At 42.4% G+C, this 115343-nt stretch carries 91 protein-coding genes and 6 pseudogenes (2 of these 97 running past the window's edge); 44 read left to right on the top strand and 53 right to left on the bottom strand.

Going from position 1 to position 115343, the window contains the following annotated elements; genetic code table 11:
• The 11 genes from DP114_RS10175 to DP114_RS10125 form a co-directional block, all read left to right on the top strand.
• Positions 1-2392, top strand: the 3' portion of a protein-coding gene (locus DP114_RS10175) for a hypothetical protein (RefSeq protein ID WP_171976028.1). Its footprint begins 59 nt before the window's first position; the window shows 2392 of its 2451 coding nt (coding positions 60-2451); its start codon lies off the left edge, out of view; the stop codon is at positions 2390-2392.
• 2166 nt (positions 2393-4558) lie between these two features.
• Positions 4559-4732 (top strand): ribbon-helix-helix protein, CopG family, encoded by a 174-nt coding sequence (locus DP114_RS10170; RefSeq protein WP_169263442.1) that lies wholly within the window; start codon positions 4559-4561, stop codon positions 4730-4732.
• Positions 4733-5058: 326 nt separating this feature from the next.
• Complete coding sequence (gene zds, locus DP114_RS10165) at positions 5059-6498, top strand: 9,9'-di-cis-zeta-carotene desaturase (protein WP_171976027.1); 1440 nt, start codon at positions 5059-5061, stop codon at positions 6496-6498.
• Positions 6499-6634: 136 nt separating this feature from the next.
• Positions 6635-7087, top strand: a complete 453-nt coding sequence (locus DP114_RS10160; RefSeq protein WP_169263444.1) for an SRPBCC family protein — start codon at positions 6635-6637, stop codon at positions 7085-7087.
• A gap of 580 nt (positions 7088-7667) precedes the next feature.
• Entirely contained in the window at positions 7668-8165 is a 498-nt protein-coding gene (locus DP114_RS10155; RefSeq protein ID WP_169263472.1) for a helix-turn-helix domain-containing protein, read from the top strand.
• A gap of 31 nt (positions 8166-8196) precedes the next feature.
• Complete coding sequence (locus DP114_RS10150) at positions 8197-8871, top strand: transposase (protein ID WP_256379389.1); 675 nt, start codon at positions 8197-8199, stop codon at positions 8869-8871.
• Between the two features lie 139 nt (positions 8872-9010).
• On the top strand, positions 9011-9253 hold the full coding sequence (locus DP114_RS10145) for an RRXRR domain-containing protein (RefSeq protein ID WP_171976026.1): 243 nt from the start codon (positions 9011-9013) through the stop codon (positions 9251-9253).
• Positions 9254-9900: 647 nt separating this feature from the next.
• Positions 9901-11742 carry a group II intron reverse transcriptase/maturase gene (ltrA, locus tag DP114_RS10140; protein WP_169267332.1) on the top strand — a complete coding sequence of 614 codons (1842 nt, stop codon included), beginning with the start codon at positions 9901-9903 and terminating at the stop codon, positions 11740-11742.
• Between the two features lie 12 nt (positions 11743-11754).
• On the top strand, positions 11755-12873 hold the full coding sequence (gene iscB / locus DP114_RS10135; RefSeq protein ID WP_171976025.1) for an RNA-guided endonuclease IscB: 1119 nt from the start codon (positions 11755-11757) through the stop codon (positions 12871-12873).
• A gap of 590 nt (positions 12874-13463) precedes the next feature.
• Complete coding sequence (locus DP114_RS10130; RefSeq protein ID WP_169266755.1) at positions 13464-14294, top strand: PD-(D/E)XK nuclease family protein; 831 nt, start codon at positions 13464-13466, stop codon at positions 14292-14294.
• 129 nt (positions 14295-14423) lie between these two features.
• Entirely contained in the window at positions 14424-17069 is a 2646-nt protein-coding gene (locus tag DP114_RS10125) for a DUF4347 domain-containing protein (protein WP_171976024.1), read from the top strand.
• Between the two features lie 54 nt (positions 17070-17123).
• Here DP114_RS10125 and DP114_RS10120 read toward each other — a convergent pair whose 3' ends face one another.
• Positions 17124-18800 (bottom strand): transglutaminase domain-containing protein, encoded by a 1677-nt coding sequence (locus tag DP114_RS10120; RefSeq protein WP_171976023.1) that lies wholly within the window; start codon positions 18798-18800, stop codon positions 17124-17126.
• Positions 18801-19215: 415 nt separating this feature from the next.
• On the opposite strand from DP114_RS10120, the gene DP114_RS10115 reads away from it, so the two are divergent.
• Both DP114_RS10115 and DP114_RS10110 read left to right on the top strand, forming a co-directional pair.
• Positions 19216-22092, top strand: coding sequence for a cation-translocating P-type ATPase (locus tag DP114_RS10115; RefSeq protein ID WP_169266758.1), 2877 nt, complete (start codon positions 19216-19218; stop codon positions 22090-22092).
• 228 nt (positions 22093-22320) lie between these two features.
• Positions 22321-22602: a PepSY domain-containing protein gene (locus tag DP114_RS10110; RefSeq protein WP_169266759.1), complete on the top strand. Its 282-nt coding sequence runs from the start codon at positions 22321-22323 to the stop codon at positions 22600-22602.
• Between the two features lie 204 nt (positions 22603-22806).
• On the opposite strand, the gene polA is transcribed toward DP114_RS10110, so the two are convergent.
• The 3 genes and pseudogenes from polA to DP114_RS10095 all read right to left on the bottom strand — a co-directional run bounded on the left by polA (position 22807) and on the right by DP114_RS10095 (position 27907).
• On the bottom strand, positions 22807-25770 hold the full coding sequence (polA, locus tag DP114_RS10105) for a DNA polymerase I (protein WP_171976022.1): 2964 nt from the start codon (positions 25768-25770) through the stop codon (positions 22807-22809).
• A gap of 199 nt (positions 25771-25969) precedes the next feature.
• Positions 25970-27016: pseudogene (locus DP114_RS10100) on the bottom strand (5'-3' exonuclease); the annotation flags it as partial.
• Positions 27017-27067: 51 nt separating this feature from the next.
• Positions 27068-27907, bottom strand: a complete 840-nt coding sequence (locus tag DP114_RS10095; RefSeq protein WP_171976020.1) for a DUF4114 domain-containing protein — start codon at positions 27905-27907, stop codon at positions 27068-27070.
• Positions 27908-28865: 958 nt separating this feature from the next.
• On the opposite strand from DP114_RS10095, the gene DP114_RS10090 reads away from it, so the two are divergent.
• On the top strand, positions 28866-29747 hold the full coding sequence (locus DP114_RS10090; RefSeq protein ID WP_169266763.1) for a Cof-type HAD-IIB family hydrolase: 882 nt from the start codon (positions 28866-28868) through the stop codon (positions 29745-29747).
• Positions 29748-29954: 207 nt separating this feature from the next.
• Here DP114_RS10090 and DP114_RS10085 read toward each other — a convergent pair whose 3' ends face one another.
• Complete coding sequence (locus DP114_RS10085; protein ID WP_171976019.1) at positions 29955-30941, bottom strand: DALR anticodon-binding domain-containing protein; 987 nt, start codon at positions 30939-30941, stop codon at positions 29955-29957.
• 257 nt (positions 30942-31198) lie between these two features.
• Between DP114_RS10085 and DP114_RS10080 the strand changes: the two genes are divergently transcribed.
• Positions 31199-31957, top strand: coding sequence for a Crp/Fnr family transcriptional regulator (locus tag DP114_RS10080; protein ID WP_169266765.1), 759 nt, complete (start codon positions 31199-31201; stop codon positions 31955-31957).
• Between the two features lie 588 nt (positions 31958-32545).
• Here DP114_RS10080 and DP114_RS35730 read toward each other — a convergent pair.
• Both DP114_RS35730 and DP114_RS10070 read right to left on the bottom strand, forming a co-directional pair.
• A pseudogene (locus tag DP114_RS35730) lies at positions 32546-32704 on the bottom strand (sensor histidine kinase); the annotation flags it as partial.
• 14 nt (positions 32705-32718) lie between these two features.
• The gene (locus DP114_RS10070; protein WP_370460809.1) at positions 32719-33798 is read right to left on the bottom strand and encodes a sensor histidine kinase; all 1080 of its coding nucleotides are present in this window, start codon (positions 33796-33798) and stop codon (positions 32719-32721) included.
• Positions 33799-34411: 613 nt separating this feature from the next.
• On the opposite strand from DP114_RS10070, the gene kdpA reads away from it, so the two are divergent.
• The 6 genes from kdpA (at position 34412) to DP114_RS10040 (ending at position 41234) form a co-directional block, all read left to right on the top strand.
• A complete protein-coding gene (gene kdpA / locus DP114_RS10065; RefSeq protein WP_171976018.1) occupies positions 34412-36157 on the top strand; it encodes a potassium-transporting ATPase subunit KdpA in 1746 nt (581 codons plus the stop codon).
• 148 nt (positions 36158-36305) lie between these two features.
• Positions 36306-38459, top strand: coding sequence for a potassium-transporting ATPase subunit KdpB (gene kdpB, locus DP114_RS10060; protein ID WP_171976017.1), 2154 nt, complete (start codon positions 36306-36308; stop codon positions 38457-38459).
• Between the two features lie 48 nt (positions 38460-38507).
• Positions 38508-38789, top strand: a complete 282-nt coding sequence (locus DP114_RS10055) for a potassium-transporting ATPase subunit F (protein ID WP_171976016.1) — start codon at positions 38508-38510, stop codon at positions 38787-38789.
• Complete coding sequence (gene kdpC, locus DP114_RS10050) at positions 38789-39436, top strand: K(+)-transporting ATPase subunit C (RefSeq protein WP_169266768.1); 648 nt, start codon at positions 38789-38791, stop codon at positions 39434-39436. Before DP114_RS10055 ends, kdpC begins: the two co-directional genes overlap by 1 nt.
• A gap of 107 nt (positions 39437-39543) precedes the next feature.
• Positions 39544-40866 carry a serine/threonine-protein kinase gene (locus tag DP114_RS10045; protein ID WP_171976015.1) on the top strand — a complete coding sequence of 441 codons (1323 nt, stop codon included), beginning with the start codon at positions 39544-39546 and terminating at the stop codon, positions 40864-40866.
• On the top strand, positions 40863-41234 hold the full coding sequence (locus DP114_RS10040; protein WP_171976014.1) for a hypothetical protein: 372 nt from the start codon (positions 40863-40865) through the stop codon (positions 41232-41234). The genes DP114_RS10045 and DP114_RS10040 overlap by 4 nt, the downstream gene beginning before the upstream one ends.
• 288 nt (positions 41235-41522) lie before the next feature.
• Here the strand turns inward: DP114_RS10040 and DP114_RS10035 are convergent, their stop codons facing one another.
• Both DP114_RS10035 and DP114_RS10030 read right to left on the bottom strand, forming a co-directional pair.
• The gene (locus DP114_RS10035) at positions 41523-42065 is read right to left on the bottom strand and encodes a pentapeptide repeat-containing protein (protein WP_169266771.1); all 543 of its coding nucleotides are present in this window, start codon (positions 42063-42065) and stop codon (positions 41523-41525) included.
• Between the two features lie 96 nt (positions 42066-42161).
• Positions 42162-42419 (bottom strand): hypothetical protein, encoded by a 258-nt coding sequence (locus DP114_RS10030; protein WP_246163098.1) that lies wholly within the window; start codon positions 42417-42419, stop codon positions 42162-42164.
• A gap of 506 nt (positions 42420-42925) precedes the next feature.
• Here DP114_RS10030 and DP114_RS10025 point away from each other — a divergent pair.
• A complete protein-coding gene (locus tag DP114_RS10025; protein ID WP_171976013.1) occupies positions 42926-44068 on the top strand; it encodes a histidine kinase in 1143 nt (380 codons plus the stop codon).
• Here the strand turns inward: DP114_RS10025 and DP114_RS10020 are convergent.
• Together DP114_RS10020 and DP114_RS10015 are read right to left on the bottom strand one after the other, a co-directional pair.
• The gene (locus DP114_RS10020) at positions 44044-44262 is read right to left on the bottom strand and encodes a hypothetical protein (protein ID WP_169266773.1); all 219 of its coding nucleotides are present in this window, start codon (positions 44260-44262) and stop codon (positions 44044-44046) included. The two genes, DP114_RS10025 and DP114_RS10020, sit on opposite strands and share 25 nt — an antisense overlap.
• A 101-nt stretch (positions 44263-44363) precedes the next feature.
• Positions 44364-44624 carry a TRADD-N-associated membrane domain-containing protein gene (locus DP114_RS10015; RefSeq protein WP_171976012.1) on the bottom strand — a complete coding sequence of 87 codons (261 nt, stop codon included), beginning with the start codon at positions 44622-44624 and terminating at the stop codon, positions 44364-44366.
• Positions 44625-44919: 295 nt separating this feature from the next.
• Between DP114_RS10015 and DP114_RS10010 the strand changes: the two are divergent.
• Positions 44920-46509 (top strand): annotated as a pseudogene (locus DP114_RS10010) (pentapeptide repeat-containing protein); the annotation flags it as partial.
• Here DP114_RS10010 and DP114_RS36255 read toward each other — a convergent pair.
• The 6 genes and pseudogenes from DP114_RS36255 to DP114_RS09985 form a co-directional block, all read right to left on the bottom strand.
• Positions 46428-46700: pseudogene (locus DP114_RS36255) on the bottom strand (hypothetical protein); the annotation flags it as partial. The pseudogenes DP114_RS10010 and DP114_RS36255 overlap by 82 nt on opposite strands.
• A gap of 17 nt (positions 46701-46717) precedes the next feature.
• Entirely contained in the window at positions 46718-47047 is a 330-nt protein-coding gene (locus DP114_RS10005) for a hypothetical protein (RefSeq protein ID WP_171976010.1), read from the bottom strand.
• Positions 47048-47330: 283 nt separating this feature from the next.
• A complete protein-coding gene (locus DP114_RS10000) occupies positions 47331-48404 on the bottom strand; it encodes a PstS family phosphate ABC transporter substrate-binding protein (RefSeq protein ID WP_171976009.1) in 1074 nt (357 codons plus the stop codon).
• Positions 48405-48430: 26 nt separating this feature from the next.
• On the bottom strand, positions 48431-49864 hold the full coding sequence (locus DP114_RS09995; protein WP_169267941.1) for a serine/threonine-protein kinase: 1434 nt from the start codon (positions 49862-49864) through the stop codon (positions 48431-48433).
• 624 nt (positions 49865-50488) lie between these two features.
• Positions 50489-51502, bottom strand: coding sequence for a LysR family transcriptional regulator (locus tag DP114_RS09990; protein ID WP_169267942.1), 1014 nt, complete (start codon positions 51500-51502; stop codon positions 50489-50491).
• A gap of 268 nt (positions 51503-51770) precedes the next feature.
• Positions 51771-52364, bottom strand: a complete 594-nt coding sequence (locus tag DP114_RS09985; RefSeq protein WP_169267943.1) for a hypothetical protein — start codon at positions 52362-52364, stop codon at positions 51771-51773.
• Positions 52365-52819: 455 nt separating this feature from the next.
• On the opposite strand from DP114_RS09985, the gene DP114_RS09980 reads away from it, so the two are divergent.
• From DP114_RS09980 to DP114_RS09970, 3 genes are all read left to right on the top strand, one after another.
• The gene (locus tag DP114_RS09980) at positions 52820-53539 is read left to right on the top strand and encodes an NnrU family protein (RefSeq protein WP_370460841.1); all 720 of its coding nucleotides are present in this window, start codon (positions 52820-52822) and stop codon (positions 53537-53539) included.
• Positions 53540-54151: 612 nt separating this feature from the next.
• Positions 54152-54538 carry a thioredoxin family protein gene (locus tag DP114_RS09975; protein ID WP_169267945.1) on the top strand — a complete coding sequence of 129 codons (387 nt, stop codon included), beginning with the start codon at positions 54152-54154 and terminating at the stop codon, positions 54536-54538.
• 312 nt (positions 54539-54850) lie between these two features.
• Positions 54851-56956, top strand: a complete 2106-nt coding sequence (locus tag DP114_RS09970; RefSeq protein ID WP_171976008.1) for an NAD(P)H-quinone oxidoreductase subunit 5 — start codon at positions 54851-54853, stop codon at positions 56954-56956.
• 251 nt (positions 56957-57207) lie between these two features.
• On the opposite strand, the gene DP114_RS09965 is transcribed toward DP114_RS09970, so the two are convergent.
• Positions 57208-57354 (bottom strand): hypothetical protein, encoded by a 147-nt coding sequence (locus DP114_RS09965; RefSeq protein WP_169267947.1) that lies wholly within the window; start codon positions 57352-57354, stop codon positions 57208-57210.
• A 133-nt stretch (positions 57355-57487) separates the two neighbouring features.
• Between DP114_RS09965 and DP114_RS09960 the strand changes: the two genes are divergently transcribed.
• Positions 57488-59059, top strand: coding sequence for an NAD(P)H-quinone oxidoreductase subunit 4 (locus tag DP114_RS09960; protein WP_171976007.1), 1572 nt, complete (start codon positions 57488-57490; stop codon positions 59057-59059).
• Between the two features lie 59 nt (positions 59060-59118).
• Here the strand turns inward: DP114_RS09960 and DP114_RS09955 are convergent, their stop codons facing one another.
• The 4 genes from DP114_RS09955 to DP114_RS09940 all read right to left on the bottom strand — a co-directional run bounded on the left by DP114_RS09955 (position 59119) and on the right by DP114_RS09940 (position 62891).
• Positions 59119-59475 (bottom strand): DOPA 4,5-dioxygenase family protein, encoded by a 357-nt coding sequence (locus tag DP114_RS09955; protein ID WP_169267949.1) that lies wholly within the window; start codon positions 59473-59475, stop codon positions 59119-59121.
• A gap of 89 nt (positions 59476-59564) precedes the next feature.
• The gene (locus tag DP114_RS09950) at positions 59565-59897 is read right to left on the bottom strand and encodes a type II toxin-antitoxin system PemK/MazF family toxin (protein WP_171976006.1); all 333 of its coding nucleotides are present in this window, start codon (positions 59895-59897) and stop codon (positions 59565-59567) included.
• A complete protein-coding gene (locus tag DP114_RS09945; RefSeq protein ID WP_244838339.1) occupies positions 59875-60099 on the bottom strand; it encodes a hypothetical protein in 225 nt (74 codons plus the stop codon). The genes DP114_RS09950 and DP114_RS09945 overlap by 23 nt, the downstream gene beginning before the upstream one ends.
• A gap of 428 nt (positions 60100-60527) precedes the next feature.
• Complete coding sequence (locus DP114_RS09940) at positions 60528-62891, bottom strand: NACHT domain-containing protein (protein ID WP_171976005.1); 2364 nt, start codon at positions 62889-62891, stop codon at positions 60528-60530.
• A 158-nt stretch (positions 62892-63049) separates the two neighbouring features.
• Between DP114_RS09940 and DP114_RS09935 the strand changes: the two genes are divergently transcribed.
• The gene (locus tag DP114_RS09935) at positions 63050-63304 is read left to right on the top strand and encodes a hypothetical protein (protein WP_171976004.1); all 255 of its coding nucleotides are present in this window, start codon (positions 63050-63052) and stop codon (positions 63302-63304) included.
• A gap of 21 nt (positions 63305-63325) precedes the next feature.
• Here DP114_RS09935 and DP114_RS09930 read toward each other — a convergent pair whose 3' ends face one another.
• Together DP114_RS09930 and DP114_RS09925 are read right to left on the bottom strand one after the other, a co-directional pair.
• A complete protein-coding gene (locus DP114_RS09930; protein ID WP_171976003.1) occupies positions 63326-63667 on the bottom strand; it encodes a DUF5615 family PIN-like protein in 342 nt (113 codons plus the stop codon).
• Positions 63664-63888: a DUF433 domain-containing protein gene (locus DP114_RS09925; RefSeq protein ID WP_169267953.1), complete on the bottom strand. Its 225-nt coding sequence runs from the start codon at positions 63886-63888 to the stop codon at positions 63664-63666. The genes DP114_RS09930 and DP114_RS09925 overlap by 4 nt, the downstream gene beginning before the upstream one ends.
• A 298-nt stretch (positions 63889-64186) precedes the next feature.
• Between DP114_RS09925 and DP114_RS09920 the strand changes: the two are divergent.
• Positions 64187-64380, top strand: a pseudogene (locus DP114_RS09920) (DUF433 domain-containing protein).
• 42 nt (positions 64381-64422) lie between these two features.
• On the opposite strand, the gene DP114_RS09915 reads toward DP114_RS09920, so the two are convergent.
• Genes DP114_RS09915 through dusB form a run of 3 tightly spaced genes read right to left on the bottom strand, consistent with a single transcriptional unit; the run spans position 64423 to position 65967 of the window.
• Positions 64423-64650, bottom strand: a complete 228-nt coding sequence (locus tag DP114_RS09915) for a type II toxin-antitoxin system HicA family toxin (RefSeq protein WP_171976002.1) — start codon at positions 64648-64650, stop codon at positions 64423-64425.
• Entirely contained in the window at positions 64643-64852 is a 210-nt protein-coding gene (locus DP114_RS09910) for a type II toxin-antitoxin system HicB family antitoxin (protein ID WP_169263139.1), read from the bottom strand. Before DP114_RS09910 ends, DP114_RS09915 begins: the two co-directional genes overlap by 8 nt.
• 59 nt (positions 64853-64911) lie before the next feature.
• Positions 64912-65967 (bottom strand): tRNA dihydrouridine synthase DusB, encoded by a 1056-nt coding sequence (dusB, locus tag DP114_RS09905; protein WP_171976001.1) that lies wholly within the window; start codon positions 65965-65967, stop codon positions 64912-64914.
• 433 nt (positions 65968-66400) lie between these two features.
• Here dusB and dnaK point away from each other — a divergent pair, with 433 nt between their 5' ends.
• From dnaK to DP114_RS09890, 3 genes are all read left to right on the top strand, one after another.
• Complete coding sequence (dnaK, locus tag DP114_RS09900; RefSeq protein ID WP_171976000.1) at positions 66401-68323, top strand: molecular chaperone DnaK; 1923 nt, start codon at positions 66401-66403, stop codon at positions 68321-68323.
• Positions 68324-69002: 679 nt separating this feature from the next.
• Positions 69003-72026, top strand: a complete 3024-nt coding sequence (locus DP114_RS09895) for a zinc-dependent metalloprotease (protein ID WP_171975999.1) — start codon at positions 69003-69005, stop codon at positions 72024-72026.
• 8 nt (positions 72027-72034) lie between these two features.
• The gene (locus tag DP114_RS09890; RefSeq protein WP_246163097.1) at positions 72035-72781 is read left to right on the top strand and encodes a hypothetical protein; all 747 of its coding nucleotides are present in this window, start codon (positions 72035-72037) and stop codon (positions 72779-72781) included.
• Positions 72782-72834: 53 nt separating this feature from the next.
• Here DP114_RS09890 and DP114_RS09885 read toward each other — a convergent pair whose 3' ends face one another.
• From DP114_RS09885 to DP114_RS09865, 5 genes are all read right to left on the bottom strand, one after another.
• Complete coding sequence (locus tag DP114_RS09885) at positions 72835-73074, bottom strand: type II toxin-antitoxin system HicA family toxin (RefSeq protein ID WP_169263143.1); 240 nt, start codon at positions 73072-73074, stop codon at positions 72835-72837.
• Complete coding sequence (locus tag DP114_RS09880) at positions 73071-73292, bottom strand: 2-oxoisovalerate dehydrogenase E1 subunit beta (protein WP_169263144.1); 222 nt, start codon at positions 73290-73292, stop codon at positions 73071-73073. The genes DP114_RS09885 and DP114_RS09880 overlap by 4 nt, the downstream gene beginning before the upstream one ends.
• A 171-nt stretch (positions 73293-73463) precedes the next feature.
• Complete coding sequence (gene pcrA / locus DP114_RS09875) at positions 73464-75809, bottom strand: DNA helicase PcrA (RefSeq protein WP_171975998.1); 2346 nt, start codon at positions 75807-75809, stop codon at positions 73464-73466.
• A gap of 785 nt (positions 75810-76594) precedes the next feature.
• Complete coding sequence (locus tag DP114_RS09870; protein ID WP_171975997.1) at positions 76595-76786, bottom strand: hypothetical protein; 192 nt, start codon at positions 76784-76786, stop codon at positions 76595-76597.
• A gap of 246 nt (positions 76787-77032) precedes the next feature.
• Complete coding sequence (locus DP114_RS09865; protein ID WP_370460535.1) at positions 77033-77170, bottom strand: hypothetical protein; 138 nt, start codon at positions 77168-77170, stop codon at positions 77033-77035.
• A 239-nt stretch (positions 77171-77409) separates the two neighbouring features.
• Here DP114_RS09865 and DP114_RS09860 point away from each other — a divergent pair, with 239 nt between their 5' ends.
• The 4 genes and pseudogenes from DP114_RS09860 to DP114_RS36025 form a co-directional block, all read left to right on the top strand.
• Positions 77410-78411: a metal ABC transporter substrate-binding protein gene (locus DP114_RS09860; RefSeq protein ID WP_171975996.1), complete on the top strand. Its 1002-nt coding sequence runs from the start codon at positions 77410-77412 to the stop codon at positions 78409-78411.
• Positions 78412-78668: 257 nt separating this feature from the next.
• Positions 78669-79445 (top strand): metal ABC transporter ATP-binding protein, encoded by a 777-nt coding sequence (locus DP114_RS09855; RefSeq protein ID WP_171975995.1) that lies wholly within the window; start codon positions 78669-78671, stop codon positions 79443-79445.
• On the top strand, positions 79445-80323 hold the full coding sequence (locus DP114_RS09850; RefSeq protein WP_171975994.1) for a metal ABC transporter permease: 879 nt from the start codon (positions 79445-79447) through the stop codon (positions 80321-80323). Before DP114_RS09855 ends, DP114_RS09850 begins: the two co-directional genes overlap by 1 nt.
• A 164-nt stretch (positions 80324-80487) precedes the next feature.
• Positions 80488-80634: pseudogene (locus DP114_RS36025) on the top strand (L-histidine N(alpha)-methyltransferase); the annotation flags it as partial.
• Between the two features lie 181 nt (positions 80635-80815).
• On the opposite strand, the gene DP114_RS09840 reads toward DP114_RS36025, so the two are convergent.
• The 8 genes from DP114_RS09840 to DP114_RS09805 all read right to left on the bottom strand — a co-directional run bounded on the left by DP114_RS09840 (position 80816) and on the right by DP114_RS09805 (position 93188).
• Positions 80816-81652, bottom strand: a complete 837-nt coding sequence (locus DP114_RS09840) for a sterol desaturase family protein (RefSeq protein ID WP_171975993.1) — start codon at positions 81650-81652, stop codon at positions 80816-80818.
• 138 nt (positions 81653-81790) lie between these two features.
• Entirely contained in the window at positions 81791-84631 is a 2841-nt protein-coding gene (locus DP114_RS09835; RefSeq protein WP_171975992.1) for a CHAT domain-containing protein, read from the bottom strand.
• 166 nt (positions 84632-84797) lie between these two features.
• The gene (locus DP114_RS09830) at positions 84798-85088 is read right to left on the bottom strand and encodes a hypothetical protein (protein WP_169263149.1); all 291 of its coding nucleotides are present in this window, start codon (positions 85086-85088) and stop codon (positions 84798-84800) included.
• 303 nt (positions 85089-85391) lie between these two features.
• Complete coding sequence (locus DP114_RS09825) at positions 85392-86336, bottom strand: hypothetical protein (RefSeq protein ID WP_171975991.1); 945 nt, start codon at positions 86334-86336, stop codon at positions 85392-85394.
• 84 nt (positions 86337-86420) lie between these two features.
• Positions 86421-88115: a protein kinase domain-containing protein gene (locus DP114_RS09820; protein WP_169263151.1), complete on the bottom strand. Its 1695-nt coding sequence runs from the start codon at positions 88113-88115 to the stop codon at positions 86421-86423.
• Positions 88116-88365: 250 nt separating this feature from the next.
• Complete coding sequence (locus DP114_RS09815) at positions 88366-90087, bottom strand: sensor histidine kinase (protein ID WP_171975990.1); 1722 nt, start codon at positions 90085-90087, stop codon at positions 88366-88368.
• Between the two features lie 539 nt (positions 90088-90626).
• Complete coding sequence (gene metK / locus DP114_RS09810; protein ID WP_169263204.1) at positions 90627-91889, bottom strand: methionine adenosyltransferase; 1263 nt, start codon at positions 91887-91889, stop codon at positions 90627-90629.
• 297 nt (positions 91890-92186) lie between these two features.
• Entirely contained in the window at positions 92187-93188 is a 1002-nt protein-coding gene (locus DP114_RS09805) for a phosphoribulokinase (protein WP_169263153.1), read from the bottom strand.
• Between the two features lie 553 nt (positions 93189-93741).
• Between DP114_RS09805 and petH the strand changes: the two genes are divergently transcribed.
• The 4 genes from petH (at position 93742) to DP114_RS09785 (ending at position 98109) form a co-directional block, all read left to right on the top strand.
• The gene (gene petH / locus DP114_RS09800) at positions 93742-95031 is read left to right on the top strand and encodes a ferredoxin--NADP reductase (RefSeq protein ID WP_171975989.1); all 1290 of its coding nucleotides are present in this window, start codon (positions 93742-93744) and stop codon (positions 95029-95031) included.
• A 152-nt stretch (positions 95032-95183) separates the two neighbouring features.
• Positions 95184-96470, top strand: coding sequence for a homoserine dehydrogenase (locus DP114_RS09795; protein ID WP_169263155.1), 1287 nt, complete (start codon positions 95184-95186; stop codon positions 96468-96470).
• A 99-nt stretch (positions 96471-96569) separates the two neighbouring features.
• Positions 96570-97592, top strand: a complete 1023-nt coding sequence (locus DP114_RS09790; RefSeq protein ID WP_169263156.1) for an S-layer homology domain-containing protein — start codon at positions 96570-96572, stop codon at positions 97590-97592.
• 331 nt (positions 97593-97923) lie between these two features.
• On the top strand, positions 97924-98109 hold the full coding sequence (locus DP114_RS09785) for a hypothetical protein (protein ID WP_172195182.1): 186 nt from the start codon (positions 97924-97926) through the stop codon (positions 98107-98109).
• Positions 98110-98512: 403 nt separating this feature from the next.
• On the opposite strand, the gene DP114_RS09780 is transcribed toward DP114_RS09785, so the two are convergent.
• Both DP114_RS09780 and DP114_RS09775 read right to left on the bottom strand, forming a co-directional pair.
• Positions 98513-98686 (bottom strand): hypothetical protein, encoded by a 174-nt coding sequence (locus tag DP114_RS09780; protein WP_216669986.1) that lies wholly within the window; start codon positions 98684-98686, stop codon positions 98513-98515.
• A 32-nt stretch (positions 98687-98718) separates the two neighbouring features.
• Entirely contained in the window at positions 98719-99168 is a 450-nt protein-coding gene (locus DP114_RS09775; protein ID WP_169263159.1) for a CAAD domain-containing protein, read from the bottom strand.
• Positions 99169-99933: 765 nt separating this feature from the next.
• On the opposite strand from DP114_RS09775, the gene DP114_RS09770 reads away from it, so the two are divergent.
• Entirely contained in the window at positions 99934-100128 is a 195-nt protein-coding gene (locus DP114_RS09770) for a hypothetical protein (protein ID WP_169263160.1), read from the top strand.
• A gap of 327 nt (positions 100129-100455) precedes the next feature.
• Positions 100456-101355, top strand: a complete 900-nt coding sequence (locus tag DP114_RS09765; protein WP_171975988.1) for a proline iminopeptidase-family hydrolase — start codon at positions 100456-100458, stop codon at positions 101353-101355.
• Between the two features lie 293 nt (positions 101356-101648).
• Here DP114_RS09765 and DP114_RS09760 read toward each other — a convergent pair whose 3' ends face one another.
• The 7 genes from DP114_RS09760 to infC form a co-directional block, all read right to left on the bottom strand.
• The gene (locus tag DP114_RS09760) at positions 101649-102104 is read right to left on the bottom strand and encodes a pentapeptide repeat-containing protein (RefSeq protein ID WP_169263162.1); all 456 of its coding nucleotides are present in this window, start codon (positions 102102-102104) and stop codon (positions 101649-101651) included.
• A gap of 582 nt (positions 102105-102686) precedes the next feature.
• A complete protein-coding gene (locus tag DP114_RS09755) occupies positions 102687-103559 on the bottom strand; it encodes an S-methyl-5'-thioadenosine phosphorylase (protein WP_171975987.1) in 873 nt (290 codons plus the stop codon).
• A gap of 101 nt (positions 103560-103660) precedes the next feature.
• Entirely contained in the window at positions 103661-105259 is a 1599-nt protein-coding gene (locus tag DP114_RS09750) for a peptidoglycan-binding domain-containing protein (RefSeq protein WP_171975986.1), read from the bottom strand.
• 383 nt (positions 105260-105642) lie between these two features.
• On the bottom strand, positions 105643-106299 hold the full coding sequence (locus DP114_RS09745; RefSeq protein WP_171975985.1) for a hypothetical protein: 657 nt from the start codon (positions 106297-106299) through the stop codon (positions 105643-105645).
• A 223-nt stretch (positions 106300-106522) separates the two neighbouring features.
• A complete protein-coding gene (locus DP114_RS09740; RefSeq protein ID WP_171975984.1) occupies positions 106523-106966 on the bottom strand; it encodes a secondary thiamine-phosphate synthase enzyme YjbQ in 444 nt (147 codons plus the stop codon).
• A gap of 126 nt (positions 106967-107092) precedes the next feature.
• Entirely contained in the window at positions 107093-108265 is a 1173-nt protein-coding gene (locus DP114_RS09735) for a pyridoxal phosphate-dependent aminotransferase (protein WP_171975983.1), read from the bottom strand.
• Positions 108266-108526: 261 nt separating this feature from the next.
• Entirely contained in the window at positions 108527-109060 is a 534-nt protein-coding gene (infC, locus tag DP114_RS09730) for a translation initiation factor IF-3 (protein ID WP_169263168.1), read from the bottom strand.
• Between the two features lie 530 nt (positions 109061-109590).
• Between infC and DP114_RS09725 the strand changes: the two genes are divergently transcribed.
• On the top strand, positions 109591-110505 hold the full coding sequence (locus tag DP114_RS09725) for an alpha/beta fold hydrolase (RefSeq protein WP_169263169.1): 915 nt from the start codon (positions 109591-109593) through the stop codon (positions 110503-110505).
• A 305-nt stretch (positions 110506-110810) separates the two neighbouring features.
• Here the strand turns inward: DP114_RS09725 and DP114_RS09720 are convergent, their stop codons facing one another.
• Positions 110811-111539 carry a Bax inhibitor-1/YccA family protein gene (locus tag DP114_RS09720; RefSeq protein ID WP_169263170.1) on the bottom strand — a complete coding sequence of 243 codons (729 nt, stop codon included), beginning with the start codon at positions 111537-111539 and terminating at the stop codon, positions 110811-110813.
• A gap of 568 nt (positions 111540-112107) precedes the next feature.
• On the opposite strand from DP114_RS09720, the gene DP114_RS09715 reads away from it, so the two are divergent.
• Positions 112108-112890, top strand: coding sequence for an RNA polymerase sigma factor SigF (locus DP114_RS09715; RefSeq protein WP_169263171.1), 783 nt, complete (start codon positions 112108-112110; stop codon positions 112888-112890).
• Between the two features lie 35 nt (positions 112891-112925).
• Here the strand turns inward: DP114_RS09715 and bchD are convergent, their stop codons facing one another.
• From bchD to DP114_RS09700, 3 genes are all read right to left on the bottom strand, one after another.
• Positions 112926-115004 carry a magnesium chelatase ATPase subunit D gene (gene bchD, locus DP114_RS09710; RefSeq protein WP_171975982.1) on the bottom strand — a complete coding sequence of 693 codons (2079 nt, stop codon included), beginning with the start codon at positions 115002-115004 and terminating at the stop codon, positions 112926-112928.
• A gap of 176 nt (positions 115005-115180) precedes the next feature.
• Positions 115181-115261, bottom strand: a complete 81-nt coding sequence (locus DP114_RS36250; protein WP_370460543.1) for a DUF5710 domain-containing protein — start codon at positions 115259-115261, stop codon at positions 115181-115183.
• Between the two features lie 14 nt (positions 115262-115275).
• A protein-coding gene (locus DP114_RS09700) for a hypothetical protein (RefSeq protein WP_171975980.1) crosses the window boundary here: on the bottom strand, positions 115276-115343 show its final stretch. Its footprint extends 1225 nt past the window's final position; 68 of the gene's 1293 nt are visible here — the last part of the coding sequence; its start codon lies beyond the right edge, outside the window — the gene reads right to left on this strand; its stop codon occupies positions 115276-115278.

The following is a 115343-nucleotide window of genomic DNA, read 5'->3' as shown; positions in this document are numbered from 1 at the left end:
TAAAAAAATAGTTGATGTAGAGGCGGAACTTAAATCCCTAGACTCAGCAGTCCGACATCTTCAAAAGCATCACAATCAGTTGTTGAAACGATTTGATGATTCAACTGTGCCTAGCCTTTTGGGGGACATCCGTTTAACAACACTACAATCAAGCATTAATACTGAACTAGAAGCGCTGACAAAACTCAAAGAGCGCTTTTGCCGTAAGACACTTAATATTGGCGTTGTTGGACGAGCAAAGCAAGGAAAGAGTCAATTGCTACAAAGTCTAACAGGACTGACGAGTGGTGAGATTCCAGATAGAAATACACATCATTGCACAGGTATTTGTAGTTTTATTTACAATAATAACAATGGGGAAACTTATGCTGAAGTTTGGTTTCACTCAGAGCAGTCATTTCTAGATGAGGTGATCAGTCCCTACTATGAAAAACTTGGCTTGGGTGAAAAACCAAAGACGGTAGATGAGTTTGCCACTAAACCCCTGCCTCTGTTAGTCAGTAATCATCCTGAATACCCTGCACAGGTAGTAGCGTATGAACAACTACTACAGTATCACATACATTTAGACAAATATCGCTCCCTTTTGCAGCAATCTTCACCCCGCCGCATTTCTCGGAACCAAATTCGGGAGTACGTTGCTCAAGAAACTGCTTCCAGTCAGAGCATCTTTTTTAACCCTTCGGGTATCTCCTCCCTTGGCACTACGCCAACGCTCAGCTTGTATGAAACAGATACGCACAGCCAGCACGTAAGTGCTTCGCGCACACTTGGTGAACGCGCAGCATCTGGTACAGGAGAGGGAAAACGCCAGTCGCACGCCACTTACTACAAGGGCGAAGAATCTCCGCAGTCGCCACAACACTTTGTAGCCGCGCACAGCGCTGGCTCCCCTCCAATTCCACCGCAGATTCTTTCGGAGGGAGCTCCTCCTGGGAACTGCTCGCTGTCTTATTATCTGGCAGTTAGGGAAATTAAGATTGCTTGTCAATTCAATCACGCTGATGTCGGACAAATCGCCTTTGTAGATATACCTGATTTGGGTGATACGGGTATTTGGGATCAACAGGTAGGGATGAAAATTTTAGGGCAACAGGTTGATGCAATCCTGTTTGTGCGCATGCCAAAGTCCACTGACGACGACTGGAGGGATGTAGATGTGCGTGTGTATGACATGGTACGTGCAGCACAAGTTGATGTTGTGCCAACTCAGTTGTGCTCCTTCATGATACTTAACCGCACAGAAGCTGATTCACGCTTTGGTGACAACTCCAAAAGCTGCCAAGATTTAGCACAGGATATTGCCAAGACAGATATCAGTGTTGTCAAGTGTGTAACGGCTAACTGCGCCAATACTCAACAAGCGCACAAAGTTCTTGAACAAGTTCTTGATTATTTGAAGGCAAAAATGACTGATTTAGATGAGAAATACGCCTTCTTCCACCAACAACAATTAAATGTACTCCAAAACCAAGTGAAAGCTGAGTTAGAGAAAATTAGCAAGGTTTTAGATTTAGCAACCCATGATGATATTCATGGGCTTGGGCTGTTTGAGGAAAAATTCAAAGAACTTTGGTTAGGTGTAACAAACAGTCTAGAGGAACTCCTGACAGGGCTTAGGCGAAAGCGAGAAGCAGTTGATATCGACTTTAAAAAGCAAGTAGAAACTGTTTTGCAAACTTGTCGAAGTGATACAGGAATTCCGTCCATTCAAGAAATAGAACAGCGCTTTTGCCTAGAAAAGAGCTACGCAATTATATACGAAAAGTACCTGAATGAAATCCGTGCTCATTTGTCGAAACATCTGTCGTTATTGGATATCGGTTTAGAGCGATCCCTTGACAAAGTTAAATCGCAACTGACTCAGATACTAATGGACAAGGGACAGTTGGAAAAACTGACACAAGCCAAAGGAGGTGAATTTATCGAAGCGATCGCCAAGCAAATACCTGACGAACTGATACCAGGAATACCGAGTAAACTTAAGTATGGGTTCCAAACCCTAGCTAGGTTTAAGCTTTCTTACCGAGGATTTCTACAGTATCGCATTCGCAAATGTTTAGATGGATTGACTCCCAATCAGCCTGCAACCCTGAAGCTTTCCGCATCGTCCTCTGCTGAACAAGTGCTGCTTAATCTCAAAATAGCTTACGCAGAAGCTGTGAGTAAGTCTGAAAAAGCTTTAAAACAACTGCTGTGTGAGCCAAGTCAAGTAATTTATGCGATTGTAGAAGAATTTGTAGATTGCATACTTCGCGCAACAGATGTAGAAAGTGAATGGCGAATCTTTCTACAAGATGCGCGACGGCAAATTTGGCATGAATTTCAATACCTAGGGGATACTCCCAAGGGAGTCACTCAGGTGCAACGTCATGTGTCTGGGACTCAATGACTGTTGAGTCCCACTGGCACGCTATTTGCACTTAATGAGAAAACCAACAGTTGTTCTTAGCCTCGCTGTTTGAAGAACAGGCTAACTTCAGAGGAAGCCGAACCACAGACAGCATGTACCTACTACCTCCGTGTTAGCTTCGGTGCTGGCTGTTTTTGATAAACGCGCTCACGCTCTTAGTGTATTCAAATGTGAGATCTTGACAGTTTAGGAATGAAATAATACCAGGATTTTGGCATGTGTCATATTGTTTGGGAGACACTGCTACAGGCTATATATTATTGAAGTATTTCTTGTGTTTAAAAAGAGTCATTATTTTTGATTATTTACACTTTTTTATAAATGAAACAGAGACAATTTTCTGTGATTGAAGAGGGTCATTTAGCTCATTACAACAAAATATGAGATATTCTATTTTGTTGTAAAAGCTTACCGATTTTAGTAGTACACGTATCCGAAAACTCAACAAAGAAGATAAGTAACTGATTTTTGAAAGTGTATTCTTTCTTATGTCTAGAGGAGACTAATATTTTTGTTATCATTTTTTTAAAGATTTTCTGAGTGTTCTCTTATCAACTATCCACTAAGAATTTGAACTTAGTAAAAAAAATGATTTGTATACATATTCTTACTGTTTGGATTGACAAATTACTCTCATAATGTAATTTTGTTAGAACTATTTAGTAAAAGTCTCATTTTTTACTTATGTAGATGACTGTAAGTACGATAGTACTTGTTGAGGAGAGTGTAAATTTAAGATAAAGTGATTTGATTTTTTTAATGAATTTTTTATAAATCTATTTTAGAGAAGCAGTTAAAGACAAAATTCAAACTTTTAAAATAGCTTTAGGATTGTTTCATCTCAATATCTATAAAATCAATTAGTATAAAAACATTGAAAAATATTTTTTTGATACATTAAATGTAAAAAAAAATAACGGTCATAATTTGATATTTGTAAAAACCCATTGGAAAATTAATGACTTGATGAGGATTTCTTAAATGATAAATACTAAAACTAAGTAGAAACTGACTAATTGATTCAAGACAAATTATTTTTTGTCTCACAATCTTGAATAAAGCTTGTAAAAAACGAACAGAGCTTAGTTGTGAATGATAAATTTTCTAAAAAGAATGCTTTAATACGAGTAAAATATAACTCTTAAATATGAACATAATCCATTGCTGGTAATAGTTTTAGACTATTGCAAATTAAAAAACATAATAAAAAATCAGATAACTCCTAATACATAAAAAAGAACAAAATTAGTATTTATGCTCAAACAAAATTAAAACTATGAAACGATTACGGAATGTAAATGCCAGAGTTTGGAACAAAATTATAATTTATATTTTCAGTAAAGTGTATCGCTTCCTCAAGAAAAACATGTGTATAAATAAGTGTTTTCTTTGCTTATATATACTCTAAAAATGTCTCAAAAAATTGAATGACTTATAAAAAGATTTAGGTAAAGAGTAAAAATAGGTTTTTAAGGTTATTTCTTATGACGAGGCGTGGTTAATCGACCACATACAGATAACTATTCATTTATTTTCAAATATGAGATACTGTAAAAAGAGAGGTGATTAAAATAAAAATGCACAAGTCTTTGACGCCAAAATATCAACTTTGTAAGTCTCGCTTAGTTCATAATAAGGCTAATATTTGCGCGATCCCGTTTACTTTTGTAAACAGTGACTTGTTAATCCAAACTTTCAAGTCGTTGGTCTTAACCTATAAATCTTACCCAAACATACAGCAAAGCTAGTCATGAAGGATGATAACTTAAAATATACGAATCTTTTCTTTTTCTGTGTTCGGGACAAAATAAAAGGCTTTTCTAACCACAATCTTCTCAAAAACATATTTTATTTACAGGAGAGTTTTGTATCATCAATATAAACAAAGTCAATTTTTTTTCATATTATTACTCAGTTTAGTCTAATAGTAACGATGGAAAAATAATTTTCTTTTTACAAGAAAAATCTAATGATTTTTGTTTTTAGATTGATCCAAAAAATGAAGCATACTTTTACAAAACAAAAAAAAAGTTTAGTATCAATGAAATGACTTGTTTCATGACAAAAACTCTGATAATCTTATCGTTTCCATACTCTAATTAGTTTTGTTTGATGATGTTAACGACCAGCAGATAGTAGAACAAAATGACAAATAAGAAATGGGCTGTAAAACGTATCACTGTGAATCTAGCCGCACAGGAAGCTGAAAAACTTGACAAGTATTGTCGGCAGACGGGTAGACCTGCAACGGATGTTATCCGAGAGCTGATCCGTAGACTGCCACTCTCCTCGGAGGAGGCTACAGAAGCAAGTACATAAATGGGAATAGTTGTAAAAGAAATCACCTCATAAAAATACAGATATCAGTCGCCAAAATTAAGCTTGGAGATTGTATGCCAGTGGTTGATCAATATTGGTCTAAACCCCAAAGCGCCACTGAGAAGTCGCGGCGCTAGCGGTTCAAACGCGCTTGAAGAAAGAACATTTCACGTGCTTGAAAACCTTTACGCATTGAGTATTTTGACTCAAGCAATTCTGATTTCTGAGTTTTTCTGACAACTGACAACCCAGCACTTGAGGTGAGTCGCAAATTCCGACACCAACACAGTTACAATTTGTAATGAAACTGAAAAGGTAAAGACGGAATGCGCGTTGCGATCATAGGAGCGGGACTAGCTGGACTAGCAACTGCTATCGATTTGTCTGATGCTGGCTGTGAAGTCCACATTTTTGAGTCTCGTCCGTTTGTTGGAGGGAAAGTAAGTAGTTGGCTTGATGGTGATGGCAACCATATTGAAATGGGGTTGCATGTCTTTTTTGGCAACTACTACCAGCTTTTGGAATTGATGAAGAAAGTGGGGGCGTTGGAAAACCTGCGCCCAAAAGAGCATAGCCACACCTTCATCAATCAAGGGGGAAAAGTTGGTGCTTTAGATTTTCGCTTTGTCATGGGTGCACCTTTTAATGGATTAAAAGCGTTTTTCACCAGTTCCCAACTTTCGTTACTGGATAAATTCCAAAATGCGATCGCATTAGGAACCAGTCCGATAGTACGCGGTTTGGTGGACTTTAACGGCGCGATGAAAAACATCCGCGACTTGGATAAAGTTAGCTTTGCTGACTGGTTTCGTAGTCACGGCGGTAATGAGGGTAGTATTAAGCGAATGTGGAACCCCATCGCCTACGCCCTCGGCTTTCTCGATTGCGAACATATTTCTGCCCGTTGTATGTTGACAGTTTTTCAGCTATTTGCAGTGAAAACCGAGGCGTCGAAACTGCGAATGCTGGAAGGTTCCCCCTATGAGTACTTGCACAAGCCGATCTTGGAATATCTAGAAACTAGGGGGACAAAGATTTACACTCGTAGGAGAGTACGAGAAATACAGTTTATTGAGGAGGAACACCAAACCCGTGTAAGTGGTATTGTCATAGCTGATGGTGATAGAGAAGATATCATTACTGCTGATGCTTATGTCGCTGCCTGTGATGTTCCAGGAATTCAGCGTTTGTTACCTCAACAGTGGCGCAAGTGGCCGGAATTCGAGAATATATACAAGTTAGAATGTGTGCCAGTGGCAACAGTTCAATTGCGGTTTGATGGCTGGGTGACGGAACTGCATGATACTCAAGAGCGCAAACAGCTTAATCGTGCAGCGGGAATTGATAATTTGCTTTATACTGCCGATGCTGACTTTTCTTGTTTTGCTGATTTAGCATTGACTAGCCCTGGTGATTATTACAAGGAAGGGCAAGGTTCACTATTGCAGCTCGTGCTGACACCTGGTGATCCGTTTATTAAGCAAAGTAATGAGGCGATCGCCCAGCATGTCCTCAACCAAGTGCATGAGTTATTCCCCTCCTCGCGAGAGCTAAATATGACTTGGTACAGTGTAGTGAAACTTGCTCAGTCTTTGTACAGAGAAGCACCAGGAGTAGATGTTTATCGTCCTCAGCAAAAAACGCCTATTTCTAATTTCTTCCTAGCAGGTAGTTATACGCAGCAGGACTATATTGATAGTATGGAAGGTGCAACAATTTCGGGAAGGCGTGCAGCAAAAGCAATTTTGGACAATGTCAAGAAATGAACCGCCTTCCCAAAGTGTGTCCGCAGGACATACGCGCTTTAGACGCGTTAACTCCGGCCCCTCTTAGGGGCTAGCGGTGTACCGTTGGGCGAAGCCCTTCTTGAAGGGTAGGCTAGAACGCTAAGGAATAACACATATGGCAGATTGGTTGGAGCATAGTGTGCAGGTTGAGGTAGACGCTCCCATAGAGTTAGTCTGGAGCTTATGGTCTGATTTGGAACAGATGCCCCGTTGGATGAAATGGATTGATTCGGTGAAGGTTCCAGAAGATAATCCAGAAATATCGATATGGAAGCTTAATACTGGGGGTTTGGAGTTTACTTGGAAATCCCGCATTCTTAAAGTTGTCCCCAAGCAAATTATCCAGTGGGAATCGGTGGATGGTTTGCCAAATCGGGGGGCAGTGCGTTTTTATGACCGCCACAGCAGTAGTATTGTTAAACTGACTATTGCCTATGCTATCCCTGGTATTATAGGGAAGATTATGGATAATTTGTTTTTGGGACGGGCGGTTGAATCAACTCTCAAGAATGATATGGAAAAGTTTCGAGAATACGCTCTTCAAGCAAAATCGAATGTATCTCAGTAGGGCGGGTAGTGCCTACCACTCTAGCTTCTAAAAAAATTTCACAAACATCTGACACCCGCCCGCAACCAGAGCGGGTTTCGGCGTATAAGCCCAACCCAAGGTTCTGCCGGTTGACAGAAGTGGCGTTTGCCTAAACATTCATCACTAAGGGCGCGAATCACCGCTTTCCACTACACAGATGACTTTGGGCCCATAGCTATAAGCTGCGGGCCTTTCTGCTTGAAATTTTGTCAAATAACATAACGCGAAGTGTGGCAAGTTCTCATCTCCAACAACATACTTTGCAAAACTTCATACAAGTATGTCACAGGTAGACCTTGAATATTTGCCACAATAGTATAAGTCATTTGCACAGAGTGGGATCATTCACAAACTACGTGATACGTAGTGAATGTGAACCAAACCACCTTGGACACTAGTCCAAGTGTAAACGTTATCCGAGTCACGACACCTTTGGATTAGCCAGTCTTACGGCTCTGTCACCACTAGTACAGCACGGCGTAAGTTAACCAGGTATTACTGTGGGAGAATGAGTAATTAGATTAAAAGTAGTTTTTGCTGAGAAGCGGAGAATTAGGATGTGGCAGGATTAGCTCCAAAACAATTAAACTTAAGCGATGGCGATCGCTCAGAACTGCAAGAGTTGGTAAACCGACACAATACAGGGCAACAAATAGTACTACGTGCAAAAATAATTCTTCTAGCGTCAGAGGGGAAAAATAATGGCGAAATTGCTCGAACATTAAATATAAGTCTGGATATGGCTCGTTTATGGCGAAACCGATGGTTTAAAACTAGCGATAAAAAGTTGCCTACTTTTGAGAGACTACGAGATTCGGAGCGTATTGGGGCACCAGTAAAATTTAGTATGGAGCAAGTAATCAAACTGTTTGCCCTTGCATGTTCAAAACCCGAAGACTACGGACGACCAATAAGTCATTGGACACCAAGAGAACTAGCAGACGAAATTATAAAGCAAGGGATTATTGAAAGCATATCTGTCCGCCATGTTGGAAGATTACTAGAAGAGGCAGAACTTAAACCCCACCAGAGTAGTTACTGGTTAACCCCCCCCTAAGGACGAAGAATTTGACGTAAAAGTTGAAGATATTACTGGTTTATACATAAGTGCGATTGAACGTTATCAAAACGCAGAGCGTACAATATCAATTGATGAAATGACGGGTATTCAAGCTACAGAGCGTCTAGAAAAAGATTTACCGATGCGACCTGGTAAAGTTGAAAGAAGGGAGTTTGAGTATATTCGTCACGGTACACAGAGTTTAATTGCTAATTTTGATGTCGCTACTGGTAAGATTATCGAGCCTACTTGTGGAGATTCTCGAACAGAAGTTGATTTTGTTCTCAATATTCGTCGAATCATTGAAAGTGAACCCAATGCTAAAAAATGGCATCTAATCATGGATTGTCTGAATACGCATCAGTCTGAATCGCTGGTTCGTTTGGTTGCAGAAAAAGAAGGTTTGAATATCGATCTGGGTATTAAAGGAAAAAGGGGAATACTCAAATCCATGAAATCCCGTGCTGCTTTTTTAAGTGACAAAACACATCGAATTGTTTTCCATTACACCCCTAAACACTCTTCTTGGCTCAACCAGATTGAAATTTGGTTCAGTATTTTGGTTCGTAAGTTACTTCAGCGTGCTAGCTTCAAGAGTCAGGATGACCTAAAAACCCGAATTCTTGAATTTATCGACTACTTTAATAAAACAATGGCTAAACCTTTTCAGTGGACATATAAGGGTAAAGTGTTAGCTGTCTAATACTTGGTTTATTTACGCCGTGCTGTACTAGTTAAACATTCCGCAAGGAAAGTGCTTTTGGTCTAACAAGCTCGGATAACCAGGTTGAGGCAAACATTACTTACTTGTAGGAACTGGTCAAACCGACCAAACTAAAACCTTGTCCAACTTCGTTTTTCTCATTGATTCCAACGAAACCCCGATGAATCCAATTCATCCAGCCCATGCAAAAGAACTCCTAAACAAGAACAAAGCTGCAGTATTTCGCAGATACCCGTTCACTTTGATCATGAATCGGGTTGTCGAAAACATTGTCACTTACCCGCTCGCTTTGAAAATAGACCCAGGTTCTAAAACAACGGTGCGATTCGTTGGCTTGAAACTAGAAGCTGCAATGCTTTAGAGGATTAGCCGCTAGGAACGAAGAGGACTATACATCCTCATCCGAACCTTGACAACTTAACGACCATGAGGGTGAGTCTTTGACAAGTCCCTCCCCGAAGGTACATCGGTGACGGCACACAGCGCCCCTTTAAAGGGGAGTTTCCCTACCCCGGAGACTAGCTATCAATGGAGGTAAAGCGGGAGTGAAAGCGGTTAATTAACTGGGAATCCGACTTGGTTAAACTTGCAAGCCAGAGCCTATGAGTAGCGGTCATCTACCAAGGTGACAGAGCGAATGGTGTGATTGAACCATCGTCATGGAGAACCAGCAAAAACGGATTGATTAGCTGGGAGAGACAAATGTCCGAGGATAAGAGGGTTGGCGAACAGTTGATCGACCAACAAGTACCCCCAATAAACCCGGTGGACCAGCACCAACTCTAAAGGTTCAAAGAAATGCTCAATTGGTTAAGAATAACTCAATTGCAGTAAATGGTCGTTAGGAACGAAGTAACCCACTTGTTTGTTCTCAGTTGGTCGATACTGAGTAGGTGCTAACCACAAACTTCGAGATGGGTAGGATTGAATCTCAAGCGAATGCCTAGAGTAATGTCTAGGATATGCTGACAGATTCACGATTAGATAGATGTAAAGTTGTAAGTAGCAATGAATAAATCTAAAACGCGAGAACCCAATACAAAATCAAGTGAAAAGGAAACTCCCGCCCTTCTGGAAAAACCAATTTGCTCGAATGAGAATATGGACTCGACGGTGGAGTGGAAGAACATTCCTTGGCGCAAAGTTGAGCGAGTGGTATTTAAGTTGCAAAAACGAATTTACAGAGCTTCTGAGCGTGGTGATGTTAAAGCAGTTCGCAGACTCCAGAAGACTTTGATGAGGTCTTGGTATGCAAAGCTTCTAGCGGTCAGACGGGTTACTCAGGATAATAAAGGGAAGAAGACGGCGGGTGTGGATGGAAAGAAATCCTACAACCCATCCCAGCGACTTCAACTTACAAAAGAACTGAGATTAGGCTCGAAGGCAAAACCGACCAGGCGAGTATGGATACCCAAGCCTGGAAAGGAGGAGAAAAGACCTTTGGGGATACCGACAATGTATGACCGAGCTTTGCAAGGGCTTGTCAAACTGGCATTAGAACCAGAATGGGAAGCGCTCTTTGAACCTAACTCATACGGGTTCCGACCAGGACGTTCGTGCCACGACGCTATCGAACAAATTTACACCGCAATCAACCAGAAAGCCAAATATGTCTTAGATGCTGATATAGCGGGTTGTTTCGATAACATTAGCCATTCAGCACTGTTGAAAAAACTGAATACATTCCCTACCATACGACGACAAATTATAGCATGGTTAAAAGCGGGAGTGATTGATTGGAGTGGCTACGCCAATAGAAAAAAGGGCTACAGTGCAACATCTCAGGGAACACCGCAAGGTGGGGTAATATCACCTCTACTTGCGAACATTGCCCTGCACGGCATGGAAAATCGGATAAACCAGTTTGCCGACACGCTTCCCACAAGAAGCGGATTCGGTAAAAGGGATAACCGAAAAAGTCTAACTTTAGTTAGATACGCCGACGACTTCGTAATTCTCCACGAAGACCTTGCCGTTGTTCAAAGGTGTAAAGATATAATCTCAGATTGGCTCAAAGGCATTGGACTTGAATTGAAACCAAGCAAAACCCGCATATCTCACACTTTCATAATACATGAAGAAAATGTGGGTTTTGACTTCTTAGGATTCAACATTAGACAATATCTAACTGGGGATAACCGCTCGGCTAAAAACACTAATGCGGAGTCACTTGGTTTCAAAACAATCATCAAACCTAGCTCAAAGAGTGTTGAAACACATTACAAAAGGATAGCCAGTATCATCGACGACCATTCGGTAGCGCCACAAGAGGTGCTAATTACCAAAATCAATCCGGTAATTAGGGGATGGGCAAACTACTATTCAACAGTTTGCAGTAGCAAAACCTACTCAAAATTGGACAGCTTAATGTGGAACAAGCTCTGGGCATGGGCAAAATATCGCTGCCCCGACACAGGGAGAAAAGAAATTGTCAATAAATATTGGCGTTCTTTAGGCGATGACAACTGGGTATTTGCCACCGAGCGGGACACAAATCCCCTGCTTTTACAGAAATACGCCAAAGTAGAAATACAGAGGCATATTAAGGTAAAAGGCAAATCGTCACCGTACGACGGAAATCTGGTGTACTGGAGTACCCGAAAGGGAAGCAACCCGGAAATGCCTGCAACAGTCGCAAGACTTCTAAAGGAACAGAAGGGTAAATGTGTATACTGCGGACTGTACTTCCGTGAGGAAGATGAAATTGAAGTTGACCACATTGCCCCCAAAAGAAAGGGTGGCTCGAATAAGCGGAACAACCTTCAAGCAATTCATAAACACTGCCATGACAATAAGACCAGAGAAGATGGTTCTTTGGACAGGAGTACCCATGTCAAACGGGCTATTTAATTGAGGAGCCGGATGATGGGAAACTATCACGTCCGGATTTGTAGGAGAGTTGGGGCTGGTGACAGTCCCCTCGACTCCATCGGTATCGCACTAGTCAATAACCGCGATGAAGTTATTTGGGGAATGGAACTACACCATCGAGGTCAGCAAATCAAAGATAGCTTGGAAACCCGCAAAGCTGTACGGAGAGGGAGACGTGCCAGACATACTCGTTACCGTCAAACAAGATTCCTTAACCGTACACGTCCCGAAGGTTGGCTCAACGCTCCCTCACTACGTCACCGCGTTTTGACTATTGAAACTTGGGTAAAACGTCTCATGAAGTTTGCACCCATTGTTACTTTGACTCAGGAGCTTGTTAAGTTTGATTTGCAAGCAATGCAAAATCCTGAGATATCCGGTACTGAGTACCAGCAGGGGACGTTGCATGGTTATGAGTGCCGCGAGTACTTGTTAGAAAAGTGGAATCGTCAATGTGCGTATTGTGGTATCAAAGATGTTCCACTCGAAGTTGAACACATCCAACCCAAGTCAAAAGGTGGGTCAGATCGTATATCTAATCTTTGTTTGGCTTGCCATAAATGCAACCAAAACAAAGGAAATAAAGATGTCAAAGAATTCCTAAAAGGTAAACCAGAGGTATTGAGCCGCATTCTCAAACAAGCTAAGTCACCACTAAAAGATGCTGCGGCGGTCAACTCTACCCGGTGGGCATTACTCAAAGTTTTAGGACGATTTGGTTTGAAAGTTTATGCCAATTCAGGAGCAAGAACAAAGTTTAACCGAATCAAGCTGGGATTGCCAAAAGCACACTGGATTGATGCTGCTTGTGTTGATTTTGTAGAAAAACTGATAATACTGACCACTAAGATATTAACGGTTAAGTCAACTGGAAAGGGGACTAGGCGCTTATGCCGCATCAACAAATTTGGTTTTCCGTGTTCAAATCCGCGCACTAGTTACGAGCATGGATGGAACACGGGAGACGTTGCCACGGGTAAGGGTGTAACAGGTCGAGTCGTAGTCCAATCAAAGACAAGACTGGAAATCAGGATTGACGGGAAAAGAATCGGCGCTCAATTGTCAGATTTCAAAAAGTTGCACTGCAAAGACGGCTATTCCTACGCTTGACTACGAAACACTACGATATTCCGTGGTTAGATGCATCGGCTGAACCAGCACAGTGTCGGATATATTTTATCCCACAACATAGTGTTGGATTATAGGTTTTGCGGTGAACATTATCGCCCTAACTAAATTTAGGTAACGGGCGTTATTGATGATAACTGGTGTGGGGCAATCTTGATAGCGTGATTTTACCTCTAACTCAAGCCAAGCTTTGACTTGGGTTGCTATGTAAGCAAATGTAAGAGTGAGAAAACAAGTATCGTAGGCAACAATCACTCACGAGTGATTGTTTTAAACTGTTTGAAGACAACTTGCGATACGCGTAGCGTCAAGCCTCCGGCTTATCGCCCGTCGCTCTTGTCACGTTTTGCACTTAGAATGGAAGTGAAGTTAACAGGAATTATGTTCAACTATCCCTTGTATTGAATTTTATTTGACCCTTGGGCTACGCTCAGGGTCAACTCGAATGACTACTAACACCGATTGTTGCTAGTTTTCTCGTACATCCTGAATACTACAACCAACACACTTACCGCTAACCGAATGTAGTCACAACTGTTTTCCACCGTATTTTCTGTCACCAATTCTGAGCAATGTCATCCCTTGATCAGCCGTTTGCCAGTTATCACCTTTGGTCTTTAGTTGCCCCAGCCGCATGGCAACAACGTTGGCATTGCCAGATGAGAAGAGGTTTTATTAAAGCGCGACAACACGAACCACAAGTCAAAGCGCTTTTGACAAAAGCGACAGCATCGCAGCGTATTGGTTTACTAGCACAAAAAGGCATTTACGAATTTCATCACCACATTCATCTGTTGAACCAATCTGATGGTGTCGAAAAAGTTGCACAGCTTTTGAGATTAAGCAACTCAACTGATGAAGTTAAGCAACGTGTCTTACAAATTTTGAAAAAATATTACGATGAACCCTTACTTTTAGGCAAACGTATCATCCTTTTAACTCGCGGAGATGAGGGTTTTCCCAAACCGATTTTGATTTCACAACAACGTTATCACTTTCGTTTGTATGCAGTGATGGACTGTGTATTTATTGAGTCTGATAGCATTTTGCATATTATAGATTTTAAAACTGGGAAATCTGCCTTTGACCGAAGACAGGCATTAGTTTATTTGCTAGCTGCTCGTTACCTTTACCCCAGACATCAAGCAGTAGCTTCATTTTATAACTTAGAACTTTGCAAAAAATCGGAGATAATTAGCCCTTCTAAGGATGAATTAGACATCATAGAATGGGAATTAGCTGAAATTGCCAAAAAACATCAGCAAGATTTACAAAAATATCAAGAAAAAAGCAGTGACTTCAGTAAAATTTTTCAACCAAATCCTGGCTCTCACTGCCGCTTTTGTCCGTTTAACGAAATATGTGAATTTTCTACATTCAAAGATTTACCACTGCAAAACTAGAGAGCGTAAATATAACAATTTTAAAAAGTTTGTAAATAAAAATCATATTTTTACCTAATCTTGACGTTGATTCCTGATTCAGTGTAGTATCTGGTTTCAGAAACATCATAAAAAAAGGAAGGGGACTCCATGACTTCTGCTGACGCGTCGCTACAAATTCCTTCCCAAACCTCAAACTATACAACCTATGATGTTGTATCTAGTTTGAAAACAAACCCTCAATTAGACGCAGATAATACTCAGCAGGGAGCATATACCAACATTGCCAATAGCTTCATAACAGCAGTCAATACGAACAACCTTAATTCGCCGTCTATTAACCTATCTGCTGAAAGTTTTAGCAGGTTGCCTGTTGTGAATCAGAGCGATACACTGCTCAATGACTCCGAAGACTTCGATAACCTAGTAGGCAGCAGCCATTATGACTTTGGACTAGCGGGCGACTTGAGCAAGGGCAAGGATGAATTACTGGCTCATAACTCTCAAGGAAATTCACCGCAAAAGGCGGCTCAAGAGAGTTTGGTTTTTATTGACCCTCATTTAGAAGATTATCAAAGTCTGGTTGCTGGTATCTCACCATCCGCGAAGGTGGTTGTCCTAGATCCTTCCAAGGATGGTATCGAGCAAATCACGAGGGAATTGTCCAACTACAATCATGTCGTTTCCAAAGTAGAAATTCTTTCTCATGGGGCATCAGGGCGTCTGCAATTAGGACAAACCTCCCTAGACTCTGCTACCGTTAACCGATACAGCCAACAATTCCAAAGTTGGGCAGAAGCTCTTACTGATAATGCTGATATTCTCATAGACGGCTGTAACGTTGCTCAAGGCGAACAAGGTAGCCGTTTTGTCACAAAACTAAGCGAACTAACAGGAGCCGATATTGCTGCTTCCACTGATTTAACAGGGGATGCTGCTCAAGGAGGCGATTGGAACTTAGAGTATAAAGTCGGTCAAATAGAATCAGTGTCATCGTTGCAACCACAAACGCAGCGAACTTACCATGCAACTCTAGGAGGTCTAATAAATTTTCCAGAAGGTTTCATGAAAAGCATCGAAGACTACGGGGCAAAGCCTAACGATGGCATCGACGATACTGCCGCTATCCAAAAAGCGCTTGACGATGAACGGCGCGATGCTAATGGCAACTCAATATATGGTGCACCTGATCAGTACAACGGTCGCCCTAAAGCACTTTACTTGCCAGCAGGTACTTACGATGTGAGTGGTACACTCAATTGGATTGGCTGCAACGTCACTCTTCAAGGTCAGGGCAATGGCGTTACCACCATCCGTCTTAAGGACAATGCAGCTGGCTTCGATAACCCTAATGCCCCCAAGTCAGTCATTCAAACCCAAGATGGGAATATGTCTTTCCGCCAGTACATCAGGAACCTCACCGTTAACACTGGAAACGGCAATGCTGGGGCAATCGGTATTGACTACATTTCCAACAACATGGGCACATTGCAAGATGTCACGATTAAATCTGAGGACGGCAAGGGTTTTACTGGTCTGGCAATGGATCGCAATTGGCCAGGTCCATGTCTAATCAAGCATGTCCAGATTGAAGGCTTTGACTATGGCATTCGAGTCACCTCGGGTGAATATGGTCCAACTTTCGAGGATATAACCCTGAAGAATCAGCGCTTAGCAGGTATTAACAACGTCTATGGGGCACTTACGATTCGCGGACTCCACAGTACCAACAGTGTACCAGTGATTAAGGGAACGAGCTGGGCTGGTATGGTTACCTTACTAGACGCTGACCTCCAAGGGGGTGCACCGAACGTTAGCGCAATTGAAACCGAAGGTGAACTCTACGCACGTAACCTTACTACCACTGGCTATCAGTCAGCGATTCAGTACAAAGGCACGGTAGTCCCTGGCACAACGCAGACCGAATATGCCTCGAATACCTACCAGTTGTTCGACGGTCCGAAGAACTCTCTCAACTTGCCAATTAAGGAGACTCCAGAGAACCAAGATAACAATATGGCGAATTGGGGACGCTTTGAGTCTAAAGAGTACGGCGATATGAGCTCTTTGCAGTCGTTGCTTAACTCCGGCAAGTCCACGATTTACTTCCCCTTTGACAAATACTTCTCCTACAACGAAACGGTGGTTACCGTACCCGCATCGGTCAAACGCATCGTCGGGTTTTCATCGGTCATCAATCAGCATCCTGATGGTATAAATGGCGGTGGCATTAAGTTTGTGGTCGAGGGGGATAGTTCAGATCCGCTCATTATCGAGCAATTTGGCTATGGAGTGAAAGTCGAGCAAAACTCATCGCGACCAGTAGCGCTCAAGGATGGTGTCTACCAATACACCTCAAGTCCTGGTGCAGGCGACTTGTTCCTTGAGGATGTGAATATTGAACCGTTACGGGTTCAACCAAATCAGAACGTTTGGGCACGACAGTTAAATGATGAATATGGCGGTACCAAAATAGTGAATAATGGCGGCAATCTGTGGATTCTGGGTCTTAAGACCGAACGCGCTGGCACCGTTATTGAAGCGGTCAATGGCGCTAAAACCGAATTGCTGGGAGCATTGATTCAGCCAGCACAATATTTTTCTGTTGAAGATAAGCAGAAACCAGCATTTGTTAGTAGAGACTCTAGCACCTCGCTATCGTATCGAACGCTAGCTTACGAGCCATCTCATTATTACGATATTCAAGTTGAGGAAACGCGTAATGGAGAGACACGCCAGAAGTTGACTAACCAAATGTCGTACTTGGTGCCGCTATTTACAGCATACAAAAAATAAGATTCAAGAGGGTGCGGAGTGTAGGGAAAATATCACCACACCCCATACCTAGTCTTATGAAGCAGGTGGCAATTCCTCTAAAATTGTGAACCGAATGTGATTAATCGCTAACTCACCAATTGAAAGATCTTCTTTGGTGAGTCTAGCCCCCTGACTCATCAAGGTTTCAAAGGAGATTCCTTTACCAATTTCAATATGATACCAGCATAAGCCCATAAAAAACCTTGTAGGATAAGGTCCACCCCTACCAACATCATCAGGGTTGGATTCCATCGGTAACCAGCCGAAACCAGGTACGTAAAATTCCAGCCAAACGTGATTATACTGAGGTTGCAGAGGAACTTGCTGGTATTCAGCGTAGGGAGGACATTTGTAACGACCTACTGTACGACAGGGGATGCCATTTAAACGGCATAGAGCAAGTAAAACGCCTACATACTCGCCGCAGGAACCAACTCCTCGTTCTAAAACGATATCTGGCGTGTCAATATGGGGTTTAATACCATAGGACAACTCATCGTAGACGTAGTTGCGGATACTGTACATTTTCCGCAGCAGATTCGTTTCAGTTCCAATTGCTTCACGGGCGGCGCGGCGAACAATGCTGGTATCCATTGCCAAATCATCATCATCCACTAGGTAGCGGGATTTCAGTTCTACTGATAATTCAGGTATATTCTCTACATCTGTGGGCGTAATACGATACTTAATTCCCCGGACTTCCAAAACTGCTTTCCAGCCAAAAATATGCCGTTCTCCTGGAGTGAGGGCATCAAATTTGAAAACAGCTACACGTTGCCCTTGTACGATTTCTTCTGTAAAAGGTAGACCAATCGGTTCAATGTGTTTGATCTTTTGACGCTCAGTTTCTGAGGGCAAAGCAATACGCCATTCTACCTCTGGTAAATACACATCCTCTAATGGCGCTATCTCTTCCATATAAGACATTTCTATAAGATAGCCATTGGAGAGGGTATAACGTTTATCAGGATTGTGAGAGTAATTGAGCGGGTGAATGAAAGTGCGATCGCGGTAAGATAGCTCATGACTCGGATCAGCATTGGGATTATCCCGGACATATGGTTCTTCAGAGGCATAGGCAACGTAAAGAGTTTTTTTGCCCGTCTGACTATCTTTATGTATCGCTATCCCCGTGGGAGAATCAAACGGTGTTAGTACAGCAAATGTAACTTCCCCAGTAGCCCTGTCGATACAGTACACAGTTTGTTCCACTGTATCGCTGACCCAAAGTGTTTCTTCATCCACTGCCAAATTTTCTACCCCAACCCCAGGGGCATAAAATTTAGTAATTTGTTTTCGCGTATCGCGATCAAAAATCAGAATACCTCCCTGCTTTTGGCAACTAACGTAGATAGTTGATTCCCAAACAGCAATCCCATCAGCTGTATAAGGTAAGGTTACAAAATGTTCCAAACCCAACGAATTTAGGTTGCACAGATAAACTTGATTGCCTCTAGTCAGCCAAAGAGTATCTTTCCAGACCGAAATCCCAGTGACATCCATAAAATCTTTGACTTGATGGGAATTGAGAATTTGGGTGTTGTCAGAGTGAGGGTTAATTTGCAACAAATGCCCTTTGACAGTATCAATAGCGAGGAGTGTATCTTCAATAAAGGCAATGCCACAAAGGGTTGCAGCACCAAGGGGTCGAATTGTCCTTTTCCCAAGCATTTGGCTGGTAGATGGAAAACTGGGAAGTGTAAAAGTCATATATAAACTAGTTTCATCAAGGGTATAGCACACTTAGTACATGTCACTATCAAACAGGTTCAGAATTGGCAAAACGAGAGAATTCATTTTCCTGTTTTGGCATAATTTTGATTTGCGAACCGTATTAATGATGAGTCGTACTTAGAATCGAAGGAGAGAATGTCTTGGTGAGGGAGTTTTCTACTTGTGTTACTCATAATTATCAATATTATTTTGTGTCATGGAAGTCTTCGTGATCGAGTAGCACGCCCATATTATCCGGAAGATTATTCGCAAGAAAAAATGCGGAATTGTCAAGAATTTTACGTGCATTGTACAATTTGGTGCTCAACCTAATGTAACCTTGTGTTGATGGTTTTCCAGCCATTGCTAAATTATGATCGAATTTTGTAACCATTCCCTGTGACCTATCGCGATGTCTGCTCACTCTCTACCTGAAAAAGCCGCCGCTGTTTGGCATAGTTTGGAGGTTGATAAATCATTGGAACTGCTTAAAACAAATGCAGACAGTGGTTTAACATCCCAAGAAGTACAACAGCGGTTGCAAGAATATGGTCCCAACGAACTAGAAGAAACTGCAGGACGCAGTGCTTGGGAAATTTTGGTGGATCAGTTCAAAAACATTATGTTGTTGATGCTGATTGCCGTAGCCATAATTTCTGGAGCTTTGGATCTCATATCTTGGCAACAAGGCGAATTGAAACCTGGTGAGGTGCCCTTCAAGGACACGATCGCCATTTTAGCGATTGTTATCCTCAATGGCATACTCGGTTATGTTCAAGAAAGCCGTGCAGAAAAAGCCTTAGCAGCCCTAAAAAAACTTTCCTCTCCCAACGTGCGAGTTATTCGCGATGGCAAACCAGTGGAAATTGCTGGTAAAGATTTGGTACCAGGAGATGTGATGCTCGTGGAAGCAGGGGTACAGGTTGCTGCAGACGGACGCCTCATAGAACAATCTAACCTGCAAATACGAGAATCGGCACTCACTGGTGAAGCTGAAGCGGTTAACAAACGGGCAGAACTTGTCTTGCCCGAAGAAACATCATTGGGCGATCGCCTTAATGTAGTCTATCAAGGCACTGAAGTCGTCCAAGGACGAGGCAAGATTCTGGTGACAAACACTGGGATGAAGACAGAACTTGGCAAAATAGCTTCCATGTTGCAAGCGGTGGAAAGTGAACCAACTCCATTGCAACAGCGGATGACTCAACTTGGTAATGTCCTCGTCACAGGTTCTTTGATTTTGGTGGCGATCGTCGTTGGGGGCGGTGTCATCCAAAACATGATGCAAGGAAAAGGTTTTAGCAACCTTCAAGACCTTGTGGAAGTTTCTCTAAGTATGGCAGTTGCTGTCGTACCAGAAGGCTTACCGGCAGTTATTACCGTTACCTTGGCACTGGGAACCCAGCGCATGGTACGTCGCAATGCTTTGATTCGCAAACTCCCAGCAGTGGAAACCCTAGGTTCTGTCACCACTATTTGTTCTGATAAAACTGGTACTTTAACTCAGAACAAGATGGTTGTCCAATCCGCTTACACGAACAACAAAACTTTTCGTGTGACTGGAGAAGGTTACACACCCAAAGGCGAGTTTCAGCTAGAAGGTCAAACAATTTCTATAAACCAATCTCCAGAAATCCAAACTTTATTAGTTGCCTGTGCGTTGTGTAATGATTCCTTTTTACAACAGGAACAAGGAGAATGGAAAATCTTGGGCGACCCCACAGAGGGGGCTTTGGTAACTCTGGCGGGGAAAGGAGGGATAGAAAAAGACCAGTGGGACAGCAAGTTACCTCGCGTTAGCGAGTTCCCCTTCTCCTCAGAACGCAAACGCATGAGCGTGATTTGTCGGGTTGAAGGAGTGAACGATGGTGTATCGTCGTTAACATCACCAGACCCTGTGATCAGCAACTTGCTCCAATCTGAAAAGTATTTGATGTTCACCAAAGGGTCACCAGAGTTAATTTTAGCACGTTGTACCCACTTTCACGCAGGCACTGGCTCAACACCTGTGAATGATCAGCAACGCCGCGATATATTAGCAGAAAATGACCAAATGGCGAGTAAAGGTTTGCGAGTGCTGGGTTTTGCCTACAAACCCCTCACCGAAATTCCGCCCGAAGGGTCAGATGAGACATCCGAGCAAGGCTTAGTTTGGCTGGGATTGATCGGAATGCTGGATGCACCACGTCCAGAGGTACGAGCAGCAGTGCAAGAATGTCGGGATGCGGGTATTCGACCAGTGATGATTACTGGAGACCATCAACTGACAGCACGAGCGATCGCCACAGATTTGGGCATTGCACAAGAGGGCGATCGTGTCATTACAGGTCAAGAGTTACAACGGATGAGCGACCAAGATTTGGAGCAAAACGTTGACTTAGTAAGCATTTACGCTCGTGTCGCCCCCGAACATAAACTGCGAATTGTCCAAGCACTACAACGTCGAGGCAGATTTGTTGCCATGACAGGTGACGGTGTTAACGATGCACCAGCCCTCAAACAAGCTGACATCGGTATTGCAATGGGTATCACTGGTACCGACGTGAGCAAGGAAGCCAGTGATATGGTGTTACTTGATGACAACTTTGCTACCATTGTCACTGCCACAAAAGAAGGTAGAGTTGTTTACACCAACATTCGCCGCTTTATCAAGTACATTCTTGGAAGTAATATTGGTGAGGTGATCACGATTGCAGCAGCACCAATTCTCGGACTGGGAGGCGTTCCCCTCTCGCCGTTGCAAATTCTTTGGATGAACCTTGTTACGGACGGTTTACCAGCACTGGCTTTAGCTGTAGAACCTCCTGAACCCGACGTGATGAAGCGTCCACCCTTCAGTCCCCGCGAAAGTATTTTTGCTAGGGGGTTGGGTTCTTACATGATTCGGATTGGTATTATCTTTGCCATCATCTCGATTATTCTCATGGAGTGGGCATATCATCATGTTCAAGCAGTCACTGGTCCCGGACTAGACCCAGAACGATGGAAGACAATGGTATTCACTACCCTATGTGTTGCGCAAATGGGTCATGCTATTGCAATTCGCTCGAATACCCGACTGACTATAGAAATGAATCCCTTCTCAAATCTCTTTGTATTAGGGGCTGTTGTCGTCACAACAATCTTACAATTAATGCTCATTTACGTGGCACCCCTACGCAATTTCTTTGGTACTCACTGGCTGAGTCCAACTGAGTTGGGTATTTGCATTGGTTTTAGTGCTTTGATGTTTGTGTGGATTGAACTGGAAAAACTTTTCTTGCGGTTGATGGGTAAAAAACCTGTTTAAAAGGCAATACGGTTGCTGTTTAAGATTTTTGGTGAGATTTGGCCAAGCATATCTCACCATAGTCCATCATCTAACGATAAGAATAAGCCCTGTAAAAGAAACGTACACCACGAGGTAGGCGCACAACGTAGCGAAGACACCCTAGAATAACAAGCAATCTGGCAACTTTAGACTGACAACTATTTAACATTTTTGCCAGAACTAAAATGATATTTTCAGGAGTTAGATATGCAAACCATGCGTACTAAGTTTGTGGGTTGGATGATTGTTACTGTCGTTGGTTTCTGGGCGTTTCCTTCCTTGGCTGATGACATCGCCCTCACCGATTTGCCTAAAACTGTCACCCAAGCGATACAGAAGCGCTTCCCGTCGGCGAAGCTGATTTCGGCGGAGAAAGAAAACGATAACAATCAGACTCACTATGAAGTAAAGTTCCAGAACGGGAATCAGAAGCAAAAAGTCCACGTGAAGCCGAATGGGTCGATCTATAAAGTGGAGATTGATGACTAACCGAATCAGTAAACAGTAAACAGTGAACAGTGAGTCCAGTGTTGCAGGAGGGTTTCCCGACCTAGGTATTTGGCGTTCGCCCTCAGGCGTGCGCTTTGCGCATACCCGATAGCCGTAAGGCGTGGCGTTAGCCATAGGGTAAACAAGGGGTGAACGAGTCCGTTTCCTACCTGATAACTGGTAACTGATAACTGATAAGACTCCCTACTTAGTCTCCATCCAATTGTCGCCCACGCGAACATCCACAATTAAGGGTACACTCAACGACACCGCACTTTCCATGACAGACTTAATATGCGGTTGTAATTCTTCCCATTCCTCTGGTGGAACCTCAAACACTAATTCGTCGTGGACCTGTAACAACAGACGCGTTTGATAACTTTGCAAAACTTCATGCAGCTTGACCATCGCGATTTTAATAATATCAGCGCTGGAACCTTGAATGGGAGCATTGGCAGCTGCACGAAGTAACCCCGCATCTTCAGCACCTACATTACCGAGTTTTTTCAAGTCAATATCTTCTGGTTTGTTGCCTTTGTATTTGCGTATGTTGTTGCTGGTAAAATCGAAATAACGACGACGCCCCAAAATTGTTTCGACATAACCTTGGGATATTGCCTGTTTTTTGACTCCCTCTAAATATTCAAACACCTTGGGATAGCGACTGTTAAATCGCTTAATAAATTCGTTCGCATTGGCTTTATCCACACCAGTGGATCGCGAAAACCTCAGAGAACCCATTCCATAAATTACACCAAAGTTGATGGTTTTTGCTAAGCGTCGTTCTTCTGATGTGACATTTTCTTTTTCAAAAACCAGCCGTGCTGTTACAGTGTGAATGTCCTCATTTTGTTGATAAGCTTCAACTAAAACAGGCTCTTGACTCAAATGAGCCAAAATCCGTAACTCGATTTGTGAGTAATCAGCAGCAACCATCAACATACCAGATTCTGGCACAAATGCTTTACGAATCTGGCGACTAAAAGCAGTGCGAATAGGGATGTTTTGTAAATTAGGGTCAGAAGATGACAACCTACCAGTAGATGTTACCGTTTGGTTAAAACTTGTATGTACTCTATGAGTATCCTGACGAACCAATTTTGGCAGAGCATCTACATAAGTTGATTTCAATTTCGATAAGGTACGATACTCAATAATGGCATCAATAATACCAGTTGTATCACCTTCCTGTAGTTTCTCCAGTGTTGCAGCATCTGTAGAATGACCCGTTTTAATTTTACGGGAATATTTCGTACTTAACCCTAATTTTTCAAACAATATCTGGCTCAATTGTTTGGGGGAACCCAAGTTGAATTTCTCTCCAGCAATGTCATAAACTTTCTGTTCAAACTTGGCTAAATCTGTTTCTAATTGCTGTGAAAGTTCTTGTAGGTATGCTGTATTGATGGAGATTCCTTGATATTCCATCTCAGCTAATACTGGTTCTAGTGGCTGTTCCACATCCACGAGTAGTTTATGTAAAGCTGGAATTTTCTCAAGTTCCTCTCGCAATTTTGCCACGAGTTGGAACGTGACATAAACATCCATACCGCAATAATCTGCGACGCTAGGAATGTCTACATCAGCGATGGTTTTCCCTTTTGGAACTAAATCAGTATAACTTTTTGCTGTTAAACTCAAGTAACGCTGAGCTAAGTCACTCAGATTATGGTTACTATCGGGATTTAGAACATAACTTGCTAGCATCGTGTCAAAGACAATTCCCACCAACCTAATTCCTTGACACCGTAGAACTAAGCGGTCAAATTTTGCATTTTGCAAAGCTTTGGGATAATCAGCACTTTCTAAAATCGGACGTAGTGCTTCTAAGGCAATATCTTTGTCTAAATTATCCCCGACTTTGTGACCAAGCGGTATGTAAGCCATCTCATCTGGTTCTGTTCCCCAGCAGCAGCCAATTCCCACCAAGTCAGCATCTCGTGGTTCTAAATCAGTCGTTTCAGTATCCCAAGCAACGGGATGCTGAGTATCGGTGAATGTTTGCAGCAGCTTTACCAATTCGGTGAGTTGTTCTGGGGTGTTAATGATGCGTGGTTTAATTGTAGAAACAGAGGGTTGCTGTTGATTTGCTGTGTCTTCCGCAGTGAAAAACCACGAATCATCATCCTCGTTATTTGTGCTTGGCTTAAGTTGAATGCTGATTGGTTCGTTTGTTTCTGTTTCTGGTGTTTGTTCAATTTGCCCACCAAAACGTTGCTGAAGTTCGTTGATTTTACCTAAAAAAGATTTGAATTCTAGCTTTTCTAAAATAGGTGTTAGGGCGCTGATATCAAATCCTTTGAGGATGCAGTTTTCTAAATCAACTTCTAAAGGAACATCAAGGACTATCTCCGCTAATTTACGAGACTTATGTGCATCCTCTTTTCCTGCTTCTAGCTTTGTGTGAAGTGTGCCTTTTATTTCATGTAACGCAGCATAAATTTGGTCAAGAGAACCATATTCATTTAACCATTTCGTGGCTGTTTTTTCGCCAATTCCCCTGACACCAGGAATATTATCTGATTTGTCACCACACAGTGCCTTAAAATCAACGACTTGTGATGGTAAAATACCTAGTTTTTCTTTAACTTGTTGTGGATCAAATTCCTTAAGACTTGCTTTAGAACTTTTGAAAGCATCTGCACTCAGATAGAGGACGCTGATTTGTTTTTCGGTGTCAATGAGTTGAAACAAATCTTTATCGCCGCTGACAATCTTGACTTGATATCCCGCAGCCGCTGCTTGTTGTGCTAAAGTTCCTAAAACATCATCTGCTTCGTAACGAGCAGCAGTGACAATTTTCAGGTTAAAAGCATCCAGCAACTCGTGTAGATTTTTCAGATCTGGAATAAAATCTTCTGGTGTTTCTGGACGGTTTGCTTTGTATCTATCATATGCTTCGTGGCGGAAGGTTGGCAAACCCAAATCAAAGGCGATCGCCATTGCTTGTGGCTGTTGAGTCGCCATCACCTCCAACAAAGATTTGAGAAAGCCAAAACAGACGCTTGTAGGAATTCCCGTTTTTGTCCGTAATCCGCCGTCTCTTCCTTTGGCAAAAGCGAAGTACGAACGATAAGCCAGGGAGTGCCCATCTACTAGGATAAATGTGGGGCGAGTTGTCGTTAAGGAATCGGAAGCCAACTGATTTGTAGGTATTGTTTGGGACATAAACCTATTTTAGCGAGCGACTTTCACTACGAATCACATCTGTAGAGATAATTAAGCGATTTCCTTGGCTTGTTTTTGGTGACAGCATGAGATGTCATTTGTATTCTCTTGTTAGTCGTCTCTACAACCTGATAGCCTGTGAATCTCTATGTTGGGACTTCAACATTCACTCATCAGCCGCACTAAAAAACTACAAAGCATCATCCTCGTTATCAGTGCTTGGCTTAAATTGAGTACTGAGTAGTTTCTGTGTTTCTGTTTCTGGCGTTTCTTCAACTTTCCCACCAAACTGCTTCTGCAGTTCGTTAATTTTTCCCAAATAAGACTTGAACTCCAGCTTTTCTAAAATAGGTGTTAGGGCGCTGATATCAAACCCTTTGAGGATGCAGTTTTCTAAATCAACTTCTAAAGGAACATTAAGGACAATCTCCGCTAATTTACGAGACTTCTGTGCATCCTCTTTCCCTGCTTCTAGCTTTGTGTGAAGTGTGCCTTTTATTTCATGCAATGAACCATAAATTCGCTGCACTGACTCGTACGTGTTAAGCAAGCGCACGGCTGTTTTTTCGCCAATTCCCCTGACACCAGGGATATTATCTGATTTATCACCACAAAGTGCCTTAAAATCAACGACTTGTGATGGTCTAATACCCAATTTTTCTTTAACTTGTTGTGGTCTAAATTCCTTAAGACTTGCTTTAGAACCTTTTAAAGCATCTGCACTCAGATAGAGGACGCTGATTTGTTTATCGGTGTCAATAAGTTGAAATAAATCTTTATCGCCACTGACAATCTTAACTTGATATCCAGCTATGCTCGCTTGTTGTGCTAAAGTTCCTAAAACATCATCTGCTTCGTAACGAGCAGCAGTGACAATTTTCAGGTTCAAAGCATCCAGCAACTCATGTAGATTTTTCAGATCTGGAATAAAATCTTCTGGTGTTTCTGGACGGTTTGCTTTGTATGTATCATATGCTTCGTGGCGGAAGGTTGGCACACCCAAATCAAAGGCGATCGCCATTGCTTGTGGCTGTTGAGTCGCCATCACCTCCAACAAAGATTTGAGAAAGCCAAAACACACGCTTGTGGGAATTCCCGTCTTTGTCCGTAATCCGCCGTCTCTTCCTTTGGCAAAAGCGAAGTACGAACGAAAGGCGAGGGAGTGTCCATCCACTAGGATAAATGTGGGAGAAGTAGTCGTTAAGGAATCGGAAGCCAACTGGTTTTTTGGTGTTGTTTGGGACATAAACCTATTTTAGCCAGCGACTTCCCCTACGAATCCCATATGTAGAGAAAATTAAGCTATTTGCTTGGCTTGCTTTTGGCGACGGCGACGCTGTTGTAACACCACACCAACTCCTCCCATACCCAAAAGTGCGATCGCACTTGCAGATTCTGGAACAGTCGCTATGTTGTCCCTACCTAAATCAATCAAGAAAACAACGTCGTTGAAGTCGCGATCAGCTGTTAAAAGACCATTTCCATCAGATTTCAAACCTTTTGGTCCATACAAATCCTCAAAACCCACCAACAGATAACCATCCGTTTCATAAGCTACTAAATGATTCAGTTTGTCTGGATTTTGAGTGGCATCTGCGCCGTAAACATAGCCGTTAGGATTATTAAACCCATCTGCTTTCAGAAAGAAATTGAGTTTAGTTCCAGCTGCTTTAGTGCCTAAATCAACATAGTCTCCGATATTTAAAACACCATTCTCTTCTCCCATCTGACACGTTGAATTAGCGCCATTTGATGTATTACAAGAAATATTGTCAAAAACCAATCCTTTTTGGTAGTCAGAACCGTTGATAGCTTCATAAGCCAACTGGTTCTTATAGCCAGCACCCTCATTTAAGAACCAAACGCGAACATTGTGGTCATTTTTCAGACTCAGCTTCGTGGGGTCTAGTTTATTTAATGTGTCTTCAGGAATTGCAATTCTTTCCTGTTGCACATATTGCTGGAACTCAGGAATTCGAGATTGAAACCCTGAATCATCAGTTGATTTGTCTTTAACTTCGTAGGGTGTCAGGTTCTCCCAAGTAAATGTGGCAGCGCTTGCAGGAGTGACAGCAGAAAATACACTTGTGATAGCAGCAGTTGCAGCAAAAAGTCCTGTTATTTTTTTTCTAATCATATAAATCCTTTATTTTTTGTTTTGGAAAATACTCTATTGTTTAGGCTCTAATATCGATCAGTTATAAAAAAAAATAAAACGATGTTAGTTGGGCAGACAATTACACAGCAACACTTTCCCTAACTATAACGAACTGTCCGTTTGAGGAACTCTACCCAACACCAACTGAAAGGTTTTCTGGGGTTGCGACTGCCTACATCAACTGAAATTTATTCTGCTCTGAACTATATTAGTTTGGAATCCAAATCTTTTTTTAGTAATCGAACATGAGTTCATTCTTTTATATCTTAGGTTTTGATTGAGTGACTTGAGTATTTTCCGAACCTTTATTTTATTTATAAGAATTAAAATATTAGTCCTATAAAACTTGAGATTTTTTCATGTTGAGACTCAATAAAAAAATATTTTCTAAGTGCTAAAAATTATAAGATCAATGGTTGAAAGTATTGCTAATCATTTTCATAGCATTAAAATGATTTATATCATGACTTACTCAAACTATATAAGTAGTAACTCGTAAGTGGAAATAATTCTATATAGAACGACACGTAGGGGAGCCAGTACTTGATGAGGGTTTCCCGACAGAGGATAAGAGCATTGGGCAGTGCTTAGCAAAACCCGGATGTAGTCAGCAAAATACGGTAAGCACTGCCCACCCTACAATACTTAAGATTTTTCATAAATCATTTAGGATTGCTATATAAGTAGTAACTCGTAAGTCGAAATAATTCTATATAGCATTTACCATATACTAATCACAGTTTCATCTGTATATCTGTGTAAAAATTTGTTCACAATGACGAGATGAATTTATTTGTATTCTCTTGTTAGTCTTCTTTACTCTTACTTGCCCTTCGGCTACGCCACTTCGGCGCCGCTCAGTGCAAGTCAGGGCAAGTCTCTACAGCGTGATAGCCTGTTAATCTCTTATTGGAACCTCAATATTCACTCATCAATTATGCATAAAGTGTCTGCCACAGAATTGGCATCACCTGCCATTGGGGATACATCTACTTTTGACATTCAACTGCTGGTTGTAGATATCGATGGCACAATCGCAGGAAAATCTAACAGCATCAGCACAGCCGTGAAGCAGGCAATTGTTGCAGCACAAGCACGGGGTATTCAAGTGGCGATCGCCACTGGTCGTATGTATCGTTCCGCTTTGCGCTTTCATCAAGAAATTGGCTCTAGCCTGCCATTATTAGCTTACCAAGGGGCTTGGATTCAAGACCCAGCTACCCAAAAAATTCATCGCCATTTGCCTGTTTCCCGAGAGTTAGCACACAAGCTTCTAGACTATTTTGAACAACCGGAGTTACGAACGCTCTTATCTGTTCACTTCTACATCAATGATCAGCTTTATGTCCGTGAAATAACCAGGGAAACAGAACTTTACGCAGAACGTAGTGGAATTAACCCTATTGCTGTGGGAGACTTACGCCAAGTTACCAGCAATGAACCCACAAAAATTTTGGCATTGTGCGATGACACAAATATTATTCAACAGTTACTGGGAAATTTGCGCAGTCAATACACCCCAGCCGAACTATATCTCACCACATCTGTTGCCACATTTTTTGAAGCGACTAACCCTTTTGTCAACAAAGGTACTGGGGTACGTTATCTAGCCGAAGAATTACTGGGACTAGAAAGAATTAATGTCATGACCATTGGTGATAACTTCAATGATGTGGAAATGTTGGAGTATGCTGCTATAGGTGTAGCGATGGGTAATGCACCAGCAGCAGTGCAGGCTAAAGCTCAGTGGGTTGCTCCTGACGTGGAGTGTGATGGAGTTGCAGCTGCTATTGAGAGATTTTTACTGTGTAAAAAGTAGCTAGTAGTGGGTAGTCACAGGGGATTTTGTCTGTATAACCCTGACTTAGATGTTACCACCAATAAAATCAGAAAGAGCACCGACGACTGGCCGTGTTTCGTCTCGGTGCTCTTGCTGGTTCGCTCCTCACACATTGGATAGTATACCCAAGGAAATATCGCGAGTCAATGATTGTTAAAAAAGTTTATTTTTTCAAAGATTTTATTTTTATACTTCGTCGAGAGCAAAATAACCTAATTTTTCCTCCAACATAAACTTCAATACAGACTGTGTAGCCAAAACCAATCCTATTTTGGCTTGAGCAAGTTCTGGTGAGGCAGTTTTCACTTTGCCGAAAATCTGGCATTTACACCAAAAAGTTTCAAAAACTCGACTTAAATCTAACGCAGCTTTTTCCCAATTAACTGAGTCGGCAAAATCAGAACCCTCTACTTTATCTACCACTCGCACTAACTCGTTGATCAGGAGATAGGAAGCTGGGTGATTGAAACGCAGTTTTTCATCGCTGTTGAGCCAAGGAATGGGATTGGGAGTAAAAATACTTGACCAAAGGTTTTGCTTGACATTATCACCCTGATCAACATTCGATTCCCCCAGTTTAATCAATCCCTCGTGAACACCCAGCCGTAAAAGCGAGCAGCAGCGTGCATGAGCGTATTGAACAGTGAATAAGGAACCAGAGTTTGGGGAAGAAAAGGGAAAAGAGGAAATGGAGCTCTTAATGGGGTGCTGCATAGAAAAAGAACCTATGGACATTCTTTCTTGGTCTCCCTTGCTCCCTGCTAAGCGCTCCTTGCTCCCTTGCTCCCTGCTAAGCGCTCCTTGCTCAATAACTCCCCCTACAGTAAGATTCTGCAACCAAGCAGCTAAGAGGGGATGAGTCAGTTCCAAGTGAATCCAACCAGGGGAAACGACTTGAACTTTGAAATCTTTGTCATAGTTTGTTGAAATATGAGAGGTAATGCCATTTGCAATCTCTATAGCGGGATATTTTTCAAATTTCGCCAGCCGCAAAGCTATACCTGAAATATAAAGAATTGTCCCATTATATCCACCCTGAGATAGAGGAATATTTATGTTATTTGTGCATTCACTATGCAGAAAATTAGCATAAGTACTTAAAGCGATTGCTATTTTGCTGCTTACTAACTGTTTTATTGCTTTATACTTATGTTTACGTGATTTATTTTGCACAAAAAATCAAGTATTTTTACTCTTGACGTCGTGTCTTCAATATTTGTCATCTGTCTGAGGAAAGAAGTTAAATTTACGGAAAGAAAAATTAGAATTGTGCAAAATTTAATTAAATTAGAGTAAATTTTACTACCTTAATTGTACAGTAAGAAGTATAACAAAAGAGTAGGAGCTACGCTTTCTACCTTTTGGATGAGTGGTACAGTTAGGTTTAATGCCTGTTGTGCCGACATCGAAGACACTCCTTGCACCTTTTTATGACGTCTTTGTCTTCCGCCGAACGCTCTTTGTTACCTATGCAATCTCCATCCTCTTTCTCTGAGGCCTCACGTCCTTTTTTGACTTGGCAACGAATTCTTGATTGGGCTCAAGAACACTACCGCTGCCGCACCTTTAGCAAAGATGAGCGCATTCCAGCCCGAGCTGGATTGCTGTACTTGGTGCAAAGGGGTGCGATCCGTATGGTGGGAACCGCCCAGGTAAGTGCAACTGCAAGTCAATTAACATCTCGACGCATCAATAGAACTCCCGAAGAAGCTTTCTTAGGGTTTGTTGGTGCAGGACAACCGTTTGAAATTGTTGCCCAGTCGCCATTCACGCTCCAGGCTTATGCCCATGTTGACCAAACTGCTGTACTGTGGATGTACTGGCACGATTTGGACAACTGGCCTCACTTCCGCCGCGAAGTTATGGATGCCTTTAGGTACCAGCACCAGCGCAAACTGCTGTGGCTAAGTGCCTTGGGACAACGACGCACGATTGACCGACTCCTAGGATTCCTCACATTGTTGATTGAGGAATATGGAGAACCATCAATGAGCGATAGCGATCCAGATGTAATTCGCGGTTATTGCCTGCCTTTCCCCCTCACCCATGCCCAAATTGGCAGCGCGATCGGTTCTACTCGTGTCACCGTCACCCGCTTGATGGGTAAATTGCGTCAACGTGGCTTAATCCTTACTCAAGGCGACAATCTCATTTGCTTGCCAGCAGAGTCAATTAACAGAGGCAACTAAGCCAATACCGGATGCAGTGGAGAGCGAATTTTGACAAACCCTACTAGGGTTGTGAATTCGATGCCCCTGCCCAAGCTGGCAGTAAGTTGGCAAAAGGGATACCCACTTGCTACTGAAGTTGACAATCTGTTTGACCACCACAAACAGATTGCACACAATTAGGTACTTTCCGTTTTGGAAAGCCTCAATGTTCAATTTTCTTGTGCCCTTACCAGAACATTTAGAAGGGAGGACAAATGATTCTTGGTAAGGAGCAAAGAATTGCTCTTGTATCTGCCGCAAAAGCGAAGGTTAAGTAGAATATTGAGGAAGAATTTTCGAGGCAGAAGTGTAGTAAATGCGACGACTTTTGACTACCAGCCACTTTTTTTGCAGGGCTTGGGTGAAAATGGAGGCAAACTCCATATTCGGGAAGGAAAATGTTCACCCAAAACGCCCTGCATAAATTGTTTGACAAAAGAAAAAGTAAGGAAATCCAATACCATTTTGGATTTTATATTTGAAATTTTGGATTGTGAAAAAGTTACTGGTAATAACTTTTAGCATTCCGTCTGTCGCAAATATTTTTTGAATTGGTATAAAAACACTTCAGTTAGACACAGACATTTGAAACGGCAAGACTGGCAAGCAAAATGCAAAGATTGCGCCGTTAGGAAATCCATTTTCTGCCCAGATTTTGCCACCATGCGCTTCTATGATTTGACGAGTCAAATACAACCCTAAGCCAGAACCTTTGGCTTGGCGATCGCCCTTGGCGCGCCCTATGCCCCAACCAAACGGAGTTTGGTTGCCCCAAATCGGAGATTTGGGGAGAGGGGTTTTGGAAAAACCCCTCTGGGCAAAGAAGGGCGATCGCTATGTCCCTGGTAAAACCGCTTAAAAAGATTTGGCAGTTCTTCTGGCTTTATCCCTGCCCCAGTATCTATAACTTTGGCAGTTTGATAAGAAGAACCTCCTTCCAGCACAACCTCCACTTTGCCACCGCGAGGAGAGTGGTTTATAGCATTAGTCAGGAGATTAGTAAATACTCGTTGCAACTGCAAGGGATCACCATGAACCCAAAGAAACTTGCGAAAGTCTGACTCACCGTAGTTGCAGGAAATATGAACGCGACGACTGGAAGCAAGTTCGGTCAAAGTTATTGCCACATCTTCAGCAATTTCAACAAGATTAATAGGTGCTAACTGTAGCTTTAACCCCTCCATATCGTTGCGGTAGACATCCAAGAGCGTTTCTACCATCTGCAAACTAGTCTGGTGGCTCTTAATCATCGTTGTTAAAACTTTTTTCTGGGCAGGAACAACAGGACCAAAATTTTCTCGTTCAAACGCCTGTAATGTCTCAAGAGCACCCAGTAGAGGAGTTTTCAGATCATGAGTTAGCGTTGAGGCAAAGTCTTCTCGCACACTAGCTAACTTGTTTTGTGCATGAAGCTTGGCTTGTTGTTTCAAGAGTGCTTCTTGATACAGACGATTGCGATACGCCAAGGGCGTCACGCTCCGCGTATCGCTCAGAACGCCTGTCACAACTAATGCTAAGACTGCAATCAATCGACTAGCAATTGTGGAAGCTCTAACAAGAGACAAGCTTGGAACCCATACGTTCAGAATCGTTAGAACACAAGCAACTAGAGTTAGTTGTAGCGTTGCCATTCGACTCAGACGAGCGTTTGCTATCATAATTGGACCGATATAAAGGTAACCAAACACGTAGTCTGGTGGAGTAGAGAACTCCAATAACACCACAATCGTAAACAGTCCAATAATTATCCAAGATGTTCTCAAACGCGGGTTATCTTTATGGCTTACAAGTTTGAGAACCGACATCTGGAGACGGAACATAGAAGCTGTGTGTCAAGTATAACAAATTCTTCCCACACCCAGTTACTTTTGACTAGAAATAGTTGTTTATTTTCCTCTGATTTCTATCTATATTTACAGATATAGACGCTATCTAAACGCGCTAAACTTTTATCAAACTTAAGAGATATATATTAATAGATATAATTCATCAATAATAAATTATATCTTGTAAACTTTGAATAAAAAAATGATAATGATGAATCTGAGAAGCACCTAAAAATAGGGTGCAAAGCAATTATGAAAGAGAATAGAATTTCCTATAGAGCAACTCGACACAAAGCCATAAGAGCTTATCTTTATCAGTGGAAAGCGGCTGTAACGGCAGGTGTATTTACATTAACGTTGATTTTATGGCTTTCTTTGAAGTCCACTCGCAGTTAGTTCACGGTTAAAAACCTGTTCACACCCCTATATACCGATAGACTTTTCATTTTTGGATTATTGACACTAGACGAAACAGCAGTTTTCAAGTATGTAGACAACATTTCAGGAAAGTGAAGGAGTCAAAAGTAGTGTCGTGAAATCAATTGAAAAACGCTGTCAATGTGAAAATATCAAACTTAATTTATTAATGCTGGAGTTAGACTAACTCATGCTAGAAGGATGGATTCAAATTGCATTAACGCTACTGATTGTAGTAGCGATAACTCCCTTTTTTGGGCGATACATGGCGCGTGTCTTTCAGGAACAAAGGACGTTTCTCGACCCGATTTTGAACCCAGTTGAGCGCGTGCTTTACTCCGCAATTGGCGTTTCTGCCAGGGAGGACATGACGGGTTGGCAGTATGCGCGGGCAATTTTGTACAGCAACGTAGTCATGGGGTTGCTCATTTTCTTCATCATTATGAATCAGGGATGGCTACCCCTCAACCCAACCAAAATAGGTGCCCCAACTTGGGACACAGTACTACACACCACCATTTCCTTCATCACCAATACCAACCAGCAGCACTATTCTGGTGAAACCTACTTGAGTTACGCCAGCCAAATGTGGGGACTGGGGTATCATATGTTCACCTCGGCTGCAACAGGTATAGCGGTGGCGATCGCCTTTATTCGCGGGTTGACAGGCAGACCGTTAGGCAACTTCTACGTAGACCTGATTCGCTCAATTACACGGATTTTACTACCCATTAGTATTGTGGGGGGAATCATTATGATGGCAGCTGGTGTTCCGGAAACACTGGCTGGTCCTGCGGTGTTTTCTACTTTAGAAGATCCTAATATTAGTCAGGCGATCGCTCGCGGTCCAGTTGCCCATTTTGAAATCATTAAGGAACTAGGCGAGAACGGTGGCGGCTTTTTCGCCATCAACTCAGCACACCCCTTTGAAAATCCCAATGGTTTAACCAATCTCATCCAGCTTGTCGCACTCCTTTCAATACCCACCTCGCTGATTTACACCTATGGCATCATTGCCAACAACGTCAAGCAAGCATGGTTAGTCTACAGCATACCGTTTGCCATCCTAGTGGTCTTTGTCATTATTACAGCGATTGGTGAATACAACGGTAATCCTGCTGTGAACGCTTTGTTGGGGAGTCAGCAACCGAACCTAGAGGGTAAGGAAGTTCGGTTTGGTTGGGCACAATCAGCTCTGTATGCTGTGTTCACAACTGCCACTATGTGCGGTGCAGTCAATAGCTTGCACGATTCATTTATGCCTAGTGGTGGTTTCGTCACCCTTTCCAATATGTTTTTCCAAATTGTTTTTGGAGGACAAGGTACGGGAACCGCTTATTTGTTTGCTTACCTAATTCTGGCAGTATTCGTTACAGGTTTGATGGTCGGAAGGACACCGGAATTTCTGGGACGCAAAATTGAAAAGCGTGAGGTAGTGCTTGCCAGTTTCTTGCTTCTGATGGTTCACCCAATCGCCATTTTGATTCCAGCAGCTATTACCCTAGCATTCCCGGATCAACTAGCAGGAATTAGTAATCCTGGCTTCCACGGTTTTGCTCAAGTCATCTACGAATATGCCTCAGCCGCAGCCAACAACGGGTCTGGGTTTGAAGGCTTAGGCGATTCACAACCGTCTCCAATAGCGATCGCAACAGGAGCAAAAACCACCGCAACCGCCTTGTGGTGGAACCTGAGTACTTGCTTTAGTCTCCTAGCAGGACGCTATGTCCCAATCATAGGTTTGCTACTGCTTGCCGATAGTATGTCGCGCAAGCAATCAGTTCCCTTTACGACTGGTACATTGCGAACCGATACTGGACTGTTTACTGGCGTAACCGCAGGTGTCATCCTTATTTTGGGCGCACTCACGTTCTTCCCAGTCCTGGCATTTGGACCGATTGGCGAAGCTTTCCAAATTGCTAAAGGTATTGGCTAACACCCATCAGTGAACAGTCATCAGTAAACAGTGAACAGTGAATAGAGGAAGCGATTTCTTGACCCCCCTGATAACTGATAACTGATAACTGATAACTGATAACTGTTAACTGGTAACTGGTAACTGACAACTGATAACTGACTAATGTATGCGAAGTACTACTGACCAATCCACATCTTCCCGTTCACCTCGTGTTCCAAAAGGAAGCCGTGACTCGCGTAAGAATAGCCCCAAGGCAGATATGCGGGGATTGTACCAGAGAGCAATTCGGGAGTCGTTCGTCAAACTCAATCCTCGAACTGCCGTCAAAAACCCAGTCATGTTTATCGTCTGGGTAGGAACAATTGTCACTTTCCTAGTGAGCGTTGATCCCAATTTATTTGGCACTGTACAGGCAGATATCAATCAGCAACGCCTGTTCAACGGGTTGATTACCTTGATTCTATTTTTGACAGTCCTGTTTGCGAACTTTGCGGAATCCGTGGCTGAAGGACGCGGGAAGGCACAAGCAGATGCACTCAAAGCAACGCGTTCAGACACCGTTGCCCGCAAAATGCTGCCTGATGGTTCCATTAAAGAAATCAACTCCACCGAACTGCGGCGAGGTGATTTGGTAAAGGTGACTGCTGGTAACATGATTCCTGCTGATGGGGAAGTGACTCAAGGCATCGGTTCGGTGGATGAGTCTGCCATCACCGGAGAATCTGCCCCTGTACTAAAACAACCAGGCACGGACATTGCCAGTTCAGTGACGGGGGGTACGCGGTTGCTGTCTGACGAATTGACGATTCGGATTACAGCCGATCCAGGTCAAGGTTTTATTGACCGCATGATAGCCCTGGTAGAGGGGGCAGAACGCTCTAAAACTCCCAACGAGATTGCGCTGACGGTGCTGCTTGCTGTGCTGACGCAGGTTTTTGTGATTGTGGTATCAACGATTCCACCGTTTGCTGGTTATATTGCAAACTTTATTAGCACTGTGTATGGAGCTGAGGCAGGAAACAGTTTACGCGCTGGTGCTAGCATTGCCATCCTGATCTCACTGCTGGTTGCTCTCATCCCTACCACAATTGGTGGTTTGTTGAGCGCCATTGGTATCGCTGGGATGGACAGAGTTGCCCAGTTTAATGTGATTGCCACTTCCGGACGAGCCGTAGAAGCCTGCGGTGACATCAACTCCTTGGTGCTAGATAAAACAGGTACCATCACCTTAGGAAACCGGATGGCTGATGAATTTATTCCTCTGAATGGTCATTCCCTTGAAGATGTAGCGCGAATCTCCTTAGCAGCCAGTGTGTTTGATGAAACACCAGAAGGTAAATCAATCGTGGGACTGGCAGAAAGGCAGCGGGTTGGGGTAGACTTTGATACTAGTAAAGCAGAGGGAGTAGAGTTCTCCGCGAAAACCCGCATGAGTGGTACCGATTTACCCGATGGCAAACAAGTTCGTAAAGGCGCAGTGGATGCAATTAAGGGGTTTGTCCGTTCCCGTAACGGCAATGTTCCTAGTGATTTAGACGCAGCTTATGAAAGAGTTTCCCGGTTAGGAGGGACACCGTTAGCCGTCTGCTTTGAGAACGATCTCTATGGCGTTATTTACCTCAAAGACATTGTGAAACCAGGTTTGCGCGAACGCTTTGACCAACTCCGGCGGATGGGGGTTAAGACGATCATGCTCACAGGTGACAACCGCATTACGGCTGAGGTTATAGCTCAAGAAGCGGGCGTTGATGATTTTATCGCAGAAGCCACCCCAGAAGACAAAATTGAAGTGATTCGCTCTGAACAAGCCCAGGGCAAGTTGGTAGCTATGACTGGGGACGGTACCAACGACGCCCCGGCGCTAGCGCAAGCAAATGTCGGCGTGGCGATGAACTCTGGGACACAAGCCGCCAAAGAAGCTGCGAACATGGTGGACTTGGACTCTGATCCCACCAAGCTTATTGATTTGGTGACAATTGGTAAACAACTGCTGATTACCCGTGGGGCATTAACAACCTTCTCTATTGCCAACGATATTGCTAAGTATTTCGCTATCATTCCGACTATTTTTGCGGCGGCTGGAATTGGTGCACTGAACATCATGGGATTAAAAAGTGCCCAGTCTGCCATTCTCTCGGCGCTGATTTACAACGCCCTAATTATCCCAGCACTCATTCCCATAGCTTTAAAAGGCGTGAAATTCCGTCCTCTGACAGCAGATCAACTGCTACGACGCAATATCCTCATCTACGGTCTTGGCGGTATTATTGCTCCCTTTATTGCCATCAAATTGATAGATATTATCCTACCGTTCTCCTAAATACTCACCGATTGGTGCAATTAACTTTACTAACTACTACAAAATCCCATGAAACTCCTTCGTAGACAACCTACAATCCCACCACCCCAAATCTCTGACTCTGTGTTTGAAGCAGTGATTGAAACCTGGTCTTCTGCCAAGAGACAAAAGCTGCCGTTGTATCTGTTTTTCGGGATGTGTTTTAACTTAGTGGTTGCGCCTGTGGTTTACGCTGCCACTAATGAAACATTTTCCCCCACCCAAGCTTGGGCATTAGGACTGTTAGGACTGGTGACGGTTGGTCTTTCTATCTATCTGTTTTTCGTGATGTTTGTACCGGAGAGATTCTGATGAGTTTTGCACGTGATGCAGGTAGAGCCGTTCGTTCTACCATAGTCCTTTGGCTGATTACAGCTATCATTTACCCATTTGTAATGATTGCTTGTGGGCAGATTTTGTTCCCGTTTCAGGCAAATGGCAGCTTACTTAAAAATGCTCAGGGTAAGGTTACTGGTTCAGCATTAATTGGTCAGCCTTTTACTTCTGATCGTTACTTCAATAGTCGCCCCAGCACCACCAGCTACAGCACTGCTGACCCGAAAAAGGATGAAGCTGGTGTTCTCAAAACTGGAGTCTCTGGTGCGAGCAACTTGGCTCCCAGTAATCCAGACTTACTCAGTCGTATTAAGGGCAAAAATGACCCCGACCCCAAAAAACAAACTGAAGGTGACCTCAATCGACTCAAAAAAGCAGGTGTGCAACCTACTGCCGATTTAGTCTACACCTCTGGTTCCAGTCTTGATCCGCACATCAGCCCCGAAGCTGCTAGGGCGCAAATTGCACGCGTGGCAAAAGCGCGAGGACTCCAGCCGAATCAGCTTGAAACCTTGATTGGTCAAAATACTGATGGTCGCTTTCTGGGCATCTTTGGTGAACCAGGAGTCAACCTGTTGAAGCTGAATCTAGCTTTGGATGTATTAAAACCCTCAATTTCGTGAGAAAGATAGAGAAATAAGAGCATCAGGGGATGGAAAGTCTAGGAAAGAACCGTTCCCTGTACTTATCTTTATTCTTTGCAAATGAAAATTGACCAACCACGATTTCTATGAGCGACAGTTTTCCCTCCACCCACAAATCCTTTCAGCCTTTGGAGGATGGTAGCATTTCTTCCCTTAATCAGGATAATTCGCTGCTCAATAACCGCTACCATATCCTCAAACCCCTTGCTACAGGAGGATTTAGTAAAACTTTTCTCGCTGTCGATGAAGATCGTCAGGTAGAAAACGAATTCTGCCTCATCAAGCAATTATTTCCAAATCATCAAGCTACACACCATCACCAGAAAGCAAGAAAACTATTTCACCAGGAATCTGTACTTTTAGCACAACTTGGTAAGCATCCCCAGATTCCCCAATTGTTAGACTCCTTTGAGCAGGATGGACAGCAGTATTTAGTCCAAGAATGGATTGACGGAGAAACTTTGGAAGAGGAATTGGCGCAACAGGGAGCATTCAATGAAGCTGAAATTCGGCAGTTACTCTTGGAGTTATTACCTGTTTTGCAGTTTGTTCATGATCATCAGGTAATTCACCGCGACATTAAACCGACAAACATTATTCGTAGCCGCAGTTATGGTCAACTAATGTTAGTAGATTTCGGGGTTGCGAAGTATTCTGCCAACATAATTCCTGAACAAACCGGAACCACTATTGGTAGTGCTGAATACGCAGCACCTGAGCAAGTAAAGGGCAAACCTGTTTTTGCCAGCGATCTTTACAGCCTGGGTGTCACTTGCTTGCATTTGCTCACACTGATGTCGCCATTTGAACTGCATGATTGTAATGAAGATGCTTGGATATGGCGCTCATATTTGACTACACCAATTAGCTCTTCTCTAGAGCAGGTTTTATGCAAGTTGCTACAAAGAGCAACCAAACAACGCTATCAATCTGCAAAAGAGGTTCTGGCAGACTTGAATGATTTGCCAAAACAGGTTGTTTTTCCATCAAAACCACCTGAAAGAACAAGCACAGACAATGACGATTTTTACTTCGGGTTTAGTCTTAAAGAAGATCTACCTGCTTCAATAATCCCATATGCTACAGCACTAAATATTCACTCCATCGATTCTGTCAGAATTTTTGACCCCCAGACTCAAGCTTGGTATTACTTGAGCGGCAAAATGGAAGCAAAAAATATTGCCCGAAAAGTAGCTACATTTCTACATCCGTGTCTAGCGGAGGCTGCTACACCAACTCTTGGAAATCAAAGAGATCAAGCAGTTTTACGTAATATACTCTGGAGGATTTTTACAGCAATTACTGTTACTTACGTTGCTTTTTTAATTATTGCTTGCGTCACCGGAATTCAATCACATTTGACGAATCCTACTTGGAAAGTAGAAAACTTGAGGACGAAAGTGAGATGACTCTTATCAACGTTGATGTGCAAATTATTTACAAACTTTCCACTTTGAGTGCGCAATCCCTTTACGTTGCAAGCATTTCTCAGACAACTGGGGCGAGTCAATCAAACTTTAACAAGGAAACTTACAATAATATAGACTATCTTTTAGGATTTTTCCTAACTTTCGTGTTGCTCGGCTTTATCTTGGGATGTTTACTTCAGTATAAAAGGTATCAAAAGCTGCGTCCCAAACGAAAGGCTGAAATCCTTAAAGCATTTGAAACTTTACAAAAGATACAGAACATAAGGCCTGAAATTGACGAGACGGTTCCTTCTCAAAGGAAACAGCAAATTGAAACTTTAGAAAAGATATGGAAAATGAAGCTTTAAGGTTAATGTATTAAACTTGTTGCAAAAGTTGGGAAGGCTTCACTGGGAAAATAATTTTGTAAAATCTCACTTTTGTAAGAGGTTTATTAGAGCGGTTTTCTGTAAGGTGGGCATTGCTCATCAATATCTCAAATATCTATCACGTAGGCTTTTGTGAGCAATGCCCACCCTACGATTTGTGGTCTATTCATATGAAAACCGTTGTAAGTAGTCAGATAGGAAAGCGTGAAACCAGCACACAGCTACACAGGTACTGGTAACACTTTGACCAAAAGATAGTAGAACAGGTTAATTTGATAATGTGGACGAACCAGTCGCCAACCCCTGGCAGTTTCGACCCGATGTCATTCCATCTGGCAGTATTGTTTCGCATAAAGTGACAGAGCGATTATTTTGGATGTCGTCAGTTCTTGAAGCTTTCGCAAGATTTGCACCGCTGAGATTGGCATTCCTGAAATCAGTTCTATTTAGCTTAGATGCTTCTAGATTTGTCCGCTGCAAATCAGCACCAACGAGTAATGTACTCTTGAGGTTTGCTCCAGTGAGATCCGCTCCTTGCAAATTTGCTTCGCGAAGATCAACCCACTCCAAATTTGCATACCGGAGATTGGCGTTCTTTAAATTAACTGCTTGAAGGTTAGTTGAGCGCAGATCAACTCCTTCTAGGTTTGCCCCCGACAAGTTCATTCCTGATAGATCACAGTTAAAACATTTCCTTGTTTCTTGAAGCTGTTGAATCGTGTATTGTTGAACAAAGTCATTACCTTGGCTAACCAGGGAGGGAATAAGGGCGATCGCCCCAGGGATAATTAAACGTAACAACGGAATCATAATATCAAGAATTTTTTAAAATCGAGTCATTAAAGAATATTAGGTGGCTACACTTTTACAAAAATTGAATTGCTAAAAGAGTTTAAGTTTCTAAAATCATGAACTAGAAGCTTGGCTGAGTCCAGGCTTCGCTTCAAGTAAACATGTTTGATTGAGCGAATAGTAAATGGGATGGGTTCTTTTAAGAGCGACTTTCAGAGCAGGAGTCATCATTGGATGAATAGCAACTGCTAATATCTCGTCTCCAAAAGAAATCGTGGGATTTTCTGTTGCTGGAATGACTTTTTCTTCTCTGAAAAATCCCAAGAAAACACATTTTTCCGGTAACTGAATATCGGTAAAAAAACGCCGCATAGAGTACTATTGGGTTCAATGAAAACACCAATTAGACTCGGCTCAATAAAATCTTTTTCTTGAAACACAAACCCAAACACTAAAAAAAGTGTTTTTAAACTTTCATGTTATTATTATGTAACTTTTTTATCAAAAAATGATGCCATTCCAGATAGATTTTAAGATCAAATATGCTATATATTAAATTATATAGATGTTTAGTATCTAAAATAAACTCTATCTATTTAGAGATATGGATTTGATCTATAAGCTATCTTGAGAAGAAAAGATTTGGGCATTGCTGAATATAGGTATGAATTTCTCTCGGGCAGAGACGCACCAGGCGCAGAGAGTAAGAGTTTGAGATTTTGGATTTTTGAATTTCATACTTCAATTCACCAACGCCAATTTTTCTTAGGTATTTAGACTGCACCGACGGTGCAACGCATTCATCCCACACCTAGAAGGAGTGGGCTTTGTGCTCCCAACACTGTAAGATGGTGTGTAGCAATGTTAATGCGCAGATAATGTACAGTTCTTATACTGTTTGCTCTAACAGTACCTACTTACGTCCACCTCGTCGCGGCAAGCACAAGATTTTTATTGGTATGGCTCCTGGTGTTGGGAAAACCTACAGGATGCTAGATGAAGCATGCCGACAAAAAAAAGATGGTATAGATGTTGTTCTTGGATGGCTGGAAACTCATGATCGCCCAGAAACAGATGCTAAAACACAAGGTTTAGAAGTCATTCCACCAAGCAAGATAGAACAGGGCGGGTTAATCTTCACCGAGATGAATACTGATGCGATCATTGCCCGCCAACCTCAGCTTGTTTTAGTTGATGAACTAGCACACATTAACATTCCTGGAGCAGAGCGCAACAGACGGTACCAGGATGTGGAGACAATTTTGGCGGCAGGTATTGATGTTTTTTCTACTGTCAACATACAACACTTAGAGAGTCTGTGCCATCAAGTCACCCAGATGACGGGTATCGTTGTACAGGAGCTTATTCCAGACAGTTTACTGGAAGCTGCAGACCAAGTCGTTGTTGTGGATGTAACACCAGAAACATTAGAAGAGCGATTGTTGGAAGGTAAAATTTATCCAACAAGAAAAATCGAGCCATCCATACAAAACTTCTTCCGGCGTTCCAACTTGGTAGCTCTGCGAGAACTAGCGCTGCGGCAGGTAGCTGATAACATAGAAAAGAAAGAGATTCAGCAAGCTGCTCGACTAAACTCTCACGCTAAAGCTCTCAGCGCAAATGTCTACTGTATCCACGAACGAATTCTGGTTTGCATTTCTTGTGAGCCAAACTCTGTGCGATTGATTCGACGCGGAGCTATATTTGCTGATTATATGAACGCACCGTTCTACGTTCTGTTTGTAAACAATCCAGACCATTTTCTGACAAAAGTAGAAGCACTGCATGTTGAAACTTGCAAGCAAATCTGCCAAGAGTTTAAGGGTGAGTTTTTGCAAGTCTCTGGTCAAAACGTAGCACAAGAAATTGCTCGTGTTGCAAAATCATACCGAATTACTCAGGTAGTATTGGGTCAAACTCGTCGCTCAAAATGGCAAATGATATTTACAGAGTCTTTGATTCACCAACTGATGCGATCGCTTCACCAAACTGATATTCATATTATTTCATCTGAAAAATAACCAAGACCAAGTAAATCAAGGGGTACTGTCGCTACTTCTGGGTGCAGCGGTGCGCACAGTCGAGCATTTCCTAAGCAAAAATATTCAACTAAACCTGCTACAGGTAAGTGACTCTGTTCGTCTTTACCTGTAGCATAATACAGTTTAGATAAGAGCAAAACCGTTATCAGGACTGCAATGTAGAGACGTTGCATGCAACGTTTCTACATACGTGGAATGGTTAGCAATAATCCTTAACTGAACTGTATTGACCTATAGCAAAGTCAGAATTTCTCAGGGGCAATCACATTACAGATCAAATTTCATCAAGTCTGTCATTAGCATCTTTAGCAAGTTCAACACATCGGACACTCGCAATCATTCCACAAGCAGCAGTCACTGCACCTTCATTCGCTTTTCCTGTCAGCAGAAGCCCAGCACCTGTAAGACTAATAAAAGCAGACACTGCGGTAGAAATTATTGCAAGATTAAAACTATAACGTGCTTGTCGCAGGCGTTCACGAGCAATACTTAGTTCTATCGGAGAGTCAGAGTGAGGGGTTGGCTTATGATTCATAGATTTCGCAGAGCAAATAAACTTCATACTTCTAATGTGCAGCCAAACGCCTGTAATCTTGACTACGCAACGATTGTGTTGTTCATCACCTGTGACCTTTCTATGATTGTCTTATGCGCTACTTTTGATTGCACAAGCGTTAAGCGTTTGCGTAGCGGCCCCTTAGGGGCTAGCTCTGCCGTAGGCAATCGCCTTTAACATGGAAGAAGTCAGAAGGAACAAGGAAGATAGAAGTTGGTCTTCTTCCTTGTTTCTTGCATCTTCTTCCTTCGCTTAAAAAAACTCTGGTCAAACTATGACAGATCCTAGCCAAAACAGAAAAAAGAAGAAAATAACTATCATCGCGTCTCCACAAGGTGTAGAGAGAGCAGAAAATGCTTTAATAAGGCTAGGATTTGATTCAAAAAGTAACTTTGCAAAATCTCAATTATTAGCTCGTAATACAGTTACAAAATTTTTTCAGCGTGAACCAATTCAGCTTGATTCCTTTAAAAGAATATGTGAGGCATTGAAACTGAAGTGGATAGACATAGCAGAAGAAGAACAATCTGAGCGAATAGAAAGAAAATATAGGAGTAGCTTAGAAATTAATGAGGAGGTGGGGCAAATGCAAACACTTCACCGTAAAGTAACTGTAATAGATAAACATAGCAAACTTTTTAAAGCTGAAATTATATTAAAAGGCGATATCAATTCAGTTTTCAACTTCAAAATTATTCAATTGTTTTTACAAGAACATTCAGGAGACACTATAACAATTACTGATATTCAAGAAGGCAGCATCAGATTAATTGTAGAAGGTTCTCAAGAAGATATCAAACGGCTTGTATCTCAGTTTGAATCAGGAGAACTAACAGAAGTAAACGGTTTTCCTGTTGAGGATGCTCAAATTTTGAGCGAAATTTCAGATGATGACGAAAGTAACGAATTAGATGAGAAATGGCGTCTAGTGCAAGAGATTGTTAGTCAGCCAGTTAAGGGTCGAAATTTGAGAGGTGCTGACTTGAGCGATGTTGACTTGAGCGATGTTGACTTGAGCGATGTTGACTTGAGCGATGTTGACTTAAGTGAAGCTCACTTAAGTGGTGCTGACTTAAGTGAAGCTGACTTAAGTGGTGCTGACTTGAGTGGTGCTAACCTGAGCGGTGCCAACCTGAGCCTTGCTTACCTAAAGGGTGCAATTATTAACAAGGAAACACGGATTGATGGCAAGTGGCGTTTAATTTGGAAGATTGTTAATCACGGAGCTATAGGTCGAGATTTAAGTAATGCCAACCTGAGCGGTGCCAACCTGAGCGATGCCAACCTGAGCGGTGCCAACCTCAGCGGTGCCAACCTGAGCGGTGCCAACCTCAGCGGTGCCAACCTGAGCGGTGCCAACCTGATCGCTGCCAACCTGATCGCTGCCAACCTGAGCAGTGCCAACCTCAGCGGTGCCAACCTGATCGCTGCCTACCTGAGCAATGCCAACCTCAGCGGTGCCAACCTCAGCGGTGCCAACCTCAGCGGTGCCAACCTCAGCCTTGCTTACCTAAAGGGTGCAATTATTAACAAGGAAACGCGGATTGATCGCAAGTGGCGTTTAATTTGGGAAATTGTTAATCACGCAGCTGTAAATCTTGATTTAAGTAATGCCGACCTAAGCCGTGCCAACCTGAGCCGTGCCAACCTGAGCCGTGCCAACCTGAGCGATGCCAACCTGAGCCGTGCCAACCTGAGCCGTGCCGATCTGAGCGATGCCAACCTGATCGGTGCCAACCTGAACCTTGCGGATCTGAACCTTGCGGATCTGAGCGATGCCAACCTGAGCGGTGCCAACCTGAGCGATGCCGACCTGAGCGATGCCGACCTGAGCGGTGCCGACCTGAGCGGTGCTATCGTTATGAATGCCTTATTTGGACGGAGTAAAGGTCTTACAGAGGATACCAAGCGCGACCTAAAGCAGCGAGGGGCAATTTTTGGCGATGAGCAGCGAAAGACTATCTTTAGCGATCCCTCTCCAGTTCCAAAACCAAAATAACTTAAAAATCTGTTAATACCACCACCCCCAAGCGCGATACGCTTAACGTATCGCACTGACTCAACTATGCCAATTAAGGCAATACCTCAACATCCCAAGGTCGAACCACTCTTGTCATTCCCTCAACATTCACTTGGACAAGCCAGGAGGTTCCTCCGCGCCGCACGTCAGTCACAATTCCTTCTTTAGTTTCACCAAAGAGTTTTTCGTTGATAACTTTAATTCTTGCTCCGATCTGAATTTCGTATGGCGGTGCGTAAGCTTTGGAAACTGGACCAACATTTTTATTAGGAATAGCCAATTTTCCCTCTTTGAGACGCTCTAGAGCATCGGACATTTTTTCCAAAGCAAGCGTCTGGCGAAGTTGAAGTTGAAGCAATAAACTTATTTGATCTGACGTCATAATTTTATATTGTAAATTTGCTAATAATTATTAGATTTCCCCTCAGTGCTTCAGCTGCAGGAAAGAATTGTATTAGGCTGCACCAAAAAAGAAATTCTCAGCCTTCAGTCGTAAAGCACAGAGAATTTTTTCTTAATCAATTGTGTAAGTAAATACACATAATTTAATTTCGTATGCCCCTTGCCCCCTGCGCTTGAGCCGCTCTGGGCGTGCGCTTTGCGCATACGCTGCGGACTGTTTTTACTTCTGACGACTGACGTCACGACTCCTGAATTCTTCCATATCACTTAATTCTGACAAATCCAGCCTTTTGAATCAGTTCTTGACCTTGAGGTGTCAGCAGCCAATTTGCATAAGCATCCCCTGCTTGCTGCTCTGTTTGACCATTTTGTTTTAAAATCACAAACAAATTACGGGTAATTGGGTAGTCCCCAGTACGAAATGCCAGAGCATTCAACTGATTCTGCTTGCCGGGACATTCAGACAGAGGTATGAAGGGTTCTTGGTAGGGAGGGACAAATTGCCCCGAAATACGCCCCACTGGTAGGGACTTAACTGTGCATTGGGGCACAACCTCTGGTGCAGAAGCATAGTAAATTCCACCAGGACTCGAAGCCAGTTTTCTCAGAGCTTCAGTAGTCGTACTAACATAACTTACGTTATTACCAAGGTTCTCTTTGTTTAAAATATTTTCGATAAAAAACTCTACTGTACCGCCAGCTTCTTTGCTGCGAGTGTATGGTATAATTGGTAGATCTGAACCACCCACTTCTTGCCAGTTAGTTATCTTGCCAGTGTAAATGTCTTTGATCTGGGAGACAGTTAAACCAGGAATGTTAAGGTTTGGGTTGACGGCGATCGCAATACCATCAATTGCCACTGGAATTTCTTTAAGACTAAATCCTTTCTGTAGTGCTTTTTGGTTTTCTTCACCCTGAATTGAGCGAGAAGATTGAGAAAAAGCGAGTTGATTATCTACCAACATCCGAATACCAGTGCCAGAACCTGGTTTTTCAACAGGAGGTTGAACGTAACGTAAAGTAAACTGAGGGCAGATGCTTTGAAGCAGTGGGTCTAAGTCTCTACGGATAGGTGCCCATGTTGTACTACCACCGTAGTTGAATGTCCCCGTTGGTAGATTTGGTATACTACAACTTGTTGTCGTAGAATTTAGAATAGCAGAGCTATTAGCTGGATTATTATTTACCGAAGGATTGACAACAGGAGTAGAATTAACTTGGTTTGTATTACTTATTTTAGCCCAGCGTTCTATAAGAAACCATAAGCCAGCAAAGGTTAAGCCAAGCGTTATAACGATGGCTAGGAAAAGGCTAAGCGTTTCGTTTTTATCAGACATAAATGGGTATTAGCACCGAATGGTGTTTATAGCAGCAGAGATAACAATTTGTAAATAAGACGAAATAGTGCTGTGGCTGCGATCGCCATTAATGCCGCCGCAACAGACAAAATAATAACTTCCTCAATGGTAAAACCGCCCCGTACCCGTAACAAGAATAAGACAATCCCTAAAGTGATTGCAGGAAAAATTAATAAATCAGATCCTCCAATCCATCGCTTCCATTGGGCATAAATTAACCCTGATAAAATGACACAAGCAGCAGCCAAAGTGATGACTGGCGATGGTAGTATTGTTGAAAGACCAATTGTTATCAATGCTCCTTCAAACCCACTAAACGCTGCTCTAGCTAATAATTTAATTAAAGAAAATTGTTGTTTAACAGGCCCAGTCGCAGAAACGGATTGCTTTTGTACTGGGGGTTGAGTCTGTGTTTGCTGTGATTGTGGTTGTGGGGTGACAGAAGGCTGACGGGGATTTATGTATGTAGAAGGTATATGGTTTTGAGATACATTGAGGGCATCTAGAACCTCCTGCGCCGACTGATAGCGTTGATTAGCCGCGCTTAAAAGCATCTTATCTAAAATATCAGCAAGGTGTGGGCTGACACTCACATGACCCCGCCATTTCCACTGGTTACTATACGCATCGAACAGTTGAGTTATCTCTGTTTCGCCCGTTAATAACATCAGGATTGTCACAGCCAAAGCGTACAAATCTGTAGATGGAAATACTTGACCTCCGGACATTTGTTCGGGGGGAGCAAATCCCATAGAATATATATTAGTGGAAGGAGCAGATGCACCAATGGGAGCGTTTGTAACCAGTTTAACTGCGCCAAAATCTAGCAAGAAAAGTTTGCCATAGCGATCGCGCATGATGTTGGAAGGTTTGATGTCTCTGTGGATAATATTTTTTTGATGAACAAACTTGAGTATTTTGAGAATTTCTTGCAGAATTTCTAAAACTTCTTGTTCTGAATACTTGCCTTTTTGGGCTAATTCTTCCTCTAAGTTTTGTCCGTCAATATATTCTTGTACTAAATAAAAGAACTGGTCTTGCTCTCCTGCTTGTAAGCTGGGAATGATAACTGGAAAGAAAGCGTATAAGTCTGGAATTTGCTCATGTTGGCGTCCAATTTGCTCTAAGACGACTGCCTCTCGTTCAAATAGATCTTGTGCTAGTTGTAATTGAGTTGGACTTAAATCTCCCGCAGGTTGAAACTGCTTCACTACACATTGGCGCATTCCTGGGGTACGGCGATCGCGTGCCAAAAACGCTGCTCCAAATCCGCCTCGTCCTAAAAGCTTTATCGGCAAATAGCGTCCGTCTAACATCAGCGGCATTCCGCAAGCAGTACAGTATTTCTGCTGCACTGTTCTGATGGTCCCATGATCATCTAAATCTGAAAAATAATTTTGTGGGCGGGGGCAGCGTGGACGAGTACAATAAATTTCCATACTCAACACTCAATACTCAAATTCCATACTCAACACTCAATAGTCAATAGTCAAGAGCGCTTAACTAATAAACATCACTTGTGCGCCTCCTGCTGCAGCTGCCCACCACAGCTACAGCGTAAGCATTGCTCTTGTACAGGAGGCACGCGAACAATGGGGGAGCGAGGGGTTTCCTCTGGGGATGAGTCCTCAAGGGGAAGTTTTTCCCCTTGGTTCGCTGGGGATGCCAGTTCCCTCTGTAGGAATTGCCCTATGCTTGCGGCACGCGTGCGCCGTTGCAAGAGCGTCTGGTGGAGGAGATACGGGTATGCCTGTAGCACGTCTAACGGAAGAGCGCCAGTCGGGAGACAAGGACTGCAGCGCGCTTACTCACCTTTCGGGTATCTCTATAGCCCTGCCTTGCCCGCACTCGCGTTCAAAGACGCGCTCGTCCCAAAGGGACACGCGCAAGGGACAAGGGACGGCAGTTGCGGGACTGTCGGAAAACCCGCAAGGACCCACTGCCTCAACGGACAGGTGCCTGACTGTCGGGAAAGCCTACCAAGAGCGCTGCCTCACCCCGGCACTGTCCTCCCCAATGCAGTGCCTCCTAATGACTAATGACCAATGACTAATGACTACATCTTAATCATCGTCGTCAAAATTATGCGCTCCTACATCCACTGTACTAACCATTACGGGTTTGCGTGATGTTTTTAACATTTCTAGATTCCATCCTGGTGCAGTAAACTGGGGTAGAATTTCCCGACTAAACGCTTCTGCTGCCTTAGATCTGTAACGATTAGGATTAAAAACCAGGTTTAGCATCCGCTTGACTATCACACCTTCAATGGGAGCACTGTGTAGCACCCCCATTTGTAACTCTTTAGCTATTGCCGAAGTCGAGACAAAGGCAGCCCCCAAACCGGATTGCACGGCATTTTTTATAGCTTCTATGGAGTTTAGTTCCATTTCGATTTTAAAACGCCGCGTGTCAATGTCACAGCGTGATAGTACTTGGTCAATGACCTTGCGGATAGTAGATTGAGAATCGAGAGCGATGAACTCTAATTTATATAGGTCTTCTCTTTGAATCGTTTCAAGTTTGGCAAAGGGATGGACTACAGGTATAATAAGTGACAGTTCATCTTCGGCATATGGAATAATATCCAAAGATTCCGCGAGTTCACCAGGAATTTCGCCACCGATGATTGCCAAATCCACCTGTCCGTTAGCTACACTCCAAGTGGTTCTGCGGGTGGAGTGCACGTGCAATTGCACTGCCACATCTGGATATTTTTGTCGGAACATCCCAATCATCCGGGGTAAAAGATAGGTGCCGGTGGTTTGAGAAGCACCAATAATCAAAGTACCGCCTTGGAGATTTTGCAAATCCTCAATAGCGCGGCAAGTTTCCTGACACAGGCTGAGGATTTTCTCACCGTAACTCAGAAGTAAATGTCCAGCTTCGGTTAGTTGTGCACGACGTCCTCCACGGTCAAATAATGGAACATCCAGCTGCCGTTCTAGGTTTTGCACTTGCAAGCTAACAGCAGGCTGGGATACATAAAGGCTATCAGCGGCACGCTTGAAGCTTCCTTCTGCGGCGATCGCTTTGAGAATACGTAACTGATCTAAAGTGAAAGGAAGGTCAGACATAAGGCTAAACCCACAAACTTTGAGCATGAGCGGCAGTCTTGTACAAACCAGCGTAAAAAAACTTCACAGCAGGGCACGATTTATTGCATCTTAAATTTGGAGACTTTACTCGAAAAAGACAGTAGCATACCATCTTGACTAAAGTTCTCTTTTCTACAACTAACCCTAATAAGTAGTAGATTTTCTGGAGAATTCTATCTAAACTCCACTCTGGGTTTCAAAAGCTTGAACGCTTTTTTGTTTTCGTTTCAAAATCCAATGCACCCCTCTACGCTTCCCCCTGCAAGGAGAGACTATGATTTTGTTGCCCCGGAATAGAGAGATTTTCAGGGGGTAGGTTGTTACAATAATTTCCGTTTGACTTGCGTCTTGCCGGAGTAACAACGTTTTCATTGCCACATTTTGCCCTCCAACCAAATCTGCACATAGCTGCGATCCACGACTTCCACCACAGTAAACCGTTAATCCAAGGTTCGGGACAACTGTCTTTGTTTGTATGTCCCGCACAAGGATAAGATTGACTGCTACAGTCTGCATCCACTCTTATAGCTGAAGAATTATTCATGACTACTTTATAGTGGATGAAGCCATCTAATTCAGCATACGACCATTTGGACTGGGAGACTTTTGGTTTTTCCAGCGGATGGTCATAAAAAACAGGGGACAGATGACAGGGTTGTGCCCTGTTTTCTATCCTCTGCACCATGCCATTATATATTTTTTTACTGGTTAAATTGGGAAAGATACGCAAGTCCCAAGTCCATTTTTTCAGTTTAATAAAGTTCTTGCCAATGACAACTTCTTTCGTAATATGGTTATTAATATGAGAAGTAAATTGTTTAGCTGTTCCATAAAGTGCCATTAATCTACATTTTATTGAGGGAGTTTTTTTGTGTTTTGCTGTTGTCTGAGTATGGTCATTGCGACTGACTGCTTTGTGCTGTACCTCTTTTTCTGATGTGATCACAGCTAGATACTTTTATAAGCTAATATCTGAGGATACTTTACCATTCTCAAATACCATCGATGCTGTGTCGTTCAAACAAGTTTGTTCAGTCAGATATACTTCCCCTAAGAAATTTTCCTGTTCTCAAGTCCTAATTAACTTCAGCTTGTCAATGATAAGTGGCTTAAGTTCAGATGGTCGCTTTTTGATCAGGTGATTCTATTTTATGGTGCGCGTGTTGGCACTCAACGTGAGTTCATCCAATGCACGTACTGTATGGGGACAGGATATCCTGCAATACGGTTTTTTACATAGTTTGTGGTATTTGTTGTACTAAATTAGGCTTTCTTTAAGTTACTTCATTTGTGTGTATGATGCCGCCGACGTCTTGGTTGACCCTTAGTCATTTTGTCATGCTAGGACTACTATTTGGTTTTGCAATTGTCCATAGTGGAGGCGCAGCCCTGCGCCCGTGGGCAGAAAAGCATATTGGATGTAGACTCTATCGCATTATTTTTGCATTTAGTAGCCTGCCGTTGGCTGTCATATTAATTATTTATTTTTTTAACCACCGCTACGATGGCTTGCAACTTTGGTACGTCCAAAATTTACCTGGAGTCCAGCCATTCGTATGGGTACTCTCAGCTATTTCGTTTTTGTTTTTGTATCCTGCTACTTTCAATCTCCTAGAAATTGCTGCTATCCAAAAGCCTCAGGTACATCTTTTTGAAACAGGAATTATTCGCATTACTCGCCATCCACAGATGGTGGGACAAATTATCTGGTGTGTTGCTCATACCTTGTGGTTGGGTACAAGTTTTACACTTGTCACTTCAATTGGTTTAGTGTTACACCATTTATTCGGAGTATGGCATGGGGATCGCCGTTTAAGCGATCGCTATGGAGAAGCTTATGCTCAAGTAAAACAGCGTACTTCGATCATGCCCTTTGCTGCTATACTTGAGGGCCGTCAATCTATCTTATGGCAGGAATTTTTACGTCCGTCTTATTTGGGGGTTGCTATTTTTGTGCTATTACTTTGGTGGTCACACCCTCTATTGCTCGAAGCTACAAGTAAAATTGAATTATGATTTTAACATAATCGGATTTATCAACAGAAGTTGATGAGATTAAATATTAATTTGATCTCATCCACTGCCACCAAATCAATGTAGGATTAATTGAAGTAGCTGTCAGTGGGGGTGCACTTAGTCGTTTTGATATTTTAAATTTGGTAATTGCTGGTCAATTGCCAAAGTAGGGAAAAACTTGATAATTCGCTATTTTCTTTTCTATAATCAGCCTTAGTTGATAAAATTTAGTGAATAAAACAAGATAGCCAACAGCGACCAATACTTGAGAAAATCCTCAATACTTGTGCGAGAGCGTCTAGTTCCAGCAGCATTGCCACAGGCCATAATGGTACTATTTCTTTTTGCACCAAGCCAAAGAAAACTACCCACGGTTATTATAGGTGTCTGGAGGAAAGTTGTCGCACAGGTCAGGTCAACAGCAGATTGGTGTAAAGATACCCTGACAATAACGACTATAAAACCAAAAAGTTTGAGAGAGTTACCATCTTGAATGTTTTGCCGGCTTCTTTGTCAGTTCTGCAATGGATAATATTTACAAAATCCTGACAATGGACTCCCAAAGCTGACAGTTAGTTTTGATATCAAAACCATATAAATTCCAGAGGCGTCATGGTGTTGTCGGTTAGTGAGCGGACATTTTCTCAAGAAGTTTTAGAATCTTCAATTCCTGTTTTAGTAAATTTTGAAGCACCTTGGTGTGGGTTATGTCGAATTATCCACCCATTATTATTGCAATTTAAAGCTCAATGCGGTGACCAAATTAAACTAGTAGGGGTGAACGCTGATGACAATTTTAAACTCGCCACAAAATATAAACTTAAATCACTGCCAACTTTAGTGTTGATCGAAAATGGCATAGTCTGCCAGCGTTTGGAAAGTTTTCGTGGACGAGAAGATTTACTCTTAGCTTTGGAAGATATGAAAGTCTGTTACACCAACCGCCCTAAAGCTTACCATCGACCAACAACAGCGGATTTAGGTTGTCGTTCTGCGTAAAGAGGGATTATAGTGAACCAGCGCTATGTACCAAGAATATTCACTTCTAGTGACGAGTGGTGCAAGCGCAAAGCGCACGGCTGGCTGCAAGAACGTTATCGGGTTCGTGCGCTCTGCGCATAAGCGCAGGCTAATTACTCATTATCCCTTTGTCCGCTTGTCCTCTTGATTGACTGATGACCAAATCTAAAACCAAACTTAATTACCCCACCCAATAACTATTGTGTGGGGTATTTTATCCTAAAGTGTGTGTGTCACAATTATTAACAGTTCCGACAAATTAGTCAAGAATTCTAAAAGTAGGCGTCAGTGATGGAAGTTATCTATCAGTATGCCTGGCTGATTCCGGTATTACCTCTTCTTGGGGCAATGCTGGTCGGTCTAGGGTTAATCTCGTTGAATCAGGTGACGAACAGCCTGCGACAGCTCAACGCGGCATTTATTATCTCCTTAATGGGACTCGCGATGGCGCTGTCGTTTGCTTTGCTGTGGAGTCAAATTCAAGGACACGCTCCTTACACCCGTACCTTGGAATGGGCAGCAGCAGGCAATTTCCACCTGAACATGGGCTACACTGTTGACCACCTAACAGCCCTGATGCTAGTGGTTGTAACAACCGTAGCCGTTCTAGTCATGGTTTATACGGATGGCTACATGGCTCATGACCCAGGCTATGTCCGGTTTTACGCCTATCTCAGCTTGTTCGGCTCCTCAATGTTGGGTCTGGTGGTTAGCCCCAACTTAGTACAGGTTTATATCTTCTGGGAGCTGGTCGGGATGTGCTCGTACTTGCTGGTCGGCTTCTGGTACGATCGCAAGGCAGCAGCAGATGCTTGTCAAAAGGCATTTGTAACTAACCGCGTGGGTGACTTTGGATTGCTGTTGGGCATTCTGGGGCTTTTCTGGGCAACAGGAAGCTTTGAATTTAATGTGATGGGCGATCGCCTGGCGCAACTTGTCCAAACAGGTGCTGTCAGCAATTTGCTCGCCATCGTGTTGGCGATTCTCGTCTTCCTGGGTCCGGTTGCAAAATCCGCTCAATTCCCCCTGCACGTCTGGTTACCAGATGCAATGGAAGGTCCCACCCCCATCTCCGCCCTCATCCACGCAGCAACAATGGTGGCGGCGGGTGTTTTCTTAATTGCTCGGATGTACCCAGTTTTTGAACACGTTCCAGCAGCAATGAACGTGATTGCCTTCACTGGGGCATTGACAGCATTTTTGGGTGCGACAATTGCCATCACTCAAAACGACATCAAAAAGGGCTTAGCTTACTCCACCATTTCCCAACTCGGTTACATGGTGATGGCAATGGGAGTAGGCGCATACAGCGCTGGACTTTTCCACTTAATGACCCACGCCTACTTTAAGGCGATGCTCTTCCTGGGTTCTGGTTCTGTGATTCACGGTATGGAAGGAGTCGTCGGTCACGATCCCAACTTGGCGCAGGATATGCGGTTGATGGGTGGACTGCGGAAATATATGCCAGTTACGGCAATTACCTTCTTCATTGGTTGTGTCGCAATTTCTGGTATCCCGCCCTTTGCTGGTTTCTGGTCAAAAGATGAAATCTTAGGGAAGGTATTTGCAGTCAACCCACTTCTCTGGGCAATTGGTTGGTTAACCGCCGGAATTACCGCTTTCTACATGTTCCGGATGTATTTCGTTACCTTTGAAGGTAAATTCCGGGGCAATCAAACTAATTTGTGGCAAAAACTCAAATCTCCAGCAGGAATGGGAATTGTTACAGGTTTTGATGCAGCCCCTGCTTTTGGTCCTGGTGCCATGACCAAGGGAGAATTGGAAGCAACTGAGGAACATCACCATGATGACCACAGTCACGGTCACGGTCATGGTCACAGTCAGTATCCTCATGAGTCGCCTTGGACAATGACTCTGCCATTAGCGATTTTGGCAGTTCCTTCTATACTGATTGGTTTGCTTGGGACTCCTTTTGCCAACTATTTTGAGGAGTTTATTTTCCCACCCAGCGAAACTTTAGCCGAAGTCGTAGAAAAAGCGGCTGAATTCAACCCGTCAGAATTTTACATTATGGCAGGTGCTTCAGTTGGGATTTCCTTGATTGGCATTACCTTAGCTTCGTTGACGTATCTGTTGGGTAAAATTAACCCAGTGGCGATCGCAGCAAAAATCCAGCCGCTTTATGAGTTCTCCCTCAACAAATGGTATTTTGATGACATTTACCATCGTGTTTTTGTTGTCGGTTTGCGGCGTTTAGCCAGACAAGTGATGGAAGTTGACTTCCGCGTTGTTGATGGTGCTGTAAATCTCACCGGTTTCTTCACTTTGATCACTGGTGAAGGTCTGAAATACCTAGAAAACGGTCGTGCTCAATTCTATGCCTTAATTATCTTTGGCGCTGTGTTGGGTTTAGTGATTGTTTTTGGTGTAACTTGATAACTGCTCAATAAAATCTAGACAAATCTAGAAATATCCTTTGCAAGTTAGCTGATTACACTCAGGGATAAACGGGAATTTACGCCAGTCGCTAAGGGGGGCTAACCTCCCCCACAGCACTGGCTCCTCTATTCCCTGGTCTTGTGACATCAGGAATTACTTTTAAAGTGTTCCCTAATTAATGTGGCTTAAAACCATATTGGGGATAAACAAGATAAAAACTTACTATTCGCTTTTACAGCGATTTTATCTTAAGTAATTCTACCGTCATTTTCGCGTTGAACTCCAGATAAATCTAGATTTTTGAGCGACTGTTTCAAACCCTGTACAGTGAATAAAGTCAACTCACTCTGTGGCTCTAACTGATAAATGCATACAGAGGATGAAGACAGGGTCATTAGTTTTGCTCTCTTCATCTTTCTTTATTTTTATTAAATAAACCTAACAATGAAGACCAACGCCTGCAAAAACTGCTAGTAAATAGCTAGTAGTTGATAGCCGAACATTATTATTGCTGCCTAACAACTTGCGATGAATACAGCAAATTTTCCTTGGCTGACGACGATTATTCTGTTTCCGATAGCGGCGTCACTGCTGATTCCCTTCATTCCAGATAAAGATGGCAAAACAGTGCGCTGGTATAGCCTGGTCATAGGGCTGTTAGATTTCGCACTGATTGTGACTGCTTTTTATACTGGGTATGATTTCTCCAATCCAGATTTGCAACTCTTTGAGAGTTACAGCTGGCTTCCACAGATCGGTTTGAATTGGTCGGTAGGGGCAGATGGCTTGTCTATGCCCCTGATTATTTTGACTGGATTCATTACCACGCTGGCGATGCTGGCAGCTTGGCCGGTGACACTCAAGCCCAAGCTGTTTTACTTTTTGATATTAGCGATGTATGGCGGTCAGATTGCCGTTTTCGCCGTCCAGGATATGCTGTTGTTTTTCCTGGTGTGGGAACTCGAACTGGTGCCGATATACATTCTGCTTTCGATTTGGGGAGGCAAAAAGCGGCAATACGCAGCGACCAAGTTTATTTTGTACACGGCTGGCGGTTCGCTGTTTATTTTGCTAGCTGGATTAACGATGGCGTTTTCTAGCAATCCCATCACTTTTGATATGCAAACGCTTGCAAATCAAGGTTTCAGCCTCAATCTCCAACTTTGGCTGTACGCGGGCTTCTTGATTGCCTACGCTGTCAAACTCCCGATCTTTCCGTTGCACACTTGGCTACCAGATGCCCACGGAGAAGCGACAGCGCCTGTGCATATGTTGCTAGCAGGTGTTCTGCTGAAAATGGGCGGTTACGCGCTTATTCGCATGAATGCCCAAATGCTTCCTGATGCCCACGCTTATTTTGCCCCGGTGTTAGTGATTTTGGGGATAGTTAATATTATCTACGCTGCCCTGACATCATTTGCCCAGCGCAACTTGAAACGGAAAATTGCCTACTCCTCAATTTCTCACATGGGCTTTGTGGCGATCGGTATTGCTTCCTTCACCGACTTAGGATTGAATGGGGCAATGTTGCAAATGGTGTCCCACGGTTTGATTGGGGCGAGTTTGTTCTTCCTGGTAGGGGCAACATATGACCGTACTCACACCCTCATGTTGGATGAAATGGGCGGTGTTGGTAAGAAAATGAGCAAAATGTTTGCCATGTGGACAACATGTTCTATGGCATCCTTAGCCTTGCCAGGAATGAGCGGTTTCGTTGCTGAGTTGATGGTATTCGTTGGCTTTGCCACCAGCGATGCCTATAACCCCACCTTCAAAGTTATTGTGGTGTTCTTGATGGCAGTTGGGGTGATTCTAACTCCGATTTATTTACTGTCAATGCTGCGGGAGATTTTCTACGGTGAAGAAAACAAAGAATTAGTTTCTCACCAGAAACTCATAGATGCCGAACCCCGCGAAATCTTCATCATCGCCTGCTTGTTAATACCAATTATTGGTATTGGTTTGTATCCTAAGATGCTGACTCAGATGTATGATGCGACAACTGTGCAGCTGACGGCGCGGTTACGCCATTCTGTACCCGCTTTGGCGGATCAAGAAGCGCCAGCGCTATCGTTTAGTGCGCCGGAGATTGGCAATTAGGTTGTTGATTTAAAATCAATATTGCTTAAGGGGCGGGTTTTGTACCTGCTCTTTTTTTATTAGGTTTTTCCAATCTGTTGAAGAAACCCAATATTAAGCTCCAGTTTCTCTCCTAGCCACAGAGCATGTTCCGTATGGTCTTTCACATCATCGCCCGTCTCGGGGTGGATTAAAATATCCAATCCCTCACGATTGAGCATTAACCAGGGAACAACTTTCTCAAACTGATTCGGTAAGAATGCAACTTGATACATCGCCTTTGGATGTGGACCAATGAGTTTATCATGCCAGCGCCCAAGCCGCACCTCAAATCTTTCGCCTAATCCTTCGCGTACACGTTCAGCTACATCACGGCTGGTAGTATCAAAGTAGACATGAGCGTGAAAACCACTGATTTCGATAGTATCTTGTTGCATCGCTCTAAACTCCAATTTTCACCGTGACTGATTTGACTGATTACCTCCATTTTAATGGCTATGCTAATCTAAGCTGTTCAAGCGCTGCGTCACAACAACCCTAACCAGGATCGTAAGGATTGCTCTAACTGCTCGACATCGGAATTCGCCAACTTACCAATCGTTGTCACAATTAAGCTCTCATGTACTGTGTACAAACCTCGCTTGACTGCTGTAAGCACGTTAAGCCCTGCTGCAGCCCAGTCAGAAAGTACAAACTCACCCTCAAGTAACGATCCTGTTTTACTTGTTAGTGGCGTGATGATAATATCTTGAGAAACATGCGGTGCATTAACCACAACTGCAGGTCTTACCTTTGAACTAGACAAATCCGAGAAGGGATACCGAACCAAGATGATATCATTTTTGGAGTAGCTGGGCATAAACATCATCCTCGGCGTTATCCCAAACTGCATCAAGTGATGTTTGGCTAGCTTGAAGCCAAAACTCAGCTTCATCATCAGGAAGAAGTGTTACCAGCACTCTTGTTCCTTCAGGTAGTTCCGCTGATTCCAGCAGTTCAATTTTTCCTTGCCGAACAGTAGCCCAAAGTGTTTTTAACATATTCATCTTATAACTGGTCATGCTTTGATTTTAGGCGTTGATGCTGGATGTGCGATCTGCGCTCCGCGCAGCAGCGAAGCGATCGCCCTTTGACGAATTTCTGTCGATGCAGTCATAGAACACCGGATTAACTCATGCCTAGCTCGATTGTACTAAATGGTATTGATGAAGATGTTCCGGCGGGCTGTGGTGTTTAGTTGAAATCAAAATGGCTTTAAGAGTGGGTTTTGTACCTGCCTTTTTTCATAGCGTGGTTGTCTCATTTTCTTATTCTCTAACAGCACAATCAATATTTAGTTAAGTGGCTCAACATAATTAAATATAAAATGTCATTGCGTTAGCGCAGCGTGCCCTCCGGGCAGTGGAACGAAGTGAAGCGTAGACCCCGGAGGGGGCTTCCCGCAGGGTAGCAATCGCAGGATTTATATTTTAAGTTTTTTTAGGTTGACCTACTTATCTATCAACAACATCCGCTCCTCAATGGCTTCCCAGATTTTGGACGGCACCTCCACAGCTGCTTGTTTACACTCGATAATTAGGGAATTAGCATAAAGATAATTTTCCAGTCTACTGATTTCGTCCCGAGATAAATCAACTTTTTCCTGTGTAAGATTGAAGGCGTTGAGCAAAGATTCTTGGAGAGATTCAGCAAATTTTTGACGTTCTTTCTGTGGCTGTTTCTCATCAAAAATGTGAGATTCTTGTGCTTCGAGTTGCTTAATTAGCTCAGTAGAGTTAAAATTATTAAAAATTTTTAATTTTTCAAGCTCACGAGTGAGATTTATGGCATCGGCGTAGCCGTTGGCGATAGCGTCGGCAATCTCGTAGGGGCCGACGATGCTTAAGTCGAGGGCGTCGAGGTTAGCGTAGACGTTGAAGCCAGCGGTGGCAATGGCGTCGGCGTAGGCGTGCAAGTCGGCGTTGGCGATGGCATCGGCGTAGGTGTTCACGTAGGTGTTGGCGTAGTCGTAGTCGTAGGTGTTCTCGTAGTCGTAGCCGTAGGTGTTGGCGTAAGTGTTCGTGTGGGCGATGGCAAGCGCCAACGCACGTTTGCCCACTGGATTAACATCTCCGGCCGACCCAGCTGTGACTTCATCTGCCCAGCGTAATAGTTCTTGCAATTTAGGTGTGTTAATGTACTTTTGCGCTTCCTTTTGCATTAACAACAACATATCACCTGCATTCTCACCCTTCAAATCTGCCACCAGCAAAAATACTTCTCGCCAGCGTTCATCTGTGAGGTGTTCTGTAACCAAGTTCTCAACTTGCTGATAATCAATAATGTATTGGGCAGTTAAATATTCCTGAAATGTCAGATGCGAGAAAGAGTAAATGCCCTGCGCTCGTTCAATGAATAATCCATGCTGCGCCTCTATCGCTTTTAGCACCTGTTTACTGTCCTCAGTTGAAATATCCTTGAGATACTCAGCGATGTATCTTTGAAATTCATTTTCTTCAAACAACACAAATTGCTCTTGCTCAAACTTACGATGAGCCACGTAACTTAAAAGTTTTTGCTTTTCTTGAGGTAACAACTTTCGGTAACGTTCACTGCCAAATTCCCGGTTGATTCCCCTTTGTTCATCCCACTGCTGCAATAACAAATTGAGTCCTCTTGTATACAATTGAGAACGCCTAGAGGGTAAATCTTTCAACTCACTGAAAACCCAGCAAGTCAAACTCAGCAGGATGGGGGTGACGGCTAGGTCAGCTATTTGCTTATTTTGGCGTAGCTTTTCTATGAAATCTTCTTTTAGCTTTTCCCCCTCCTCAGATGTCTGAACTGATGTCGCAAACCAGTTTTGAGCAAAGTTTTCGACTTGCTCTTTATTGAAATCAGCAACCTCAACGTAATCGAATGTTGGTAAAGTATATTCTGTTGTTTGCGTCCGGCAAGTCAGGATAAAGCGATTTTTGTAATAGTCGTGGGAAAACTCAGAAATATGGTTTTGGACATCTCGTCGCGACTGACTAGGCACTTCATCCAAACCATCCAGTAAAATTAAGACTTTACCCTGCTTCAAGATTTGTTTGGTTTGCTCCTCATCAGATAAATCAAATTCTCCATGAATGTATTTCAGTAGGTCGAACTGACTGGCGGTTTTGATGGATCTCAGTTCAATCAAAATCGGGATGAGATCAGGCTGAAACTGCCCCTTGCAACAGTCAACAGCCAAGTGTCGTAAAAATGTGCTTTTGCCTGATCCTGGTTTACCCAACACCATCAATCTGGGATATTTGTTTGCAATTTCAAATCCAGGCGATCGCTTTCCACGCTGTCCCAATCCAAAGCGGTTAAAGTCATCTCGTAAGTTTGAGTCTTTCAGCAGTTCAGGAATAGTGGCAAAACACACACTAGAAAGCTTCTCCAACACGTAGACATCCACGTAAAGCTTGTCTACATCAATCTGCTGGAGATTCAACAAGCGAATTTTGCTGTAGAGGTGTTGGATTTTATCGCAGCAGTGCTGTCTCACCTGCTGCATCAATTCATTAATATCAGAAATTTTCTCAGAACTCTTTTCCTGGTTCTTTGTCTCAGGCTGGGATTGGTTTTTTGGGGCTGACTCTGCAATGATTTCTTGCCATTCCAGTTCTAGCGCTTTACAAATACCAATGAAGTATGGTTTATCAACTGTCTTACCAGTAAAAAACTTATGAATTGGCTGGAGAGTGATGCCTTTATTTTTACTGTTATTCGTTGTGCTTACATCGGCTGCTAACCTTTCCCGACTTCCCTGAAACTTTGTGTTCAGCGCGGAATTTGCTTTTATGATACCTGCTTGGGATGCTTTGAGCGATCGCCCCACCATACCTCAACCACAAGATTTGTCATCATTTTAGCGTTTACACACAAAAGTCATATTGAACTCATTCCAAACTCATAGTGAATGAAAGCCTTGCTCAGACTGAACTTTAGAGGGATTTACCAGAACATGGAAACTGTAAACCAAAACAAAAAAAATTAACAATGAAAACTTCTAAAGTTTCAGCTTTCCAGTTAGTCTTCTCCACTGTTCTGTCCTTAACTATCCTTTCTGGTGGGACATCCTTATGGCTAGCTTCTCAACCTAAATTATCCGAGTATCAGGTGCGAGTTCTAGAAAACAGCACTGCAACTTGGCAAACAGGCGTCGGTGCTATCTTTGGATTGCTAGGTAGCAAAGCAACTGACCTTTTAGAAGCAGAAGAAGAAGAAGAAGAACAAGAGAATACTTCAAGTTAACCGATTTGTTAGCCTGCGCCACTAATTCCCAGTGATTTCGACTAACGCTTCGCCTGATCGCAAAAGCTTTAGTGCTTCTGGCAATGTTACACTCAAAATCTCTTTCAATCGGGCATTTGAAGTATTGCCACACGTTAACCAGATTATTTGTGGAGGTGATCCAAGACGATCAACCAAGTCAACAAAGTCGCTGTCTTTGGTCATCAAGATAACTCCTTGAGCTTTCGCTGCCTGAAAAATCTCAGCATCTTCGGCATCTCTGAGTCCAAGATCACGCAAAGCTAATGCCGTTATGCTGAATGTGATGGTGATCCAAGTAGCAATTGCAGGTGAAAGATGTGCATCTACCCAGATCGTCGTCATGCAACTAAAACCGGATGATTGAGCTTGCGTGAAGCGTACATAAGTGCTGCTTTAAGATCATCCGCCTCAAGATCGGGCATTTCTTCCAGGATCTGTTCGGCACTCAGTCCAGCCGCAAACAAGTCCAGCACATCTGATACCCGAATTCTCATGCCCCGGATACAAGGACGACCACCACACTGTTTGGGGTTAACTGTAATTCTTCCAAGTAAGTCCGACATACGGTTTCACTCCCTTATTACTTGTTAATATATTTTCTCTATCGCCCTACAAACAACTGTTTTTGCGACAAGGCTAGACTAAACTTAGTGTAAGAATACCAAACTTAGCTTTGTAAACTTATACCGATTCAAAAAATGTTTGCGACAGATACCCCACCCGCGCTATCGCGCACCCTCACGCCAGGTGCTTCAAGTCGGGAAACCCGCCCAACGCACTGGCTCCCCTTGCCAAGGGGAGGGTAGGGAGGGGTTTAACCGATGTGTTGCATTCTTTTTTCAAATTGGTATTAGCTTTGTTATGAGCTATCGCAACATTATTACAATTGAGCCGCGTAAAGGCGGTGCTAAGCCTTGTATCAGACGAATGCGTATCACTGTGTATGATGTTCTGGGTTGGTTAGCAGCCAGAATGTCTCACGCAAAAATTCTAGATGATTTCCCTGAGTTGACAGAGGAGATATTATTGCTTGTTTAGAGTTTGCTGCTGGATGATGTCATTTTTGGAATAGCTGGGCAGAAACATCATCCTCAACGTCATAGGTTCTCAATGAACTCTTCAGTAGTGACTTGCGCTTGCTTGAGGATACCGCTCAATGTGCCGACTTTTAGTTCCCGATGCACCGGGACAACACAGCCAATTTCGCCATCTGGTGTTTCCTTCTTCATCACGACATGACTGGCAGTTTGTCGAACTTGTTCAAACCCCAGACGTTCTAATGCACGAATCGCTTCTTTACTTGGGATTCGTGGCAATTTAGGCATAGCTGACTTCAATGCTAGTCACAAATCTGGGAGATGTTTCAGGTAAAGGAAACTCTTCTAAATAAAGCCGTGTTGCTTCTCTCAAACCGGCGATCGCCTGTTCAATCGTTTCTCCTTGATCTACTGTGCCAACTTCTGGGCACTCAGCTATATACATATCATCTTCCTTATAAAGGATAACTGTAAAGCTGCGAGTTTTCATACTTTTTAGATTTTGATCTCACCCAATTCCATCACTTACTGCGCGATAAGCCTTTATGCTTAAGCTCCGCTGATCGCCAACTGATTTTCTTCAATCAGCTCATACCCATTCGCCAGCTGTGCGATCGCCCTATCAATCAAATCAACACCTTGCTGAACATTCTCTATCAGGCTCAACTGTCCGCGCAAATCAGCAGCACCCGCAAAGCCTTTCGAGTACCATGTCATATGCTTACGTGCTTGACGCACTCCCCTTTCACCTTTGTATTCGTACAAAGCTTGTAAATGTTCCTTAGCACATTCCAAACGCTGAATTGGTGTAGGTGATGGTAATTCTTCCCCAGTTTTCAGGAAGTAATCAATTTCTCCTGCCAAAAACGGATAACCCAAAGTTCCACGGGAACACATCACCCCGTCAGCACCCGTTTGTTCCAAACACTTCACCGCCGCTTCAACCGAGAAAATATCCCCATTACCAATCACTGGAATAGAAAGAACTTCCTTAACGCGAGCAATCCATTCCCAACGGGCATTGCCATTGTAACCTTGGGCCCGGGTACGTCCGTGTACCGTAATCATTTGCGCCCCTGCATCTTGCATCCGCTTGGCAAAGTCGAGAATTGTAATTTCCTTGTCACTCCAACCAATACGAGTTTTCACTGTTACAGGCACATCTACTGCCTTCACAACTTCCCTAACGATTGCCTCAGCGACTTCCGGCTGACGTAACAGCGAAGAACCCCCACCATTTTTAGTAATTTTATTTACCGGGCAACCCATATTGATATCAACTGTATCAGCTCCTTCCTCAACCGCTTTTACTGCTGCTTCTGCCAGAAAATCTGGACGACAGTCAAACAACTGAATACTAATTGGTCGCTCGTTGCGGTCTACCTCCATGATTTTCGGCAACTGTTTGACATAGTGCAATCCCGTTGCGTTCACCATCTCCGTGTACATCATCGACTCAGGTGCATAGCGACGCACCAGCCGACGAAAGACCATATCCGTCACGCCAGACAAGGGTGACTGGAGAACTCGGCTTTTCACCTCAAAAGAACCAATTTTTAGAGGAGTGGAAAGTTTGGCTTTTAGGTCAGGAGATAGCGTAACCATATATGATGTCGAGGCGTACAAGCTTTTCTATTCTACTAAGCTGTGGGCTAAAACAGCCCTAAGTAAATCGCTTGTGATAACTCAAGACTGATAGCAAAAGTACTGCTTTGACGGCAAACACCACATTGACGATACGGTTCACCCGAATTACTCCTAGTATTAATTCTCATACATTAGACAAAGTGAAAGCAAATTCAGTCTATGAACAAACAAGAAAAACTTTTGAGGCTTAACCGCCCTAACCAAGGTTCGGAAAACCACCCTTCATTGACTGGCTACACAGGCTCAGTATATATATCAGCAGTAAATTAAACCAAAGGTATTCATGCTGAACTGGCTGCTTTCTAAATCCAGTTGGTTCAAAAATTTTGTCCTTTATACTCTCATTCATTTTTTGTAGTTCTTTTGTAGTTATACGGAGCCAGCACCTACAATGGCAAAAGTAGTTGGAATTGACTTAGGTACAACAAACTCTTGCGTAGCAGTTATGGAAGGCGGTAAGCCAACGGTTATTGCTAACGCGGAAGGTTTTCGGACAACACCTTCAGTTGTTGCGTTTGCAAAAAATGGCGATCGCCTGGTTGGTCAAATCGCCAAACGCCAAGCGGTGATGAACCCCGAAAACACCTTTTATTCTGTAAAACGTTTTATTGGACGTAAATACGACGAAATTACGCACGAAGCGACTGAAGTTTCTTACAAAGTTCAGCGCGACAGCAACGGAAACGTTAAACTGGAGTGTCCGCAAGTCGGCAAACCTTTTGCTCCAGAAGAAATTTCGGCACAAGTTCTCCGCAAGCTTGTAGAAGATGCAAGCAAGTACATTGGTGAAACTGTCACCCAAGCTGTGATCACCGTTCCCGCATACTTCAACGACTCCCAACGGCAAGCGACCAAAGACGCTGGTAAGATTGCTGGTATTGAAGTTCTGCGGATTATCAACGAACCTACCGCTGCTTCTCTGGCATACGGTTTCGACAAGAAGAGCAACGAAACGATTCTCGTCTTTGACCTTGGTGGTGGTACATTCGACGTATCGATCCTGGAAGTTGGCGACGGTGTATTTGAAGTGTTAGCAACTTCTGGTGATACTCACCTTGGTGGTGACGACTTCGACAAGAAAATCGTTGACTTCTTAGCTGTACAGTTCCAAAAAGACGAAGGTATTGACCTCCGCAGAGACAAACAAGCTTTACAACGTCTGACTGAAGCTGGAGAAAAAGCGAAAATTGAACTTTCTAGCGTCACCCAAGCGGAAATCAACCTGCCATTTGTGACCGCTACCCAAGATGGTCCCAAGCACTTGGATACAACGCTGACTCGCGCAAAGTTTGAAGAACTCTGTGCTGACTTAATTGATCGTTGCCGAATTCCTGTTGAGAACGCGCTACGCGATGCCAAACTCAGCAAGAGTGATATCGATGAAGTTGTCTTAGTTGGTGGTTCTACTCGTATTCCTGCAGTCCAACAAGTGGTGAAGCAGGTGTTGGGTAGAGACCCGAACCAAAGCGTTAACCCTGATGAAGTTGTGGCAGTTGGTGCAGCAATTCAAGCAGGTGTCCTTGGTGGTGATGTTACTGGTATCTTGCTGTTAGACGTAACACCACTGTCCTTGGGTGTAGAAACCTTAGGCGGTGTTATGACCAAGATTATTCCTCGCAACACCACAATTCCTACCAAGAAGTCAGAAGTCTTCTCCACCGCTGTGGATGGTCAAACCAACGTGGAAATTCACGTCCTCCAAGGCGAACGCGAGATGTCAAACGACAATAAGAGCTTGGGTACCTTCCGTCTAGATGGAATTCCCCCAGCACCACGCGGCGTACCTCAAATTGAGGTGGTCTTCGATATTGACGCCAACGGTATTCTCAACGTTACCGCTAAGGACAAAGGTACTGGTAAGGAGCAATCCATCAGTATTACTGGTGCTTCAACCTTGGATAAATCTGACGTTGATCGGATGGTTAGAGAAGCTGAACAAAATGCTTCAACTGACAAAGACCGTCGTGAGAAAATCGACCGCAAGAACCAAGCCGACTCTTTGGCATATCAAGCTGAGAAGCAGCTGCAAGATTTAGGTGACAAAGTTCCTGCTGCTGATAAGACCAAGGTAGAAGGTTTAGTAAAAGACCTGCGCGACGCCGTTTCTAAAGAAGACGACGAGCAAATTAAGAAGGTTATGCCAGAACTGCAACAAGCGCTGTTTGCTGTTGGTAGTAATCTCTATCAACAAGCAGGTGGTGCTGAAGCTTCTGCAAGCGCTGGCGCTAACACCTCTGGTGGTGGTCCTTCCTCCTCTTCTGGCACTGGCACTGGTGATGATGTGATTGACGCTGATTTCACTGAATCTAAGTAGACATTCTTCGGGTGGGTACTACCCACCTGATAATTAAGATTCCCATCCAGAATGATTCTTGGATGGGAATTTTTTTGTAAATATAATGTCAATTGCTAGGGCAGTTCTGAGCAAAACCTGTTGCGATACGCCAAGAGCGCGTCTGCGCTCCCTTACAATCGTCTTGGCGGTAGACAAAAGTTTCTCGTTTGTCAGTCTCGTATTTTTATCTAGCTTGTTATTGTTCGATGTAACCACGAAACGCTTTTATAGCGCAGGATGTCAATTATTAGGCACAGTAGTAGCATGTACTTCCACACATGTTCTATGCCTCGACAGTTAATAACTGCGTGAATCAATACTACTTAAATTGTTGTTTGAAGTCAAACTTCAAAAATATTGACGTTGTTTTTCGATGTAATTTTACCATATTTTGGTATTCATATCTGCAGTTTCATGAAAAATTCATAATACGTACTCTGTGCGACAAACGCCTTTGTTGGGAAAACTATTAGCGTAAGATATTGCAACCAAGCTAAATAATCCTATCGATAATTGACTGAGTTCACTGAATCAGGTAACTGCTTGCAAGTGGTTAACGATTTGTTCAGTTCTTAATACTGAGTTAAAGAGAGTATGAATTAGCTTTGTTACACAAATATTGGAAATAAAATAGGAATCAATACTGGGTATGTATTGGATGAAAAAAATTATTTATTTTGTTATTCTGTTTTATTGTTTATTTTTAGGTATACCACCTTCTAGTGCTCAGTCAAAAGCTTTAAAGATCTCTGAAGGTGGGCGCTTTGCTGACAACGCAAGTGAGGGACAAGAAGAAAGAGCAGCAAAAGAGGAAAAGAGTAACAGAGTAGGGGAAACTTCTCTTGTTCCCTCATTCGTCTCTAACTCATCGCACTCACATCAATCAAAATCAGAGAATGTTGCTTTTTTTGAGAAACAGGGGTTATCAAAAGAGCAAGTCTGGGTGATTGATGGAAGGCAAGAAGCACAGCACGAGTCTTTTACTTGGGTTGTTGAAGATAATAAAAAAGTTGAACAACCTTTTTTACAAGTAGAGAAAATTGCAGAGAACCCGATTAAGCCAGAAGAAAAAACTGAGGCTATTGCCAAACCATCAAAAAAGGAGGAATTAGAGGCGTTTGACAAAGTTGTCAAAGATGCTGAAATCCTACCAGGGCTGTTTAATTTGTATCGAGACAAGGAAAAGAATAAAATTTATCTAGAAATAAAACCAGAACAACTCAAGAAAAATTATTTAGCCACAGGAACGTTAGAATCTGGGATTGGTGAAGCTGGAATCTACAGTGGAATGCCATTGCACGATTTTTTATTTTACTTTCAGCGGGTGAATAATAAATTGCAATTTGTGGTTCGCAATGTGAATTTTAGGACACGTGAAGGAGATCCACAACAGCGATCGCTCGCCCGATCTTTTAGTGACTCAGTTCTCTACTCAATATCCATTAAAAGTATTCATCCAGTACGCAAAACAATTCTCATCGACTTGGGAGATCTACTACTAACAGATTTAGCTGGATTATCTCTTAGTTTAGGAGTTGCGCCAGCGACAGATAAATCCTATTTTGGGACTGCTAAAGCTTTTCCCCTAAATATGGAAATTGAGTCGGTGTTGAACTTCACTAACACTCGTGCCAATAGTGATAAACTCCGTTTTGGTGGTACACTAGCAGACCTTCGAGGCTTTAGCTTGCGCGTTCACTATAGTCTGTCCCAACTTAGCGAAAACAATTATCGACCGCGTTTAGCCGATGAGCGTGTTGGCTATTTTATCACCGCCTACCAAGATATATCTAACGATGAGCACAGAGATCCATTTGTCCGCTACATCAACCGTTGGAATTTAGAAAAGCAAAACCCTAGCGCACCCCTTTCTCCACCGAAAAAACCAATTATCTTCTGGATTGATAACGCAGTACCCCTAGAATACCGCGATGCAATCAAAGAAGGTGTGCTGCTGTGGAATAAAGCCTTTGAAAAAGCAGGATTCAAAGATGCGATTCAAGTACAGCAAATGCCGGATAATGCAACATGGGATCCAGCAGATATACGCTACAACACAATTCGCTGGATTAACACAGTAGATGGATATTTTGCGATGGGACCATCCCGTGTTAACCCATTGACTGGAGAAATCTTAGCTGCAGACATTCTGGTAGATGGTAGCTTTATCCGGGCACTCAAGAGTGATTATTCTAGAGTTGGACAGTTCAACCAAACACAAAATCAGAGGTCGCTATCTACGTTGATGCAAAATAACCTGATTTGCACCAATAGAACAGAGGCAGAAAGTAGCGACACTTCCGCACAGAGTATGGAAATGGAGGGGTTAGCGAGTCGTTTATCAAAACTGGCAGGTCAGTATGACCTTTGCTATGGTATGGAAGCTGCTAACCAATTTGCTTACGGTTCACTGTCAATGAAGCTGTTGCAAAACAGCCCGCCAAGTCGTGAGCAAATGAAAGATTATATTCATCAATATTTACGCTTAATTATTGCACATGAAGTGGGACACACCTTGGGGTTGAGGCATAACTTCCGTGGTAGTACAATGCTTACTCCCCAAGAGATCAACAATCCGGATATCACTCGCCGTAAGGGTATGATTTCGTCAGTGATGGACTATATTCCACCAAATCTTTCACCCCGAGGTACTAAGCAGGGAGATTATTTCCCTAAGATGATCGGACCTTATGATGAGTGGGCAATTCAATACGGATACGCACCAATTCCAGCCGCAACTCCTGCAGCAGAAAAACCATTTTTGGATAAAATTGCTCAGCAATCTGACAAACCTGAGTTCAGTTATTCCACAGATGAAGATATGTTTGACCTTGACCCAACTGTTAACGCATGGGATAACAGCAATAATGTGCTGATTTACTCTCATTGGCAGTTGGATAATGCCTTGGTTATGTGGCAACGTCTCAACAAGGTTGACCTCTTGTCTGGCGAAACTTTCAGCGATGTAAAGGAACAGTTTGGTACAGTCTTAGACCAGTATTTTAAAAATATTTACTATATTACAAAATACATTGGTGGACAGTCTTTCTACAGGGTTCAACCTGGTGATCCTCAAGGAAAATTACCATTTAAACCTGTGCCTGTACAAGAACAACGGCAGGCGTTAGACCTTGTACAAAAGTATGTATTCGCTGAAGATGCTCTGAGTTTTCCCCCAGAATTGCTCAATAAATTAGCACCTTCGCGTTGGCGACATTGGGGGAGTTCTCCTCGGGTTGGTCGTTTGGACTTTCCAATTCATGATTGGGTATTGTATATGCAGAGTTCAGTGTTGTGGGATTTGCTGTCAGGCGATCGCCTCTCCCGTCTCAAGGATATCGAACTCAAAACTGGTCGCGATCAAGCCCTAACTCTACCAGAACTATTTGATACATTACAAAACGATATTTGGACTGAGGTCGTTAAACCAAATGGCAAGCCCATCGTCATTTCCAGTTTGCGTAGAGGCTTGCAGCGGCAATATGTTGACAAATTGACTGCGATGGTTTTACGTAAAGAACGTGTCCCAGAAGATGCTCGTACGATCGCTTGGTATAAACTCAAACAACTAAATGAAAAGCTGGATGAACTGAGTTCAAATGATGAGTACACCAAGGCACATTTGCTAGAAACACGCGATCGCATTACTAAAATATTGAACGCCCAAGTGCAAGCGAATTAGGAAAACCTGTGTCAAAGATAGCTCGCGAAATTATTTTACTACTTATAGTTTGTCAACTACTTTATAGAAATGGCAATTTACCAAATGTAAGTTCTTACAGTAATGACTTATTAATGGGAAATGACTCTAATTGGTTGAAATCTGAGATGGTACTTGTTCTTTCTCCAAAAAAGCAATCTACTATCAGCAAAGGAAGTTTCCAAGATATGCTGGAAGCACTTGGAGTTCGTGAAACAGGGCTATTATCAGGAAATCCTAATCAGTACCAATTTGAAAACCCACTCTCATTTATTGGTAAGTACCAATTTGGAGAAATTCTGCTGATTCGTCTTGGTTACTACAAAGCCGACATTTATTATGGACGTGGTGCTGACAAGAATTACTGGCGAGGTACATGGACAAAAAAGAAGGGTATTGATAGCAAATTAAAATTTCTCAATACCCCCAATGTTCAAGAAGAAGCGATTCGTGAAGCTTTTAGGGTGTATTGGAAGGATATCAACGATATCCTTAGTCGGCAAGGTAAGTCTATAAACAACTACCTTGGTCAGAAAAAAACGTTTAATGATAAAGGGAAGTCAAAAACAATCACAATTACCCTTTCTGGCATAATAGCAGGGGCACACTTGAGAGGTCCTGATCAAGTGGTAAATCTTCTAGTAACAGCGAAAGTATCTCATGACGAATTTGGCACTTCTATTGTTGAATACATGGAGATGTTTGGGGGTTATGACATGAGGATTGAAAATTTATGAATCTTTGCTGAAAAAGTATTCAGAACGGGCTGTGCCCTTGCACTCTACAGAACTCAGAATAGTTGCTCCAATAGCTCATCACGCGTTAGACCGAAATGCTCCGCAACTTCTCGTAATATAGCATTTAGCGTACCGATCTTTAGCGGATCGTGGGCAGGAATGGTGATATGGTGTTCGCCCTGAAGTTGAGTAGTTAAGCGAATATGACTACCAGTTTGTCGATCTACCGCATAACCAAAAATAGCTAATGCCTTAACCAAATCCTCACCCGACAAATCTCGCGGTAGCTTCACGACGCAATAACCTCATCCCGAACAAAATGTAACCGAATGACTTTTGGACGGGTATCCTCATCAGGAAAATGGCATCGAACCGCATCACGAACCATTTCTTTTAAAGTCGTCATGTCCGAAGCCTGGGTGAAAATTGGTTCACCCAATGCGGTTGCTACATAACCATCTTCAGGATCTTCTTCAATCAGAAATACAATCTCTGACGCTGTGTTTTTCACTAATTATTCTGTCAATAGTTAGTTACAACAATAATTTTACAGTAAATTACATTCTCACTCACAACCTACAACAGCAACCTTCAGGTGAATGTCATTTTGTTAATGTAGCTGCCATTTCTCCTCACACGGGTTTTACCATGATTTTAAATCATGACTGGAAGCATCCTAGTATTACCACTCCACCCGTTGCAACTGTGCAACTCTTGGATCGATAATTTTTTGCCCCAAACTATCAAATTTAATTGCCAAAGAAACTTTATTTCCTGAACCAAAAATGTGAGTAATTTCTCCAATACCAAAGGCTTTGTGCAGAACTTTTTCGCCGACTTGCCAACTAGCAGTAGTGTCTTGGTTTCGTTTGGTTGTACGTTGGGCTGTGCTACCAGCAGTACCTTTTGTATAAGCAACAGTGCTTTTTTGTCGAGTCATTAGTAATTCTTCGGGTAATTCGTCGAGAAATTGCGATCGCAAAGCTGGTTCCCGAGAACCATAAAGGCGGCGTTCGCGGGCGTGGGTTATGTACAATCGTTCTTGGGCGCGAGTAATCCCGACGTAGCACAACCGACGTTCTTCTTCCAAAGATGCTGGATCATTCATTGAACGGTAGTTAGGAAATAGTCCTTGTTCCATCCCCACTAAAAACACAACAGGAAACTCCAGCCCTTTGGAGGCGTGTAAAGTTAACAGCGAAACTGCTGTTTCTCCTTCTTTTAAGTTATCCAAATCAGAACTGAGGGCGGTACTGGCGAGGAAGGCTTGCAGGTTCACATCTTCGTTCTCTTCTTCAAATTGCAGCGCAGCGTTGAATAATTGTTGGACGTTTTGCAACCTGTCTTCTGCTTCATCTGTACTCTGAGTTTCCAAGTCTTTAATGTAGCCAGAGTTTTCCAACACCCCTTGCACAAGTTCGGAAACTGGAACCGTCTCTATTTGTTCTTGTAAATGACGAATCATCTGGGCAAAAGTATTAACAGCTTTGGCAGAACGTCCAGCCAATGTGTTTACTGATGTCTCATCAATCAGTATTTCCCACAGGGTTGTGCCTAATTCTTGAGCGGCGTTTACGAGTGCGTCGATGGTGGCTTTACCAATTCCGCGCCGAGGAGTATTAATCACTCGCAATAAACTGAGTGTATCAGCTGGGTTGGCGATCGCCCGCAAGTAAGCCAGGACATCTTTAATTTCTTTGCGATCGTAAAACTTTATCCCTCCGACAACTGTGTAGGGAATTCCTGATCGCACCAATAATTCTTCAAACGGTCGAGATTGGGCGTTGGTACGATAAAGTATGGCAAAACTTCCCCAATTCAATTCTGGATGCTGATTTTCCAAAGAACTAATTTCCTTAATGACAAAATCTGCTTCTGCAATTTCATCATCTGCTTTATGACAAAAAATCTCCTCACCTGCACCTCTTGTTGCTTTGAGGATTTTATCAATACGTTGGGTGTTGTTTTCAATCAGTTGGTTTGCTGCTTGCAAAATATTTTCACAAGAGCGATAATTCTCTTCCAACTTCACCATCGTGCGGGTATCGTCGTCTGGTAAACCATCGCCAAAATCTTGCTGAAAGTCCAACAAGATGGTGAAATCTGCCATTCTAAATGAATAAATCGATTGGTCTGCATCACCTACCACGAAAGTGGAACGATTTGTCCAGTCCCAATCAGTCTTTTTGGTTTCGTTATTCGTCGTCAAAAGACGGATGAGTTCGTATTGAGTGCGGTTGGTATCCTGATATTCATCTACCAGGATATGGCGAAACTTATTATGCCAATAACCTAAGACTTGCTCGTTCTGCTGAAACAATCTGACAGGAACGAGGATAAGATCATCAAAGTCGAGGGCGTTGTTCTGTGCAAGTCGGCTTTGATAGTGATTGTAAACTTCTGCTATCACCCGTCCGCGATAATTGGGTTGTTCTGTTTCAAATTCTTTGGGTGATAAGCCTTGGTTTTTGGCGTTACTAATGGCGTAGCGCACAGAACGAGGTTCAAACTTTTTATTATCCAGATTAAGTTGTTTGGTGACGATTTCTTTCACCAGGCTTTGGGCGTCGGACTCATCAAAGATGGAAAAATTCCGCGTCCATTGGCGTCCTTTTTCGTCTTGGTATTTGTCGATGTCAAAGCGGAGAACGCGAGAAAGTAGACTGTGGAAAGTACCGCACCACATATCTTTGATATAATTTTTCCAGACTTTCGACTTGAGCTTGGTTTGGTCGTCTTCTGGCAATAAATCAAACCGCTCGTTGTATTCTGTGATTGCTAGGCGATCGGCAAATAATTTTTGAATACGTTCTTTCATTTCCCGTGCGGCTTTGTTGGTGAAGGTTACCGCCAGGATATTTTCTGGATCGACACGATGTTGCAAAATAAGATTAGCAATGCGATAAGTCAGCGCTCGTGTTTTGCCGGAACCCGCACCAGCAACAACGAGTAGGGGACCGCAGTGATGTTCAACAGCGCGGCGTTGACTGGGGTTAAGGTGACTGAGAAAGTCTGTGGTTGTTGTCATGGGTGTGAGGAGTTCTTAGGATTGAGCAGTAAGTATCGCTTAGCTTTAAATATAGAGAAAAGATAACTATAGCTTAGGCTACACTATCTAGAGCGAACGAGAGTCAACATATTGTTTATCGAAAAGAACTCAGAACTCAGAACTCACAAATCAGAATAAGAAAGAAAAACAAGCGCATAAATTGTAGAGTTCTGGTACGGAAGTCTTTGGGTTTAAAACCCCACCCTCTATACGGTGTATTCAATTGGTTGGGGCGGCACGTTTTGGGTTGTTGCTTTTTACCCAAAAGCTGCCTTGTTTGAATACCAATACAATCATATTGCTGAGTTCTGCGTTCTGACCTATGTGTTCTTCTTCAACTGTGTGCATTTAGGGATCTGCGAAGCCATCGCCCCTCCAGGGGAGAGATCATTTACAAACCATTACCACTAGCTTTGTATTCTCAAATACAATAAAAATTAACACAAGATCTATCAATCTATAGATAGTAGATGTATTGTTTCATACAGTTAAATGATTGAGAAAGCACGTCTTAACAAGGAATGTTTTGCCTCTCTCCTGTGTCATTTGTTATGACTACTTGGGAGAGAGCATTTTTTATTTTGCCAAAAATTGCAGACGCTTTAATTCAACTTTCTTTGTCTGTCTGATAACAGTTTGTTGTTGGGGTTTGGCGAAATTCATTCACTATCTCAGTTGTATTCCCCAGCACGCAGATTCTTAATCTGAACTCTGACTTTTGGAGGGAGTAAAGCTAATTGGACGAAGATACGATGAATCAAGCGTTACAAGTAATGAGACGACTTGTTCATACACCCGTAAAGGGTGTTTTTTATGGCATGGTAGATGGCTTTATTTATCCACAGAGTATCAGTAATATACAACAAAATTGTGACACCAAGGTTAGGGTTAACTGCTGTGCATTCATTCTCTGCACCTCTGTGCAATTCTGGTTCTAACAGCGTAGGTTTAGGCATGGTCGTATCCATCCTTCCGATGAACAGGTGTTAAATATTGCAATTTTATTGACCTCTTCAGTGTGAGAACAAATTGCAGTAGCTTTAGAGTTTACGACTTAAGGACTAGGAAGGTTTGCACATTCTTACTTATTCTTTCAAAGAAAGGGGCATGGACATTGTTTTGTTGGAACGGAACAATAGAAGGGAGTAAACCTTCGCTCCAAAAAATGGGCTGTTGGGAGATGGAAAAATAAAACTTAACTATCACTCTGGCGTTGCATAAACACTAGCTAGTAGCAGAGGAAAATTGTGAGCATTTGGTGGATGCATTGCCTGAAGTCCCAAATTAGCAGGATTAATCAAATCTGCATGAGTCAGTATAACATGACCAGTACTGTCCAAAATCGATTGATTAAAATGGAAGCCTATTATTAATTTTTCCTACTAGATTAGTTTCCTTTTGCTCTCATTCTTATTTCATATTTGTATCAGAAGATCTCTATGAAGAAACCTTGAATTTTCTCGATTTGCTGGAATAAAAACCAAAATCTGACGTCTTGTTAGTTTTTTTATTTTTGTTTTATTTTGATTCACTTTATGATAGATTCATTTAAAAATGAGAAAAATATGAATATTGACAAGTGAGAAAAAATATTAATATTTTTCCGGCACGACTGCCGCAGCACGTACCCTCGTTGGTTGTTGTATCTGGGCTGCTATTGGGACTTTGGATCAGTGGATGTAGTCCCACGCCTTCTGATGAGCAGTCGCAGGTAAATGCTACGCCAGAGACAACCAATGGGGTGAATCCGGCGAAAAAAGACAAAAAGGTAATTCTAACGACCTTCACAGTGATTGCGGATATGGCGCGAAACGTGGCGGGTGACAAGGCGGTTGTGGAATCAATTGTCAAGCCAGGTTCGGAAATTCACGGTTATGAACCGACACCGAGTGATTTAGTGAGGGCGAAATCAGCTGACCTGATTCTGGATAATGGTTTGGGTTTAGAACGTTGGGCAGAAAAATTTTACAACAGCATTCCGAAGGTTCCCCACATTACTCTGAGTAAGGGAATTAAACCTGTGGAAATTGCGGAGGATGCTTACAAGGGTAAGCCTAATCCTCATGCTTGGATGTCACCACAAAATGCTGTAATTTATGTAGAAAATATTCGTTCATCTCTGGTAAATTTAGACCCAGCGAACGCAGACACTTACAATGCTAATGCGAAAGCATACAGTCAGAAGATTAAGGCAATTGACCAAAATTTACGAAAAGAGGTGTCAATCGTTCCCCCAGATAAACGCTATATGGTTAGTTGTGAAGGGGCGTTTTCCTACATCACCCGCGACTATGGCTTGAAAGAAGTTTATCTGTGGGCGGTGAATTCGGAACAACAAGCGACCCCGAAGCAAGTGGAAAAGGTGATTAACACTATTAAGACAAATAAAATACCTGCTGTTTTTTGTGAAAGTACGGTAAGCGATAAAGCGCAAAAGGAGGTCGCTAATGCTACAGGTGCACAGTTTGGCGGAGTGTTCTACGTAGATTCTCTCTCTCCGTCAGATGGACCAGCATCGACTTATCTCAAGTTACTTGAATATAACGTGACTACGCTGATTAAGGGGTTGCAGGGAAAGTAGTAATATCACAACCTGTTCAATATTTATTATTTAAGGCTGATGCGGGGACGTAAAGAAATCTGAATGATTAAGTAGTTAAGCGAATTTGATATTAGTGAATAACTAAGGGTGTAAGGGTATGAGAATGTAAGGGTGTAAGGGGTACAACAGCACATGGTGGCTTTCGGATGTATAAAAAGAAAATCTCTTCTTTTCGTTCTACACCGCTAGCTTGGTCAAAAAATCGGGATATTTAGGTGAACTACCAACAAGTAATTATGAATGAAATCAGTATTAATGTTGAAAATGTGACAGTCGCTTACCACGGTAAGGTAGCTTTGCATAGTGCTTCTTTGCAACTCAAAGCCGGTTCCATTTGTGGGTTGGTGGGGATGAATGGTAGCGGAAAATCAACCCTGTTTAAAGCAATTATGGGATTTGTGAAGCCGACAACGGGAAGAGTGTTGATTAACGGCTTGCCAATCAGAATGGTACAAAAAAATAACCTAGTGGCGTATGTGCCTCAATCTGAAGAGGTGGACTGGAATTTCCCGGTGAGTGTCCATGATGTGGTGATGATGGGGCGCTACGGATATATGAATATACTGAGGATTCCCTCTGTAACAGATAAACGGATCGTGAGGGAGAGTTTGGAGAGGGTAGAGATGTGGGAAATGCGCGAACGCCAAATTGGAGAACTCTCTGGTGGACAAAAAAAACGTGCCTTTTTTGCCCGTGCTTTGGCGCAACAGGGAACTGTCTTACTGTTAGATGAACCTTTCACAGGGGTAGATATCAAAACAGAAAAAGCCATGATTGACTTGTTACTGGAATTACGAGATGCGGGTAACACAATTTTGGTTTCTACCCATGATTTGGCATCAATTACTACCTTCTGTGACCAAGTTGTTCTCATCAATCGGACTATCTTAGCCTACGGCAATACGAATGAAGTCTTCACACAGGAGAATCTCTCTCGCACTTTTGATGGTTCTCTGAGTGATTTAGCGTTTAGCAAAAGTCGGATAGGTCGTGAAAATATGGAGGGTTTTTGATGCAATTACTACAATGGTTTACTGCGCCTTTGCAAAACGAATTCATGGTTAAGGCAATTCTCGTCAGTGCCTTAGTTGGTATGGTTTGTTCAGTGCTATCTTGTTACATGACGCTGAAAGGTTGGGCATTGATGGGAGATGCAGTTTCTCACGCGGTTATGCCTGGGGTGGTGATTGCTTATATTTTGAAAATCCCCTTTGCTGTTGGTGCGTTTGTGTTTGGCGTGGGTTCGGTTATTGCTATTGGTTTTATCAAGGCAAAGACAAGAATTAAGGAAGATACGGTGATTGGACTAGTATTTACGGGGTTCTTTGCCTTGGGGTTGGTGTTAGTTTCTAAAACACCAAGCAGCGTAGATTTGACACACATCCTGTTTGGCAATGTTCTGGGTATTTCTCAAGCAGATATTATTCAGACGGTGATTATTAGTGTTATTACTTTGGTGGCGATCGCCATCCTACGCAAAGACCTACTCTTATTTTGTTTTGACCCCACTCATGCACGTTCTATTGGTTTAAATACAGGAGTACTCTATTATATTTTGCTATCGTTACTTTCCTTAACTGCCGTCGCCGGACTTCAGACAGTGGGAATTATTCTGATTGTTGCTATGTTAGTCACTCCAGGTGCAACGGCATATTTATTAACTGATAACTTCGACCACATGATGCTGATTGCGATGGCTTCTGGAGTATTTTCGAGTGTTATGGGAACCTACATTAGCTATCACATTGATGGTGCAACTGGGGGTTGCATTGTGGTGTTGCAAACTCTGTTGTTTGTCGTGGCGATGATATTTGCACCCAAGCATGGTTTGTTGGTTAGGGCAAAAAAACACAAAGGTGTTTCTATCGTGGGAACAGACAATAGGAAATAGGGAACTCTTAAGCTTTACTCTTAAGAAGGAAAAATTTTAATCTCAATTTATTCACTCATCAAGCAATTTATAATCAAGCTGATGCTCAAATTTAAATGTATCTCCATTGCCAAGAAAATCATTGGGTGTCTCTAGATATCCTCGATTGAAAAGTTTCGTTTCAAGCTGGAGAAAGCATTCTCACCGAAAATTCTCGCCAGTTCGATTTGGCAATCATTCAAAAACAATTTGCAGCGCAAGGACTTATAACTTTGAAAACTTGGACAGATTCTCAGCAGTGGTTTGGGTTAATTCTTTACCAAACTCAATAACTTTTCTAAAAATGTAAACTGATATCTTGCACCATTCATTCTCAATAACTGTAGGGTGGGCAGTGCCAATAACTTAAAATTCAGGGTTTGAGCCAAGGGTACGCACTGCCCACCCTACAAAAATCTGAAGAACCATTATCTCACAACCGTTGAGAGGATTGCTATCTCTAGAATTGGTAACTCAATCCAAACGGCTAGACGACTTGATGGTGAGATTCTCCAAAGAAGCTACAGGGAACATAATTCCTGACTTCTTTGTAGGAGGATTCAGCGTGTTGAATACCCTGTCCCAAAATCCTTGAATGCCATAGTTTCCCTTGAAACAAGTGTGGTGAAGATCGTGAAAATCTGATGGCACGAAAAAGATTGATAAAGAACTATGACCTTCTAGGTTGTAAGCATTGCCTATAATAGTCCAGGCACATAGCTGGGTGATATCATACCCAAATATAAAGATAGGCAAAAGGTCTGTAATACTAACAATAATATATTCTGTCAAACTCTTATGACCAGCAACAAAACTTGATGAGTCGGCAAACTCATGATGTTTAAGATGTATTTTCCGCAAGAATTTTCTGTGAAATAGCCAATGGGTGACGTAAAAACAGAAATCAGCTGCAATTATTCTCATCAAGAACCATCCAAGATTTAGGAGCAAGCTATTTCCTCTATTTACCTCTGGCGCTAGATAGACGATCATCAAAGCTGCTATTAAACTTCTGATTTCCCCAATAATGATGCCTTTTGCAGTAAAAGAAGGAAATGGTTGTTTTTTGACTTTCTTAACCCTGGCAGTCAGTTTCTCTCTTAAAGTATCATTCTTTTTAATGACTTTTTCGATGAAAAGACCAATGCTATAAAATGAGACAGAACCAACAACCCAGTATAATAGCACCTGAGTGAGAAATTTGAGTTCGACATTGTGCAATAGCCAATAAAAGATTTGCTGAAGAATTGTGCAACTAATAGCTATTTTTAGATAAAATTCAATCTCAAAACATAAATTAAAAAAAATCATCCCTGTGTCCTTGTAGTAATTATTAAATCACATTCAATTTTTTCATTGTTCCAGATTTTTTTACAAGCATACATTCAAGCATATATTATTTTTATCCTCATCCATAAGATTCTAAGTGCATTTTCATTTTAATTGGTATTACAAACCATTACCAATTAGAATGAAAGGTGCCCAATAATAGGGATGACTCAGACGATTAGCGACTTTTGCTGGTAGATTCTGGCGTGTAGATTTAAGAATTCCTCTGTCTTGATCTTGAGTTATCCCTGAATAGTCGCCTGTAATCATTGCAACTTGCGCTTGACGTAAAGCCTCAGCCTTACTCATTTTCCCTTGGCTTAAGAAGGCGTAAAAAGCATCCATTAAAGCTTGTGTACCGCCATCACTCACAGACCATAAAGATGCGATCGCAGCTCTTGCTCCTGTACGCTGTACTTGATAGCCAAAACCTAAAATTTCTTCTCCCTTGCCTATTTGGTCACTGGCTGCTGTTTCACAAGCACTCAACACAACCAAATCTACATTTGGCAAAGATAACTTTTGAATTTCAGGTAGCTTAATTAAACTACCATCACCCATCAAAATAAAAGAATCTTGCGGCTGACCGTTGACAAATTTCGCGTGAGTCGCCATATGAATAATTGTATAAATACTTAAATAAGGAATCATTGCTTGGCGACTAAATTCGTTATCTAAAAGTGTCTTAGTTCCTGGCATCATAGTAGCAAGATTTTCAACCTCCGCTCCTGCATATTCTAGTGCTTTAAATGGTAATGAAGTAGACTCTAATTGTACGACATGACGCTGTGTTGTCGCCCCAGCCAAAACTTTTATTTGTGGTAAAGGTTGGGTATCAATTTCTGTTAAACTCAACGCAGTAATATTGTTAGTACGGAAGCGCTGCGCTAACCATTGTTTGCCGTCATATAAAGCAGCTAGAGGAATATAACGTAATGCTCCATCCGGTGCATAAATAATTGTTTTTGCATCGGCATTTGCTAAGTCTTTTTCTATCGGTTGAATTAATAATTCATACAGCTTTTGGGCGGGAACTATGGCGTTCGATTCGGGATTTTCTAAAGCTCTACGAAAATCTACAATGAGCCGATTGAGTTCTTCTTTTTTAATAGGAACACTACGATGGATTGGTGGTGTATTTGGAGTCGTTAGTACGAGTTCCAAACGATTGTCTAAAACCAACGGATACAGCAAGACGGCGTTTTGGTTAAGACGCTGCAAGTTGTCGCGCAAGCTGTTAAGATTATCCAGTGGTATAATCTGTTGTGCCGTTTTTGGGCTAAGCTGTCCTAACCAAGCATTCACTTCTGGGCTATCAATAAATTGGTTAAATTCGGTGAGAAGATTTGCCTCCAGTGCTACGATTTTTTCTTTGTCTTGCGGTTTTCTATTCGTTGGTGGAATTTTTTGCAGTTCGCCGAGTTGTCTGCTGATTTGAATTTGTTTATCGGCTATAACTTTCAACCCTTGATTAATGGACTGTTCTGGAGACAGCGACTCAACTCCTTTAGCTGTTCTTTCATTACCCCGAACATCATGCAGATAATCGTCTAATTCTTGGATTTTAAGTAAATCTAAAACTTGCTGTGCTTCTAGCACTCGATCTTGTTGCAGAAGTAAGTCAGCTAAACGTCGATAGATATCAGCAACGGTTGCTGTGTAAGATTGCTGTTCTTGTTGTGGAAGCGATCGCAATTGTGCGCGTATAGCTTCAGTCACATTCACAGATTGCTTGTAAAAAATAATTGCCAGTTGTGCTTTGTTTTGCTGCGCTAGTAAATCACCAATGTTTCCCAGGGTAATTCTTTGAGCAGTTCTATCACCAATTTCCCGACTCAATAATAATGCTTGCTGATATGACGCTAATGCTTGTGGATACTTACGCATACCTTTGTAAACGCTTCCCATACTATCAAGAGTACGCCCAACGACAGCACGCTCACCCACTTGTTGCAGAACACTCAACGCTCGATCAAGAGATTCTAGTGCTTGCGAATACTGTCCCAATTGTTGATAGACAAAACCGATATTGTTAAGAGTGGTGCCAATCTTTTGTTGATTATCAATATCTCGAAAATTTGCTAATGCTTGCTGATAGTAATTTAGAGCTTGAGAATATTTATTCATCTTGTTGTAGGCGAACCCAATATTATGAAGAGTTGTGCCTTCGCCTAACTTATCGCCATTTTTTTTCCAAATTGCTAAAGCTTCCCGATAAAACTTGATGGCTTGAGGATATTGACCGAGTTCGCTGTAAACAAGTCCAATATTATTAAGGTTCTTCGCTTCTTCTACAGGGTCTTTAGCTTTTTTAACGTTAACTAAAGCTTGTTGAAAAAACTTGAGTGCTTGGGAATATTGTCCTGTTTCGTAATAAACTCCACCAAGACTATTGAGGGCAGATCCGACTCCTAGTTTATCTTCAATTTTTTCCATCAAGGAAAGGCTTTGCTGATAGTATCCCACTGCTTGAGAATACTGCCCCATAGATTGATAAACTAACCCAATATTATTGAATATAGTTCCAGTTGTTTCCTGTTCCTCTTGGTTAGGAATTTTGCCAGCTTCTACTTCTCGATTTATGGCCAACGCTTGCTGATAAAATTTTAGTGCTTGCGGATATTGACCTAGCTCTCTAGAAACTGCTCCTAGGCTATTAAATGTATTACTAATATTTGTTTTATCATCTATTTTTTGATAAAATTCAAGCGCTTTTTGATAGATTTCTAAGGCTTTGTGAAACTGAGCTTTATCATATTGGTCAGCTGCTTGGTTAGATAATCGATCTGCTTCTATTTTCAGATTTTTATATTTGTTTGCTTGTAAGAGTGTTTTAGAAGAATCACTCACAATTTGATAACGAGAACCTACAAGTGATTGTTGTCCTTCGTAAACTGAAGCCTTTAACAAACACAAAATAATTCCAATTGTACCAAAGCGAATTAAATGAGATAAGTGCATGAATCAAGTTTTGATATATTTGAAAAGAAAGAGTTGCTTATTAATCAAATAAGCAACTTCAACACTTAGTTATTAAATTTTTTATGGCAAAAGATTGAGATGCACCTGTAAAAATTTTCTCAAAATCGCATTCAGTCATTAAAATGTTGAATTATTAAGTTTTCCTTTACTTAGGACGTCTTATCCTTGAACGATTAGCCAATATACCACTAGCAGCAGTTAAGTTGATTTTAGAATTACCAGACTTATCTGTGCTACTAACAGTCAAAATTTTGCTTTGAGAAATAAGATAGGAGATGAGAGTAGCAACAGTCTCTTCACCCACGTCCTGATAGAGTTCTTGTGCTTGTTGGTAAGATTTTAAAGCTTCTCCTAACTGTTGATTAGCTTGTTCTAGTAGTTTTTTGGCTTCAGCTTTACGAATATCTTGATTCGGGTGTAATGTTTGGTCAGTCATTTGTCATACTCCTGTTGTTGGGTGATTTATAGAACAGATTTTACTTCACCTAAAGACATATATGTATACCAACAGAAATCACACCATTCCGGATGCTAAGTTAAGTCAACGTTGAAAAAGGTAAATAGAGTCTTTGAAATGACTTGCTTATCTTTTTCTTGGAAACGCCAAGAGTGCGAACAGAAAGCCGCCTCCCTTGTCTACACTCAGTTTGCCTTATATGCTGAGAACACACACTCGCGTTCCTAATTACATTTTACGCTTAATTAGATTGAGCTACTAATCAGTGTCTTGATTTCTAACTTACGCAGTAGGTTTGTTTGTTTTCAGTTGATTTATCTGCTCATTTAGTTCTTCTACTCTTTGCTTATTACCTAAAGTTTTGTAACTGTCTCGTGCTTTATTGAACCAATTTCTGCCTGTTTTTTGGTCATCTATTGCTATATACAAATTTCCCAAAGCTTCCGCAATCTGTCCTTGCTGTAAAACATCCTTATTAGCTACTGCTAATTTGTGTGCGTTTAAATAATTAGTCTCAGTTAGCACATTAACTCCTGTTTGCCAGTAGAGATAGCCAAGCTTTCGATAGACGGAAGTTTCTTTAATACCACTACTTATCAAGGCTTCTAGTGTCTCAATCGCCTCTGATTTTAAGTCAGCACCAATATAAAAAAAAGCACTTTGTAAACCTTTTACTTTGTCAGAAGCTTTTTGATTATTTAGTTGCATCATGCTTGCTTTCACAACTTGTGCTTCTTCTTTGGACAGAAGGCTAAAACCTCGTGCATTTGGTTTTTCATCTGTTGACAATTTACCGTTGTCTGCTTTAACATTCAGTAAATATTCCACACCTGTTTCTAGTCTTGGTTCTCCTGGATACACCACTTGATTAGTACTCACTTTTGTTTGCCAAAGAACCGAACCAGCTTTTTGTAAACTCACATCATAACTTTTGACACCTAAAACTTGATTCCAGCGTAGCTTCGGCTTGTCAGTCAGTAGCAAAGTTCGGCGGGGACTGATAATGTAGGGAATATCAGGGTTATTCGGACTGCGAGGATCACCACTTTGAGCGATTGTGCACTCAGACTGAGCAATGGGTGTTTGACTAACTTCAGTGCTAAATGCTGGTGGTAAAATTGGTTTTACTAGTATCAAAAGCAAGAAGCAAGCAGCAACAAAACAAACGAAAATTTTCGCTTTTGTACTCTTTACTATCCTGTTTTTTGGTAGTGCACTTAACTTCATTATTGAGTCCTTTGGTTTTTAGAAGTGGAAGATAACTGTAATCTTTCCTTCATTTTTTTTGCAGGTTCGTTAATTTGATAATTGTTATATTTCCTTAATTTTTTTTGCTGCTTCGTGAACCCACTGTTTTTCTTCTATCGTTTTTGATTGGCTAGATAAGCACTTTTTCCAAACTGAAAGTGCTTCTTGCCTATTATTTTGCTTTTCTAAAACTTTACCTAGGAGACAATACGCAGCAGCGCGATCGCCATTAATATTGATTGCCTTTTGAAGAGAGTTTTTCGCCTCTGGATAACGCCCAAGTTCTAAATATGCCCAACCTAAATTTTTCCACATAGCGTATTTCACTTGATTATCCTCAGCAATTGACAGTCCTTCTCGCAGTAGCGTCACTGCTGTTGTATATTGTTTATTGAAAATCTGTAAACGTGCTAAATTGTTGTAAGCTTTATCGTCACGCTTCTCCACAGCTTTTTGATACATAGTCCGAGCTTGAACTAAGTTATTTTTATCTTCATAAAGCAAGCCTAAATTGTAATCAGGTTCTGATAATTTTGGGTTCAATAATAGAGCTAACTTATAAGAAGTTTCGGCAAGATCAAAACTTTTATTACTGTATTCTGTATAACCAAAGTTATTGATTTTATATGCCAATCTGGGTGCCATTGTCCAGATTGTAATACCTCCACTTAGCAAAACTAAACATCCAGTCATGAAAATTTTACCCTGATATTTTTTATAAATTTTATCCTGTGTTTTTTTAGGTTTTTCAACTAGTTGTTTATCTGATTTTTGTTGAGAAGGAAATGTATTTGATAGTGAACGATTCAGTCCTGAAGTACTGACTACAAACCCTGTATCTGGTGGTAAGGTATCTGGTGGTAAGGTTTCTGATTCATCTTCAGATAGTGGAAACTCGTGTTGATTGCCTTGAAGATAATTTAAGATTTCCTGGCAATTTTGAGGTCGCTGTCCAGGAAAAGGAGCTATGAGGCGGTCGATTAAGTTTATTAGTTGTGGGGAAACACTCGTTGCTTGGTCACGCCAAATCAGTTGTCCTGTTTGCAAGTTTGTAAGAAAATCGAGAGGAGATTTTCCTGTGAGCAAACAGACAAAAGTTCGCCCCAAAGCAAAAAAATCTGACTGTGGGACGGCGTGACCTTCAGCTTGTTCTGGAGGTGTAAATCCAGGAGAAACAAGTACAGTTCCAGTTTGTTTGCCTAGTTCTTTTTCTAAATAAGAATTTGTGACTTCCCTAACACCACCAAAGTCAATCAGCACCAGTTGCCCGTCAGGTCTTAGCATGATATTAGGTAGTTTAATATCTCGGTGAAGGTATTGATGCTGATGCAGTACCTTAAGTATTTCTACTAATTTAATTAACCATTCGTGAGCTTGTTCTGTGGTGAGTGGTTGATTTCCTCTGGCTTGCAACCACTGTTGCAAATTTGAACCTGGTATTTTCTCCATCACCAGACAGTGCAACGGTTCAGCATTATTACCATCAGACCAAGTAAAATACGCATCTGAGTCTACACGCGGTATACCAGAGTGCCTTAAACGACCTAGTAATTCAGCTTCTCGTTGAAATAGCGTGATCGCCTTTTGTTTAATTGTTGGATTATGAAAGCGCTCTAAGCTCAAAACTTTTAAAACTTTAGAGGTACCGCCATCATCCACTTCAAACACTTTACCAAAACCACCGCCACCAATTTGAGAGACAACTCGGTAGCGTCCCTGAAGTAACATTCCTGGACGAATCATGGCGACTATCATCATAGCTCAGTCTTTGCTCCACAAAACTGAATTATCAATCCCCATACTCCAGTGCACAAAGCACCGAAACAAGGACTGCATAACGCCCTTATGCACGCCTGGGCGCAGTGGCTTGTCCATCTGCGGTTCAAAAATTTCAAATTGTTTTGACTTTTGAATTTTAGCGCAGGGAGGATCGACTGAGTTTACAGCTCATTAATTCAAAGAATAAACCATTTTCTTCTACAAGTTAAAATCGACTTATTACAGAAAACTAATCTTTAGCTATCAGTGGAAGGCGAACGGTGAAAATTGAGCCGACTCCAGGTTCGCTCGTGACAAAAATTTCACCACCCATCATCTGGCAAAAGTGACGGCTAATTGCTAACCCCAGTCCTGTTCCACCATATTTTTTTGTGGTAGAAGCATCTCCTTGCGTAAAGCGTTGAAACAGCTGCTGCTGTTGATGATCGGACATACCAATCCCTGTGTCTTCAACAGTAAATGTGATCATTGCAGGAGTGTGACTTCTTTGAACGTCTTGTATTTCTTTGTTGATGATGAATCTCACCCTACCGTTGGTGGTAAACTTGGCAGCGTTGCTCAGCAGATTGTACAGAACCTGTCGTAGCTTAGTTTGATCCGTGTACATGATGCCAAGTTCGCGATCAAAATTCACTTCTAAAAGATTGCCATTTTTCTCCACCAAAGGCTTGACTGTGAAAACTACGTTATTGATGAGCGCAGCGAGTTCAAATGTCTCTGGGTAGAAAGTCATTTTGTCCTCTTCAATTTTTGATAAGTCGAGGATATCGTTGATTAATATCAGTAAATGCCTACCCGCAGTGTTGATAGATTCAAGATCATCAATAAACTCTTCTGACATTGCAAAATCAACAGCATCATCGCGCAACAGTTGGCTTAAGCCAATAATGGCATTTAACGGTGTGCGTAACTCGTGACTAACATTTGCCAGAAACTGACCTTTTGCTTTGTTAGCACCTTCTGCTAATTCTTTTGCTTGCTGCAATTGTTTGGTTCGCTCAGAAACCCCCTCAATCAAACGATTAAGAGATTTCGCCAGTGATCCAATTTCATCTTCTGTACTGATAGGAGCTCGCAAATCAAAGTTAGATTTTTTCGCGACTTGTTCGGCGACTTGAGTGACAAGAATGACTGGTTCGGCGATCGCCCGAGAAGTACGCCATGCTACAATTGCTGCGATCGCCACTGACACCAGCATACTCATTACAGCAATTAATCTCTCGACTTTTTTTGCGATCGTCAGATCTGTTGTAAGTTTCTGCTCTTGTTGTTGAGCAATTTGCAAGTTGTTGGTTAACCGTTTACGTATCTCATCCAGCCGCATGGCTGTTTTACCGCTCATCATTTCCAGCAACTCGTTTCTGACTACAAAAATCTGCTGTTGTTCTGGCTGCTGGTCAAACCGCTGTAGGATTGAATCAATTTGGCTAACGTAAGATTCTAGGTTACGGGAGTAGTCATTTAATATAGCTCGTAGAGTATCTTCCGGTACTGCTAATTTTCCAGGCTTGCTATCTATAAATTTCGTAATTTGTTGCTCAACGTTTTTAGCATCTTTTACACTGCTTAACAATTCAGTTCTTTTGCTAGAAAGGCGTTGCGGATTTCGTATAACAGCAACCAAGTTAGAGCCATGCAATTGTGCATTTACTAAAGCATTCCTATAACTACTCAGCACTTGCGTTTGAAACTGAGCATGCTCTAATTGTTTAGTTTCTATCCCCAAATAGAAATTGGATATGACTAACCCAGTCAACGAGCCTAGAAAACCAATCCCAATTGCCAGAAAGTACCCATAGCCAATTTTCTGATGAATGCGCCAAGAACTGGCTTTGAGTTTCCTTCGAGAGGGAAATTCTATAGTGGGGAGTTCGTCAGTAGAAGGCTCTTGGGCTGACACTTGTGTTATTTCCAAATTGCTGTCAACAGCGGTTGGCTCTTGAGTTTGCATCCCTCAAATCTCCTTACCCTCCCGCAAAAATCACCGTATTTTTTTCCAAGCTAGGATTTTGTTCAATTTTCTATTAACTCTTCTTACATTATCATCTTCTTTTTAACAGGTTCACTGCGTTTTTCACTAAAGAATGTACTTAAAAGTGTGAAATAAAGGCTAAGTTTTTTCGCCTAACTTATGAAGTTTTTATAAAGCTGATTTCTTTCAGCTTACAGTGAGTTGTTGCCAATAAGGCGTCTACATCTTTTATCGCTTCTAAGTTAAATTTATTTGCTGCAAAAAAAAATCGCCATCATTTAGAGGATGTTTTAAAAGTGAGGGGGTGTTGTAAGAAAGCTCACAAGGCTTAAATAGAGATCCCATTTTTTTTGACCCAAACTTATGGTCAAAGTTAGGTTGTCAGATGGGAACAGGACTTACGCGCCCCGTATACTAGCTACTTAGGAATTGTTCGATAAAATAGCCCCCTAACGGGGGCTGGGCAAACAAAGAGGGCTAGAAGCTAAACTAATTTAGCCTCCAACTCCTGATTGTATTTATACAATCGCTGCCGACAGCAAATTGTTAGCTGCTTGCTGCAACAATTCTGCTTTATCGGTGCGCTCCCAAGGTAAGTCTAAATCGTTCCGTCCAAGATGACCGTAAGCCGCGACGTCCTGATAAAAACGTCCGCCTCGTTCTTTGGGCAGGTTACGTAAATTGAAGGCATGAATAATGCCTGCTGGGCGTAGTTCAAAATGCGTTTTGATCAATTCGAGCAAAATTTGATCATCAATTTTACCCGTGCCAAAGGTATCCAACATCACGCTGACTGGTCGCGCTACACCAATGGCGTAACTGAGCTGGACTTCACATTTATCTGCCAAGCCAGCGGCGACAATATTTTTCGCCACATACCGAGAAGCGTAAGCTGCTGAACGGTCTACCTTGGTGGGGTCTTTACCAGAAAAAGCTCCACCACCATGTCGCGAGTAACCGCCGTAGGTATCAACAATGATTTTACGTCCGGTTAGACCAGAATCTCCCTGAGGACCACCGACGACAAACTTGCCTGTGGGGTTAACCAAAAAGCGAGTTTGCTCATCTGGCTTAACATCAATGTCTCCGAATACAGGTTCGACCACTGCTGACCACAGATCTTCTTTAATCTTGGCTTGCACTGCGGCTTCATCTGTGATGTCACCAATGGTAGCCGTATGCTGGGTAGAAACCAGGATGGTATCAATTCCTACAGGGCGTCCGTCTTCATATGCAATAGTGACTTGCGTTTTACCATCAGGACGCAGGTATGGCAAATCACCTGTTTTACGGACTGCAGCCAGTCGGCGAGCAATGCGGTGAGCAAGGCTAATGGGTAAGGGCATCAGTTCTGGTGTTTCGTTACAAGCGAAGCCAAACATGAGACCTTGGTCACCTGCACCAACAGAGTCAAATAGTTCTTCACTATTCTTCTCACGGCTTTCTTGAGCAGTGTTTACACCTTGAGCAATATCAGGTGATTGTTCATCCAATGCGACAATCACTGAGCAGCTGTTGTTACAAAACCCATTTTCCGCGTTGGTATAACCTATCTCAGCAATTTTTTTGCGAGCTAGATTCACATAATTCACATTGGCTTTAGTCGTAATTTCGCCAGTGATAAGTACCAACCCAGTGTTAACGACAACTTCAGCCGCAACACGACTACTGGGGTCTTGTGAGAGTAAGGTATCTAGAATGGTATCAGAAATCTGATCGCAGATTTTATCTGGATGCCCCTCAGTCACTGACTCAGAGGTAAATAGATAACGATGAGACAAGTGTAGTTCCTCCATAGAACATTTTTCTGATTGACTAAACGCAAGCGTTTAGTTCAGCCACTTTAATCTGCAATCATAACAACATTTTTACAATCAAAGTTCGTAAGTTATGTTACTTTCTTAAAAATATAACTTAAGACTGATTATTTTAAAGATAAATAAAAGTTACTCTACTTAGTTATCGTTCTTTCCTGAAGAACAAACAGGGAACGGAATAATACTAAGCAAACCATAAAAAAATCGGGGGACGCCCGTGAGCACCCCCAACACCACAAGACACAAAAACATCTACTTAAACTAAACCTTAGCAGCTAGTTTTGCTTGTTTAGATGTTAACCGCTCGTAAGCAGCACGCATTTTTAAACCTGTCAGCACTTGGAATAAACCAGTACCATTGTTGGAACCTGGGTATTCGCGGTGTTGCAGTAACAAGTGAGTCATCTCACCTTTGTAGTTTGTAGATGTGTTGCTCAAATGGGTTTCAATGTAAATGACTTCTTCTAGGTTGTCAAATTGACCATCTACCTCTAACACAGAGACATAACGACCGTAGTAGACATCCGAGCCATAGTACAGTTGCATACCAGGGTAAGAACAGGTCAGTTTACGTCCGCAGGGAGTCCACTGAATTGATGATCCTTCATCAAAGAGGTAGACTGGGGCAAAGCCTTCTTTCCCTTCCTGCTGGAGCATACGTACCCGCAGAACTTTGCGCTCTTTATCGTCTTTGATTAAGTTTGTGGGCAATACCTGGAGAACCACATCAGCAAATTCTCTTTGCGGTTCAATGTACTTTGTAAAATCAGGTTTACGGGAATTGATTTGAGCTAAGACATCTTCATAGCGGTGACCGCGTTCTGCCATGTCTCGCTGGATTTTCCAGGCAATTTTGACTTCATCGCTGATGTCGAAATAGACACTGAAGTCAATGAGTTCGCGTACCCGCTCATCATATAAGGGATGTAACCCTTCAACAACGATAATGTGATTTGGCTCTATTCTTTCTGGTGGATCGATCGCCCCGGTCTCGTGGTTGTAAATCGGCTTATCAATTGCTTGACCTTCTTTGAGCGCTTTGATTTGCTCATACATCAGGTCAAAATTGTTTGCTCTTGGGTCAAGTGCAGTTATTCCGGTTTCTTTACGCTGCTTACGGTCTAATAAGTGATAGTCATCTAAGCAGATGACTGTCATTAAGTCTTCACCGAATAAATCTATCAGGCGACGCAAAAAAGTAGACTTACCGCATCCGGAGTCTCCGGCTACCCCAATCAATACTATGCGTTCCGGCTTAGTCATAAATCTCCTCTTGATACTAAAGATGAGTCAATCAATTATTTTTCTGACAGTTTTTTCTAGCCAGGAGTTTACCCCAATGGTTTATCCTGCGTTTTCGCCCCCAGCCGTGCCATAACAGAGTAGACGGGTATACAAGACTGTGCCAGTAGATACCTATCTGAGTAGTCTGAATTTGTTGCTGGTAAGTATTTAATCCTAGTGTTATATTGGATTGTAACAGAAGGAAGTACTGCATACAAGGCTTGCTAGTATTTCCTTTCAAGAAGTTATCTCCCTCTATGGGAGGTGGTGCTTCCAAAAAAAAGATTAAATTGATTCATGATTAACATTCTCCAAAAGATTTATCCTTTACCTTAGAAGGTGAACAGGTGTGTGTGTTTGCCATTCGGTGCGTGTCTTTGGTGAGTGTGCCTGACAAGGCATTGGCTAATGATCCCGGCCTTCCGAAAAGCGCCAGTTTTGTCCACCGAAAATCATGTAAACTAAAGCTGGCGCTTTGTGCTGGGAAAGATTTTTAATTAAAGGTTAAGTAGACATCGGAGTGGTAGAAGGAATGTATATTAAAGGTGCTGTTGAAGGTGCTGCCAACACAGAATCAGGTAGCCGTGTTTATTTATATGAAGTGGTGGGTTTGCGTCAGAGCGAAGAAACTGATCAAACAAACTACCCGATTCGTAATAGTGGCAGTGTATTCATCAGAGTGCCTTACAACCGCATGAATCAGGAGACACGGCGGATCATTCGCCTCGGTGGGAAAATTGTTAGCATCCAGCCTTTGAATGCTTTAGAGCATCTCAATGGAAATACCTCTACAGCAAATGCTAACACTGAAACCGAGACTGCAAGCAGTCAAGCAAATGGTAAAGCCACACCTGTCGCTGAGCAACAGCCCAAAAAAAAGGACAAACAAGGCAACACCATGACTCAAGCAAAACCCAAAAAAGAATCACATGCTGACGTTCCTGTCAACATTTACCGTCCAAACGCTCCATTTATTGGTAAGTGCATATCCAATGATGCGTTAGTAGCAGAAGGCGGAATTGGTATTGTTCAGCACCTTAAATTTGACATTTCTGCTGGTGATCTGCGCTATATAGAAGGTCAAAGTATCGGTATTATCCCACCTGGAGTGGATAAAAACGGCAAGCCAGAAAAAATCAGACTATACTCGATCGCCTCAACCCGTCATGGCGATGATGTAGATGACAAAACAGTCTCCCTGTGCGTCCGCCAGTTGGAATACAAGCACCCAGAAAGCGGCGAAACAGTTTACGGTGTCTGTTCTACACACCTGTGTTTCCTCAAACCAGGAGACGATGTAAAAATCACAGGTCCTGTGGGTAAAGAAATGTTGTTACCCAAAGACCCAGAAGCCAAAGTTATTATGATGGGAACAGGAACAGGTATCGCCCCCATGCGTGCCTACCTGTGGCGCATGTTCAAGGACAACGAAAGAGCTGCTAACCCAGAATACGAGTTCAAGGGATTTGCGTGGTTGATATTTGGTGTACCTACAACTCCTAACATCCTCTACAAGGAAGAACTGGAAGAATTACAACAAAAGTATCCTGATAATTTCCGCCTCACTTATGCCATCAGCCGGGAACAGAAAAACCCCGAAGGTGGCAGAATGTATATCCAAGACCGTGTCGCAGAACATGCAGATGAACTTTGGAATTTGATCAAAGATGAGAAAACCCACACATACATTTGTGGTTTGCGCGGTATGGAAGATGGTATTGATGCGGCACTGAGTGCTGCTGCACAAAAAGATGGTGTGACTTGGAGTAGTTACCAAAAAGACCTCAAAAAAGCTGGTCGTTGGCACGTAGAAACATACTAAGTTAGTCCTTAGTCATTCGTCATTCGTCATTAGGCTTTTGACAAAAAGCTATAAACTAAGTAACAAAACTAATTGTAGGGTGGGCATTGCTCACCCTACAATTGTTATTTATTTGACAAAATAATCTAAAATCTAAGATTGGTGTAAGACTTGTGGGTGTAAAGCTAGGAATATTGGGATTAGGCACTGTAGGGACGGGTACGGTGCAATTGTTACAAAATAGCGGTTTTCGTCACCCGTTGTTGCAGCTCGTAGAAATTTCTCGTGTGGGAGTGCGATCGCTCGACAAACCCCGCGCAGTCACACTACCACAAACGGTATTAACAACAGATTTGGAAGCCATTGTCACCCTACCAGAGGTAGATATTGTTGTCGAGGTTATGGGGGGACTTGAACCAGCGCGATCGCTAATCCTCAAAGCTATTCAAAATGGCAAGCACGTGGTGACTGCTAACAAAGCCGTAATTTCCCGTTTTGGTGATGAAATCTTCACGGCTGCGAATCAAGCTGGGGTCTACGTTATGCTGGAAGCCGCCGTCGGTGGTGGTATTCCAGTCATTCAACCTTTAAAGCAATCTTTAAGTGTCAACCAGATTCACACCATCACTGGCATTATTAATGGTACGACTAACTACATCCTCTCGCGGATGCAAACCGAAGGCAGCAACTTCAGTGATGTCTTAGCTGATGCCCAGCAATTAGGTTATGCTGAAGCTGACCCAACTGCTGATGTTGATGGCTTAGACGCCGCAGATAAAATCGCCATCCTCGCATCATTAGCCTTTGGTGGACGCATCAGGCTGGAAGAAGTCTACTGTGAGGGAATTCGGCAAGTCAGCAAAACAGATATTGCCTATGCCGAGAAATTAGGATTTGTGATCAAATTGCTTGCGATTGGCAAACGAATTTCCTCTTCTGGTGCCATCTCAATCACAGTCCAGCCGACTTTAGTCCCGAAAGCACACCCCCTAGCCAGCATCAACGGCGTGAATAACGCCATTCTTGTTGAAGGTGAACCCATTGGACAGGTGATGTTTTTTGGTCCTGGTGCCGGTGCAGGACCAACTGCGAGTGCTGTGTCATCGGATATTTTGAACCTAGTAGCAGCACTCCAAACAGGTACATCAGTACCAAATCCGCTACTGACCTGCGGACATCAAGACTACTGCCAAATTGTGCCAATGGCAGAACTGATCACCCGATTTTATACTCGTTTTCTCACCAAAGACCAACCGGGAGTGATTGGCAAATTGGGAACTTGCTTTGGCAATCACGCAGTGAGTTTGGAGTCAATCGTCCAAACAGGTTTTCAGGGAGAACTTGCAGAAATTGTTGTTGTGACTCACGATGTTCGAGAAGGTGATTTTCGGCAAGCATTAACAGAAATTCGTACTTTTGCAGAACTAGAAAGTATTCCTAGCTTGCTGCGAGTACTCTAAGATGATGGTTATAAGAGTTTTAACGAATCTGTAACCTGAAAACTGTAACCTATTACTTAATAACCTTAATCATGCACCTTGTCGTTTAGTCCTTAAAAGATGACAAATATGCGCCCTCCAGATCCGGAGTCATCTCCAAACAATACCCTTGGTTTTGATGAATTTATCGGTATTCTTGTTGCTTTTGTGACTATCGGGATTATTTTATTTTGGACATTCTCCCGTAAGAATTCTAACTGGAATTTCACTGGGTTGATATCTCCCTCGCGGACTTCCTCTGGTTCTCCAATCATTCCAGCAATCCCTGAACAACCAGCAATTCCATTTATTCTTCCTGGTGCCAAACCAACAGTAACTCCATCCCCAACTGAGAAACACACCTTCTTAGACGATCTGTTCCCTCAAACTTTAAATGTACCTCCAGAGCAAGCCTGGTCACAATCACAAGAGCCATCATCCTTTCCTCGTACCACGACTACAGAACAATCTCGCGTCACTGCGAGTGAAAAATTACCAACAATTCCCCCACCAATTGCTTTTACAGATGTACCTGGTGATTTTTGGGGACGGCGTTTCATTGATATTCTATCTTCTCGTGGAATGATCAAAGGCTTTCCTGATTACTCTTTTAGACCTAACCAGCCTGTAAACCGTGCTGAATTTGCTGCTATTTTGCAACAAGCGTTTAAAAAAGCAGATGCTGGGAATTCAATAAGTTTCAAAGATATACCACCAAAATTCTGGGCAATTCCAGCAATTAACCGGTCCATTGCAACTGGATTTTTAAAAGGATATCCAGACGAAAGTTTCAAACCAGACCAAAAAATTCCACGAGTACAAGTTTTAGTTGCTCTTGTCAGTGGGTTGGATCTCAAAGTACCTTCTTCCCCTGAAAAAGTTTTAAGTATCTATAAAGATGCCAAAGATATTCCTAAATACGCCATTGATAAGATAGCAGCAGCTACAGAAAATCGTCTTGTAGTAAACAACCCTGATCCAGAAGTTTTGGCTCCCAATCAAGAAGCAACCCGTGCTGAGGTTGCTGCTATGGTTCATCAAGCTTTGGTGCAAACAGGAAGATTGCAACCCATAGAATCTCAAAGCATTGTGAAAACACCTTGAGAGGGTTTGCAGTCCAAGTGCTCAACCAAAATTAACGCATTTGAGCGGAATTCCCCATCCCTGAGTGCGGTGGGCGAGGTTGCGCGGTCAATCAAGGGGGTTCAATGCCCCTTTGATTGACAGTCTACGAACAAGTTCTCTCAACACTTCTGTTTGGTTGCGTTCCGTTAGTTCGCAGTACTTTTGTAAATGCTCTTTTTCTCTCTGTGATAAGCGCAAACTAATTTGAGTCATGGTAGCAAATCTGATGTCTCTGTGCTACCATTGTAGTGGTTGATGACCCACCTGATTGTGTCGGAACAGATAACCTAAGTAGCGGTAAGAACGGCAGGTGCTAACTCCTGCGGAGACGCTGCGCGTTCGCGTAGCGTGCGCCTTGCGCTTACAAGTCGGGAAACCCGGACGCCAGATACTTACGGAGGGAGACCCTCCTGCACTACTGGCTCCCCAACGCACTGCCTCCGCTTGGTACAGAAAGATCAAAGGTCAGGGAAAGAGCATAACCGCTGGTTCGTAGATTACGCTCTACGGTAAAAAATAAGCCATGTTGTGCTGTACGAAAAGTTATATCCTTGCGGGAGGCGAGGATCTGCCTGTGGAGGGAGAGTAAGACGGAATCAAGCACGGGTTTGAGGAGGCATCACCCGATGAAGCGGGAAGCCCAAAAGACGAATAAGACCGTCCTTGTACTAGTTGGATTTGGGGGGAAGCCCCATCTTCAGAAGGCACGTTTTGGGGGGAATCTTCCCCCCAAAAGCTGCCACCCAAAGGCAATATGGGGTACTTCACGCAACTACTCATAAACCAAAAGCCTGCTTACGCAGGCTTTGCTTTGTCAATTTCAGACTTTGATCTCAAGACGCTGATAATGCCCGACAATACTCTATTGATTTGCTATTACCCTGGGCGAAGCACTATGCCTATGGTACACCTATATCCTGTGCCATAGGCACGGCTGCGCCATTCCCTAAAGCAGCAGCCGTGCGCTTTGCGCTTACAGGCACTGTCAGGAAACACTCATGCAGAACTGGATTTACCCAGTCATGAGGCATTGTAATTTGACGTTCACCAAGTGTTTCAGGCAGACAATTCAAAACCAACGATATGCAGTTTCCTTCGCAGCTACTTAGCTTTCCGAAATTTCCTTGCCAACAACTTGTGACTTGAGAGTTGTAATCTCATCAGTTAACTCTTGCCGAGTTGAGGCTTTGAGTAGATAGCGGTAAATAAACCATGTAGAGTAACCAATACCAATTAATTCAAAGGTTGGTGATACCAAAGGAATGTCATTCAAAGCATCCAATACCGCCAAAACTATCTTGACCGCGACAATTGCTGCCACAATCAAACCAATGCTAACCAGGGGCTGTTTGTATCTATTAAAGAAGCTTCCCAGATATTCGGGCAGTGTCGCTAAAAAGCCAGAAACTTGTTCTCCGTATTTTAGCCATTGATCTTGAGACTGCACGCTTGGCTGGAGTTTCGTTATGCTGCCTGTTTGATTGTTGATATTTGCCATCGTTGCTTCTGGAGACTTAGTTTCCACTATTTCTGGTTCTTGCATTTGGGCTTCCATAATTTTCAGACTTGAGTTACTTTTATCCGGACAGTTACAACCAAAAGGTTGTTGACTAAACGATGCACTGGTACGTTAGCACAACTGACTTTGAGGTACAACGCTCGTTCTAGCTACCTATAACCATAATTGCGCTTCCATTACCACTTCATCAACTACAAGGTAGAAAAGCACTAACAGGGCAGTAGCTATTACCTAATTAGTATGGCTTAGAGGTAGCATTCTAAGTCGATTTTTTAATGGACTACACTCTCAAATGTATGGTTATCCCACGCTATGTAGGTTGCTAATCATGGTACTCATCTAAATACAAATCATGCAAAAATTAGCTCATCTTGTATTTAGACAAGTCTAAATGCCGATTTTACCCTATATTTAGCCTATCTTATGCTCTTATCTTTGAGGAGGACATTTCACCAATATTTATACTTATTGACATTATTAATATCTTACGTTTCGAGTTTGGGTAAAAATTCTCAAAAGTTACGTCTTTCTTAGAATACTACAACCATTTGATAAACGTCTTTACCTCCAAAAGCGGATTTACCTCAGAGTGACATCGGGCGTCCAGCAGCTTTACGGAAGTGTAAATTTTCCCATAGGCTAAGCCGTACCCGCCCCAGTTTCCGCTCATAATTGCTCATAAGAAGTAATTCTTTATACTAAAAAAACCAAGCCAGCGCTTATCCCGTTAGGTGCAAGATATAAAATAGGGAAAATGGTAGAGTTAACAGCTAAACCAAGCCCGAAAAATGTAAATAAGATATGGCTGATCAAAAAGATAAAGCTCAAGAAAAAAACCGCCTTGAACAACTCCAGGAAGAACAAGGAAACACGGATTCTAAACACTCTGGCGGTGCTGGCGCTTCTGGCGGCAACTCCGGTGCAGGTAAATCTGGCACATCAAAAATTTCTGCCAGTGGTACACCTGATGATATTGAAAAAGTAGATAAGGAATAAAGCTAACTGCTCCGACGAGTCAAGGTTTAACTACGTCAGCTTTCATTAGTAACTCAACGAAACAATGGTGGATTGAATACCTTAATTATTCAGTTCACCATCGCTATAGGTGCAGCGTCAAGCATTCGACTGCCCTTCGGCAAGCTCAGGGATCGCGCTCACACCGAAGTCCTCGGGCTTATCGCCTGCTTTTATTTTAAATACCAGTTTATAATAAAAGCCGGATTTCAATATGGCTAAGTATAAGAGTTTTTCACTACTTAAAATAGTTTATAGATATACAAATCAAGTTATTGTAAATACTATTGCTAATTTTTTGCTACTTGTATGAATCAACAGTCATCAACTTCTGCCGTTGAAGGCTTTATCTCGTTTCGTGAGCATCAAGTGTGGTATCGCATTGTTAAACCGAACCAAGAAGCAGAAGACAAACTACCTCTTTTGTGTATTCATGGAGGACCAGGAGTACCCCACGATTACTTGGAACCATTAGAAGCGATCGCTAACACGGGAAGGCAAGTTATATTCTACGATCAACTAGGATGTGGAAATAGCGATCGCCCTACTGACGCAAATTTATATTCCATTGATTTATTTAAAGATGAACTTATAGCCATCCGCAGCACTTTAAACTTAGAGCAAATCCATCTTTTTGGACAATCATGGGGTGGTTGTTTGGCACTAGAACATACTCTTTCTCAAGCAACTGGTTTAGCAAGTCTGATTTTAGCTAATACACCTGCCAACATTCAGCAATTTGTGAGTGAAGCTTATAAGTTGATGAATGATCTACCAGCAGAAATCAAAGAGATTATTAGTAAACATGAAACCGCAGGTACAACTCAACAGCCAGAATATAAACAGGCTATGGAGGTCTTTAACCATTCTTTTCTCTGTCGTTTAAACCCTTGGCCTAGTTGTTTGACTAAAGCATACAGCAAAGTTGGTACAGAGTTTCGCGGCGCTGGCAAAATCATCGACTGGAGTCTTGAAAATCGATTGAGTGAAATTTTTGTACCGACACTGCTGCTTTCTGGTAGGTATGATGAGGTAACCCCAGCTTGTGTAGAAAAATTAAAGCAAGGTATTTCTGATTCAGAGTGGGTACTGTTTGAAAACAGTTCACATATGCCTCATCTGGAAGAAACAGAAAGATTTCTGCAAGTGTTAGACGAATTTTTGACTAGAGTAGAACACACTCGCGACAATCCCCGACTTCAGCAATAAGTAGCTGGACAAAAATAAATAAGACTATTTATCCAAAAGTCTCTGTATGTAAACAGCTTAGCGTTTAGCTGTCGAAATAAGTCTAGAGTCCCGTCGCCAATACATGACAACAATACAAGATGTCAGCTTTCCACAGGGCGATAATTCATCGCCCTACATAACCTCTTTCTCAGGCTGTCCTAACTTACAGAGTGACTCAATCAGCTAAACCAATGAAACAAACAGAGAATTTGTGTGCAAGGAGTTTACCAATCCCTATTCTCTTGTTCCCAGAATCAATGCTATCGTAAGCTTTATTTCCAATCAGGAACTTCTGCGTCTTCACCACCGATACCTATGCCTGTGTTAGATATTTCGGCATTAGTAATATTGAGGTCATTCATCGATGCCCCATACACATTAGAATCGTGAATCGTAGCACGAGTGAAATTCACTTTATTAAGATTGGCTTTCTTGAAATCAACATTAGTCGCTAAAGTTGACGTCATGTTAGCGCCGGCTAAATTAGCACCTGTAAGATCAGCACCTTCAAGATTTGCCTTTGTTAAATTTGCTCCTTGAAGATTAGCATCTCTCAAGTCAGCACCGATTAAATGTGCACCGCTGAGGTTTGCTTTCGATAGATCACACTTTGCACATTCCCCAGTAGCAAGTAGCTTCTTAACATGCTGTGGATTCGCTGCATTCACTGAACTAGCCAAGACTAGGGGAGTCACTAAGGTTAAAAGTGCTATAAGTTTGGCTTTCATAATATTTTCACCTTTCTGATACAAGTTGCTTCCGTTTTCTCCTCACAAGTTATATTATCCCCTATATCTCGGTAATATAACTTGGTTGTGATACACGTCAGCTTTTTTTTGTGATGGTAGACAAGTTTTTCTAACTGTAAATGATTGGTAACTGATGCAGCCTGTTCTACTTTCACCCTTCGGGTTCGCCAGAGCCTGCGGAGGGATAATCTACCAAGGGCGCTGGAGTAACCAGATACCTCTGTCGGGAAACCCTCATCAAGCACGCTTACTCACTGTTCTACCTTCACTGTAAAAAATAATAACACCTGGAATGAGGTAAGAAATTCTGCCATTGGGCATTAATCGATATCTGCTATAAGACGTAAATTGCCCAAAAGGTTGCTTAGAAAAGTGTTATGACTTTAGAGGTACTTATGGGAAAGGAAACACCCTGACAGTATTGCTTCAAAACAGTAATAATGATTACCAACCAGATACTATAGATGAACGCTTCGTGTACGGCTGCAGCACGCTCCTGCGGTACGCAAAGCGTACCGCAGGCGTACGCGCAATTTTGGTGTTTGTATGATACTCTCGTTTCTAGATATACTTTTTCAACAACAACCCCAACTTTTCTTTAGTTGCTGCGGGAGCTTTATCTAAGTTTGTCAAAATCGCATGCTTTAGCGCTGAATGTGCATCACTTGAGGGTGGATTTTCGCTCAAACGCCGCACTGTTTCTTGAATGACTTTCTGAGCGTTGAGTGCATTTCGCTGCAAATTAGCAATGACCATGTCCACTGTCACGTTATCGTGATCTGGATGCCAACAATCATAATCAGTCACTAAAGCAAGCGTAGCATAGGCAATCTCTGCTTCCCGTGCTAACTTCGCCTCTGGTAAATTGGTCATTCCAATCACCGTTGCGCCCCAACTGCGGTAAAGATTGGATTCCGCCTTTGTTGAAAATGCTGGTCCCTCCATACACACATAAGTACCACCACGATGGACAGTGATATCTGGTAAGTTTTGGGAGGCAATCGCCTCTGCAACAACAACTGCCAAATTTTTACAAATCGGATCACCAAAAGCGATATGAGCAACAATCCCCTCACCGAAAAACGTTGAAACCCGATTTTTCGTTCTATCAATAAATTGATCGGGAACCACCATATCCAATGGTTTTACTTCTTCTTTCAAAGAACCGACAGCAGAAGCAGAGATCAGATACTCCACACCCAGTTGCTTCATTGCATAAATATTGGCGCGAAATGGCAACTCGGAAGGCAACAGCGTGTGATTGCGACCATGACGCGCTAAAAAAGCAACTCGTGTACCCTCTAAAGTTCCCAGTATCAAAGCATCCGATGGAGAACCAAAAGGTGTCTGGACTTGTACCTCTTCGATATTTTTGAGGGCGTCCATTTTGTATAAACCACTGCCACCAATAATCCCAATACGAGTTTCTGCCATTATCTTTAGATTACGCGAAAAGTGAGGAATCAAGTTACACAAATCAACAGTGAGGAGTTATAACTCATAACTCCTCACTCTTAGCTCATAGCTCTTAACCATTAGAAGTATTCTACCCGTGCATCTAACCCACGTGAACGTAACCACTTAGACAAATCTTCTGCTTGTGAGCGTTCTCTAAATTGTCCAGCATTGACATAGGGACCGAGTCTAGATTCAGCGCGGAAAGCTTCCGGTATATATTGACGCACTTCATTTAAAGTGTCGTTTCTAGAAATCGGGATGAGAACAACATAGCGATTCTCTTTAGGGTTCAATCCTGTAGAGTTGTTCGGGTTGTTGGTCAAACCTAATGCTTGCCAAGTTTGAAAATTGACAGATCCTGTTGTTTCTAAGCGAGAGTTTCGCTGAAATTGAACCACAGCATCTCTGGTTGCAGGACCATAAAAACCAGTGACATTACCTTTAAAAAATCCTAAATTCTGCAAACGCTGTTGTATGGTGGTCACTCGCTGACTTGTCTCACCCTGACAGATATCTCCGGTGGTCGAACAACTATAATTTTGTCCATAATTTTGGCCGTAATTTTGCCCATTACTTTGTCCATAATTTTGGCCGTAATTTTGCCCATTACTTTGTCCATAATTTTGTCCATTACCTTGTTGTGCTAAAGCTGTGCTTATTGCTCCCAAGGTTTGTGAGTCAGCAATACCGTTGGGTGTGATTTCATGATCTTGCTGAAAACGTGCTACAGCTTCTTGAGTTGTTCGACCAAAATAACCAGTTGGATTCACCCTAAAGTAGCTCAGCTGCTGCAAATCCTGTTGCAATCCTCTCACCTGAGCACCTGAGTCACCCACATTCAAAGCATTTGGTAAGCTATCTCCACCGACGCCATCTTGGTAATTGCTAACACTGACTGAGGAATTAGAGGAATTATTTGTGTCTTGGTAACTGCTAACACTGACTGAGGAATTATTTGTGTCTTGATAAGTGTTAACACTGACTGAGGAATCATTTGTGTTAAAACTGGTGCGTATTGCTTCTTCTGTTCTCGCACCAACAACACCATCAGCACGTATTCCACGTGATTGCTGGAATCTGATGACTGCTTGCTGAGTTTCTGAACCAAAATTACCTGTCACAGGACCATTAAAGAAACCTAAACGCCCTAAATTTTGTTGCAATCTAGCGACTGCTTGACCACTGCTACCTGATCGCAAATCAGTGCTAACACTCACTCGCGATCTTTGATTAGATCTTCGACTTTGACATTGAGATTGCAATAGTTGTTGAGTTCTTGCACCGACATATCCAACAGTTGGTAGTCCATTGGCTCGCTGGAACCGAATCACTGCATCCTGAGTTAAGGAAGCAAACTTACCTGTCACAGGACCTTTGTAATAGCCTAAATTGCTCAAACACCTTTGGATATTTGAGACTTGAGATCCACTACTTCCACTTCCTACTTTCTGGAGTGCGATACGCGGAGCGTCAGCCCTTTGGGCTATCGCACGCTCGGCTATACTCAAGACTACCAAAGTCAGTGTTACAGATAAAAGATGTATCGCTGCACGATTAGACAGTTTTCTCCAATTCAACCCAGCAAAAAGATTAAGAGAAAATCCCACAGCAGTATGCTCATTTCTTGTTGAGGCTTCGTTTGCTGATGCAAGCTGAAGATAACCAATTCTTTCCATAGTAGTTATTTCGGTTTGTTATCTTAGATGATTCCCCTGTTGTGAAATTGACTTCAGACAGAGTATTAGTCAGTTTTTTTATATGCAATTGTAGATACACTGCCGTGACACGTAATTCCTGACAACTTGTTTTGTAATAATTAAAATTTCATTTTTTCCGTAAAACTACGGTAGTTGTGCAAAACTTTTGCTGCTTATACCCATTCAGAAAGAAAACCTTCAAAAGGCTCTTTACTAAGGTTTCATACAGCAAGCAATCTACCCCCTGATTGAACTTAATTGCACAAAGTGATTTATACGAAGAATATACCAGGTTCTTAAGTCAATTGGTTTATCTGCCTCAAAACATATGGCGTTTATCTTACGCAGCAATTCTGTAAGATTTACTTGACATCAGTCATCATCAAATGCTCAGCCAGAATCTGCTTCACTGCATCCCGATGTGCTGATGGAATTCGTAAGCTCCGGAGTCCTGTTGATAGGAGATAGGGTGGTTGTTTGAACTCAATCGTCACGATGTTAGGTTTGTCTTGGCTCCACCAGTAGGATGTCAGTTTCTCCCACTTCACTACTGAAAGCATATAGCAGATGCCGTTTTCTCGAAACTCCAATCTACTCAATCCCATTGAAAGGAAATAAATGGCTAGCGACCAAAACAAAACCGGTTGCGATATAACTTCTAGCAGTTTAGTGTCATTCCCAAGCCCTGTTGAAATTTTATTAATCGCCGACGAAGTGTTGAAGACTGCGAACAGTGCTTCCAATACACCAACCCAAAGCATTAATTTGCTTTGTGAAAACCGTCCGACATCAAGTAGTAAAGCACCAGCCTTTCTCTTTCGCCAGTTCCAGCTTAAAAGCCATAACGCCACAAAAGCTGCAAATAGAAAATTAAAGCTTATCGACCCATATTTGCCTAGTGAACCAAGCCCTAAGGCAACGAAGAAAGCAAGCAGTATCAACAAAGCACTGCGACCCAAGCGCCTTTGAGCGGCTTGACGCCCGATTGTGCGGTAGGAAATTGCGTATGCAATTGCCATAGCGGGCAGAATAACAATCAATAATAATATTAACCCTGTAGAAAAGGACTGAAACATCATCATCTCCTTGTATCTACATAACCTATTTGTAGAATGCGTTAAGTTCTAATCTACTATATATAGGAGCCAATTCTGTTAGGATATGCAGTCTCTATCCTACTTGCTTGCTATGTGAGGTTCTTGCCAAAAACCCAGAATTGAGCTTGAACTCCTAACTCATCACTCACGACTCCCCAGAAATTTGACAAAAGATAGTCCTTTTACGTGGTCCATCTAACTCAAAGAATAAAACAGATTGATAAGTTCCCAAAGCTAATTTTCCATCCACAATCGGAATAACTTCACTCGTACTTAAAGTCATTGCCATTAAGTGAGAATGGGCATTCATTGGTTCATCTGGAGGAATATTTTCTCTTAAGTGTAGGTCGTTATGTAAGTATCGATCTGATTCTGGTGCTAGTTTGTGCAAATAAACTTTGACATCTTGTAACAATCTTTCTTCATATTCATTAATAGCCAATGCCGTCGTTGTGTGGCGCGAAAAGACCAAAGCTTGACCATTCTTAATTGAGGTTGATTCTATCAACTCTTGAATCTGTAACGTAATATTATGAATATTTATTCCTTGTTTTGTTTCGATTTCTATAAAATGATTAACAATTGGCATACAGTTAATTTTGTGTTTTTAATTTTGCAAGTTATTAAGATGAAAATGTTCCACAAAATACAAGTCTTGTGGATAAAGTTTATTTTTTGACTGATTTCTAGTTTAAAGGTAGTGTGTCGCACTGCGTTAATGCACCTTACATATTTTTTGCAAACCCCTCACCAAGCGTTCAATTCCTTCTTTTGCTGTCTGTTTTTGTAGCGCACCGTAGGCGACGCGGAGATAGCATCCATCATCCATCCCAAAGCTTGTACCAGGTATCACTGCGACTTGATGTTCGCGGATGAGTCGTTTGACAAGTTCAAAGCTATCCACTTGAGTATGAACTTTCAGGAAAAAATAGAAAGCACCATCAGCAGGAGCAATGGTACACAAGTCTTGTAAGCTGTTGAGGGAATCAAGTACGACTTGTCTTACTTGGGCGATCGCCGCAATATGATTCTTCAAATAGTCGTCTTTGGCTTGTAACGCCCCCAAAGCTGCATACTGGGAAATCACAGGCGGACAAATCAGAATCGTGTCTTGAACTTTTTTGACGGGGACAAGCAGGTGTTTGGGGATAACCATGTAACCAATACGCCAGCTAGCAAAACCATAAGCTTTGGAAAGGCTATAGAGAGAAATCGTGTACTTGCTACTTCCAGCAAATGCACCGGGAGATATATGTTTCACTCCGTTGTAGGTAAAGTATTCATAGGCTTCATCGCTGATGTGGTAGATACCGCGATCATGACAAATTTGATTCACTTGCTGCAACGCTTGTTCTGAATACACAGCACCTGTGGGATTATTAGGGGAAATCGTCACCACTGCTTGTGTTTTTGGAGTGATAGCAGAGGCGATCGCCTCTGGACGCAGTTGGTAATTTTCATCACATTTGACGACTACCGGACGACAACCCGCCATAGTAATCGCCATTTCATGGTTGAAATAGTAAGGCGTATTGAGAATAACTTCATCTCCCACCGAAGTGATAGCAAGAACAGCATTCATAAACGCCATATTGCTACCTGCTGTCACAACGATGCAGTTTTCCTCATTGATTTCAATACCATTAAAGTCTTGTAGTTTTGCTGCTAATGCAGTTTGTAATGGAGAAATTCCCTCAACCGCTTTGTATAAATGATTAGTTGGTTCAGCTAGGAACTTGGGCAAAAGTTCTATAGCTTCGGGTGGTGGACTATAAGAAACAACACCCTGTCCCAAAGAAATAGTACCAGGACAGCTTTGAATCAGTTCCGCGACAACTGGAATAATAGGCGACTGCACCGCCTGCATCCGAGAGATAAGAGATTCCATGCGATATCACATTTAAAATAAGTTCAATTTTCTCTTAAAAGTTAATCTTATATGCGAGTCCAATTTGAGTTGTGAAATTAAGGATTGGATTTAAATCAGCATAATGAGGAAGCATCTGCCTCATCTCCTACTTTTATTCACGAACGCGAGTGCGTGCCCGTAGAACTTATCATTTAGAATGACGCTAAATAAAACTGGGGGAAACTTCACCAACGGAAGTATCCCCCCTTGTCTGATTTGCTAAGTTTGCTTATTTCTTGATTACTTCTTGGGTGAGATGAGCATCATCATGTTCCGCCCTTCTTTTTTGGGCATTTGCTGAACTTCGCCTAATGCTTCTAAATCTGTTGCCATTCGCTTGAGCAATTTTTCTGCCATGTCGCTGTGTTGAATTTCGCGACCTCTGAACATCACAGTTGCTTTGACTTTATCCCCGTCTTTGAGAAAACGCTCTGCTTGCTTAACTCGTACATTGTAGTCGTGTTCTTCAATCTTGTAACGCATCTTCACTTCTTTGACATCAGCAGTGTGCTGCTTTTTCCGGGCTTCTCGTGCCTTCTTCTCTTGCTCAAACTTGTATTTCCCATAGTCCATAATCCGACAAACCGGAGGCTCTGCCTTATCACTCAGCAGCACTAGGTCAAGTTCTTTTTCCTCTGCTAGTTGTTGTGCTTCTTGTGGGGTCAGGATTCCTAACTGAGAACCATCAGTATCAATAACCCGAATTTTCGGGAAGCGAATTCGTTCGTTAATTTGGGGCAGGTCGCGATTTCTTTTTCTTTCAATCACTGACATGATTTGTGGGAGCTATTTGTTAAGAAAGTGACTTAGTTGTTTGTTGTATGCCTCAGAAGTGAAATACTAAAATCACTGAGGACTAGAAAATGAACCTATAGTTCTAGGGTAGCTAATCCCTAGAGCAGTTTCATTGTCTTCGTTGTATCTGCCATTTTACTCATTTTGAAAGGATTTCTGTCCAATCGTTAATCTAAGTTACAGAATAGTAGCAATTTTTAATGATTGTAACACTTTCTATAAAACCATTGACTTTGTTGGTTTTCAGTGTTCGTAAAAAATGCCGTTTCAGATAATACAGTATTTAGATGATAAGCATATTTTGATGTTTGCTTATAAATAGTATTGGCTCGGTATTGATTCTAAGCAAAAAAAGGTCGAAATGCACCTAGTCTAGAATATATTTAAAGACTATCAACTTTCGCCTGCACTATTGGTACCAACTCTGCACAGATTTAGCCGCAAGGAGTTGAGCTAACTTTGACAAAGTGAAATGAAAAGTTTTTCTGTACGATAAATTGGAGAAAAGCGTGGATACTATCGTGGACTGGCAGCAACGGGTTGGCAATCAAAGAGACTGGGTTTGGAGAGGCTGGCAAACTCGCTACACATACATTCGTCCTGCTCTAAACAATCGCAAGACAACTCCCTTGATTCTGCTACACGGATTCGGTGCATCTATCGGTCATTGGCGACAGAATTTAGAAGTACTAGGCGAACACCATACTGTTTACGCCCTTGATATGTTAGGTTGGGGCGCTTCTGAAAAAGCTCCCGTAAATTACAGCGTACATCTTTGGGCAGAACAGATTTACGATTTTTGGAAAACATTTATCTGTCAACCAGTTGTACTCGTAGGTAACTCTCTTGGTTCACTTGTTTGCTTGGCAGTCGCAGCTGCTCATCCAGAGATGGTGCAAGGTGTCGTTATGATGAGTTTGCCTGATCCATCATTGGAGCAAGAAGCGATTCCTCCCATTCTACGACCTGTTGTCATGGGAATCAAAAATCTAGTTGCTTCACCACTGTTGCTTAAGCCTTTATTCCAGTTCTTACGCCGACCAAACGTAGTACGTCGCTGGGCTAGTATTGCCTATGCTAACCCAGAGGCGATCACCGATGAACTGGTAGAAATTCTGGTTGGTCCTTCTGGGGATCGAGGTTCTGCCCGTGCTTTCACAGCCTTGTTGAAAGCTACCATTGGTATTAACTTTAGTCCTAGCGTTAAGACAGTATTGCCAACCTTACAAATTCCCATGCTTCTGATTTGGGGGCAAAAAGACCGATTTATTCCCCCTGCACTTGCGACTCAATTTGCTAATTTTAACGAAAAGTTGGAACTGCTTAACTTAGAAAATGTGGGACATTGTCCTCACGATGAATGCCCAGATGTGGTGAACAAGGCGATTTTAGATTGGATTAAATCAGTGAACAGTGAACAGTGAACAGTGAACAGTTATCAGCGGGTCAATAAATCGCTTCCTCTGTTTACTGCTTTTGACCGGGACGATTTTAGATTTTAGATTGGGGTTAGTCGGTACAAGCCCCGTCCTTCTAGGACGGAATTAATTCCTCAATTCAAAATCCGCTCATTTTCAAGCTCCTCACCTTTAGCTTGGGCTGAGCGCAGCCGAAGCCGGTGGAGTCAATTCCATTATCCAAAATCCAAAATCCAAAATTCAATAAAAACCGTGATTTGGAAAGTCAAACCACGGCTGATTTTGTTTTGAGACAAAAAACTTCAATGTACTTAATCGCGGCTGTTAAAAGCAAGAATCAATCGCAAGATAAAAACAAACAAATTGATATATGTTAAGTACATTGATAAAGCAGCAGGCAGGTATTGGTCATTGCGGTAGGTGCGTGGCAGGATGTAGAAATCTACAACTGATGCACCAACAAAGAGAAATACGCCCAAACCTGAGATGCCAATTTCTAACCAGTTCGGTGTGTAAACACCAAAAATACTGAATAAAAATTGCACACCGACTACAGCAACTAAGGCAATTACCCCCAGATTAATCGTTTTCGTCAATGCCATACCATCTTGCTCAGAAAGATTTGAGCCAATTTGACGAGCAACGATAAAAGTCACACCACAACCAAGAGCGGCGAATCCAACACCTTGAATACCAACACCTGGGGTTCTCAGTGCTAAGTAGATTAAACCACTAATTGTGTATCCAGTGAGCAGACTGTATGTTGCTAATAGAGGCAGTGCAACTTTGTTATTGCCTTTTTCGGCAACATTCTGGGCAACGAAGAACAAAATCAACTGTAGAATGACTGCACCAAAGAAGGTCGGCAAGAACAATTGAGGGTTAGCACGGTTGACACTCAATCCACCGTATGCCCCTAATGCTGTTAGCACTAGTCCGCCGCCTACAAAAGGAAGAGCGTTGGCAATGACATTGGGACCGACTAGGGCTTGAGTTTTCGCCTGACGAATTGCGTCACGGAAGTTACTGGTATTGCTCATATTTCACACTTATTTTCTAGTTAGTTGAGCATTTGTGTTTCTTTCCATTTTTACTGATAACCAGAGCTAGTAGCCATAAAGATAATTCCCAGGAGTGAGTTAACGCCCAACGTTAGGGGTGTGAGGGTGTAAGGGTGTAAAAGGATGAAAATATAAATGCATTTCCCCTATACCCCTACACCCTTACACCCCTTCTTGGAACACCACTTGCCACCTCGACAGGAAGCCCAAGAGTGGCTCTACAACAAAACGGCAGTTTGCATGCACCGAAGGGAACTTTCACACGGTGAGACAGCGCTGCAGGAGGGTTTCCCTCCGTAGGCGACTGCGAACCCGAAGGGCGCTGGCTTCTCAGTATTCACAACTCAGCACTTTGTTAATTTACCACAACTAAAAAATCCGAGTTTTTTACCCGTGAAAACACTTAGATTTGGAAAAGACTATTAACAATTTCAGTAAAACAACGAATGGTTTCTACAAGAGTTCCTAAGGAAAATAATAACAGCTGTAATGGAGATTTACACTACTTTATTTTTCCCAAAAAAGGACTTCTTAAAAAGGAATTTATATGGCAGCAAATCAGTACTATATGCAATCTGATGGTATAGAATTACTACGAGCATACTACCAGAATCCTTCTGTTAAACTTCGTAATGAACTTGTACAAATGCATACTGGCTTAGTGCGCAAGATGGCTCATAAATTCAGTTATCAATGCAACGAGCCTTATGAAGATTTAGAGCAAGTCGGTTATTTAGGTTTAATAAGAGCAATTGAGCGTTTTGATCCGAGCCAAGGATATGCTTTTAGTTCTTTTGCTGTGCCTTACATTCGAGGTGAAATGCTGCACTTTTTACGCGATCGCTGTACCCTCTTAAAAATTCCGCGTCGTTGGCAAGAACTCTATAACGAAGGGCAAAAGGTTCGCAAAGAATTGGCACTGACTTTAGGTCGTCCTCCCAAAGATTTAGAAATTGCAAGCAAACTCAAGGTCTCTCCCCAAGAATGGCAACAGACAAAATTAGCTGCTCAGAACCGTATGCCTTTGAGTTTAGATGCTACTGTTATTCAGTCTATTGATTGTCAAATCACTCTAGGTGAAGCACTTCCTTGTCACCGTTCTGCTAGTTTGCAACAACAACACGAAGAACGGCAACAACTTCAAGGGGCAATAAGTATGTTGGAAGAAAAGCCCCGCATGGTAGTAGAAATGGTATATTTGAATGAATTTTCTCGCAAAGATGCCGCGAACAAAATTGGTACCAGTCCAATGACAGTTACGCGATATTTGCAAAAGGGAGTTCAAGATTTAGTCTCTATGTTAAAAACCCAAGCAGTGCCAGCAGGGTGATGATGTTTATTTAAAAAAGTATGGAAGTGCTGACATCAACGAGATTTTAAATCAGCAATTGCTCCTTTTGTCATTGCAGCAATAGCTTTATCTGTGGCTTTGGGCAAATGGTAATACTTGCCTCCTGCTGTCTTTGCTAACTCCTTAGCAAATCCAGTAGAAACAAATTTACTTTCTGTATCAATAACTAATAACTGCATTCCCAAAGCACGCATTCTAGCAGCAATTTCTAACAATTCTGCTTTGATATCTGGTTTTTGTCCACTTTCTTGCGGTTCACCCAAAGAACGCGACAAAGGAATATTGCCGCGTCCATCGGTTATCGCTACAATCACAACTTGTCCAATATCTCCGCTCATTTGGGCATTCAAACCGACGCGTACAGCTTGGGTTAAACCATGAGCCAGTGGTGAACCACCACCACAGGGTAATCTTTCCAAACGGTTGCGCGCCAAAGCAATAGAACGTGTGGGGGGTAACAATACCTCTGCTTGTTCTCCTCGGAAAGGAATCAAAGCCACTTGGTCACGGTTTTGATATGCTTCTGTCAGGAGTTGCATCAGCGCACCTTTAGCAGACTGCATCCGGTTCAGCGCCATTGAACCTGAGGCATCTACCACAAATACTATTAAAGCACCTGCTTTGCGTACCAAGCGCTTGGCTCGAATATCACTTTCTTCTACAAAGACGCGCCGTTCTCTTGAGGAAGAGGATGCATTATCTCGTCTGTTCTCATACCGCTGCCGTCGTGCTTTCTGATACGGTGCTGCCGAACGAAGTGTGGCATCTACGGCAATGCGTTGCACTTTTCCTTTCGGCAACATTGGCTTGATGTAACGTCCCCGGTCTTCGGAAAAGATTAAACTACGACTGCCAGACTTACCTCGCCGCTGCGCCATCTGAGCAAAATAAAGCACACTAGGATCAAGAACGACTCCTTCAGGATCAAAGATAAACTCTTCAGGGATACCAGGCGGTTCTTGTTCTGGCTGTTCTTGATTTTCCTCTTGTTCTTGTTCGGAATTATCTTCGTCGGGTTCCTCCTGATCTTGTGGTGGAGGTGGAGGCGGTGGCGGTGGTTCTTCTTGGGGTGGCGGTGTCTGCACAACAGTCGCCCGTGGGACTATCACAAGTTCCACAGCACGCCGCAAATCCTCCGCGTTCACTTGTGTGCGTCCATCCAAAGCAGCAGAGGCTTTGGCAACACGTACGGCGAATAACTCAGCGCGGTGTCCCTGCACGCCTCCACGAATTGCTTCTTCTACTAGGTAGGAAATTTGTTGGTGGGTGATGGAAACGTCTTTTAACCATTCCCGCGCCAAGATGATTTGGGTTTTGAGGTTGTCTAAGTCTTCGCTATACTGTTGGAGAAATTCTTGAGGAGATTGGGAGTAAGCAATAGCTTGCTCGACTGCTTGGACTCTTTGATCTAAACCGAGGACACCATCAGCGCTGAGGGCGATCGCAATTCTATCTAGTAAATGTTCCCGCAATGCTCCTTCTTCTGGGTTATAAGTCGCGATAAATAAGGGTTTGCACCGATGCTGAAAACTAATGCCCTCGCGTTCAATTTGGTTGCGTCCCTCAGATAATACTGTTAAAAGCTGATTCGATATTTGGTCATCTAATAAATTGATTTCATCTATGTAGAGAACGCCTCGGTTTGCTTGGGCGAGTAAACCTGGTTGAAAGATAGTTTCCCCGAGTTTAACAGACTGTTCTACATCCACAGAACCCAAGAGTCTGTCTTCTGTGACTCCCAAAGGAATTTGTACAAAAGTTGTGGGGATGATTTCGGTTTTTACCTCGCTGCTTCCATCTTCGCTTGTAGGGAGACTGAGGGAGGAATCTGCCAAAAGTTGGTCATCCCATTCTTCTGGACGGTTGGGATCGCAATTGCTGATAGAACCAGATACAACTTCAATAGGTGGAAGTAGGCTATGAATAGCGCGCGCCATTACAGATTTTGCCGTACCGCGACGACCGGCGATCGCGACTCCTCCCAACCCCGGATCTACCGCAGCAAGCAGCAAGGCTAATTTAATCGCTTCTTGACCGACTACGGCTGTCAGGGGAAAAGCAGTACTAAGAGGGATGGTGGTAGGCGCAGGCATAGTTTAAGTCATAGCTAGTCCAGCTTTCTAGGATACCAAATAATAGCGCGGTGCAGGCGCTACAGTTATCTAAAACTGCTCAATTCCCTGCTCTGTTACCACGTCTGGGCGATGAAGAATGACTCGATATCCCAAATGGCTCTAGATAGGTAATATCTAAATCCCATTCATGCTGGCTAGCTAGCATCCCATCTTGCACCGAGTTTTTTGGCTTGATCTTTTTGTTGATATGGAACATTTAGATAGGTTCGTGCCATAGATCTTACGGATACTAGTACCTATTTATCTGTCCGCCACCAGTATACTGTCCGGGAATCTGAGGAAAAGATGGATCAAGAT

Origin of the sequence: Brasilonema sennae CENA114 (assembly GCF_006968745.1) — a bacterium.
Taxonomy (GTDB): Bacteria; Cyanobacteriota; Cyanobacteriia; order Cyanobacteriales; family Nostocaceae; genus Brasilonema; species Brasilonema sennae.
Note: the sequence above shows the minus strand (reverse complement) of the source record. Positions and strands in the feature narration are given on the sequence as shown.

Coding starts and splice junctions, on each gene's coding strand:
- DP114_RS10170 (WP_169263442.1), top strand. CDS start 4,559: ATGACAAATAAGAAATGGGCTGTAAAACGTATCACTGTGAATCTAGCC.
- zds (WP_171976027.1), top strand. CDS start 5,059: ATGCGCGTTGCGATCATAGGAGCGGGACTAGCTGGACTAGCAACTGCT.
- DP114_RS10160 (WP_169263444.1), top strand. CDS start 6,635: ATGGCAGATTGGTTGGAGCATAGTGTGCAGGTTGAGGTAGACGCTCCC.
- ltrA (WP_169267332.1), top strand. CDS start 9,901: ATGAATAAATCTAAAACGCGAGAACCCAATACAAAATCAAGTGAAAAG.
- iscB (WP_171976025.1), top strand. CDS start 11,755: ATGATGGGAAACTATCACGTCCGGATTTGTAGGAGAGTTGGGGCTGGT.
- DP114_RS10130 (WP_169266755.1), top strand. CDS start 13,464: ATGTCATCCCTTGATCAGCCGTTTGCCAGTTATCACCTTTGGTCTTTA.
- DP114_RS10125 (WP_171976024.1), top strand. CDS start 14,424: ATGACTTCTGCTGACGCGTCGCTACAAATTCCTTCCCAAACCTCAAAC.
- DP114_RS10120 (WP_171976023.1), bottom strand. CDS start 18,800: ATGACTTTTACACTTCCCAGTTTTCCATCTACCAGCCAAATGCTTGGG.
- DP114_RS10115 (WP_169266758.1), top strand. CDS start 19,216: ATGTCTGCTCACTCTCTACCTGAAAAAGCCGCCGCTGTTTGGCATAGT.
- DP114_RS10110 (WP_169266759.1), top strand. CDS start 22,321: ATGCAAACCATGCGTACTAAGTTTGTGGGTTGGATGATTGTTACTGTC.
- polA (WP_171976022.1), bottom strand. CDS start 25,770: ATGTCCCAAACAATACCTACAAATCAGTTGGCTTCCGATTCCTTAACG.
- DP114_RS10095 (WP_171976020.1), bottom strand. CDS start 27,907: ATGATTAGAAAAAAAATAACAGGACTTTTTGCTGCAACTGCTGCTATC.
- DP114_RS10090 (WP_169266763.1), top strand. CDS start 28,866: ATGCATAAAGTGTCTGCCACAGAATTGGCATCACCTGCCATTGGGGAT.
- DP114_RS10080 (WP_169266765.1), top strand. CDS start 31,199: ATGACGTCTTTGTCTTCCGCCGAACGCTCTTTGTTACCTATGCAATCT.
- DP114_RS10070 (WP_370460809.1), bottom strand. CDS start 33,798: ATGTTCCGTCTCCAGATGTCGGTTCTCAAACTTGTAAGCCATAAAGAT.
- kdpA (WP_171976018.1), top strand. CDS start 34,412: ATGCTAGAAGGATGGATTCAAATTGCATTAACGCTACTGATTGTAGTA.
- kdpB (WP_171976017.1), top strand. CDS start 36,306: ATGCGAAGTACTACTGACCAATCCACATCTTCCCGTTCACCTCGTGTT.
- DP114_RS10055 (WP_171976016.1), top strand. CDS start 38,508: ATGAAACTCCTTCGTAGACAACCTACAATCCCACCACCCCAAATCTCT.
- kdpC (WP_169266768.1), top strand. CDS start 38,789: ATGAGTTTTGCACGTGATGCAGGTAGAGCCGTTCGTTCTACCATAGTC.
- DP114_RS10045 (WP_171976015.1), top strand. CDS start 39,544: ATGAGCGACAGTTTTCCCTCCACCCACAAATCCTTTCAGCCTTTGGAG.
- DP114_RS10040 (WP_171976014.1), top strand. CDS start 40,863: ATGACTCTTATCAACGTTGATGTGCAAATTATTTACAAACTTTCCACT.
- DP114_RS10035 (WP_169266771.1), bottom strand. CDS start 42,065: ATGATTCCGTTGTTACGTTTAATTATCCCTGGGGCGATCGCCCTTATT.
- DP114_RS10030 (WP_246163098.1), bottom strand. CDS start 42,419: ATGCGGCGTTTTTTTACCGATATTCAGTTACCGGAAAAATGTGTTTTC.
- DP114_RS10025 (WP_171976013.1), top strand. CDS start 42,926: ATGTACAGTTCTTATACTGTTTGCTCTAACAGTACCTACTTACGTCCA.
- DP114_RS10020 (WP_169266773.1), bottom strand. CDS start 44,262: ATGCAACGTCTCTACATTGCAGTCCTGATAACGGTTTTGCTCTTATCT.
- DP114_RS10015 (WP_171976012.1), bottom strand. CDS start 44,624: ATGAATCATAAGCCAACCCCTCACTCTGACTCTCCGATAGAACTAAGT.
- DP114_RS10005 (WP_171976010.1), bottom strand. CDS start 47,047: ATGACGTCAGATCAAATAAGTTTATTGCTTCAACTTCAACTTCGCCAG.
- DP114_RS10000 (WP_171976009.1), bottom strand. CDS start 48,404: ATGTCTGATAAAAACGAAACGCTTAGCCTTTTCCTAGCCATCGTTATA.
- DP114_RS09995 (WP_169267941.1), bottom strand. CDS start 49,864: ATGGAAATTTATTGTACTCGTCCACGCTGCCCCCGCCCACAAAATTAT.
- DP114_RS09990 (WP_169267942.1), bottom strand. CDS start 51,502: ATGTCTGACCTTCCTTTCACTTTAGATCAGTTACGTATTCTCAAAGCG.
- DP114_RS09985 (WP_169267943.1), bottom strand. CDS start 52,364: ATGGCACTTTATGGAACAGCTAAACAATTTACTTCTCATATTAATAAC.
- DP114_RS09980 (WP_370460841.1), top strand. CDS start 52,820: ATGATGCCGCCGACGTCTTGGTTGACCCTTAGTCATTTTGTCATGCTA.
- DP114_RS09975 (WP_169267945.1), top strand. CDS start 54,152: ATGGTGTTGTCGGTTAGTGAGCGGACATTTTCTCAAGAAGTTTTAGAA.
- DP114_RS09970 (WP_171976008.1), top strand. CDS start 54,851: ATGGAAGTTATCTATCAGTATGCCTGGCTGATTCCGGTATTACCTCTT.
- DP114_RS09965 (WP_169267947.1), bottom strand. CDS start 57,354: ATGACCCTGTCTTCATCCTCTGTATGCATTTATCAGTTAGAGCCACAG.
- DP114_RS09960 (WP_171976007.1), top strand. CDS start 57,488: ATGAATACAGCAAATTTTCCTTGGCTGACGACGATTATTCTGTTTCCG.
- DP114_RS09955 (WP_169267949.1), bottom strand. CDS start 59,475: ATGCAACAAGATACTATCGAAATCAGTGGTTTTCACGCTCATGTCTAC.
- DP114_RS09950 (WP_171976006.1), bottom strand. CDS start 59,897: ATGCCCAGCTACTCCAAAAATGATATCATCTTGGTTCGGTATCCCTTC.
- DP114_RS09945 (WP_244838339.1), bottom strand. CDS start 60,099: ATGACCAGTTATAAGATGAATATGTTAAAAACACTTTGGGCTACTGTT.
- DP114_RS09940 (WP_171976005.1), bottom strand. CDS start 62,891: ATGGTGGGGCGATCGCTCAAAGCATCCCAAGCAGGTATCATAAAAGCA.
- DP114_RS09935 (WP_171976004.1), top strand. CDS start 63,050: ATGAAAACTTCTAAAGTTTCAGCTTTCCAGTTAGTCTTCTCCACTGTT.
- DP114_RS09930 (WP_171976003.1), bottom strand. CDS start 63,667: ATGACGACGATCTGGGTAGATGCACATCTTTCACCTGCAATTGCTACT.
- DP114_RS09925 (WP_169267953.1), bottom strand. CDS start 63,888: ATGTCGGACTTACTTGGAAGAATTACAGTTAACCCCAAACAGTGTGGT.
- DP114_RS09915 (WP_171976002.1), bottom strand. CDS start 64,650: ATGCCTAAATTGCCACGAATCCCAAGTAAAGAAGCGATTCGTGCATTA.
- DP114_RS09910 (WP_169263139.1), bottom strand. CDS start 64,852: ATGAAAACTCGCAGCTTTACAGTTATCCTTTATAAGGAAGATGATATG.
- dusB (WP_171976001.1), bottom strand. CDS start 65,967: ATGGTTACGCTATCTCCTGACCTAAAAGCCAAACTTTCCACTCCTCTA.
- dnaK (WP_171976000.1), top strand. CDS start 66,401: ATGGCAAAAGTAGTTGGAATTGACTTAGGTACAACAAACTCTTGCGTA.
- DP114_RS09895 (WP_171975999.1), top strand. CDS start 69,003: ATGAAAAAAATTATTTATTTTGTTATTCTGTTTTATTGTTTATTTTTA.
- pcrA (WP_171975998.1), bottom strand. CDS start 75,809: ATGACAACAACCACAGACTTTCTCAGTCACCTTAACCCCAGTCAACGC.
- DP114_RS09870 (WP_171975997.1), bottom strand. CDS start 76,786: ATGCCTAAACCTACGCTGTTAGAACCAGAATTGCACAGAGGTGCAGAG.
- DP114_RS09855 (WP_171975995.1), top strand. CDS start 78,669: ATGAATGAAATCAGTATTAATGTTGAAAATGTGACAGTCGCTTACCAC.
- DP114_RS09850 (WP_171975994.1), top strand. CDS start 79,445: ATGCAATTACTACAATGGTTTACTGCGCCTTTGCAAAACGAATTCATG.
- DP114_RS09840 (WP_171975993.1), bottom strand. CDS start 81,652: ATGATTTTTTTTAATTTATGTTTTGAGATTGAATTTTATCTAAAAATA.
- DP114_RS09835 (WP_171975992.1), bottom strand. CDS start 84,631: ATGCACTTATCTCATTTAATTCGCTTTGGTACAATTGGAATTATTTTG.
- DP114_RS09830 (WP_169263149.1), bottom strand. CDS start 85,088: ATGACTGACCAAACATTACACCCGAATCAAGATATTCGTAAAGCTGAA.
- DP114_RS09825 (WP_171975991.1), bottom strand. CDS start 86,336: ATGAAGTTAAGTGCACTACCAAAAAACAGGATAGTAAAGAGTACAAAA.
- DP114_RS09820 (WP_169263151.1), bottom strand. CDS start 88,115: ATGATGATAGTCGCCATGATTCGTCCAGGAATGTTACTTCAGGGACGC.
- DP114_RS09815 (WP_171975990.1), bottom strand. CDS start 90,087: ATGCAAACTCAAGAGCCAACCGCTGTTGACAGCAATTTGGAAATAACA.
- DP114_RS09805 (WP_169263153.1), bottom strand. CDS start 93,188: ATGACTAAGCCGGAACGCATAGTATTGATTGGGGTAGCCGGAGACTCC.
- petH (WP_171975989.1), top strand. CDS start 93,742: ATGTATATTAAAGGTGCTGTTGAAGGTGCTGCCAACACAGAATCAGGT.
- DP114_RS09790 (WP_169263156.1), top strand. CDS start 96,570: ATGACAAATATGCGCCCTCCAGATCCGGAGTCATCTCCAAACAATACC.
- DP114_RS09775 (WP_169263159.1), bottom strand. CDS start 99,168: ATGGAAGCCCAAATGCAAGAACCAGAAATAGTGGAAACTAAGTCTCCA.
- DP114_RS09770 (WP_169263160.1), top strand. CDS start 99,934: ATGGCTGATCAAAAAGATAAAGCTCAAGAAAAAAACCGCCTTGAACAA.
- DP114_RS09765 (WP_171975988.1), top strand. CDS start 100,456: ATGAATCAACAGTCATCAACTTCTGCCGTTGAAGGCTTTATCTCGTTT.
- DP114_RS09760 (WP_169263162.1), bottom strand. CDS start 102,104: ATGAAAGCCAAACTTATAGCACTTTTAACCTTAGTGACTCCCCTAGTC.
- DP114_RS09755 (WP_171975987.1), bottom strand. CDS start 103,559: ATGGCAGAAACTCGTATTGGGATTATTGGTGGCAGTGGTTTATACAAA.
- DP114_RS09750 (WP_171975986.1), bottom strand. CDS start 105,259: ATGGAAAGAATTGGTTATCTTCAGCTTGCATCAGCAAACGAAGCCTCA.
- DP114_RS09745 (WP_171975985.1), bottom strand. CDS start 106,299: ATGGCAATTGCATACGCAATTTCCTACCGCACAATCGGGCGTCAAGCC.
- DP114_RS09740 (WP_171975984.1), bottom strand. CDS start 106,966: ATGCCAATTGTTAATCATTTTATAGAAATCGAAACAAAACAAGGAATA.
- DP114_RS09735 (WP_171975983.1), bottom strand. CDS start 108,265: ATGGAATCTCTTATCTCTCGGATGCAGGCGGTGCAGTCGCCTATTATT.
- infC (WP_169263168.1), bottom strand. CDS start 109,060: ATGTCAGTGATTGAAAGAAAAAGAAATCGCGACCTGCCCCAAATTAAC.
- DP114_RS09720 (WP_169263170.1), bottom strand. CDS start 111,539: ATGAGCAATACCAGTAACTTCCGTGACGCAATTCGTCAGGCGAAAACT.
- DP114_RS09715 (WP_169263171.1), top strand. CDS start 112,108: ATGGCAGCAAATCAGTACTATATGCAATCTGATGGTATAGAATTACTA.
- bchD (WP_171975982.1), bottom strand. CDS start 115,004: ATGCCTGCGCCTACCACCATCCCTCTTAGTACTGCTTTTCCCCTGACA.
- DP114_RS36250 (WP_370460543.1), bottom strand. CDS start 115,261: ATGGCACGAACCTATCTAAATGTTCCATATCAACAAAAAGATCAAGCC.